Source organism: Pigmentiphaga daeguensis (genome assembly GCF_039523035.1).
Classification (GTDB): Bacteria; Pseudomonadota; Gammaproteobacteria; order Burkholderiales; family Burkholderiaceae_B; genus Pigmentiphaga; species Pigmentiphaga daeguensis.
On sequence record NZ_BAAAEN010000018.1, the window covers coordinates 1 to 112,864 of the forward strand.

107 protein-coding genes and 1 pseudogene are annotated in these 112,864 nt (G+C 67.4%); 58 read left to right on the top strand and 50 right to left on the bottom strand.

The window, feature by feature from the left end; translation table 11 throughout:
• From ABD104_RS20295 to ABD104_RS20385, 19 genes and pseudogenes are all read left to right on the top strand, one after another.
• Positions 1-754: LysR family substrate-binding domain-containing protein (locus tag ABD104_RS20295; protein ID WP_343928085.1), on the top strand; the 754-nt coding region annotated here is incomplete at its 5' end.
• A 325-nt stretch (positions 755-1,079) separates the two neighbouring features.
• A complete protein-coding gene (locus ABD104_RS20300) occupies positions 1,080-3,098 on the top strand; it encodes a conjugal transfer protein TraG (RefSeq protein ID WP_343928086.1) in 2,019 nt (672 codons plus the stop codon).
• Positions 3,095-3,559 (top strand): CopG family transcriptional regulator, encoded by a 465-nt coding sequence (locus ABD104_RS20305; protein WP_343928087.1) that lies wholly within the window; start codon positions 3,095-3,097, stop codon positions 3,557-3,559. The genes ABD104_RS20300 and ABD104_RS20305 overlap by 4 nt, the downstream gene beginning before the upstream one ends.
• Complete coding sequence (trbB, locus tag ABD104_RS20310; RefSeq protein ID WP_343928088.1) at positions 3,549-4,523, top strand: P-type conjugative transfer ATPase TrbB; 975 nt, start codon at positions 3,549-3,551, stop codon at positions 4,521-4,523. Before ABD104_RS20305 ends, trbB begins: the two co-directional genes overlap by 11 nt.
• Entirely contained in the window at positions 4,520-4,882 is a 363-nt protein-coding gene (locus ABD104_RS20315; protein ID WP_343928089.1) for a TrbC/VirB2 family type IV secretion system protein, read from the top strand. Before trbB ends, ABD104_RS20315 begins: the two co-directional genes overlap by 4 nt.
• The gene (locus ABD104_RS20320; protein ID WP_343928090.1) at positions 4,879-5,151 is read left to right on the top strand and encodes a VirB3 family type IV secretion system protein; all 273 of its coding nucleotides are present in this window, start codon (positions 4,879-4,881) and stop codon (positions 5,149-5,151) included. The genes ABD104_RS20315 and ABD104_RS20320 overlap by 4 nt, the downstream gene beginning before the upstream one ends.
• A gap of 7 nt (positions 5,152-5,158) precedes the next feature.
• Positions 5,159-7,611 (top strand): annotated as a pseudogene (trbE, locus tag ABD104_RS20325) (conjugal transfer protein TrbE).
• Entirely contained in the window at positions 7,608-8,327 is a 720-nt protein-coding gene (trbJ, locus tag ABD104_RS20330; RefSeq protein ID WP_343928091.1) for a P-type conjugative transfer protein TrbJ, read from the top strand. The pseudogene trbE and the gene trbJ overlap by 4 nt, the downstream one beginning before the upstream one ends.
• 10 nt (positions 8,328-8,337) lie before the next feature.
• Positions 8,338-8,538, top strand: coding sequence for a hypothetical protein (locus ABD104_RS20335; RefSeq protein WP_343928092.1), 201 nt, complete (start codon positions 8,338-8,340; stop codon positions 8,536-8,538).
• Entirely contained in the window at positions 8,535-9,809 is a 1,275-nt protein-coding gene (gene trbL, locus ABD104_RS20340; RefSeq protein ID WP_343928093.1) for a P-type conjugative transfer protein TrbL, read from the top strand. Before ABD104_RS20335 ends, trbL begins: the two co-directional genes overlap by 4 nt.
• Before the next feature lie 9 nt (positions 9,810-9,818).
• The gene (trbF, locus tag ABD104_RS20345; protein WP_343928094.1) at positions 9,819-10,514 is read left to right on the top strand and encodes a conjugal transfer protein TrbF; all 696 of its coding nucleotides are present in this window, start codon (positions 9,819-9,821) and stop codon (positions 10,512-10,514) included.
• Entirely contained in the window at positions 10,511-11,506 is a 996-nt protein-coding gene (gene trbG, locus ABD104_RS20350) for a P-type conjugative transfer protein TrbG (protein WP_343928095.1), read from the top strand. Before trbF ends, trbG begins: the two co-directional genes overlap by 4 nt.
• Positions 11,503-12,753 (top strand): TraB/TrbI/VirB10 family type IV secretion system protein, encoded by a 1,251-nt coding sequence (locus tag ABD104_RS20355; RefSeq protein WP_343928096.1) that lies wholly within the window; start codon positions 11,503-11,505, stop codon positions 12,751-12,753. The genes trbG and ABD104_RS20355 overlap by 4 nt, the downstream gene beginning before the upstream one ends.
• Before the next feature lie 4 nt (positions 12,754-12,757).
• Positions 12,758-13,000 carry a DUF2274 domain-containing protein gene (locus ABD104_RS20360; protein WP_343928097.1) on the top strand — a complete coding sequence of 81 codons (243 nt, stop codon included), beginning with the start codon at positions 12,758-12,760 and terminating at the stop codon, positions 12,998-13,000.
• Between the two features lie 271 nt (positions 13,001-13,271).
• Positions 13,272-14,120 (top strand): DUF5131 family protein, encoded by an 849-nt coding sequence (locus tag ABD104_RS20365; protein ID WP_343928098.1) that lies wholly within the window; start codon positions 13,272-13,274, stop codon positions 14,118-14,120.
• Between the two features lie 48 nt (positions 14,121-14,168).
• The gene (locus ABD104_RS20370; protein WP_343928099.1) at positions 14,169-15,446 is read left to right on the top strand and encodes a three-Cys-motif partner protein TcmP; all 1,278 of its coding nucleotides are present in this window, start codon (positions 14,169-14,171) and stop codon (positions 15,444-15,446) included.
• The gene (locus ABD104_RS20375; protein WP_343928100.1) at positions 15,425-16,297 is read left to right on the top strand and encodes a three-Cys-motif partner protein TcmP; all 873 of its coding nucleotides are present in this window, start codon (positions 15,425-15,427) and stop codon (positions 16,295-16,297) included. The genes ABD104_RS20370 and ABD104_RS20375 overlap by 22 nt, the downstream gene beginning before the upstream one ends.
• A 75-nt stretch (positions 16,298-16,372) precedes the next feature.
• Entirely contained in the window at positions 16,373-17,023 is a 651-nt protein-coding gene (locus ABD104_RS20380; protein ID WP_343928101.1) for a DUF2971 domain-containing protein, read from the top strand.
• 844 nt (positions 17,024-17,867) lie between these two features.
• Positions 17,868-18,149 carry a peptidylprolyl isomerase gene (locus ABD104_RS20385; RefSeq protein WP_130357494.1) on the top strand — a complete coding sequence of 94 codons (282 nt, stop codon included), beginning with the start codon at positions 17,868-17,870 and terminating at the stop codon, positions 18,147-18,149.
• Between the two features lie 30 nt (positions 18,150-18,179).
• On the opposite strand, the gene ABD104_RS20390 is transcribed toward ABD104_RS20385, so the two are convergent.
• Genes ABD104_RS20390 through ABD104_RS20420 form a run of 7 tightly spaced genes read right to left on the bottom strand, consistent with a single transcriptional unit; the run spans position 18,180 to position 24,489 of the window.
• A complete protein-coding gene (locus ABD104_RS20390) occupies positions 18,180-19,028 on the bottom strand; it encodes a fumarylacetoacetate hydrolase family protein (protein ID WP_343928102.1) in 849 nt (282 codons plus the stop codon).
• A gap of 22 nt (positions 19,029-19,050) precedes the next feature.
• Positions 19,051-20,028, bottom strand: coding sequence for a Bug family tripartite tricarboxylate transporter substrate binding protein (locus ABD104_RS20395; protein WP_343928103.1), 978 nt, complete (start codon positions 20,026-20,028; stop codon positions 19,051-19,053).
• A gap of 37 nt (positions 20,029-20,065) precedes the next feature.
• Complete coding sequence (locus tag ABD104_RS20400; protein ID WP_343928104.1) at positions 20,066-20,578, bottom strand: aromatic-ring-hydroxylating dioxygenase subunit beta; 513 nt, start codon at positions 20,576-20,578, stop codon at positions 20,066-20,068.
• An 18-nt stretch (positions 20,579-20,596) separates the two neighbouring features.
• Complete coding sequence (locus tag ABD104_RS20405) at positions 20,597-21,877, bottom strand: aromatic ring-hydroxylating oxygenase subunit alpha (protein WP_087837008.1); 1,281 nt, start codon at positions 21,875-21,877, stop codon at positions 20,597-20,599.
• A gap of 29 nt (positions 21,878-21,906) precedes the next feature.
• Positions 21,907-23,259, bottom strand: a complete 1,353-nt coding sequence (locus tag ABD104_RS20410) for a metal-dependent hydrolase family protein (RefSeq protein ID WP_343928105.1) — start codon at positions 23,257-23,259, stop codon at positions 21,907-21,909.
• Positions 23,252-24,085 carry an alpha/beta fold hydrolase gene (locus ABD104_RS20415; RefSeq protein WP_343928106.1) on the bottom strand — a complete coding sequence of 278 codons (834 nt, stop codon included), beginning with the start codon at positions 24,083-24,085 and terminating at the stop codon, positions 23,252-23,254. Before ABD104_RS20415 ends, ABD104_RS20410 begins: the two co-directional genes overlap by 8 nt.
• Positions 24,082-24,489 carry a RidA family protein gene (locus tag ABD104_RS20420; RefSeq protein WP_130357488.1) on the bottom strand — a complete coding sequence of 136 codons (408 nt, stop codon included), beginning with the start codon at positions 24,487-24,489 and terminating at the stop codon, positions 24,082-24,084. Before ABD104_RS20420 ends, ABD104_RS20415 begins: the two co-directional genes overlap by 4 nt.
• A 168-nt stretch (positions 24,490-24,657) precedes the next feature.
• Here ABD104_RS20420 and ABD104_RS20425 point away from each other — a divergent pair, with 168 nt between their 5' ends.
• The 7 genes from ABD104_RS20425 (at position 24,658) to ABD104_RS20455 (ending at position 32,311) form a co-directional block, all read left to right on the top strand.
• Positions 24,658-25,605, top strand: a complete 948-nt coding sequence (locus ABD104_RS20425) for a LysR family transcriptional regulator (protein WP_343928107.1) — start codon at positions 24,658-24,660, stop codon at positions 25,603-25,605.
• 94 nt (positions 25,606-25,699) lie between these two features.
• On the top strand, positions 25,700-26,725 hold the full coding sequence (gene queA, locus ABD104_RS20430; RefSeq protein WP_343928108.1) for a tRNA preQ1(34) S-adenosylmethionine ribosyltransferase-isomerase QueA: 1,026 nt from the start codon (positions 25,700-25,702) through the stop codon (positions 26,723-26,725).
• Complete coding sequence (gene tgt, locus ABD104_RS20435; protein WP_087837033.1) at positions 26,722-27,855, top strand: tRNA guanosine(34) transglycosylase Tgt; 1,134 nt, start codon at positions 26,722-26,724, stop codon at positions 27,853-27,855. The genes queA and tgt overlap by 4 nt, the downstream gene beginning before the upstream one ends.
• A 166-nt stretch (positions 27,856-28,021) precedes the next feature.
• The gene (yajC, locus tag ABD104_RS20440; RefSeq protein WP_087837034.1) at positions 28,022-28,369 is read left to right on the top strand and encodes a preprotein translocase subunit YajC; all 348 of its coding nucleotides are present in this window, start codon (positions 28,022-28,024) and stop codon (positions 28,367-28,369) included.
• 146 nt (positions 28,370-28,515) lie between these two features.
• Positions 28,516-30,387, top strand: a complete 1,872-nt coding sequence (secD, locus tag ABD104_RS20445) for a protein translocase subunit SecD (protein WP_087837035.1) — start codon at positions 28,516-28,518, stop codon at positions 30,385-30,387.
• A gap of 5 nt (positions 30,388-30,392) precedes the next feature.
• Positions 30,393-31,325 carry a protein translocase subunit SecF gene (secF, locus tag ABD104_RS20450; protein ID WP_087837036.1) on the top strand — a complete coding sequence of 311 codons (933 nt, stop codon included), beginning with the start codon at positions 30,393-30,395 and terminating at the stop codon, positions 31,323-31,325.
• Positions 31,326-31,417: 92 nt separating this feature from the next.
• Positions 31,418-32,311, top strand: coding sequence for a LysR family transcriptional regulator (locus ABD104_RS20455; protein WP_343928109.1), 894 nt, complete (start codon positions 31,418-31,420; stop codon positions 32,309-32,311).
• Here ABD104_RS20455 and ABD104_RS20460 read toward each other — a convergent pair.
• Positions 32,308-33,279 carry a Bug family tripartite tricarboxylate transporter substrate binding protein gene (locus ABD104_RS20460; protein ID WP_279816803.1) on the bottom strand — a complete coding sequence of 324 codons (972 nt, stop codon included), beginning with the start codon at positions 33,277-33,279 and terminating at the stop codon, positions 32,308-32,310. The genes ABD104_RS20455 and ABD104_RS20460 overlap by 4 nt on opposite strands.
• Positions 33,276-34,406: a 4-oxalomesaconate tautomerase gene (locus ABD104_RS20465; RefSeq protein ID WP_343928110.1), complete on the bottom strand. Its 1,131-nt coding sequence runs from the start codon at positions 34,404-34,406 to the stop codon at positions 33,276-33,278. The genes ABD104_RS20460 and ABD104_RS20465 overlap by 4 nt, the downstream gene beginning before the upstream one ends.
• A gap of 124 nt (positions 34,407-34,530) precedes the next feature.
• Between ABD104_RS20465 and ABD104_RS20470 the strand changes: the two genes are divergently transcribed.
• Entirely contained in the window at positions 34,531-35,856 is a 1,326-nt protein-coding gene (locus ABD104_RS20470) for an amidase (protein WP_279816798.1), read from the top strand.
• Between the two features lie 30 nt (positions 35,857-35,886).
• Positions 35,887-36,570 (top strand): cytochrome b/b6 domain-containing protein, encoded by a 684-nt coding sequence (locus ABD104_RS20475; protein WP_087837041.1) that lies wholly within the window; start codon positions 35,887-35,889, stop codon positions 36,568-36,570.
• Between the two features lie 20 nt (positions 36,571-36,590).
• Here ABD104_RS20475 and ABD104_RS20480 read toward each other — a convergent pair whose 3' ends face one another.
• From ABD104_RS20480 to purB, 3 genes are all read right to left on the bottom strand, one after another.
• On the bottom strand, positions 36,591-38,111 hold the full coding sequence (locus ABD104_RS20480) for a DUF3300 domain-containing protein (RefSeq protein ID WP_338617958.1): 1,521 nt from the start codon (positions 38,109-38,111) through the stop codon (positions 36,591-36,593).
• 124 nt (positions 38,112-38,235) lie between these two features.
• The gene (locus tag ABD104_RS20485; RefSeq protein WP_087837042.1) at positions 38,236-38,694 is read right to left on the bottom strand and encodes a c-type cytochrome; all 459 of its coding nucleotides are present in this window, start codon (positions 38,692-38,694) and stop codon (positions 38,236-38,238) included.
• 137 nt (positions 38,695-38,831) lie between these two features.
• Positions 38,832-40,211, bottom strand: coding sequence for an adenylosuccinate lyase (gene purB, locus ABD104_RS20490; RefSeq protein ID WP_087837043.1), 1,380 nt, complete (start codon positions 40,209-40,211; stop codon positions 38,832-38,834).
• A 128-nt stretch (positions 40,212-40,339) separates the two neighbouring features.
• Between purB and ABD104_RS20495 the strand changes: the two genes are divergently transcribed.
• Both ABD104_RS20495 and ABD104_RS20500 read left to right on the top strand, forming a co-directional pair.
• Positions 40,340-40,954, top strand: a complete 615-nt coding sequence (locus ABD104_RS20495) for a glutathione S-transferase C-terminal domain-containing protein (protein ID WP_087837044.1) — start codon at positions 40,340-40,342, stop codon at positions 40,952-40,954.
• Between the two features lie 61 nt (positions 40,955-41,015).
• Entirely contained in the window at positions 41,016-42,641 is a 1,626-nt protein-coding gene (locus tag ABD104_RS20500) for an FMN-binding glutamate synthase family protein (protein WP_343928111.1), read from the top strand.
• A 60-nt stretch (positions 42,642-42,701) separates the two neighbouring features.
• On the opposite strand, the gene ABD104_RS20505 is transcribed toward ABD104_RS20500, so the two are convergent.
• Positions 42,702-43,562: a fumarylacetoacetate hydrolase family protein gene (locus ABD104_RS20505; RefSeq protein WP_087837046.1), complete on the bottom strand. Its 861-nt coding sequence runs from the start codon at positions 43,560-43,562 to the stop codon at positions 42,702-42,704.
• 224 nt (positions 43,563-43,786) lie between these two features.
• Between ABD104_RS20505 and ABD104_RS20510 the strand changes: the two genes are divergently transcribed.
• The 3 genes from ABD104_RS20510 to mnmA are packed head-to-tail and all read left to right on the top strand — an operon-like array spanning position 43,787 to position 46,172.
• Positions 43,787-44,494: a GntR family transcriptional regulator gene (locus ABD104_RS20510; protein ID WP_343928112.1), complete on the top strand. Its 708-nt coding sequence runs from the start codon at positions 43,787-43,789 to the stop codon at positions 44,492-44,494.
• A gap of 60 nt (positions 44,495-44,554) precedes the next feature.
• Complete coding sequence (locus ABD104_RS20515) at positions 44,555-45,049, top strand: NUDIX hydrolase (protein WP_087837047.1); 495 nt, start codon at positions 44,555-44,557, stop codon at positions 45,047-45,049.
• Positions 45,036-46,172, top strand: a complete 1,137-nt coding sequence (mnmA, locus tag ABD104_RS20520) for a tRNA 2-thiouridine(34) synthase MnmA (RefSeq protein ID WP_087837048.1) — start codon at positions 45,036-45,038, stop codon at positions 46,170-46,172. The genes ABD104_RS20515 and mnmA overlap by 14 nt, the downstream gene beginning before the upstream one ends.
• 18 nt (positions 46,173-46,190) lie before the next feature.
• Here the strand turns inward: mnmA and ABD104_RS20525 are convergent, their stop codons facing one another.
• A complete protein-coding gene (locus ABD104_RS20525) occupies positions 46,191-47,114 on the bottom strand; it encodes a dihydrodipicolinate synthase family protein (protein ID WP_087837049.1) in 924 nt (307 codons plus the stop codon).
• 162 nt (positions 47,115-47,276) lie between these two features.
• On the bottom strand, positions 47,277-47,981 hold the full coding sequence (locus ABD104_RS20530; protein WP_165963050.1) for a FadR/GntR family transcriptional regulator: 705 nt from the start codon (positions 47,979-47,981) through the stop codon (positions 47,277-47,279).
• Positions 47,982-48,206: 225 nt separating this feature from the next.
• Between ABD104_RS20530 and ABD104_RS20535 the strand changes: the two genes are divergently transcribed.
• From ABD104_RS20535 to ABD104_RS20545, 3 genes are read left to right on the top strand one after another with little or no spacing between them, the layout of a single operon-like run.
• The gene (locus ABD104_RS20535) at positions 48,207-49,331 is read left to right on the top strand and encodes a Re/Si-specific NAD(P)(+) transhydrogenase subunit alpha (protein ID WP_343928113.1); all 1,125 of its coding nucleotides are present in this window, start codon (positions 48,207-48,209) and stop codon (positions 49,329-49,331) included.
• Positions 49,331-49,660, top strand: a complete 330-nt coding sequence (locus ABD104_RS20540; RefSeq protein ID WP_124688255.1) for an NAD(P) transhydrogenase subunit alpha part 2 — start codon at positions 49,331-49,333, stop codon at positions 49,658-49,660. Before ABD104_RS20535 ends, ABD104_RS20540 begins: the two co-directional genes overlap by 1 nt.
• Positions 49,660-51,093, top strand: a complete 1,434-nt coding sequence (locus ABD104_RS20545; RefSeq protein WP_343928114.1) for an NAD(P)(+) transhydrogenase (Re/Si-specific) subunit beta — start codon at positions 49,660-49,662, stop codon at positions 51,091-51,093. Before ABD104_RS20540 ends, ABD104_RS20545 begins: the two co-directional genes overlap by 1 nt.
• Here the strand turns inward: ABD104_RS20545 and ABD104_RS20550 are convergent.
• Together ABD104_RS20550 and ABD104_RS20555 are read right to left on the bottom strand one after the other, a co-directional pair.
• A complete protein-coding gene (locus ABD104_RS20550) occupies positions 51,077-51,988 on the bottom strand; it encodes an alpha/beta fold hydrolase (RefSeq protein WP_343928115.1) in 912 nt (303 codons plus the stop codon). The genes ABD104_RS20545 and ABD104_RS20550 overlap by 17 nt on opposite strands.
• A gap of 3 nt (positions 51,989-51,991) precedes the next feature.
• Positions 51,992-52,747, bottom strand: a complete 756-nt coding sequence (locus ABD104_RS20555) for an enoyl-CoA hydratase/isomerase family protein (protein ID WP_087837054.1) — start codon at positions 52,745-52,747, stop codon at positions 51,992-51,994.
• A 112-nt stretch (positions 52,748-52,859) separates the two neighbouring features.
• Here ABD104_RS20555 and ABD104_RS20560 point away from each other — a divergent pair, with 112 nt between their 5' ends.
• Positions 52,860-54,389, top strand: a complete 1,530-nt coding sequence (locus ABD104_RS20560; protein ID WP_087837055.1) for a class I adenylate-forming enzyme family protein — start codon at positions 52,860-52,862, stop codon at positions 54,387-54,389.
• A 29-nt stretch (positions 54,390-54,418) separates the two neighbouring features.
• Positions 54,419-55,195 carry an IclR family transcriptional regulator gene (locus ABD104_RS20565; RefSeq protein WP_343928116.1) on the top strand — a complete coding sequence of 259 codons (777 nt, stop codon included), beginning with the start codon at positions 54,419-54,421 and terminating at the stop codon, positions 55,193-55,195.
• Between the two features lie 13 nt (positions 55,196-55,208).
• On the opposite strand, the gene ABD104_RS20570 is transcribed toward ABD104_RS20565, so the two are convergent.
• The 4 genes from ABD104_RS20570 to ABD104_RS20585 all read right to left on the bottom strand — a co-directional run bounded on the left by ABD104_RS20570 (position 55,209) and on the right by ABD104_RS20585 (position 59,789).
• Positions 55,209-55,925: an aspartate/glutamate racemase family protein gene (locus ABD104_RS20570; protein WP_279816769.1), complete on the bottom strand. Its 717-nt coding sequence runs from the start codon at positions 55,923-55,925 to the stop codon at positions 55,209-55,211.
• A 19-nt stretch (positions 55,926-55,944) separates the two neighbouring features.
• On the bottom strand, positions 55,945-56,919 hold the full coding sequence (locus tag ABD104_RS20575; protein WP_343928117.1) for a Bug family tripartite tricarboxylate transporter substrate binding protein: 975 nt from the start codon (positions 56,917-56,919) through the stop codon (positions 55,945-55,947).
• 177 nt (positions 56,920-57,096) lie between these two features.
• A complete protein-coding gene (locus tag ABD104_RS20580) occupies positions 57,097-58,752 on the bottom strand; it encodes an ATP-dependent DNA ligase (RefSeq protein WP_087837058.1) in 1,656 nt (551 codons plus the stop codon).
• The gene (locus tag ABD104_RS20585; protein WP_087837059.1) at positions 58,749-59,789 is read right to left on the bottom strand and encodes a ligase-associated DNA damage response exonuclease; all 1,041 of its coding nucleotides are present in this window, start codon (positions 59,787-59,789) and stop codon (positions 58,749-58,751) included. Before ABD104_RS20585 ends, ABD104_RS20580 begins: the two co-directional genes overlap by 4 nt.
• Positions 59,790-59,994: 205 nt before the next feature.
• On the opposite strand from ABD104_RS20585, the gene ssuE reads away from it, so the two are divergent.
• Positions 59,995-60,573 carry an NADPH-dependent FMN reductase gene (ssuE, locus tag ABD104_RS20590; protein ID WP_087837060.1) on the top strand — a complete coding sequence of 193 codons (579 nt, stop codon included), beginning with the start codon at positions 59,995-59,997 and terminating at the stop codon, positions 60,571-60,573.
• A 15-nt stretch (positions 60,574-60,588) separates the two neighbouring features.
• Here the strand turns inward: ssuE and ABD104_RS20595 are convergent, their stop codons facing one another.
• From ABD104_RS20595 to mdlC, 3 genes are all read right to left on the bottom strand, one after another.
• Complete coding sequence (locus ABD104_RS20595; protein ID WP_087837061.1) at positions 60,589-61,575, bottom strand: Bug family tripartite tricarboxylate transporter substrate binding protein; 987 nt, start codon at positions 61,573-61,575, stop codon at positions 60,589-60,591.
• A gap of 77 nt (positions 61,576-61,652) precedes the next feature.
• The gene (locus tag ABD104_RS20600) at positions 61,653-63,104 is read right to left on the bottom strand and encodes an aldehyde dehydrogenase (protein WP_087837062.1); all 1,452 of its coding nucleotides are present in this window, start codon (positions 63,102-63,104) and stop codon (positions 61,653-61,655) included.
• A 43-nt stretch (positions 63,105-63,147) separates the two neighbouring features.
• Positions 63,148-64,716: a benzoylformate decarboxylase gene (mdlC, locus tag ABD104_RS20605; protein WP_338617947.1), complete on the bottom strand. Its 1,569-nt coding sequence runs from the start codon at positions 64,714-64,716 to the stop codon at positions 63,148-63,150.
• A gap of 131 nt (positions 64,717-64,847) precedes the next feature.
• On the opposite strand from mdlC, the gene ABD104_RS20610 reads away from it, so the two are divergent.
• Complete coding sequence (locus ABD104_RS20610) at positions 64,848-65,759, top strand: LysR family transcriptional regulator (protein WP_207958586.1); 912 nt, start codon at positions 64,848-64,850, stop codon at positions 65,757-65,759.
• Here ABD104_RS20610 and glcF read toward each other — a convergent pair.
• From glcF to ABD104_RS20640, 6 genes are all read right to left on the bottom strand, one after another.
• A complete protein-coding gene (glcF, locus tag ABD104_RS20615; RefSeq protein ID WP_343928118.1) occupies positions 65,749-66,990 on the bottom strand; it encodes a glycolate oxidase subunit GlcF in 1,242 nt (413 codons plus the stop codon). The genes ABD104_RS20610 and glcF overlap by 11 nt on opposite strands.
• A gap of 18 nt (positions 66,991-67,008) precedes the next feature.
• Positions 67,009-68,082, bottom strand: coding sequence for a glycolate oxidase subunit GlcE (glcE, locus tag ABD104_RS20620; protein ID WP_087837066.1), 1,074 nt, complete (start codon positions 68,080-68,082; stop codon positions 67,009-67,011).
• A 9-nt stretch (positions 68,083-68,091) separates the two neighbouring features.
• Complete coding sequence (locus tag ABD104_RS20625) at positions 68,092-69,588, bottom strand: FAD-linked oxidase C-terminal domain-containing protein (protein ID WP_087837067.1); 1,497 nt, start codon at positions 69,586-69,588, stop codon at positions 68,092-68,094.
• Between the two features lie 332 nt (positions 69,589-69,920).
• Positions 69,921-71,336: an FAD-binding oxidoreductase gene (locus ABD104_RS20630; RefSeq protein ID WP_087837068.1), complete on the bottom strand. Its 1,416-nt coding sequence runs from the start codon at positions 71,334-71,336 to the stop codon at positions 69,921-69,923.
• Between the two features lie 33 nt (positions 71,337-71,369).
• A complete protein-coding gene (locus ABD104_RS20635) occupies positions 71,370-73,700 on the bottom strand; it encodes a molybdopterin-dependent oxidoreductase (RefSeq protein ID WP_338617944.1) in 2,331 nt (776 codons plus the stop codon).
• A gap of 35 nt (positions 73,701-73,735) precedes the next feature.
• The gene (locus ABD104_RS20640; RefSeq protein WP_343928119.1) at positions 73,736-74,230 is read right to left on the bottom strand and encodes a Bug family tripartite tricarboxylate transporter substrate binding protein; all 495 of its coding nucleotides are present in this window, start codon (positions 74,228-74,230) and stop codon (positions 73,736-73,738) included.
• Between the two features lie 90 nt (positions 74,231-74,320).
• Here ABD104_RS20640 and ABD104_RS20645 point away from each other — a divergent pair, with 90 nt between their 5' ends.
• Entirely contained in the window at positions 74,321-75,097 is a 777-nt protein-coding gene (locus ABD104_RS20645; RefSeq protein ID WP_087837071.1) for a helix-turn-helix domain-containing protein, read from the top strand.
• 63 nt (positions 75,098-75,160) lie between these two features.
• On the top strand, positions 75,161-75,718 hold the full coding sequence (locus ABD104_RS20650) for a cob(I)yrinic acid a,c-diamide adenosyltransferase (RefSeq protein ID WP_087837072.1): 558 nt from the start codon (positions 75,161-75,163) through the stop codon (positions 75,716-75,718).
• Between the two features lie 7 nt (positions 75,719-75,725).
• Here ABD104_RS20650 and aroG read toward each other — a convergent pair whose 3' ends face one another.
• Positions 75,726-76,799, bottom strand: coding sequence for a 3-deoxy-7-phosphoheptulonate synthase AroG (gene aroG, locus ABD104_RS20655; RefSeq protein ID WP_087837073.1), 1,074 nt, complete (start codon positions 76,797-76,799; stop codon positions 75,726-75,728).
• 275 nt (positions 76,800-77,074) lie between these two features.
• Between aroG and ABD104_RS20660 the strand changes: the two genes are divergently transcribed.
• On the top strand, positions 77,075-77,638 hold the full coding sequence (locus ABD104_RS20660; RefSeq protein WP_343928120.1) for a M23 family metallopeptidase: 564 nt from the start codon (positions 77,075-77,077) through the stop codon (positions 77,636-77,638).
• 18 nt (positions 77,639-77,656) lie between these two features.
• Here ABD104_RS20660 and ABD104_RS20665 read toward each other — a convergent pair whose 3' ends face one another.
• A complete protein-coding gene (locus ABD104_RS20665) occupies positions 77,657-78,520 on the bottom strand; it encodes an alpha/beta fold hydrolase (protein ID WP_087837074.1) in 864 nt (287 codons plus the stop codon).
• A 113-nt stretch (positions 78,521-78,633) separates the two neighbouring features.
• Between ABD104_RS20665 and ABD104_RS20670 the strand changes: the two genes are divergently transcribed.
• Positions 78,634-79,380 carry a pseudouridine synthase gene (locus ABD104_RS20670; RefSeq protein WP_343928121.1) on the top strand — a complete coding sequence of 249 codons (747 nt, stop codon included), beginning with the start codon at positions 78,634-78,636 and terminating at the stop codon, positions 79,378-79,380.
• Between the two features lies 1 nt (position 79,381).
• Here the strand turns inward: ABD104_RS20670 and ABD104_RS20675 are convergent, their stop codons facing one another.
• From ABD104_RS20675 to ABD104_RS20685, 3 genes are read right to left on the bottom strand one after another with little or no spacing between them, the layout of a single operon-like run.
• A complete protein-coding gene (locus ABD104_RS20675) occupies positions 79,382-80,344 on the bottom strand; it encodes a Bug family tripartite tricarboxylate transporter substrate binding protein (protein ID WP_087837075.1) in 963 nt (320 codons plus the stop codon).
• A 29-nt stretch (positions 80,345-80,373) separates the two neighbouring features.
• On the bottom strand, positions 80,374-81,042 hold the full coding sequence (locus tag ABD104_RS20680) for a GntR family transcriptional regulator (protein ID WP_165963046.1): 669 nt from the start codon (positions 81,040-81,042) through the stop codon (positions 80,374-80,376).
• 16 nt (positions 81,043-81,058) lie between these two features.
• The gene (locus ABD104_RS20685) at positions 81,059-81,715 is read right to left on the bottom strand and encodes a DUF4286 family protein (RefSeq protein ID WP_165963045.1); all 657 of its coding nucleotides are present in this window, start codon (positions 81,713-81,715) and stop codon (positions 81,059-81,061) included.
• A gap of 115 nt (positions 81,716-81,830) precedes the next feature.
• Here ABD104_RS20685 and ABD104_RS20690 point away from each other — a divergent pair, with 115 nt between their 5' ends.
• Genes ABD104_RS20690 through ABD104_RS20700 form a run of 3 tightly spaced genes read left to right on the top strand, consistent with a single transcriptional unit; the run spans position 81,831 to position 84,825 of the window.
• Complete coding sequence (locus tag ABD104_RS20690; protein ID WP_087837078.1) at positions 81,831-82,409, top strand: amino acid synthesis family protein; 579 nt, start codon at positions 81,831-81,833, stop codon at positions 82,407-82,409.
• Positions 82,410-82,419: 10 nt separating this feature from the next.
• On the top strand, positions 82,420-83,616 hold the full coding sequence (locus tag ABD104_RS20695; protein ID WP_087837079.1) for an amidohydrolase family protein: 1,197 nt from the start codon (positions 82,420-82,422) through the stop codon (positions 83,614-83,616).
• Complete coding sequence (locus ABD104_RS20700; protein WP_087837080.1) at positions 83,617-84,825, top strand: FAD-dependent oxidoreductase; 1,209 nt, start codon at positions 83,617-83,619, stop codon at positions 84,823-84,825.
• A 24-nt stretch (positions 84,826-84,849) separates the two neighbouring features.
• Here ABD104_RS20700 and ABD104_RS20705 read toward each other — a convergent pair whose 3' ends face one another.
• The 5 genes from ABD104_RS20705 to ABD104_RS20725 all read right to left on the bottom strand — a co-directional run bounded on the left by ABD104_RS20705 (position 84,850) and on the right by ABD104_RS20725 (position 89,397).
• Complete coding sequence (locus ABD104_RS20705; RefSeq protein WP_343928122.1) at positions 84,850-85,413, bottom strand: PqiC family protein; 564 nt, start codon at positions 85,411-85,413, stop codon at positions 84,850-84,852.
• Positions 85,410-87,050, bottom strand: coding sequence for a PqiB family protein (locus ABD104_RS20710; RefSeq protein ID WP_087837082.1), 1,641 nt, complete (start codon positions 87,048-87,050; stop codon positions 85,410-85,412). Before ABD104_RS20710 ends, ABD104_RS20705 begins: the two co-directional genes overlap by 4 nt.
• Positions 87,034-87,663 carry a paraquat-inducible protein A gene (locus ABD104_RS20715; RefSeq protein WP_132979180.1) on the bottom strand — a complete coding sequence of 210 codons (630 nt, stop codon included), beginning with the start codon at positions 87,661-87,663 and terminating at the stop codon, positions 87,034-87,036. Before ABD104_RS20715 ends, ABD104_RS20710 begins: the two co-directional genes overlap by 17 nt.
• Positions 87,660-88,319, bottom strand: a complete 660-nt coding sequence (locus ABD104_RS20720; RefSeq protein ID WP_132979179.1) for a paraquat-inducible protein A — start codon at positions 88,317-88,319, stop codon at positions 87,660-87,662. Before ABD104_RS20720 ends, ABD104_RS20715 begins: the two co-directional genes overlap by 4 nt.
• Before the next feature lie 115 nt (positions 88,320-88,434).
• The gene (locus ABD104_RS20725; protein ID WP_279816719.1) at positions 88,435-89,397 is read right to left on the bottom strand and encodes a LysR family transcriptional regulator; all 963 of its coding nucleotides are present in this window, start codon (positions 89,395-89,397) and stop codon (positions 88,435-88,437) included.
• A 124-nt stretch (positions 89,398-89,521) separates the two neighbouring features.
• Between ABD104_RS20725 and ABD104_RS20730 the strand changes: the two genes are divergently transcribed.
• On the top strand, positions 89,522-90,484 hold the full coding sequence (locus tag ABD104_RS20730) for a Bug family tripartite tricarboxylate transporter substrate binding protein (protein ID WP_279816717.1): 963 nt from the start codon (positions 89,522-89,524) through the stop codon (positions 90,482-90,484).
• Complete coding sequence (locus tag ABD104_RS20735) at positions 90,481-92,007, top strand: sulfatase-like hydrolase/transferase (protein WP_279816714.1); 1,527 nt, start codon at positions 90,481-90,483, stop codon at positions 92,005-92,007. The genes ABD104_RS20730 and ABD104_RS20735 overlap by 4 nt, the downstream gene beginning before the upstream one ends.
• 16 nt (positions 92,008-92,023) lie before the next feature.
• Here the strand turns inward: ABD104_RS20735 and ABD104_RS20740 are convergent, their stop codons facing one another.
• The 8 genes from ABD104_RS20740 to ABD104_RS20775 all read right to left on the bottom strand — a co-directional run bounded on the left by ABD104_RS20740 (position 92,024) and on the right by ABD104_RS20775 (position 102,428).
• Positions 92,024-92,845 carry a DNA-binding transcriptional regulator gene (locus ABD104_RS20740; RefSeq protein WP_087837088.1) on the bottom strand — a complete coding sequence of 274 codons (822 nt, stop codon included), beginning with the start codon at positions 92,843-92,845 and terminating at the stop codon, positions 92,024-92,026.
• Positions 92,842-93,261 (bottom strand): 5-carboxymethyl-2-hydroxymuconate Delta-isomerase, encoded by a 420-nt coding sequence (locus ABD104_RS20745; RefSeq protein ID WP_087837089.1) that lies wholly within the window; start codon positions 93,259-93,261, stop codon positions 92,842-92,844. Before ABD104_RS20745 ends, ABD104_RS20740 begins: the two co-directional genes overlap by 4 nt.
• A 15-nt stretch (positions 93,262-93,276) precedes the next feature.
• Positions 93,277-94,293: a Bug family tripartite tricarboxylate transporter substrate binding protein gene (locus tag ABD104_RS20750; RefSeq protein ID WP_279816710.1), complete on the bottom strand. Its 1,017-nt coding sequence runs from the start codon at positions 94,291-94,293 to the stop codon at positions 93,277-93,279.
• Between the two features lie 37 nt (positions 94,294-94,330).
• Positions 94,331-95,164 carry a cupin domain-containing protein gene (locus ABD104_RS20755; RefSeq protein WP_087837091.1) on the bottom strand — a complete coding sequence of 278 codons (834 nt, stop codon included), beginning with the start codon at positions 95,162-95,164 and terminating at the stop codon, positions 94,331-94,333.
• 22 nt (positions 95,165-95,186) lie between these two features.
• On the bottom strand, positions 95,187-95,813 hold the full coding sequence (locus tag ABD104_RS20760; protein WP_087837092.1) for a flavin reductase family protein: 627 nt from the start codon (positions 95,811-95,813) through the stop codon (positions 95,187-95,189).
• Between the two features lie 166 nt (positions 95,814-95,979).
• Positions 95,980-97,440, bottom strand: a complete 1,461-nt coding sequence (gene tldD, locus ABD104_RS20765) for a metalloprotease TldD (protein ID WP_087837093.1) — start codon at positions 97,438-97,440, stop codon at positions 95,980-95,982.
• A gap of 49 nt (positions 97,441-97,489) precedes the next feature.
• Complete coding sequence (locus ABD104_RS20770; protein ID WP_343928123.1) at positions 97,490-98,305, bottom strand: carbon-nitrogen hydrolase family protein; 816 nt, start codon at positions 98,303-98,305, stop codon at positions 97,490-97,492.
• A 55-nt stretch (positions 98,306-98,360) separates the two neighbouring features.
• Entirely contained in the window at positions 98,361-102,428 is a 4,068-nt protein-coding gene (locus tag ABD104_RS20775) for a YhdP family protein (protein WP_343928124.1), read from the bottom strand.
• 164 nt (positions 102,429-102,592) lie between these two features.
• Here ABD104_RS20775 and glnE point away from each other — a divergent pair, with 164 nt between their 5' ends.
• The 4 genes from glnE to ABD104_RS20795 all read left to right on the top strand — a co-directional run bounded on the left by glnE (position 102,593) and on the right by ABD104_RS20795 (position 107,924).
• Positions 102,593-105,370, top strand: coding sequence for a bifunctional [glutamate--ammonia ligase]-adenylyl-L-tyrosine phosphorylase/[glutamate--ammonia-ligase] adenylyltransferase (gene glnE / locus ABD104_RS20780; RefSeq protein ID WP_343928125.1), 2,778 nt, complete (start codon positions 102,593-102,595; stop codon positions 105,368-105,370).
• A 203-nt stretch (positions 105,371-105,573) separates the two neighbouring features.
• Positions 105,574-106,140 carry a VOC family protein gene (locus tag ABD104_RS20785; RefSeq protein ID WP_343928126.1) on the top strand — a complete coding sequence of 189 codons (567 nt, stop codon included), beginning with the start codon at positions 105,574-105,576 and terminating at the stop codon, positions 106,138-106,140.
• Entirely contained in the window at positions 106,137-106,880 is a 744-nt protein-coding gene (locus ABD104_RS20790) for an IclR family transcriptional regulator (protein WP_343928127.1), read from the top strand. The genes ABD104_RS20785 and ABD104_RS20790 overlap by 4 nt, the downstream gene beginning before the upstream one ends.
• 60 nt (positions 106,881-106,940) lie before the next feature.
• On the top strand, positions 106,941-107,924 hold the full coding sequence (locus tag ABD104_RS20795; protein WP_087837099.1) for a Bug family tripartite tricarboxylate transporter substrate binding protein: 984 nt from the start codon (positions 106,941-106,943) through the stop codon (positions 107,922-107,924).
• Between the two features lie 21 nt (positions 107,925-107,945).
• Here the strand turns inward: ABD104_RS20795 and ABD104_RS20800 are convergent, their stop codons facing one another.
• Both ABD104_RS20800 and ABD104_RS20805 read right to left on the bottom strand, forming a co-directional pair.
• Complete coding sequence (locus tag ABD104_RS20800) at positions 107,946-108,296, bottom strand: AzlD domain-containing protein (RefSeq protein ID WP_343928128.1); 351 nt, start codon at positions 108,294-108,296, stop codon at positions 107,946-107,948.
• Positions 108,293-109,039 (bottom strand): AzlC family ABC transporter permease, encoded by a 747-nt coding sequence (locus ABD104_RS20805; RefSeq protein ID WP_087837281.1) that lies wholly within the window; start codon positions 109,037-109,039, stop codon positions 108,293-108,295. Before ABD104_RS20805 ends, ABD104_RS20800 begins: the two co-directional genes overlap by 4 nt.
• Positions 109,040-109,250: 211 nt before the next feature.
• Here ABD104_RS20805 and ABD104_RS20810 point away from each other — a divergent pair, with 211 nt between their 5' ends.
• From ABD104_RS20810 to ABD104_RS20830, 5 genes are all read left to right on the top strand, one after another.
• Entirely contained in the window at positions 109,251-110,171 is a 921-nt protein-coding gene (locus ABD104_RS20810) for a branched-chain amino acid transaminase (RefSeq protein ID WP_087837282.1), read from the top strand.
• Between the two features lie 15 nt (positions 110,172-110,186).
• On the top strand, positions 110,187-110,384 hold the full coding sequence (locus ABD104_RS20815) for a zinc-finger domain-containing protein (protein WP_087837101.1): 198 nt from the start codon (positions 110,187-110,189) through the stop codon (positions 110,382-110,384).
• Positions 110,385-110,475: 91 nt separating this feature from the next.
• A complete protein-coding gene (gene purU, locus ABD104_RS20820) occupies positions 110,476-111,330 on the top strand; it encodes a formyltetrahydrofolate deformylase (protein ID WP_343928129.1) in 855 nt (284 codons plus the stop codon).
• A 27-nt stretch (positions 111,331-111,357) separates the two neighbouring features.
• The gene (locus tag ABD104_RS20825) at positions 111,358-111,780 is read left to right on the top strand and encodes a YybH family protein (protein WP_343928139.1); all 423 of its coding nucleotides are present in this window, start codon (positions 111,358-111,360) and stop codon (positions 111,778-111,780) included.
• Positions 111,781-111,799: 19 nt separating this feature from the next.
• Positions 111,800-112,846 (top strand): YheT family hydrolase, encoded by a 1,047-nt coding sequence (locus ABD104_RS20830; RefSeq protein ID WP_132979173.1) that lies wholly within the window; start codon positions 111,800-111,802, stop codon positions 112,844-112,846.
• The last annotated feature ends 18 nt before the right edge of the window (positions 112,847-112,864 follow it).

The following is a 112,864-nucleotide window of genomic DNA, read 5'->3' on the forward strand; positions in this document are numbered from 1 at the left end:
GCCGGGCATGTGCCCGCCGCCAAGAACTAATCGAATGGCCCAGATTTACTTTGCGCGCCGACGCGCGAAGTGGCTCACATTTCAATTGCGTTTGACATGCCACAAATTCCAGCACCGTCTGCGTGTCGGCCTATCAGGTATGACCGTTGGCCTAGCACATCCCAATCTCACCTCGCTCTTGGCCTATCATCGTCAAGCATCGTCAACAATTGATTTGGTCGTCACTGAATGTGACTATGGCGCCATGTTACGCGAGGTACGCGATGGCCTATTGGATGTCGGCATCACGCTTGGCGGCGTGCATGCTGATGACTTGGTAGTGCATCGTCTATGGGATGATCCGATCTTGACTGTGGTAGCGGCCAATCATCAATTGGCCGATCGCAAGAGCGTGACACTCGCCGAAATGCTGGCGCACCCATTGGTAATCTGCCAACCTCAAAATGATGCGGCAGTTAGCGAACATCTGCGCGAATTGATCCATCAGAGCGATCCCCCACCAAGGATCGGCCATTATGCTTCGAGCATCACGGGTATGTTGACGCTTGTAGCTGCCGGGTTTGGGGTCAGTTTTATCTCGCGTGCGCACGCCAATATGCTGAAATGGGAAAATGTTCGTTTCATACCTCTGATAGACGCGGCTGCTGTGTTTTCAACATGTGCAATCTGCCGCCCCGGTGGGATGAGCACGCCCTTGCGAAATCTGCTTAATAGGGCTAAGACATGTGGCGATGCCACAATTACCAAAGCATAGATGATGCTTGAATTAAAGTTTGCTCGCATCGTCTCAAGTGTTGCAATTTCAGTCTTTGACTAGTTGTACTTTATTGACGATTATCAATCGCTGATCGTTTCCGCCCTCGCGCCTGACTACCCTCGCGGTCCATCTCGGAAACATTTCTCGGCCTGGAGGCTGCTTCCCGCCGACGCCCCGACAAGAAAGTTTGTCGCGCGCGAATTGCGTGCCGGACAAACATTACCGATTCGCTGCGCTGGACCACGCCCGAGCGGGTTTTGAATCCATCGGCAGGAGACGAGACTGGCGACGTGTTGATGCGGCACGTACGTGGGAGGTCGGAATGGCAGACAAGGTGTCGGCGGTATCGCTGCATACGGGTGTGCTCTTCGGGCAGATCGTGGTGGTCTGCGCGATTACGTTGGCGTGCCTCTGGTTTGCTACCCAATGGACCGCTGCGACGCTGGGCTACTCGCCGCGCCTGGGTGCGCCGTGGCTGATCTGGGGCGTAACGCCCATCTACCCGCCTTGGCAGCTCTTTCTCTGGTGGTACATCTATGAGGCGTATGCGCCGGATGTGTTCATGCACGGTGGTGCCATCGCAGCCACGGGTGGCATCTTGTCCGCAGGCGCGGCCATCGGCATGTCGGTCCATCGGGCGCGGCAAGCGCGGCATGTCACGACCTACGGTTCGGCGCGCTGGGCGACCTACGACGAGATCGTCAAGGCGGGATTGACGCGCCCGGCTGGCGTATTCCTCGGCCGATTCAACTACAAAGGCGTGCAACATTATTTGCGTCACGAAGGGCCGGAGCACGTCATGGCCTTTGCCCCGACTCGCTCCGGCAAAGGAGTCGGCCTGGTTGTCCCTAGCCTCTTGACCTGGCCTGGTTCAGTCGTGGTCCATGACATCAAGGGCGAGAACTGGACACTGACGGCGGGCTGGCGAGCGCGGTTCTCGCATTGCCTGCTGTTCAACCCGACTGACACTCGCTCAGCCGCAAACAATCCCTTGCTGGAAGTGCGGCGCGGCACACATGAAGTGCGCGACGTGCAGAATATCGCGGACATCCTGGTGGACCCGGAAGGCGCGCTGGAACGCAAGAACCATTGGGAGAAGACTAGCCACGCGCTGCTGGTTGGGGCGATCCTGCATGTGCTCTACGCCGGATCAGACAAGACGTTGCGAGGCGTCGCAGCGGTGCTGTCCGATCCGGCCCGGACTTTTGAAGCAACGCTGCGCGCCATGATGGTCACGCGCCATCTGGACGATGGACCGCATCCAGTGGTGGCCTCCGCGGCGCGCGAGGTGTTGAATAAATCGGACAACGAGCGCTCCGGCGTGTTGTCCACCGCCATGTCATTCCTGGGACTGTACCGCGATCCAACCGTCGCGGCCGTCACGTCACGCTGCGACTGGCGTATCGCGGATCTGCTCGATGCGCGGCATCCCGTCTCGCTGTACCTGGTGGTGCCGCCATCGGATATCAGCCGCACCAAACCGCTGGTGCGCCTGCTCTTGAATCAGATTGGCCGGCGCTTGACCGAATCGCTCGACGGCTCCGACGGAATCGCGCGGCGTCACAAGCTTTTGCTGATGCTCGACGAGTTCCCAGCGCTGGGACGCCTGGACTTTTTCGAGTCCACGCTGGCGTTCATGGCGGGTTATGGCTTGCGCGCCTTCCTGATCGCGCAATCCCTGAATCAGATCGAGAAGGCGTACGGCCCGAACAACTCGATTTTGGATAACTGCCATGTGCGTGTCGCCTTCGCCTCGAACGACGAGCGCACGGCCAAACGGATCTCCGATGCGCTGGGCACGGCCACCGAACTGCGAGCCCAGCGCAACTACGCCGGGCATCGGCTCTCGCCCTGGCTGGGCCACCTGATGGTGTCCCGGCAGGAGACGGCACGGGCGCTACGTACCCCTGGCGAGATCATGCAACTGCCGTCGGATGAGGAAATCGTGATGGTGTCGGGCCAAGCGCCGATCCACGCCGCCAAGCTGCGCTACTACGAGGACGTGAATTTCACGAAACGGGTCATGGCCCCGCCGGTCCTGTCCAGCACGAAGTATCGGGACCGACCGGCTGCTCGCACAGATGACTGGACGGGGCTGGTGTTGCCTCAGCCGGTCGATGGCGTGGATGACGCCACGGTTGACTATGCCGAGGACGAAGGCGGGTTGCGGCGTGAGCCTGAGTTGGATGTCGAGGTTGACACGCCAGTACCGGATACCGGTACGGACCTGGACTTCCTGGACGACGACGATACGCCCGTCCTGCCTATCCGGCCGGACCGCCGCCTGCAGCGTGCCGCCCGGCTGGCCGCGCTCGATCCCGACGACGGGATACCGCTATGAGCCGCGCGCGCCTGAACCTGTTCATTCAGCCCGAACACGCCCGCCGCCTGGACGAGTTGGCGGTGCATCGAGGCGTATCCAAATCCTCCATCGTGGCGGCCGCCCTGGCGTCCTTCCTGTCGCCTGACGCGGAAGACCAGCGCGAGGCGGCCATGGCGCGTCGACTGGACCGGCTGTCGCGGCAATTCGACAAGCTTGACCGCGACCAGAACATCCTGATCGAAACGATGTCGCTCTACGTCCGGTATTTTCTGACGGTCTATCCTGCCGTGCCCGAGGCGCAGCAGGATGCGGCACGGGCGCAGGGCAAGCAGCGTTTCACGCAGTTCGTTGATCAATTGGCGCGCCACTTGCAGCGCGGCCATAGCCTCGTGCGCGAAGTGCATGAAGAATGGTTTCCGGCGCCACAGGACGGCACGGGTATGCAGGATGCCGAGGACGGAGGCCGCCATGCCTCATGACGCCGACGGCCTGGCCCGCCAGCGCAGTCTGGACATGCTGCGCACGGCCATGGGACCGGAAATCGCCGCCGCGCTCAGCGACCCGGATGTCGTGGAGATCATGCTGAACCCGGATGGGCGGCTGTGGCTGGATCGACACAGCCAGGGCCGCGCGCCGGTGGGCGTCACATTGTCTGCGGCGGACGCCGAGCGGATCATCCGGCTGGCCGCCGCCTCGGTGCGGCTCGAAGTCCATAGGGACCGGCCGCTGCTGTCGGCCAAGCTGCCCCTCAATGGCGAGCGCTTCGAGGGCGTGTTGCCGCCGCTGGTCTATGCGCCCACGTTCTGCATACGTAAGCAGGCCGTCAGCATCTACCGATTGGATGACTACGTGGCAAGCGGGATTCTCGATGTCAGGCACGCCGATTACCTGCGCACCGCGGTACGTGATCGCTTAAACATCGTGATCGCGGGTGGCACGGGCTCAGGCAAGACGACGTTTGCGAACGCGCTGCTCGATGAAATCGCCGACGACGGCGACCGGATCGTGATTCTGGAAGATACGGGCGAACTGCAATGCCGCAATGAAGATCGCGTGCAGCTTTGCACCTTGCCCGGCATTGCGAGCATGGCCGACCTGGTGCGCTCCACGCTGCGCCAGCGGCCCGACCGGATCATCGTCGGAGAAGTCCGCGGCGCCGAAGCGCTGGATCTGTTGAAAGCGTGGGGAACCGGTCATCCAGGCGGCGTTACCACGTTGCACGCCAATTCCGCCTATGGCGCCCTGGTACGCCTGGAACAACTCACACAGGAGGCGGTGAGCGTGCCGCCGCACGCCCTGATCGCCAGCACCGTCAACGTCATCGTTTTTCTCTCTGGCCGCGGGCAAGCCCGCCAGGTCAAGGAGATCGCGCGCGTGGTCGGGATTGATGGCGACCGATACCACCTTGAACCGATAGCCCTCACCGCAGGAGAAACCGCATGACTACCGCCAAGCTCGCCCTGTCGTCGTTGCCCTCGTCGCTGGACCAGGCCCGAACGTTCATCCGCCGTCATGGCTGGCTGTTGTTGCTCGCCGCCGTCTTGACCATGCAGGTTCATGCCGCCGGTTCCAGCATGCCGTGGGAGGCCCCGCTGGAATCCATCCTGGACTCGGTACAAGGGCCGGTCGCGCGCATCGTGGCTGTCATCATCATTGTCGTCACGGGGTTGACGCTCGCCTTTGGCGATACCAACTGGGGGTTTCGTCGGCTGATTCAGATCGTGTTCGGTCTGTCCATTGCGTTTGCCGCCTCGTCGTTCTTCCTGACGTTCTTCGAGTTCTCCGGCGGGGCGCTGGTATGAACGAGCGCGCCGGGCTTCCCGAGGGCTTCGAGGCGCCGCTGCATCGCGCCTTGACCGAACCGATCCTGCTGGGCGGCGCGCCGCGCACCGTGGCGATCGCCAACGGCACGCTGGCCGCCGCCATCGGCCTGGGGCTGCAACTTTGGCTGCCCGGTTTTGCCTGCTGGTTCGTGGGTCACATGCTCGCTGTCTGGGGCGCACGCCTGGATGTGCAGTTCATGCTGGTATTCCTGCGCCATGTAAAGCATCCCTCGGTACTGGACGTATAAGGCTGCCATGCTAAATCTCATCGAATATCGCAAACGTCCGGCACTGCTCGCCGATTGGCTGCCCTGGGCGGGCCTGGTGGCCGACGGGGTGGTGCTGAACAAGGATGGTGGCTTTCAGCGCACGATGAAATTTCGCGGGCCGGATCTGGATAGCGCAACCAGCACCGAGCTGGTGGCAGTCACGGCGCGGCTGAACAATGCGCTCAAGCGCTTCGGATCGGGCTGGGCGCTGTTCGTGGAGGCCGACCGGCGCGAGGCGGCGAACTATCCCAGCTCGTCTTTTCCGGAAGGCTTGTCGTGGCTGATCGACGAGGAACGGCGTGCTGCGTTCGAGGAATCCGGCTCGCATTTCGAGAGTGCCTATTACCTGACCATCGTATGGCTGCCGCCCGAGGAAACTCGGGCGCGTGCAGCCAAGCTGCTGTACGAGAACCAGCCCCGGCGCGGCGTGGATTGGAAGGAGCGCCTGGACAGCTTTCTGGCCGAGACGCAGCGCTTCTTCGGCTTGCTCGATGGCGTCATGCCCGAGATTACCTGGCTCGATAGCAGCGAGACCTTGACGTACTTGCACGGCGCGATTTCGACGCGCCGGCATCCGGTCGCGCTACCCGAGGTGCCGTTTCATATCGACAGTCTGTTGGCTGATGCGCCGCTAGTCGGTGGTCTCGCGCCCATGCTGGGCAATCAGCACCTGCGGGTGCTGTCAGTGCGGGGATTTCCGACCTCGACCTGGCCGGGCTTGTTGGATGAGCTGAACCGGCTTGGCTTCGCGTATCGCTGGACGACCCGCTATCTCTTTCTCGACAAGAGCGAAGCCGAGTCGGAACTGACGCGGCTGCGCCGGCAATGGTTCGCCAAAAGAAAAAGCATCGTGGCGATGCTACGCGAAACGCTTTCCCAGCAGGAAAGCCCACTGGTCGACACCGATGCGGACAACAAGGCGGCGGATGCCGATGCCGCCTTGCAGGAGCTGGGGGCCGACGATGTGGCGTATGGCTATCTGACCTCCACCGTCGTCGTGATGGATCTCGACCCGACGGTGGCCGATGACAAGCTGCGTTTGGTCGAACGCGCGATTCAAGGCAGGGGCTTCGTGACCTGATGGAAACACTCAACGCCGTCGAAGCCTGGTTGTCGTCGCTGCCGGGCCACGCTTACGCCAACGTGCGTCAGCATCTGGTGTCCACCGTGAATCTGGCGCACATGATGCCGGTATCGGCCGTCTGGGCCGGCCAGGAGCGCAACGTGCACCTGGATGGACCGCCGCTGATCGTTACGCGCACCGACGGTGCCACACCATTCCGGCTCGTACCGCACATCGGCGATGTGGGCCACACGCTGATCGTCGGTCCGACCGGCGCCGGCAAGTCGGTGCTGTTGGCGATGCTCGCCTTGCAGTTCCGCCGCTATGCCGGTTCGCGCGTCTTTGTGTTCGAGATGGGCCGCTCACTGCGTGCCTCGCTACTTGGGTTGGGCGGCGAGTATTACGACCTGGGCATGGATGCCGACATGGCGTTTCAGCCACTGGCCAACATCGATCAGTACGGCTACCGGAGCTGGGCGGCAGAGTGGGTCGAAGGCCGGATCATCCAGGAAGGCATCACGGTGGGTCCGGACGAAAAGGCCGCCATCTGGTCGGCGCTGGGCAGCCTTGCCAGCGCGCCAGTGGCACAGCGCACCTTGACGGGCCTGTCGGCGTTGCTGCAATCGAACCGGTTGCGCCAAGCCTTGGCCCCTTACGTGCTGGGTGGCGCGCATGGGCGGCTGCTCGACGCCGACCACGACCGGCTGGGCAGCGCGGACGTGCAAGGCTTCGAGATGGAAGAGCTGATGCACAGCAAGGCCGCCGCCCTCGCTGTCCTGCAATATCTCTTCGCCCGGCTCGAAGCGCGGTTCGACGGCACCCCGACCCTCTTGATTCTGGACGAGGCCTGGCTCTTTCTCGACGATCCGGTATTCGCCGCGCGCTTGCGCGAATGGCTCAAGACGCTGCGCAAGAAGAACGTCAGCGTCGTATTCGCCACGCAATCGCTGGCCGACATCCGGGACTCCAGCATCGCGCCGGCCATCATCGAAAGCTGCGCGAGCCGGATCTTCCTTGCCAACGCCCAAGCCATGGAGCCGCAAATCCGCTCGATCTACGAGGGTTTCGGGCTGAACGCCCGGCAGATCGAGATCGTCGCGCACGCCGTGCCAAAACGCGACTACTACTACCAATCCCGGCTGGGAAACCGTGTCTTCGACTTGGGTCTGGGCGAGGTGGCCCTGGCCTTTGCCGGGGCATCCACGCCGGCTGACCAGCGCGCGATCGATGCCATCACCGCGCAGGACGGGCATGAACATTTCGCGGCCGCGTGGCTGCGCCATCGTGGCCTCGATTGGGCCGCTGAATTGGCCGATGGGTTTGTCCCGCAGGCAGCGCCTGCACCGTTGTTCCATCCTGAGGAGATCTTGCCATGAAACGCCTGCTTGTCCCCGCGGTGCTATGTGCCGCTCTGGCCGCGCATCCCGCGCACGCCCTGACCGTGTTCGATCCGACGAATTTCTCCCAAAACATTCTGACGGCTGCGCGCACTTTGGAGATGATCAACAACCAGATCCGCCAGCTCCAGAACGAAGCGCAGATGCTCACGCACGACGCGATGAACCTGACGGGCCTGGATTTCAACGCGATCAGCCGGTTGCGTACGTCGCTGTCGTCGACCACCTCCCTGATGAACCAGGCGCGCGGTCTGACCTTCGACGTGTCACGGGCCGAGGCGGAGTTCGCCCGACTCTATCCCGCGCAGTACGACGCGACGATCAGTAATGATGCGATGGCGCAGGATGCCCGCGAGCGATGGAGCCAGTCGCTCGACGCCTTGCGCACCACCGCCAATGTCCAGTCCCAGGCTGTGCAGAACCTGGGTGACGACGAAGGCGTGTTGTCCGATCTGGTGCAGCAGAGCCAGTCGGCCGTTGGAGCCTTGCAGGCCACCCAAGCGACGAATCAACTCCTGGCCTTGCAAGCCAAGCAATCGATCCAGCACCAGCAATTGCAGATCGCGCAGGACCGCGCGATGGCGCTGGATCGCGCTCAAGAGGCGGCCGAGGACGCTCGCGCACAGGAAGTGCGCCGGCGGTTTTCCCGCGACCGTGCCAACTACACCCCGCAACCCGTGCAGTTCTATCAATGAGGAGGTCCCTATGATCTATCGCTGGATGATTGCAGCTTTATGTGGCGTGATGCTTGCCGGCTGCGGCAAGGAAGAGCCGCAGCCGCCAGCCGCCGCACCCGCCGCCGGCGATGCGGCCGTCACACAAGACGCTCAGAAGCGGCGAGAGCGCTTCCAAGGCGACGGCAAGGCGCAGTACACGCCCCGCGAGGCCCCGGACTCCCAACCATGAACGACCTGGCCGTCATCGACCACTTTACGGATGTCTATTCCCGCTACATCGATAGTGGGTTCGGACTCCTGGGCGGCGAAGTCGGCTTTCTCACGGCCACGCTGGTCGTCATTGACATGACGGTGGCCGGCCTGTTCTGGGCAATGGGCGGCGGCCACGATGACGTTCTCGGCAAGCTCATCAAGAAGACGCTGTACGTTGGCGCCTTCGCCTACATCATCGGCAATTTCAATGCGTTGGCCGGCATCATCTTCCGCTCGTTCGCGGGATTGGGCCTGGTGGCCTCCGGCTCGACCATTACGGTGGCGCAATTGCTACAGCCCGGCCGGCTGGCGCAGGTCGGCGTCGACACCGCAGCGCCACTGTTGGCGGAGGTCGGCAGGTTGTCTGGTTTTACGTCGATCTTTGCGAATTTCGAGATCGTCGTCGTGTTGCTGCTGGCCTGGGTGATCGTCGTCTTGAGCTTTTTCGTCGTGGCAATTCAGCTTTTCATCACGCTGATCGAATTCAAGCTGACCACGCTCGCAGGCTTCGTGCTGGTGCCGTTCTCCCTGTGGAACAAGACATCGTTTCTTGCCGAAAAGGTGCTGGGTAATGTCATTGCCGCCGGCATCAAGGTCTTGGTACTGGCCGTCATCGTCGGCATCAGCACGCTGGTTTTCAACGACTTCAGGACTGGCATCAGCCCGGAGCCGACGCTCGATGAAGCGGCGGCTGTCATCCTGGCCTCGCTTGCGATGCTGGGGCTGGCGATTTTTGGGCCAGGCATTGCGACTGGGCTGGTATCCGGCGCGCCGCAGCTTGGCGCGGGCGCCGCGGCTGGCACGGCCATGGGCGCGGCCGGTGTCGCCGCAGCGGGCGCAGCGCTGGCAGGTGCCGGGCTGCGTGGCGGCATGGGTGGTGCCCGCGCTGCTGCTTCGATGGCGAGCGGCGCCCGGCAGGCGTATGCCGCCGGCGCAGCAGGCAAGTCTGGTTTGGGCGCGGCGGCGGCGGGCTTGGGTGCCGTTGCCCGCGCTGGCGCTTCGGCTGCCCAGGAGCGGATGACCCCAGGTGGCAAAGCCTCGGGAGGTGGCAATGCTGCACCTCCTTCCCACCACAGCGATTCCGCGCGAGGCGCGGGTGAACCAGGCGGGCCGCCCGCCTGGGCCAAACGGGCACAAAGTCGGCAGCAGGCCACGCATGGCGTAACGCTGGCCGCCCACACGCTGCGCGCGGGCGATGGCGGCGGGGGCAGCAGCCCCAGCCCGCGGTTGCATGATGATTCGAACTAGGAGAGCGCGATGCGATTTCGGCGACCATCGGTGAAGTACTCCGCCACACCCGAACCCGTGACCCCGTACCAGAAAGCGGCACAGGTTTGGGATGATCGGCTGGGCAGCGCGCGTGTTCAGGCCAAGAACTGGCGGCTGATGGCTTTCGGGTGCTTGCTATTGGCGATGGGGTCGATGAGCGCCTATGTATGGCGCTCCACCCAATCCCTGGTGACGCCCTATGTCGTCGAGGTCGAGACATCCGGCCATGTCCGCGCCGTTGGCAAAGCTACCACGCCCTACACGCCCACCGATGCGCAGATCGCCTATGACCTGGCGCGGTTCGTCGGCAATGTTCGTTCGATTTCGCTTGATCCCATCATCGTCCGGCAGAACTGGCTGCAGGCCTACGCCTACACGACCACACGGGGTGCTGCGTTCCTCAACGAATACGCGCGGGCAAATGATCCTTTCACCAAGATCGGCAAGCAGACCGTGACCGTGGAAGTGGCGAGCGTCGTTCGGGCCAGCGATCGGTCGTTCCAGGTGCAGTGGAGCGAGCGCGCTTACGTCAACGGCTCGCTCGCCACGACCGAGCAATGGACGGCGATTCTCACCATCGTGCTACAGCCACCCAATACCGAAGAGAAGCTGAAAAAGAACCCACCCGGTATCTATGTCGATGGCATCAGTTGGAGCCGGCAACTTGGAGGCAATACACCATGAAAGCCTTTTCCCCTTGGTTGATTCTCGCGGCGTCGGCGGCGCTCGCCGGCTGCGCCGCGCGGGGCACGCCACCGCCCACGATTTCGCTGGACGAACCCGTGGCCGTATCCGCACCCGTGGCAATTCCCGAGCCGGCCAAGCCGGTCGAGATCGTGCCGGTGCCAACGCCTTTGCCTTTGCCGGGGCAGCTCAAGCCGATAGAAGAGCCGTCTTCCAAGCCGCAGCCGGTCAATCCGGCCTCGTCGATCGCGCAAGCCAACCAAGAAGCACGGATGGCGCCGACTCGCGGCGGCTTCATCAACGCCATTCAAGTGTGGCCATATTCAGATGGCGCGCTCTATCAGGTCTATGCCAGTCCGGGCCGCGTGACGCTGATCTTGCTGCAACCAGGTGAAAAGTTGATCGATATTTCGGCGGGCGACACGGTGCGCTGGATCGTGGGCGACTCAACCAGCGGAAGCGACGCCAAGTTGCGCGCCAACCTGCAGGTCAAACCCATTCGCCCGGGCCTGAAAACCAACCTGGTCGTGACGACCGATCGACGTATCTACCTGCTGGAGTTGACGTCCACCGAATCGGCCTGGATGGCTTCCGTGTCTTGGGACTACCCGCAGGATCGCATGGAGGAATTGAAGAAGCAGGCCGAGCAGGCGCGAGCGACAACGCCTTTGGCCGCTGGGCTGTCGCTTGATCAACTACGGTTCCGATATAACATCACGGGCGATTCGCCCCCGTGGCGGCCGCTGCGAGCTTTTGATGACGGGCAGAAGGTGTATATCCAGTTTCCAGCCGCCATCGCCCAGGGCGAATTGCCGCCCTTGTTCCTGATTGGGCCGGACGGCGGACTGCAACTGGTCAACCCCAGATATGCGGAGCCGTACTACATCGTCGATCGATTGTTTGGAGCGGTCGAACTGCGCCTGGGCGGTGACGATGCCAAGATCGTGCGTATCGAGCGCAACGACGTACAAGCAAAGCGGAGCGGGTCATGACGACCGACCACTCCGATGACGCCGAAGAGTCGCCGCCCAAGGTCGCGCCGGAATCGGTTGCGTTGCGCGCGACACCTCAACCAGTGACGAGGCTGAATCGCCGCACGCTGACCATTGTCGTGGGCGGGGTATCAGCCATGGTGTTGGGCGCGACCATGTGGTCGCTACAACCGCAGAAGCGTCGCGCCGGCGCCTCCGAAGAACTTTACAACGTGGACAAAATTTCTCCGGCAGAGGGCCTGAACGCCTTGCCGCGCGATTACAGCCAGGTGCCGTCACCCGCACCGACGCCGGCGCCGCCCCTGGGGCCGCCGCTGCCGGGCGACCTGGGCCGGCCCATGCTGCGCGCCCAACAGGAAGCGGATCTGCACCCGCATAGTGGACCAGACCCCGCCGAGGCCGAGCGGCTGGCGCGGTTGAAAGAGGCTCAGGACGCGGCCCGCGCGCCGATTTTCTACAAGGGTAGTAACCGCGGTAGCGCACCGGCGGGCGCACCGCCATCGATGGCTACGCCTGGTGCGGCGGCACTGGCTGGTCTTGGCGGCGATGCCGCTCCGGTTGATCCCATGCAGACCCAGAACATGCAGGACACTAAAACCGCCTTCGCAGGACAGGGGACGCGAGCTACGCAGAGCACGCACCGCCTGGAAGCACCGCGCGCGCCCGACACCTTAATGGCGGGCACAGTCATCGCAGCCGCTCTGGTCACTGGTATCAAATCGGATTTGCCAGGCGACATCATTGCCAACGTGACCGAGCCGGTCTACGACAGCGCGACGCATCAGCATATCCTGATCCCGCAAGGCTCGCAGCTCATTGGCCGCTACAACAGCCAGGTTGCCTACGGGCAAAGTCGAGCGCAGGCGGTATGGGAGCGGATTATCCTGCCGGATACATCATCAGTGACGCTCGACAACCTGGCCGCGATCGATCCGCCGGGTTATGCCGGCTTGGAAGATGACGTGGACTGGCATTGGGATCGAGTGCTGGCCGGCGCAGCGCTGACCACACTGTTGGGCGTAGGGGCCGAGCTGGCCGCGCCCGAAAATCGCGTCGATGGCGATCGCGTCATCATCGCGGGCCGCGGCAGCGCCCAGGACAGCGTGAACCAGGTGGGACAGGAGATGACCCGCCGGAACATGAATATTCAGCCGACTCTCACGATACGTCCCGGTATGCCGGTGCGGGTGATCGTGAATCGGGACATTACGCTGCGGCCGTATCGGCCGCTTTTCCTCAATAGGTGACGCGATGGCGAACAAATTACGATTAGGGCCAGTGCCCAAGCAGCAGGTGGTCAAGCTCACGATTAGCTTGCCAGTGACATTGAAAAATGAACTCGAACGCTATGCCTTGCTCCACGAACAAGCCTATGGAGAGCATGTAGATGCGGTCATATTGGTCCCGCATATGCTGGAGGCGTTTATGGCACGGGATCGAGGCTTTAGGAAGGGGGCCGCGCCTCAGCGTCCGCCGAACGAGAAAACGACTTGAGGCCGTAATCCGGCTGCATCTCGCCTCGCCGGGGGCAATATTAAGCTGGCTAGCTGAACGACCTTTGCATTTCGTGTCATGGAATGGTGCTGTGTGCGCCTAATCAGCGACAATGACGTTGCACATTTGAGGCGGTTCAAGACGCAAGAGTCTGCTAAGACTCAGATCTGATTGAATAATTTCGATGATGCTTGCCATTTAAGCAGGTGGCGGCGCTACAATACTGTATATAAATACAGTAACACTACTTGGATCTGCCGCGAAGGCACGCATGGGTAAAGACACAACGATCGAATGGACGCACCATACTTTCAACCCTTGGTGGGGTTGTGTAAGGGTGTCGGACGCATGCGACCATTGTTATGCCGAAACCTGGGCTAAACGTCTTGGTGAAAACGTATGGGGACCGAAAACGGAGCGCCGTTTTTTTGGCGATTCTCATTGGAAAGAGCCGCTGAAATGGGACCGCGAAGCAGCAGCTCAGGGCGTTCGCCGTCGCGTGTTTTGTGCCTCGATGGCTGATGTATTTGAGAACCGAAAGGATTTGATACCTCATCGAGCACGCTTGTTGGAGCTTATTAAAAACACCCCTCATCTGGACTGGCTGCTGCTAACGAAGAGAATCCACTTGGTTCGGAAGCAACTGCCCAAGGGCTATGAATTTCCTTCCAATGTATGGCTGGGAGCGACCGTTGAAAATCAGGCGGCTGTTGGTAAACGTCTGAAGTATCTGTTGGAATTCACAACGCCGTCCGTCCGGTTTCTGTCATGTGAGCCCTTGCTGGGCCCCATCGATCTGGGGGAATACCTCCTCCGCGGATCGAACGGCACACGAGTAGACTGGGTGATTGCGGGTGGTGAATCAGGCCCTGGGGCGCGTCCCATGGAGCCTGATTGGCCTGACGACCTGCGTAAACAGTGCAACGCAGCAAAAGTGGCATTTCACTTTAAGCAATGGGGACATTGGGCACCCTTTGAACAAGCTGGCGATGCCATAACAAAGAAAACGCCAATTCACATCGTGAGACGTGACGGTTCGGAAGTAAAATTGGTTGCGATAGGAAAAGGAAAAGCAGGCCGTTCGCTCGGGGGCAGGCTTTGGGATCAATTTCCAACATAAGCGCTAGCGCATAGCTTCGTTTTTCGTGCGTCGCTAAAGGCTCATTTTTTGGCTAAGAAGCACTACGACTGGAAAATCGGACCAGCCGAGATCGACGCACATAGCCTAACCAAACACGATGTGTTGGTTGGATACCTCTGCCGTTATTTCGAGCAGCGGACGCTGAACGCGCGTGGTCGAGAACGCTTTCGCATCACTCTTGTGGACGGGTTCTGCGGAGGCGGACTTTACACTGTCCGCGGCAGTCAGAGGGAGATTCTTGGGTCCCCACTTCGAATGCTAGGAGCAGTAGAAGAGGCACGGATCCTTGTGAATCAAGGCAGGACGAAACCTATTGATCTAGATGTCCAGTATGTTTTCGTCGACAAAGACCCAAGTGCTATTGCCCATCTAAAAAAGGTACTTTGCGAACGAGGCTATGGCGCGGAGATCGATAAATCCATCTATCTCATGTGCAGCGAGTTTACTCACGCCGCGCCCGCCGTAATGGCGCTTGTGCGGCGTCATACGCCCAGGGCACTGTGCGCACTGTTCTTTCTGGATCAATACGGGTACATCGACGTGCCCGCCTCATTGATAAGAAAAATATTTACCGAGCTTCCAAATAGCGAAGTCGTGTTGACCTTCCATGTGTCATCGTTTGCCACCTATACAAATGATGAGTTCGCTGACAAAATCGCCAGCACTCTTGACATCAACATCCGCTCTGCCTTAGGCGGAAAATCGATTGAAGAATTAAAAAATGATGATGGTGCGGATTGGCGGCGATTCATTCAAGCTGCCTTATACCAAGGACTCGTGAGTAATTGTGCGGCCGGGTTCTTCACACCCTTTTTCATTCGTGGTGAGGGTAGCGGACACGGTGAATATTGGTTAGTGCATCTTTCCCAACACCACCGCGCGCAGGACGTCATGAAGCAGGTGCACTGGTTGCATCAGAACCACTTCGTACACTACGGTGGCGCTGGGCTCGATATGTTAGCGGCTCATACGATGGGATTTCACCAAAAATTTACGGGTGGTTTTCGCTTCGATGACGTGGCATTGCACCAGTCCAACAACGCACTGCGTGAACAACTCGCACAAAATATCTTTACACGAACACAATCCGTCAGCATTGGATCCCTGTTTGCATCCACCTGTAATACCTCTCCCGCGACATCAAGCATGTACAACAATGCTTTAGCGGATCTGGTGGGTGAGAAAGACATCGTCATTGTCTCAGCCGATGGCAAGACCCGTCGAAGCGCCCGCTACATGCGGGATACCGATGTCATTAAAAAAAACCCTCAAGCCAACCTTCAGTGGCAATCAGCCTCCCTATAACGATGGCTTTTTCTCTTGCTTATGACGCAGATCCTCTTCCGCTTCTTTCCGTAGAATCAGGACGAACTGGCGAGGGTGTTGGGAGTTGGGTTCCGGACAGGAAGCACACGTTCCTGGCCAAGTACGTCGAAGGGACGCGTCAGGCGCGCAAGAAATTTTCTCGGCGGATCTATATCGATCTATTTTGTGGGCCTGGTCGTGTTCAGGTGAAGGGTGAGTCGATTACACGCCATGGCGGCGCGCTTATTGCCTGGCAGCACTCAAAGCTTGACGACGCAGCTTTTACTACGTGCATCGTAGGCGACTTAGACCCGTTAAGAGCTTCGGCTTGCGCCGAGCGGCTGCGTGCATTTGGAGCGCCTGTTCAGGCGCTGATTGGCTCCGCCGAAGCTACCGTGGACGAGGCACTGAAGATCGTACCTAAAGGAGCGCTCTGTTTGGTCTATTTAGATCCGTACAACCTTCAATTTCTAACGTTTGACGTTATCAAGAAACTGGCTAAACTCGAATTTGTGGACTTTGCCGTGCACTTCAGCACCATGGACCTTAGGCGAAATGTCTTGATGGAATATGACCCCGAGCGCGCTCGCTTTGACTTAGCCGCACCTGGCTGGCGAGATCACGTGAAGCCAGCAGATTTCGCTCGTGGAGACGCTGATGAGGTCTTTTTTGAGTATTGGTGCAACCTAATTACCAGCCTCGGATTTTCCATCAGCAAGCGCATGCCATTGGTCCGCGACGACAAGAATCGGCCGCTTTATCATCTCGTTTTTTTTAGTCGGCATGCTCTACCCAACCGTATTTGGGGAGACGTGGCACAAGGCCCGAATCGAGAGTTCGATTTTAGTTGAACAAAAGGTCTGTGCATCAGACAGTGCAGACTACAAACGCCCTATGGGCGAGCGTCCTACCAGTCGAGAAAAAAGTTGCGCGTCTATCACTTTGTGAACAGCGAATATGGGCTTCAAAATCTACGCTTCAGACGATTAAAGATCGCCACAATTAACGAGTTGAATGATCCTTTCGAGCTTCTCGGGATTGCGTCAAGGGATCCGGACGTCCGACGTTCCTATTTGGCCACCAAGGCTCAACTGGCCGAGACCAGCGGAATGTTGTGCTTTAGTGGTAATTGGCGAAATCCAGTTCAATGGAGTCATTACGCTGACCGTCATCGCGGTTTGTGTTTAGGTTTCGATGTAGCCGATGGCCTTTTCCCGGTGTCCTACGCGTCAAAGCGCCTTAAGCCAGACTTTCCGGCGATGCAGGCCGGTGGGGCTCTGGCGGAGGCCCACATGCGCCAGATGCTCACCACCAAATTTAGTCATTGGCGTTATGAGAACGAATATCGCCTTTTTGTACCTTTGAGAGAACCAGATAACAAGGGTCTGTTTTTTTTCGAGTTTTGCGAGAAGGTTGCATTAAGGGAGGTCGTTGTGGGGCATAACTCGACGATAACCAGAGCGGAGTTAATCGGCGCACTTGGCGACATAGCCCGGCACGTGAAATTCTGTAAGGCGCGATTGGCATTTCGAAGTTTCAGAATCGTCAGACAGGGACTCGCGAAGCTCTGGCTGTGATGGTTAGGTTCGGGTAGGCGCGAAAATGATCGAAGCCCAGCAAGAGGCGCCGCTGACACGGATGAAGACATGACGAGGATGCCGCCAATATTTTGCGGCCGTCGCGGTCAGTAAATTGGGCTTAATTGCAGGAAATTCTGGATATAAAAAAGGCCGTCCCTGCGTAAACAGAGACGGCCTTCGAAATTGGTGCCCGGGGCCGGAATCGAACCGGCACGCCTTGCGGCGGGGGATTTTCTTCCCACTTCGGCTTTCGCCGCCGACGTTCCAAGGAACAGCGTTCGTGGTCTGGAGCACGCCTTCACCATAGCATCGCGTATTACCGCCATGCTTTAGGTGCCCGCCGTCTGCTCTCTACACCTTCCGAGGAGCCTTTCGGCTCCAGGGCTTGGCTCGGTATTAGCTCGGACATAAGTCCAGGGCCTTCGCCGAGTTTGACGGGCTTCACCTCTGGGGTTTCCCCCGGAGGGCTCAAATTTGGTCTGAGTCCCCTGCGTCTACCAATTTCACCACCCGGGCAAAATTGTGAAGCAGTCCTACTGCACTACCTCGTACTACCTGCTAGGAACCAGTACGAACTGGCCTGGCTCCTATTTGGCTCCTAGAGCAAAAAACGAACTTTTTGCTCGGGCGCCGAAAAAACCTTCAAACCCTTGCCCTGTGCGGCTTAGCAGGCAGGTCGCTCATGCTGAAAATAGGTAGAAGTCCCTATTTTTGAGTCCCCTGCGTCTACCAATTTCACCACTCGGGCAGGTTCTTCCGGCGCGAAGGGCCGAAAGGAAGGGAGCCGCAAATTATACCCGTAATTTGCGGTACTCTGCTTCCTCTTATCAAGGAGCAAATCATGGCCCATGCCAGCGCCCGTCACATCCTGGTCTCCACCGAGGCCCAGTGCAACGAACTGAAAGCCGCCATCGAAGGCGGTGCCGATTTCGCGCAGGTCGCGCGCGAGCACTCTAGCTGCCCGTCGCGCGCCCAGGGCGGCGATCTGGGCACCTTCGGTCCCGGCCAGATGGTGCCGGAGTTCGACAAGGTGGTGTTCAGCGCCCCCGTCAACGTCGTCCAGGGCCCGGTCAAGACCCAGTTCGGCTATCACCTGGTGGAAGTGACCAGCCGCCAGGACTGACACGCAGCGGCCGCGCTGGGGGTTCGCCCCTCAGCCCGCCGCGACGACCCGCTGTGTCTGGGTTCCCAGCACGCCGCCGCCCAGCGTGACCACGTCACCCGCTTCCAGGTAGCGCGGCGGGCGGGCTCCCATCCCCACTCCGGCCGGGGTGCCGGTGATGATGACGTCGCCGGGTTCCAGCGTCATGACGCGGCTGCACTCGCTGACCAGCCTGGCGCAGGAAAAGATCATGTCGCCGGTATGTCCTGTCTGCCGGCGTTCGCCATTGAGTTCCAGCCACAGTTCCAGGTCCTGCGGGTCGGGCACTTCGTCCGCCGTGACCAGGTAGGGCCCCAGCGGGCCGAAGCTGTCGAAGCCCTTGCCCTTGCCCCACTGGCCGCCGCCGCGGTCGATCTGGTATTCGCGTTCGGACACGTCGTTGGCCAGGCAGTAGCCGGCCACGTGGCGCAAGGCGCCGGCCTCGTCGACGGCCCGCGCGCGGCTGCCGATGACGATACCCAGCTCCACCTCCCAGTCGACCCGGGTGCAGCCGGGCGGAATGACGATGTCGTCGTTCGGGCCCGAAACGCAACTGGTCCATTTGCAAAACAGCGTGGGTTCGGCCGGAATGGCCATGCCGGCCTCGGCCGCATGGCGCCCGTAGTTCAGCCCGACCGCGACGAACTTGCCGATACCGCGCCAGGGCGTGCCCAGCCGCGGCGCGCCGTCCACCACGGGCAGGCGCCGGGGGTCGAGCGCAGCCAGCGCTTGCAGGGCGGCCGGCGACAGGGTGTCGGGCCCGATGTCGGCCAGCAGGCCGGACAGGTCGCGGATCGCGCCGCCGGCGTCGAGCAGGCCGGGCCGCTCCAGGCCCGGCGGGCCGTATCTCAACAGCTTCAAGGAGACTCTCCGTATGGACGGTTCAGTTGGGGGTGATGTCGGCCAGCTTGACCGCCTTGCCGAACTTGTCCAGGTTGTTGCGGATGTTGACGGCATAGCCGTCGGGGCTGCTGCCGATGGCCGTGGCGCCCATGGCCTTCAGGCGAACGACGGTATCGGGCTGCTTGAGCGCCCGCGCCACCGCGGCCGAGAGCCGCTGCACCACGGTCTGCGGCGTGCCGGCCGGCACCACGATGCCCATCTCGGAACTGAAATCGTAGCCGGGCACGGTTTCGGACACGGCCGGGATGTCGGGCGTCATGGCCGGACGTTCGAGGGTGGTGACGGCGATGAATCGCGCCTTGCCTGTCCTGACGTATTGCTCCAGCGCCGGATAGGCGGCGATCACCAGGGAGGTCTCCCCCCCCATGAAGGCGGGCACCGACTGCCCCGACCCCTTGTACGGCACGTGCACGACGTTGATGCCAAGGCCGTGCAGCATCGATTCCATGGCGATGTGGTGGATGCTGCCTATGCCCGACGATCCGTAGGTCAATGCCCCCGGCCGGGCCTTGGCCAGGGCGACGAGCTCGGCCAGGTTGTGCACGTTCAGCGACGACTGCACGGCGATATAGAGCGGAATGGTCGCGGCCAGGGTCACGGGCGTGAAGTCCTTGTCGGCGGCATAGGGCAGCTTCGCGAACAGGTAGGGATTGATCGCGAGCTGCTGGATGTCGGAAAAGAACAGCACCTGGCCGTCCGGGGCGGCGCGGACCACGGTTTCGGCGGCACCGATGCCGCCCGCGCCGGGCCGGTTCTCGATCACGAACTGTTGCTTGAAGAACTCCGACAAGCCCGGCGCCAGCGAGCGCGCCAGCACGTCCGGCGCCCCGCCGGGCGCATACGGCACGATCATCCGCACGGGGCGGGTCGGGTAATCGTCGGCCTGCGCCGCGGGAGCCGCGGACGCCAGGACCGACATACAGGCCAGCAGGCGGCCGATGCGCAGCATGGATTTCATCGTGGACCTCCAGGGGGAAGAGCGCCGGTGCGCGTCCTCAGAACGGCTGGGTCAGTTGCGGAAAACTCTGGTCGCAGTTGGTGAGCCGGACGCACTTCTGGACGATTTTCAAATGCGTGCCGTCGAACCGCAGCGTGTGCAGATAACGTCCGCCGTACACGCGGCGGTCGGCGCCGGGCCGGTCCTCCAGCATGATGAACTTGCTGCGGACGCGGAAACGGTCGCCGTCGGCGGCTTCCAGACCGAAGTTCGACAGCACGCGCACCGTCGTGGAAGGCGGGTCCTGGCAATGGATCATCGGGTGCTTGAGCCGCGCCACACGCGTCTTCATGGTGTGCTTCTCGTCATAGTAGAGCGACACGTGGCTGATCCAGTCGGCCTGGTCCTGCGTGGCCGGCACCCAATACACGGCATCGTCGCTGTACAGGTCCAGCCACTCGTCGAAGCGGCGGTTGTCCAGCAGATCGGCCTCGTGTTCGACAAAGTCGCGCAGGGTGTCCAGGGACGGCGCGGCATGGCCCGCGGGGGTGAGTCTTGCAAGCGTGTTCATGGTGGCTCTCTGGTGGAATCAGGCGCTCATCAGGTCGCGCCAGGCATAGTGTTTGGCGCGCTGGCCGACTTCGCTCGAACGCGCGCCGAACAGCACGCCGTCGCCTTCGTCGACCTCGGCGCCCATGCCGCGCGCGACCAGTACCCAGTCGCTGCCTTGCGCCTTCAGCCCTTCCTGGCAGCGTTCGAAGGCCTCGAGGTCGTCGGTCTGGATGAACGACGACGCGGAGTGGGTCATGTTGACGTACTTGACCAGGTCGTCCGAAATCACGGCCGGCGCGCCCGCCAGCCGGACCGGCCAGATCTCGACCTCGGTCAGGTCCACCGCGATCGGCTTGACCACGCGCACCGAGGTCTGGGCGATCAGGATGTCCAGTGTCGGAAACAGCGTCAGGCTGTGCCGGCGGTTCTTCAGGATGTCGGCGGTGCGTTCCTCGCCGTAGCGCGCGACCATCAGGGCACGGTAGTCGTCCCAGACGCCACCGGCCTGCTCCTTGTCGAACAGCGACTGTTCCGAACTATGGCCATGCGGGAAACCGCGCACGCCCAGCTGCGACACCACCGCCTCGCCGTTGGGCGCGAAGAACAGCGCCGCTCCGCCCTGGTCGCCCGCACGCCGCTGGAACTGGCGACCGTCCGGACCGACGGTCGAGCCGTGGGCGGCCGCGGGGTGGTAGGTGTCAGCCATGTTGTCCATCTGCAGCTTCCAGTTGCCGCGGAAGTGGTAGCGATGGCAGCCGGCCGCGAACTCGACCCGCCCTTCGGGCGAGCGGTCGACCAGTTCGTCGATGCCCTTGCGCGCCTCGCCCAGGAAATCGAGCAGCGGCATCACGCCGGGATCGAGCGAAGCGAATACGAAGCCGCGATAGCTGTCGACACGCGGCAGCGGCTCCATGCCCGCGCGCGGCTCGCGCAGCGCTTCCTCGGGAAAGTCGGCGCGCATGGGCACGCCCGCCAGCTCGCCGTTGGGGCGGAACGCCCAGCCGTGGTACATGCAGGAAAATACGCGCGCGTTGCCGCGCGTGCGGGACAGCACCTTGGCGCCGCGATGGCCGCAGCGGTTGTACAGCACGTGTACCGAACCGCTCTCGTGGCGGCTCAGCACCACCGGCTGTCCGGCCAGCGTCGTGCAGTAATAGTCGCCCGGATTGGGCACCAGGCTGTCGTGGCCCACATAGACCCAGACCTTGCCGAACACTTTGGCCATCTCGGCCTCGAACACGGCCGGATCGGTGTAGTAGGCCCGGTGCACGCGATCCGCCTGGACCAGGCCGGCGAGTTGCTCTTTGCTGTACGTCATCGAGTTTCCTGCTGGAGAATGAATAAGGGTCAGCGCCGCAGGACGCCGTGGCCGGCTTCCTGGTCGTAGTGGAAAATGCCATTCAGGAACATCTTGTGCCGTTCGTAGTGCATGGGCCTGCGCGGCGCGGGCGGCGTGCGGTCCACCGGGCGCCCGGCCTTCAGGATGAGGTCGAAGCGCGACGGTTTCTGCAGCAGCCCGATGTCGGCCAGAGGATCGCCGTCGACCACGATCAAGTCGGCATAGCGTCCGGCCTCAAGCTTGCCGACCCGGTCGCCGAAGCGGCGGAACAAACGCGTGGCGCCCAGCGTGCCCGCATGCAGAGCCTGCCCGGGCGACAGGCCCAGGTCGTCCACGAATATCTGCATCTCGCGGGCGTGCCACTGGCCGTAGGGCACCGGCGACCAGCCGCTTTCCGACCCGGGCACCAGCGGGACGCCGGCACGGCTGGCGCGCCCCAGGTTGGTCAGCGCCGCGTCGACCTCGCGCTGGAACCCGGCATTGGCCGGATTGGCCGACCCGCCCGTGGCCTCGATCGCGTTGACCAGCAAGGGAAGGGTCGGCACGATCACGCAGCCGTTGCGCAAGCACAGGTCTATGCCTTCGTCATCGATGAAGGACGCATGGAAGATCACGTCGAAACCGGCGCGCGCGGCATCGGCCACGGCGTTGCGGGACCGCGCGTGCACCGTGCACATGCGGCCCAGCCGGTGGGCCTCATCGGCCACGATCCGGTATTCCTCATAGGTGAAGGCCGAGCCGTCGAGCGAATCGGGCGTGATGAAGGAGTCGTTCGATCCCGACACCTTGATGGCATCGACGCCGTCCTTGACCTGGTAGCGGATCTGTTCGACCAGTTCGTCACGGCTGCGGATCAGCACCCCCGCCTGCCCCGGCGGAAACTCCATCCAGTTGGGAAAGGAATCCTCCAGCCCCTGGTGGGAGGTCAGTTGCCGGCCCGACACCGCAAGGCGCGGCCCCTCGAACATGCCGCTGTCGATCGCGTCGCGCACCGACTGCGCGATGTTGAACGTGGTGGCGGCATCGAAGGCGCTCGTCACGCCCGCCTGCAGCACCTTCTTGGCATTCCACACCGCCTTCAGCGTCCGGAACTCCACCGGCGTGTACAGCGCCAGTTCCTCTTCCGAGCGCGCCTCGCCGAACGAGATGTGGATATGCCCGTCGACCAGGCCGGGCAGGATGCTGCGGCCGGGCAGGTCGACCACCTGGGCGCCGGCCTGCGCGTAGCGCGGCGGCAACGCCGCCGCCTCGCCCACCCACGCGATCTCCTCGCCCTGCGTCACGACCGCGCCATGCGCGATGGGGGCATCCAGCGTGCCATCGATCACCTTGCCCTTCAGGATGTAGGCGGGTTCACCCATGCTCGACCTCGGCGAAGAACGGCACGGCCAGCGCCAGGAACTTCTCCGGCCACTCGAAGGCGACCGAATGGCCGCAGCGGCTCAGCAGGTGCACGTCGGCCCGGGCGATGGATCGCGACATCGGCAATGTCAGGGCATCGGCGGGGAAACCGCGGTCGTCGCGGCCGTGCAGCATCAGCACCTCGCATCCGATGGCGGCCAGTTCATCCGCCGTCAGCGCCACGTCATCGATGAAGCGCTGCTTGTCGCCGGCGAACATCTGCTCGAAGCGCCGGCCGTGGTCGCCCTGGCGCAGGATGCGCTCGCGGCCGTCCAGATAGGCCTCGTCGATCAGCGCCGGATCGTGCACCAGCAGGCGCGAGGCCCGCTTCAGCTCCTCGCGGTCGCCGGGAAAGCTCCAGGCGGTTTCCGTGGCGGGATTGGCGGCGAACGACGCGCCCATGGTCGCCGTCGTCATCACGCGCGCCACACGCGGTTCGCAGGCCGCCAGACGCAGGGCCAGGGTGCCGGACAGGGAATGCCCGATCACGCCTATCCGCTCTCCCGGCATGCGCGCGATCATTTCGCGGCACTGGCGCAGCCACAGGGCATAGTCGAAATGCGGCCCGGCGGACTTGGCGCCCGACCGGCCGAAACCGATCAGGTCCATCGCATGCACGTGGTGCAGCTCGGCCAGCCGCGGCAGTACGCGCTGCCAGTTGCCGTGGCTGGACGCGCCGGCACCCGAGCCATGCAGCAATAGCAGCGGCAGGCCCGCGCCGCCTTCGGCGTAGTGGACGGGGATGCCGTCCAGCTCGAACCTGCCCTCGCGCAGACGCGAACTCATAGCGCCGCGACCGCCTGCACTTCGATCAGCAGATCCTCGCGCACCAGGCGATCGATCATCAGCAAGGTGTTGGTCGGATAGGCGCGGGTGCCGAACATGCCCGGAAAGGCACGCTCGCGGTAGGCGCCCAGCCTGGGAATGTCCTGCGAGTGCACCAGGTAGGTCGTGAACTGCAGCACGTTCTGCCAGGTGGCGCCCACTTCCTTCAGCGCGATGTCGATGTTGCGGAAGACCTGCACGCACTGGGCGTCGAAGTCGCCCGCGCCAACGGTGTTCCCGTGCTGGTCGGTCGCCACCTGCCCGGCGATGAAGACGAACTCCGAGGCCTTGACGCGGGCCACCTGGGAATACTGGGCAAGCGGGGTACCAAGGCCAGCGGGGTTGAGGATCTGGATATCGGGCATGGCGTGTCCTGGGTGGTTTTCAGATTAGACGCACTAACTTGATGCATCCGGAGTATCGTTCTGGTGCCGGATAGGCCCCTCTGCTTTACGGACTACTATAGGGAGCACCACCAGGGCTGTCACACGAATTATCTTCCCTCATTAAGTTAGAAAAACTAATCTAAAAAAATGAGCCATACGCTGCCCCCGCTGACCGCGCTCCGAGCCTTCGAATCGGCCGCCCGCCACCGCAGCCTGAAGAAGGCCGCCGAGGAACTGAATGTCACGCCGGCCGCTGTCAGCCACCAGATCCAGATCCTGGAGGACATGCTGGGCGTGCGCCTTTTCCGCCGCGTCCACCGCGGCATCGAGCTGACGGCCAGCGCCGAGATCTTCTTTCCCAAGCTGGAGGAAGGCTTCGACTGCCTGCGCCAGGCGGTGGGTCGGCTGCGCGACCATCGCGGCGCCGACGTGCTCGAGGTCGGCGCGCCGCCGTCCTTCATCTCCAACTGGCTGATGCCGCGCCTGCACCGCTTCGTGACCGCATGCCCCGACATCGACGTGCGCGTCTCCACCCGGGTGCGGCAGTTCTCGCGCCTGCCGCGCGGGCCGCGCGGAGACGTCGCCAGCGTGATGGGCTGGGTGGACGAGGTCGACGTGCTGGTCGTGTTCGGCAACGGCGGCTACCCGGGCATGCGGGTCGACCAGTTGATGCCGCTGACCATCACCCCGCTGTGCAGCCCCGCCCTGCTCGAAGGCGACAATCCCCTGCGCGAGCCCGACGACCTGCGCCGCCACGTGCTGCTCCACGACGATCGCGGCGTGCTGTACGAAGGGCCGTCGTTCTGGGACATGTGGCTGGAAAAAGCGGGCGTGACCGGCATCGACACCTCCCGTGGCCCCCACTTCTGGCACTCCATCCCCGCCATGGAAGCCGCCGTCGCCTGCAAGGGCGTGGTCGCCACCACCAAGGAACTGGCCCGCCTGGACCTGGCGACGGGACGCCTGGTGGCGCCCTTCCCGCTGGAGGTCCGGCTGGCGTCCAGCTACCACATCGTCAGCAACGAACCGGCCTCCAAGCGCGAGGTCGTCAGGCTGTTCCGGGACTGGCTCGGGAAGGAAGCGCGGACGGCCTGAGCCGGCGGCGGACGGCCAGGCGGGCGGCCGGGTAGGGGCCGATTCCAGGCTATGATGATAGGTTGCCGTGCGCTTTCCCAACCCTGTCTTACCCGTGCAAGATCTCACTCTCGACGATTTCGATTACGACCTCCCGCCCGAGCTGATCGCCCAGACCCCCGCCGCCGACCGCACCGCCAGCCGCCTCCTTCACCTGGACGCGCAAGGCGGACTGCACGACCGCCGGTTTGCCGATCTGCCCGGCCTGCTGCGCCCGAACGATCTGCTGGTCTTCAATGACACGCGGGTGATCAAGGCGCGCCTTTTCGGCGAAAAGAGCAGCGGCGGCAAGGTGGAAGTGCTGGTGGAACGCATCACCGAGCCCGACCGGGCGCTGGTGCACCTGCGCGCCAGCAAGTCGCCCAAGGCCGGCGCGACGATCCGCCTGGCGGGGGCCTTCGACGTGACCATGCTGGGCCGCGAGGGCGATCTGTTCGACCTGCGTTTCCCCGGTCCGGTGCTGGAGCTGCTGGCCGAGCACGGCCAGACGCCGCTGCCGCCCTACATCACGCACACGCCGGACACCGGCGACGACGCCCGCTACCAGACGGTGTACGCCCGGGAGCCGGGCGCGGTGGCCGCCCCCACGGCGGGGCTGCATTTCGACGATGCGCTGTTGGAGACCTTGCGCGCCCAGGGCGTGCGCACGGCTTTCGTGACGCTGCACGTGGGCGCCGGTACCTTCCTGCCGGTGCGGGTGGACAAGCTGTCCGAGCACGTGATGCACAGCGAACTCTATACACTGCCCCAGGCGACCGTGGACGCCATCGCGCAGGCCCGCGCCGCGGGCGGCCGGGTGGTCGCCGTGGGCACGACCAGCGTGCGGGCCCTGGAGTCGGCCGCCGCCACCCACTGGCCGCTGCGCGAGACGCGCGGCGACACGCGCCTGTTCATCACGCCCGGCTTCGAGTTCCGGGTGGTGGACGCGTTGATCACCAATTTCCACCTGCCCAAGTCGACGCTGATGATGCTGATCTCGGCGTTCGCGGGCATGGACCCCATCCGCCGCGCCTATGCCCATGCCGTGGCCCAGCGCTACCGCTTCTTCAGCTACGGCGACGCGATGTTTATAGAACGATGAACGGACTCAAATTCGAACTCCTGGCCACCGAGGGCCAGGCCCGCCGCGGGCGCGTGACGCTGAACCATGGCGTGGTCGAGACGCCCATCTTCATGCCGGTGGGCACCTATGGCACGGTCAAGGCCATGGCGCCCTACGAGCTGGACGAGGTCGGCGCGCAGATCGTGCTGGGCAACACCTTCCACCTCTGGCTGCGGCCGGGCACGCAGATCATCGATGCCCACGGGGGCCTGCACGGCTTCATGCAGTGGCACAAGCCCATCCTGACGGACTCGGGCGGCTTCCAGGTGTTCAGCCTGGAGGGCCTGCGCAAGATCACCGAGGAAGGGGTGCGCTTCGCCTCTCCCATCGACGGCGCGCGGCTGATGCTGACGCCCGAGGAATCGATGCGCATCCAGCGCAGCCTGAATTCGGACATCGCGATGGTGTTCGACGAGTGCACGCCCTACGCCATCGACGGCCGGCCGGCCACCGTGGACGAGGCGGCCACCTCGATGCGGATGTCGCTGCGCTGGGCGCGCCGCTCGCGCAATGAATTCGACGCGCTGGAGAACCCCAACGCGCTGTTCGGCATCGTCCAGGGCGGGATGTACGAGACCCTGCGCGACGAATCGCTGGCGGGCCTCAAGGACATCGGCTTCCATGGCTATGCCATCGGCGGCCTGTCGGTGGGCGAGCCCAAGGAAGACATGCTGCGCATCCTGGCCCACGTGGCGCCCCGGCTGCCGCAGGACGCCCCGCGCTACCTGATGGGCGTGGGAACGCCCGAGGACCTGGTGGACGGCGTGGCCGCCGGCGTGGACATGTTCGACTGCGTGATGCCCACGCGCAACGCCCGCAACGGCTGGCTGTTCACCCGCTACGGCGACGTCAAGATCCGCAACGCGCGCTATCGCGACGACACCCGTCCGCTGGATGAAACCTGCGGCTGCTATACGTGTCAGAACTTTTCCCGCTCGTACCTGCACCATTTGTTCAGGTCGAACGAGATTCTGGGGGCGCGGCTCAATACCATCCACAACCTCCACTATTACCTGCAGCTGATGCAGGAAATGCGCGATGCCATCGCCGGCGGCGTTTTCGCGTCCTGGCGGGCGGAATTCGCCGCCAACCGGGCCCGTGGCGTCTAGAATTCCACCTCCCGGCCCCGTCGTGGCCAACCAGGAGCTCGCGGCCACTGGTCAGCACGGCGGATCCGGCCGGGGTTATCCCTAGAAGAGGCCGGGTTCCGCCCTGGGCGAGCTGGGCTACAATTTTGAGTTATTTTCGACGCAAGTCATTGATTCTGGAGAAGAAATGCTGACATCCAACGCGCTCGCCAATGTCCTGGCGCAAGCTCCTGCGGCCGGAGGCGAAGGCGCCCTGATGGGGATGCTGCCCATCGTCCTGATGTTCGTGATCCTCTATTTCCTGATGATCCGGCCTCAGATGAAGCGCCAGAAGGAGCACAAGAACATGGTTGCCGCCCTGGCCAAGGGCGACGAAGTCGTCACCGCCGGCGGCATCCTGGGCAAGGTCGTCCAGGTCAACGACACCTACGTCTCGCTGGAAGTCTCGCGCGAAGGCGACAAGGCGGTGGAAGTCCTGGTCCAGAAGACCGCGGTCCAGACCGTCCTGCCCAAGGGCACCATCAAGGCTCTGTAAGCCGGGCGCTCGCGTCCATGCCGCTCGCGCGGCATCGATGCACTGCCGGGGGCTGGCGCCGGGCGCCGCCCCTTTTTCGCGTTCTGCGGCCTGGCCCGCTGCGGGCACCGGCGCCGATGCGCCAGCCTTCCGAGGTTTGATTACCGATGAATCGCTATCCTCTCTGGAAGTACATCATGATCGCCGTGGTGGTCGTGATCGGCTTCATCTACACCCTGCCGAACTTCTTCGGCGAGTCCCCCGCCGTCCAGGTCTCCAGCGCCAAGGCGACCGTCAAGGTCGACAACTCCATGATGGAGCGCGTGGACCAGACCCTGCAGGCCGCGGGCATCTCCAACACCGGCCTGTACTTCGAGCAGAACGGCCCCGTGGGCACGGTGCGGGTGCGCCTGAACACGCCGGACCAGCAGCTGCGCGCGCGCGACCTGCTCGAGAAGTCGCTGAATCCCGATTCGTCCGACCCGAGCTACGTGGTCGCGCTGAACCTGCTGTCGGCCTCGCCCGCCTGGCTGCGCGCACTGCACGCGCTGCCCATGTACCTGGGCCTGGACCTGCGCGGCGGCGTGCACTTCCTGCTGCAGGTGGACATGAAGGGCGCGCTGACCAAGCGCTACGACGCCATGACCGGCGACGTGCGCTCGCTGCTGCGTGACAAGAACATCCGCCACAACGGCATCGACCGCGTCGGCCAGAGCATCGAGATCAAGTTCCGCGACGCCGCCACCCGCGACGCCGCGCGCGACGTGCTGCGCAACGGCCTGCCCGACCTGCAGCTGACCGACCAGGACGCCGGCGGCGACTTCAAGCTGATCGGCGCCCTGACGCCGCAGGCCATCAAGACCGCGCAGGACAACGCGCTGCGCCAGAACATCACGACGCTGCACAACCGTATCAACGAACTGGGCGTGGCCGAGCCGGTCATCCAGCAGCAAGGCGCCGACCGCATCGTGGTCCAGTTGCCGGGCGTGCAGGACGTGGCCAAGGCCAAGGACATCCTGGGTCGCACCGCCACGCTGGAAGTGCGCATGGTGGACGACTCGCCGGAAGCCACCAGCGCGCTGGCCAGCGGCACCGTGCCCTTCGGGCTGGAACGCTACACCGACCGCGACGGCCGGCCGGTGCTGGTGCGCCGCCAGGTCGTGCTGACCGGCGAGAACCTGCAGGATGCCCAGGCCGGCTTCGACGGCCAGACCCAGCAGCCCGCCGTGCACCTGACGCTGGACGCCAAGGGTGCCCGCATCTTCCGCGACGTCACCCGCGACAACGTGGGCAAGCGCATGGCCATCCTGCTGTTCGAGAAGGGCAAGGGCGAGGTCGTGACCGCGCCCGTGATCCGCACCGAGATCAGCGGCGGCCGCGTGCAGATCTCCGGCAGCATGACCACGGTCGAGGCCAACGACACGGCCCTGCTGCTGCGCGCCGGCTCGCTGGCCGCGCCCATGGACATCATCGAGGAACGCACCATCGGCCCCAGCCTGGGCGCCGACAACATCCAGAAGGGCTTCCACTCGGTGGTCTACGGCTTCGCCGCGATCGCCATCTTCATCATCCTGTACTACGGGCTCTTCGGCGTGTTCTCGGTGATCGCGCTGGCGGTCAACCTGCTGCTGCTGATCGCGCTGCTGTCCATGCTGCAGGCCACGCTGACCCTGCCGGGCATCGCGGCCATCGCGCTCACGCTGGGCATGGCGATCGACGCCAACGTGCTCATCAACGAACGGATACGCGAGGAACTGCGTAACGGCGCCGCGCCGCAGCAGGCCATCCACCTCGGCTTCGAGCGGGCCTGGGGCACCATCCTGGACTCCAACGTCACCACGCTGATCGCGGCGGTGGCGCTGCTGGCCTTCGGTTCGGGCCCGGTACGGGGCTTCGCCATCGTCCATACCATCGGGATCCTGACCTCGATGTTCTCCGCCGTGGTCGGCGCCCGCGCGCTCGCCAACCTCTGGTACGGCCGCCGCAAGAAACTCGCCAAGCTGTCGATTGGCCAGGTCTGGAAACCCAAAGAGGTCTGAGCAACATGGAATTCTTCCGCATCCACAAGACCATCCCGTTCATGCGCCATGCGCTGGTGCTGAACCTCATCAGTCTGGTCACGTTCCTGGCGGCGGTGTTCTTCATCGCCACCAAGGGCTTCCACCTGTCCATCGAGTTCACCGGCGGCACGGTCATGGAAGTGGCCTACCCGCAGGCGGTGGAACTGGACAAGGTACGCGGCACCATCTCGCAGAAGGGCTACAACGACTTCCAGGTGCAGAACTTCGGCACCTCGCGCGACGTGATGATCCGGCTGCCCAACATCGAGGGCAAGACCTCGACCCAGCAGAGCAACGAGGTCATCGAGGCCCTGAAGGCCACCGACCCCGGCGTCGAGCTGCGCCGCGTGGAATACGTGGGCCCGCAGATCGGCAAGGAACTGGCCCACGACGGCCTGCTGGCGCTGCTGTTCGTGGTGGTCGGCATCATGATCTACCTGGCGTTCCGCTTCGAGTGGAAATTCGCCGTGGCGGGCGTGGTGGCCAACCTGCACGACGTGGTCATCATCCTGGGCTTCTTCGCCTTCTTCCAGTGGGAGTTCTCGCTGCCGGTGCTGGCGGCGGTGCTGGCGGTGCTGGGCTACTCGGTGAACGAGTCCGTGGTCATCATGGACCGGATCCGGGAGAACTTCCGCAAGCAGCGCAAGGCCTCGGTGCGGGACGTGATCGACAGCGCCATCACGGCCACCATCTCGCGCACGATCATCACCCACGGCTCGACGCAAATGATGGTGATCGCGATGCTGATCTTCGGCGGTCCGTCGCTGCACTATTTCGCGCTGGCACTGACCATCGGCATCTGGTTCGGCATCTACTCGTCCGTGTTCGTGGCGGCGGCCATCGCCATGTGGCTGGGCGTCAAGCGCGAGGACCTGGTCAAGCCGGCCAAGAAGGACACCGGCGAAGTCGTGGGCTGACGCCCGCATCGTTCCGGACGACGTCCCGAAGCGCCCGGCTCCGCCGGGCGTTTTTGTTTTCATCAGGCCATTCGACCCGACGGAGCACTTCCATGAATCCGCGATTCGATCTCCTGACCCTGCAGCTGCTGCGCAAGGTCGACGAAACCGGCAGCGTGGCGCGCGCGGCCGAGACCATCCACCTGACGGCATCGGCCGCCAGCAAGCGCATCCTGGAACTGGAATCCCAGTTGGGCATCGCCCTCCTGACCCGGCGGCCGGAAGGCGCGCGCCTGACCGCCGCCGGCCAGGCGGTGGCGCGGCGTACCGAACGGGTGCTGGAGGAATTGCAGGGGTTGCAGCAGGACCTGGCGGGGTTCACCGACGGCACCTCGGGCACGGTCAGGATCGCCTCCAACACCTCGGGCATGTGCGCGGGGCTGGCGGACCTGATGGCCCGTTTCGCGGTGGAATATCCCGGCATACGCATCTCGGTGCGGGAAGCCACGAGCGCGGCGGTGCTGGAGGCGGTGGCCAACGGGTCGGTGGACCTGGGCATCGCCCATGCCGGCGCCCAGGCGGGCCACCTGCAAAGTCTGCCGTATACGCGCACGCCGCTGGTCCTGGCGGTACCCGCCGGCCATGAACTGGCCGCACGAGACGCCGTCTTCTACGAGGAAACGCTGCGGTTCCCGCACATCGCGCGGGCGGCTGGCAGCGCGCTGGCGCAGTTCTCGGGCCAGGACGGCCAGGGCACGCGGTACCCGCCCGCCGTCTCCACCCAGGTGACCAGCTTCCCCGCGGTGTTCTCGCTGGTCAGCGCGGGCCTGGGCGTGGCCGTGGTGCCCGCCGCGCCCGCCGACTGGCACGTGCCGGCCAACATCCGGCAGGTGCCGCTGGCCGACGACTGGGCCAGCTTCGAACTGCGCCTGGTGGTGGACCCGGGCGTGGTCCCCACGCCCGCCGTGTCGCGCCTGCTGGGCGCCCTGCTGTCGCAGGCCGCCTAGTCCACGCTGACCGAAGCGTCGCGCACCACCTTGCCCCACTTGACCTTGTCAGAGGCGATCAGGGCCGAGAAGGCTTCCACGGTGTCGGACGCGGGCTCGTAGCCATTCTCGATCAGCTTCTGCCGCACGGCCGGCCTGGCCACGTAGGCCCGCATCGCCACGTTCCACTTGCGCACCACGTCGGCCGGCGTGGCCCGGGGCGCGGCGACGCCCCACCACTCGTCGGCCACGTAGCCGGGCAGCCCGGCCTCGGTCACCGTGGGAACATCGGGAAAGCTTGCGGCGCGCGCGGCGCCGGTGGTCGCCAGCAGCTTGACCCGGCCCGACTTGATGTAGGGCGTGGCCGGCCCCAGGATGGCGAACATCATGGAGATCTGGCCGCCCAGCAGGTCGTTCAGCGCCGGGCTGGTACCACGGTAGGGAACGTGGCGGATGTCGATCCCTGCCATGGACTTGAACAGCTCCCCGGGCAGGTGGCCCGCCGCGCCGTTGCCCGCCGACCCGAAGGTCAGCATGCCCGGCTTGCTCCTGGCCAGCGCGATCAGCTCGCCGATGGAGTTCACCCCCAGCGAAGGATGCACCAGCACGCCGAACACGGTCGAGGCCACGCGGCTGACCGGCGTGAACTGCTTCTCGGGATCGTAGGGCAGGGATTTGTACAGGCTGGGGTTGATGGCCGACACGCCCGCCGTCGTCATCAGCATGGTGTAGCCGTCGGGCTTGGCCGTGGCCACAGCGGCGGCACCGATGGCGCCGCCCGCGCCGGGGCGGTTCTCGACGACGACCGGCTGGTGCCATTGCTGATCCAGCTCGCGCGCGAGTTCGCGCGCCAGGATGTCGGTGCCGCCGCCAGCGGGAAATGGCACCACCAGCCGGATGGGTCCGGCCGGGTAGGCATCGGCCGCCTGCGCGGCGTGTGGCCCGGCGAACGCGAGGCAGGCGGTCAGGAGAACACGGAACGGTTTCATGCGAGCACTTCCCTTGCAGACTCGGCGGCGGACGCTTCCAGCGTCGCCTCCGGAAAATAGACGGTGCCGGCGTACAGGCGCCGGGCGGTGCGAAGCAGGCTGGCCGATCGGATCTCGATGCCGGCGGCGCCCTGGCTCGCGTCGATCCCCACGCGCAGCGTACCCGCGGGGTGCTCGATGGCGACCTCGCCCGCCTCGGCCCGATCGGCGATCCGCGCGGCGACGGACCCCGGCACCTGCACGGCCGCCGCCAGGCACACCGCGCCGGTCACGGCGAACGAGGTATGGCAGGTGTAGGGCATGAAGTACCGGGCATTGATCGTACCGCCCCCCACGGGCCGCGCCACGGTCACCAGCTTGGGCATCTCCAGCCGCGACACGTCGCCCAGCCCCATGGCTCGGCCGGCCGCGCAACGCACGCGCTCGACACGAGCCAGCAGATCGTCGCGGGCATTGATCTCGTCGGCAGTCTCGTAGCCCGTCATCCCCAGCTCGGCGGCCTCGACGATGGCCATGGGCACGGCCGCGTCCACGCAGCTGACGCGCACGCCTTCCAGGGTCTCGACGGCCTGGCCGGTGGGCAGCAGCTTGCCGGTCTTGGCGCCGGCCACGTCGCAGAAGCGCAGCCACACCGGCGCGGCGGTGCCAGCCACGCCGTCGATGGCCGCCTCGCCCGCATAGACGGCGCGGCCGGCCCGGGTTCGCACGGTGGCGACGATGCGCTTGCCCGTGTTGACATTGAAGATGGCCACGTCGGTGGAGGCCCCCGCGGCGGCCTTCACCAGGCCTTCGTCGATGGCGAACGGGCCGACCGCGGCCAGCATGTTGCCGCAGTTCACCGAATAATCGATGGTGTTCTTGTGGACGCAGATCTGGGCGAACAGATAGTCCACGTCCACGCCCGGCCGGGCGCTGCGCGAGATGATCGCGACCTTGTTGGTAAGCGAATCGATGCCGCCTATGCCGTCTATCCGCCTCGGCTCCAGGGCCCCCATCAGCCTGAGCAGCGCGGCGTCGCGCCGCGCGCCGGCCGGCGGCAGGTCCTCCGCCAGGAAAAACGGCCCTTTGGACGTACCGCCGCGCATCAGTACGCAGCGCAGCCCCAGTTGATCGGAAAATGTCTGCATGGCTTTCCTCCTTGCGGGGCAAGTCTGGGCCGTCCGGCCCGAGCGGGCAAACGACGAATCGGCGCGGGGGGCGCGAAAAAAATTCAGGTCTCTGCGGACACCGTCCCGCCGCATACTGGCGGCCATGCGACACCTGGACTATTCCCGACTATCGGCGGGCGAGATCGCCGCCCGCCTGCGTGACAACCTCCTGCTGCCGGCCGACGTCGCCCGCGGCGTGATCGAGCAGCACGCGCGGCTGGAACCGGCCCTGGAGGCCTGGAGCTGGTTCCAGCCGCGCGAGGTCGAGCGCGCCTACCGCGACGGCCCGGCGTTCACCGATCCGCGCCCGAGCCTGCTGGGCGTCCCCGTGGGCGTGAAGGACATCATCGACGTGGCGGGCATGCCGACCGGGCTCGGTCTGCCCGGCGCGGCCGCCCCCGCGTCCCGCCATGCGGCCTGCGTCGAGCTGCTGCGCGCGGCGGGCGCGGTACCGGTCGGCAAGACCGTCACCGCCGAGTTGGCCTTCTCGCATCCGGGTCCGACGCGCAATCCTCATGCGCCCGGCCACACGCCCGGCGGGTCGTCCAGCGGCTCGGCGGCCGCGGTCGCCGCTGGCATGGTGCCCCTGGCGCTGGGCACGCAGACGGGCGGCTCGGTCATACGACCGGCCGCCTACTGCGGCGTGGTTGGCATCAAGACCTCGCTGAACGCGGTCCCCACGGCCGGCGTCGCTCCGGTGGCCGGCAGCCTGGATTGCCTGGGCTGGTTCACACGTTCCGTGGCGGACGCCATCCTGGCCGCGAGCGTCCTGCTTCCCTGGCGGGACCTCGCACCCCTTGCTCCCGGGCACCGGCTGCGCATCTGGATGCTGGACGCCACGGAACTGGGGCCGCTGGCTCCTGAAGCGCGGCAGGCGCTGGACGATGCGTCCGCCGCGATGCGCGAGGCGGGCTGCGCCGTCGTCGAGGCGCCCCTGCCCGGCCTCCTGCCCGCGCTGGCCGAATGCCACCGCCGCATCATGCTGCACGAGCTGGCCCGCTCGCTGCTGCCCATCCTCAACGCGCGTCGCCACGAGTTGAGCGCCGTCATGCTGGCGGCGATCGAGGCGGGACAGGCCATCACGGCCAGTCACTACCAGGAGGCCCGGGACCGGGTGCGGAACGCGCGCGCCACGCTTGCCGCCCACATGCGGGACGTGGACCTCATCCTGACTCCCAGCGCGGCGGGCGCTGCACCGGCGGGCCTGCACCATACCGGCGAATCGACCTTCAACCGGATCTGGTCGGTGCTCGGCTGGCCCGCTATCCACCTGCCGACGGCCTGGTCCGCGCGCGGCCTGCCGGTGGGCGTGCAACTCGTGGGCAGCCCCGGGGAAGATGAGGCGCTGCTGCGGCGCGCCGAGGCCATCCACCCCGTGATAGACCGGCGCGGACCGGTACCGCGCGGCCAGGCACCGATGGCACAATAACCATTCTCCCGCTTCCTCGGTGGCTGCCCCATGCCCAACCCAAGCAAGATCCGCGTCTGGGACCTTCCCACCCGCCTCTTCCACTGGCTGCTCGTCATCTGTGTGGCCGGGGCCTTCGCCACCATCAAGGCCGGCGGCCTGTGGACGGAATACCACCTGCTGTTCGGCTACGCGGTGCTGGGGCTGATCCTGTTCCGCATCGTCTGGGGATTCGTGGGCAGCAGCCATGCCCGCTTCGCGCGCTTCGTGCGCGGGCCGCGCGCCATCGCCGCCTACCTGGGGGGCACCATGCCGCGCACGCCCGGCCACAATCCGCTGGGCGCGCTGTCGGTGGTGGCCATGATCCTGCTGCTGGGCTACCAGGCCGTCACGGGGCTGTTCGCCAACGACGACATCTTCACGGAAGGGCCGCTGGCGGGCCTGGTCGGCAAGGACTGGTCGGACCGGCTGACCGGGCTGCACAAGCTCGATGAGCTGCCCATCCTGATCCTGGTCGGGCTGCACCTCCTGGCGATCATCTGGTATCGGGTCGCGAAGAAGCAGAAGCTGACCCGCGCCATGGTGACCGGCGATGCTCCGGCCGAGGAATTCACCGCTGGCGCCGACTCCGCGCGGGATACGGCGGGCACCCGCCTGCTGGCGCTGGTCATCGCGGCCGTGGTCGCCGCGGTGGTCTACGGCATCGTGTCGCTGCGGCCCGCCGCCATGTTCTGATCCGTCTCGGGCCGTGCCGGTCAGCGGCCGCCGTGATGACCGCCGCCTCCGCCGCCGGCCATGCCCACGCTGCCGCCCCCACGGCCTTCCCCGCCACGGCCTTCACCGCCATGGAAGCCGCCGCCCCCGCGGCCGAACTCGCGTCCACCGCCGAACTCGCGGCCGCCCTGCGGACCGCTCCAGCCCCGGCCCGCTCCGGGGCCAGCCTGAACTCCGCCGCCTTCGCCACGGCCACCGGCCCATTCCCGGCCGCCGGACGGACGCGAGGGCATGCCCGCGGCGCCGCGCGGGCCGTCCTGGCCCGGACGCGACGCCTGGGGCCCCTGCCCGCGCCCACCCTCGGCTCCCGGCATCCCCGCACCGCCACCGGGCATGCGGCCCGGCATCGCGCCCGGGTTACCCGTCTCGCGGCCGCGGCCGCCATCGGCCCTGGGGCCGCTTCCCTGTCCATCGAAACGGCTGCCGGGCGTGCCGCGGTCGCCCGCCGCTCCCGGCCGCCCGCCATCGAAACGGCTACCGTGGCCACCGTCGAACCGGCTGCCGTGGCCTCCGTCGAAGCGGCTGCCGAAATCCCTGCCGGGATCGCGCAGCGACGCGCGGTCGATATTGGGCAGGTCGCGCCGCCAGGCATCGGCACGTGCGCGGTACGCCTCGCGCGCGGCGAAATGTCTGGCCGGATCGCCGCCGTAGAACTGGCGGCCGCGCCCGGGATCACCGTAGCCGACGTTGCGGCGGTGGTAGGGATCGTGCTGCCAGTCGACGTGGCTGAAGCGTGTGCGGTTGAAGTTGTTGTAGTTGTAGATGTTGACGACGTTGACCCGGTGCGAGTGCCAGTCGTAGCCGCCCCACAGCGCGTGCCCGATGAACAGGCCCACGCCGAACGAGAACACGACGCCGGCGGCCACGTAGCCGGGCGGGTACCAGTAGAACGGCGTGTAGGCCGGATACAGCCAGGGCCCGTAGACGACCGTGGGGTTATAGACCGGCACATACACCACGTCCGGCCGCGCGGGCTCGATGCGGATGACCGTGGTGCCGCCCGAGGACGGCACGGTGGTGACCGTCTGCTCCGGCCCGGAGGTCAGGTTGCCGGCCGCCTGGGCCCGCGACCGCAGCACCTGGACCTGGTCCATCAGCGCATCCTGTTGCGACAGGAAGACGTCGCCCAGGCGCGTGGTCCAGCTCAGGCGTTCGTTCATCATGTCCAGCACGTTGGGGAAGGCGACCAGCGACTTGACGCTGGGATCCCAGTCCTGGTTCTGCATCGCGCCTTCCAGGTCCGCGCCCGTCACGTTGGGATGGTCCTTCTGCCAGCGGGCAGCCTCGACCACTTCCAGCGGATAGGTGGAGGCCATCAGGATCTGCGACAGCAGCGCGTCGGGATACAGCGCGATGGGCGCGACCAGTTGCTCCAGCTCCGCGGGTTGCGCGACGCCGTTGCGGGTCGATGCCGTGGTCTGGGCCGCGACGGGAACCGGCAGGCCGGCCACGGTGGAAAAGGCGGCGGCCATGCACAAGACGATTTTCGATACGGAAGCCATGACGGGCCCCCCATTTGGCGGAAATACACAGGTATTCGACCGCCGGAAAACGAAAAAAGCCAGGGTGGACCTGGCTTTTTTTTGAAACAACGGGCTTACAAGCCCTGAAACCTATTTCGATCGATTACCGGTTCCGGAAATTGTCGTGACAGGCCTTGCAACTGGCGGCGGCCGCGCCGTACGCGGTCCGCACCTGGGCCAGATCGCCGGTGTCGGCCGCCGCCACCAGCTTGTCGATATCGCCGTGCAGACGCTCCTGGCCCTGCTTGAACCTGGCGTTGTCGGACCAGACCGCGGGCTTGGCGCCGCCGCCTTCGGTTCCCGGGCCGAATGCGCTCCACGGCAGTTTGGACATCATGGCCACGATGGCCACGTCGGCCTTCACCTGGGCCGGGTCGTAGGGCTGCTGGCCGCGCACGACCGGCGCGATGCGGCCGAAGTGGTTGGACATCACGGTAAGCGCCGACTGGCGATACTTGACGGCGTCCTCGGGCTTGGCGAACTGGGCGGCGGCGGTGGCGGGCAGCAGCATGGGGGCGGCAGCGATACAGGCGACGGACAGTACGCGCAAAAGTCTCTTCATCAGGGGCTCCTGGGTAGGACGGACGGGGGAGGGTCTACCGGACGATAGACCGGTCGGACAACGATTCCAACGTGTTCGATGCGCGCGGCGCGCCAGGGTTCCCGGGATGTGGGCGCCGGCGCCCACATCCCGGCGGGCTACGACAGCTCGCGGGCGAGCTTGGCCGCCAGGCCGATGTAGTTGCGCGGGGTCATCGCCAGCAAACGGGCCTTGGGCTCGTCGGGCAGGTCCAGCCCCAGGATGAATTCGCGCAGCGCCTCTTCGCTGATGCCCTTGCCCCGGGTCAGCGCCTTCAATTGCTCGTAGGGCTGCGGCAAGCCATAGCGCCGCATGACGGTCTGCACGGGTTCGGCCAGCACTTCCCAGCAGGCGTCCAGGTCGGCGTCGATGGCCGCGCCGTTGATCTCCAGCTTGTCGAGCCCGCGCACGCAGGCGTCGTAGGCCACCAGGCAGTAGCCGAAGGCCACGCCCAGGTTGCGCAGCACGGTGGAGTCGGTCAGGTCGCGCTGCCAGCGGGAAACGGGCAGCTTGTCGGCCAGGTGGCGCAGCGTGGCGTTGGCGAGCCCCAGGTTGCCTTCGGAGTTCTCGAAGTCGATGGGGTTGACCTTGTGCGGCATGGTGGACGAGCCGATCTCGCCTTCCTTCAGGCGCTGCTTGAAATAGCCCAGCGCGATGTAGCCCCAGATGTCGCGGTTCACGTCGAGCAGGATCACGTTGGCCCGCGCCACGGCGTCGAACAGCGCGGCCATCCAGTCGTGCGGTTCGATCTGGATGGTGTGGCGGTTCTGCGTCAGGCCCAGGCCCTGGAGCACCTTGGCGCTGAAGGCTTCCCAGTCGATCTCGGGATAGGCGGACAGGTGGGCGTTGAAGTTGCCGGTGGCGCCGTTGAGCTTGGCCAGCGGCTCCACGCGCTCGATCTCGGCGATGGCCCGGCCCAGGCGCGCCGCCATGTTGGCGAATTCCTTGCCCATGGTGGTGGGACTGGCGGGCTGGCCGTGGGTACGCGACAGCAGCGGCTGGTCGGCATGCTGTTCGGCCAGGGCCGCCAGCTTGTCGTAGGCCTTGCGCAGCGCCGGCACGAGGGCCTGGTCGCGCGCGGCGCGCAGCATCAGCGCGTGCGAGGTGTTGTTGATGTCTTCCGACGTGCACGCGAAGTGGATGAACTCGGCCGCGGCGGACAGCTCGGCGTTGTCGGCCACTTTTTCCTTGAGCCAGTACTCCACCGCCTTCACGTCATGGTTGGTGGTGCGCTCGATGTCCTTGATGCGGGCGGCGTCGGATTCGGAGAATTCCGCCACCAGTTCCGCCAGCCGCTGGCGCGCGGCAACGGAGAAGGGTTGCAATTCGGGCAGTCCCGCGTCGGACAGCGCCACCAGCCACGCGACCTCGACCTGCACCCGGTGATGCATGAAGCCGGCTTCGGACAAGAGCGGGCGCAGGAGCGCGCCGCGGCTGGCATAGCGGCCGTCCAGCGGCGACAATGCATTGAGGGGGGTCAGCTGGTCGGAAGTCTTCATAAGCGCTTGAAAGTAAAAAGAAATTGTAGCACCGCAGCATATCCGGGGACGGGTCCGGATGGTATACTCCGCGGCCCATCCATGCCCGCCGGCCGGCCCTGATTTTAGGACCACCCGGCTCTTGCTCTATGAAACTTATCGGCTCGTTGGCCAGCCCCTTCGTCCGCAAAGTCCGCATCGTCCTGGCAGACAAGAAACTCGACTACCAGTTCGAGCAGGAAAACGTGTGGGCGGCGGACACCCGCATCCAGGACTCCAACCCGCTGGGCAAGGTCCCCTGCCTGATCATGGAGGACGGCGGCGCGGTCTTCGATTCCCGCGTCATCGTCGAGTACCTGGATACGATCACGCCCGTCTGCCGGCTGCTGCCCCCCTCGGGCCGCGAGCGCTCCGAGGTCAAGTGCTGGGAAGCCCTGGCCGACGGCCTGCTGGACGCCGCCGTGCTGATCCGCGCCGAATATACCCAGCGCCCCGAGGCGCTGCGCAGCGAGAGCTGGATCGCGCGCCAGCAGGGCAAGATCGACGCCGCCTTGGATGCCATGGAAACCGGCCTGGGCGAAAAGCCCTTCTGTGCCGGCAACAGCTACACGCTGGCCGACGTCGCGGTGGGCTGCGCGCTGGGCTACCTGGACTTCCGCTACCCCGAGCGCGACTGGCGCGACGGCCATCCGAACCTGGCCCGCCTGGCCGAAAAACTGGCGCAGCGCCCTTCCTTCGCCGACACCGATCCGCGCCGGGGCTGATCCCGGCCCGTCCGCTCCGCGCTGCTATGCTTGACTCCGTTGCAGCCCCAAGGAGTCTCGCATGTCCTGGTTTGCCCCCCGATACACCACGTTATGGCTGGCCGTCCTGGGCACCGCGGGCTTCGGCCTGCTGGCCGCGGACGACGCGGACTGGGGCATCCCGGCGCTGATATTCGCGGCGCTGCTGGCGCTGGGTATCGTCGATCTCCTGCAGCGCAAGCACGCCATCCGCCGCAACTATCCCATCCTGGGCAACCTGCGTTTCCTGTTCGAATTCATCCGTCCCGAACTGCGCCAGTACTTTTTCGAGGACGACACCAAGGCCGCGCCGTTCTCGCGCAACCAGCGCTCCATCGTCTACCAGCGCGCCAAGCAGGACATCGACAAGCGCCCGTTCGGCACCCAGGAAGACGTGTACGAACGCCGCTACGAATGGATCAACCACTCGATGGCCCCGGTGCACATCGAGAACTTCGATTTCCGCGTGGCGGTGGGCGGACCGGACTGTACCCAGCCCTACAGCGCCTCGATCTTCAACATCTCGGCCATGAGCTTCGGCGCGCTGTCCGCCAACGCGGTGACGGCGCTCAACACCGGCGCCCGCAAGGGCAATTTCGCGCACGACACCGGCGAAGGCGGCATCAGCCGCTACCACCGCGCGCCGGGCGGCGACCTGGTCTGGAACATCGGCTCCGGCTACTTCGGCTGCCGCGACGCGGACGGCAGCTTCAGCGAGGAAGCCTTCGTGGCCAACGCCACCTCGCCGCAGGTGCGCATGATAGAAATCAAGCTGTCACAAGGCGCCAAGCCGGGCCATGGCGGCATCCTGCCGGGCGCCAAGGTCACGCCCGAGATCGCCGAGGCGCGGGGCGTGCTGGTGGGCGTGGACTGTAATTCTCCCTCGCGCCACGGCGCCTTCTCCACGCCCATCGGCCTGATGCAATTCGTGGCGCGCCTGCGCCGGCTCTCGGGCGGCAAGCCCGTGGGCTTCAAGCTGTGCGTGGGCCATCCCTGGGAATGGTTCGCCATCGTCAAGGCCATGCTGCAAACCGGCATCACGCCCGACTTCATCGTGGTGGACGGCGCCGAAGGCGGAACCGGCGCGGCGCCCGTGGAATTCACCGACCACGTCGGCGTGCCGCTGCAGGACGGCCTCCTGCTGGTCCACAACACCCTGGTCGGCGTGAACCTGCGCGACCGGATACGCATAGGCGCCTCGGGCAAGATCATCACCGCCTTCGACATCGCGCGCACGCTGGCGCTGGGCGCCGACTGGTGCAACAGCGCGCGGGGCTTCATGTTCTCGCTGGGTTGCATCCAGGCCCAGGCCTGCCATACCGACCGGTGCCCCACGGGCGTCACCACGCAGGATCCGCTGCGGCAACAGGCGCTGGTGGTGCCGGACAAGGCCGAGCGGGTCTACAACTTCCACCGCAACACCCTGCGCGCCCTGAGCGAACTGGTGTCGGCCGCGGGCCTGGACCATCCATCCAAGCTGAGCGCCGAGCACATCGTGCGCCGGATATCGGGCAACGAAGTCAAGCTGCTGGCCAGCCTCTTTCCCTTCCTGAAGCGCGGCGAGCTGCTGGCCGGCACGCCGCCCTACGAGGTCTACCGGAAATACTGGCCCATGGCCCAGGCCGAGTCCTTCGAGGCCATGCTGCCCCAGACCCAGGCCGCTTCCTGACCGCGGCCGCCTACCCCTCGCTCCCCTTCCGGCCGCCCGGCAGGAAGGCAGCGACGGATATCAGGCTTCGGCCGTGACCGGGTTGCGCAGCAGGCCGACCTTCTCGATCTCGATCTCCACCACGTCGCCCGGCTTCATCCAGACCTGCGGATTGCGTGCCTGGCCCACGCCGGCGGGCGTGCCCATGACGATCACGTCGCCCGGCTCCAGGGTCAGCACTTCGGTCAGCAGCTCGATGGTCTCGGGGATGTCGAAGATCATGTCGCTGGTGTTGGCATCCTGCATGACCTGGCCGTTCAGGCGGCACTTGATCGACAAGCCCTTGGCGGCGGCAGGCAGCTCGTCGGCGGTGACCAGGTGCGGGCCGAAGGCGCCCGTGGCGTCGAAGTTCTTGCCGATGGTCCACTGCGGCGTGCGCTTCTGGTAGTCGCGCACCGAGATGTCGTTGAAGCAGGCATAGCCGAACACGAGGTCCATGGCCTGGTCGCGCTTGACGTGGCGGCCGGCCTTGCCGATCACCACGGCCAGCTCGGCCTCGTAGTCGAACTTGTCGGACACGCGCGGACGCACCGTGGGTTCGCCGTGGGCCAGCAGCGAGGTGGCGCCGCGGAAGAAGAACCAGGGGTATTCGGGCTTGTCGCGGCCGCCTTCCTTGGCGTGGTCGAAATAGTTCAGGCCCAGGCAGATGATCTTGCCGGGGCGGGGCACCACGGGCGCGTAGGCGATCGAGTCGGCCGGCAGGCGCGGAGCCGACGACGCGATGGCGGCCTTGGCAGCGGCCTGGAGGTCGACGCCGGCCTGCAGCGCGGCACCCAGGTCCGCCGGGACCTGCGGCTGGGCCTGGTTCAGGTCGATGATGCCGTCATCGGCCAGCACGCCCAGGCGCACGGCGCCATCTTTGCGGAAACTCACGAATTTCATCTCTAACTCCGATAGTGGGGTGAAAACGCGCGTGCCTGCACGCGCAAAGACGCCTGCCCCGCGGGGCGGTCATTCCTTCGGCTTCGCCATTTTATATACATTTTCTTGGAACGCAATTTTTTATACATATTTTCTTCCAAGACGGGGTTTTATACACTTTCATATAAAATCCACCGGCCGGCACCCACGCACGGCCGCCCCGCAACGGGCTTCATGGAGTTCTCGTGGCTAAGACCCCCGCCCCACCGGCCGATCCCGGCGCCCCCGCCGCCACCCTGGCCACCTCGCTGTACGACCGCATGCGCGCCGATCTGCTGGCGGGCCGGTTGCTGCCGCCCGGGCGCAAGCTGCAGATCGAATTCCTGAGCCATCACTACGGCGCCGGCCAGACCCCCGTGCGCGAGGCGCTGAACCGGCTGACCGCCGACGGCCTGGTGGAGCAGCGCGACCAGCGCGGCTTCGCCGTGGCGGCGGTCAGCCCCGCCGACCTGGTGGAGATCACCAATACCCGCTGCTGGCTGGAAGAGATTGCCCTGCGCAAGTCCATGGCGTCGGGCTCCGCGCAATGGGAAGAGGACCTGGTCCTGGCCTTCCATCGCCTGTCCAAGACGCCACGCTCCCTGCGGGACGACCGCTTCGAGGCCAACGCGGAATGGGAACAGCGCCACCGGGCCTTCCACCGGGCGCTGATAGGCGGGTGCGGGTCGCGCTGGCTGATCGGCTTCTGCGAACAGTTGGCGGACCAGTTGTACCGCTATCGCCAGTTGTCGGTGCAGAAGATCTTCCCCGACCGTCCGATCCAGGCCGAACATGAAGCCCTGATGGAAGCCATCACGGCGGGCGACGCCGACCGGGCCGTGGCGCTGCTGACCGAGCACTACCAGAAGACCGCGCGCATCGTGCTGGATGACCCCGAGGCCTTCGAGGGATAGCCGGCCGCGCCGGCGCCCCCCTTTGATAAAATCCCCCATGGATCCGAACGAGTACCCTCCATGGTCTGGACGCCCCGAGTCACCGTCGCCGCCGTGATCGAGCGCGACGGCAAGTTTCTGGTCATCGAGGAAGACACCGGCGACGGCGTCAGGCTGAACCAGCCGGCCGGCCACCTCGAAGCCGGCGAGTCGCTCGAGTGCGCCGTCAGGCGCGAAACCCTGGAAGAGACCGCGCATCCCTTCGTACCGTCGGGATGGCTGGGCACGTACCTGTGGCGCCCCGAAGCCGCCGATGCGCCGACTTTCCTGCGCTTCGCCTTCGTGGGCGAGGCAGGCCAGCCGATTCCCGGCCGCGCCCTGGACGAAGGCATACGCCGCGCGTTCTGGATCTCCGCCGACGAACTGCGCGCCCGGCAGGCCGAGCACCGCAGTCCGCTGGTCATGCGCTGCGTGGACGACTATCTGCGCGCGCGGGCGTCGGGCCGGCCGTGGCTGGCGCTGGACGCGCTCTACACACATACGGCAATCGTGGATACGCATCATGGCAAGCAGTAAGGGACGCATCGTAGTGGGCATGTCCGGCGGCGTGGATTCGTCGGTCAGCGCCTGGCTGCTGAAACAGCAGGGCTACGAGGTGGTCGGCCTCTTCATGAAGAACTGGGAGGACGACGACGATTCCGAGTACTGCTCGACCCGCCAGGACTGGCTGGACGCCGCCAGCGTGGCCGACGTGATCGGCATCGACATCGAGGCGGTGAACTTCGCCGCCGAATACAAGGACCGCGTGTTCGCGGAATTCCTGCGCGAATATTCGGCCGGCCGCACGCCCAACCCCGACGTGCTGTGCAACGCCGAGATCAAGTTCAAGGCCTTCCTGGACCATGCCATGCGCATGGGCGCCGAACACATCGCCACCGGCCACTACGCGCGCGTGCGCCGCGTCGAGTCGGGACCGCAGGCGGGCCGCCATCAATTGCTCAAGGCCCTGGACGGCACCAAGGACCAGAGCTATTTCCTGCACCGGCTGAACCAGGAACAACTGTCGCGCACGGTGTTCCCGCTGGGCGAGATCCGCAAGACCGAGGTGCGGCGCATCGCTCATGAGCTTGGCCTGTCCAATGCCGCCAAGAAGGACTCCACCGGCATCTGCTTCATTGGCGAACGCCCGTTCCGCGAGTTCCTGAACCGCTACCTGCCCACCCAGCCCGGCCCCATCCTGACGTCCGAAGGCCAGCGCGTGGGCCGGCACGTCGGGCTGTCGTTCTACACGCTGGGCCAGCGCAAGGGCCTGGGCATAGGCGGCGTGAAGGGCCGCCAGCAGGAGGACGGCACCGCGGACGCCTGGTACGTGGCGAAGAAGGACCTGGCGTCCAACACGCTATACGTGGTGCAGGGCCACGACCATCCCTGGCTGCTGAGCCACGCCTTGCAAGCCCAGCAAGCCTCCTGGATCGCCGGCGAGCCCCCCGCCCCCGGCACCTACGGCGCCAAGACCCGTTACCGCCAACCCGACGCCGCCTGCACGCTGCAGCACGCCCAGGGCGAAGCCTTCGAGCTGGGCTTCCCCGAAGCGCAGTGGGCCGTCACCCCGGGCCAGTCCGCCGTCCTCTACGATGGCGAAGTCTGCCTGGGCGGCGGAATCATTGCCCTCCCCTCTTGCCCTTCGGGCGCCCGCTGAAGGGGGCGGCGCAAGGGGCTACCTCAACCCCGGCATGTCGAAGCCCAGTTCCTCCAGCTTGCCGATCAGCTCCGCCTCTTGCTCCCCCGGCAGCTCGGTCAACGGCGGCCGCACGGCGCGCCAGGCCTGGTCTTGCGCGAAATAAGAGATGATCGCCTTCAGCGCCGGGATCATCGAATACTTCTGCACCAGTTCGCGAGTCTGGGTGACCTTCTGCTGCAGCGCTTCGGCGTCGGGACCCTGCCAGTTGGCGTAGAGCTGGCTGATGGGACCCGGGTTGATGTTGCCGGTGGCCGTGATGCAGCCCTTGCCGCCCGCGCGCAGGCCGCGCAGCAGCAGTGTTTCGCTGGCGGGGAAGACGTCGAAGCCGGTCGAGGCGAAGGCGTCGATGACGGACTTGGAGTAGTTCCAGTCGCCGGACGAGTCCTTCAGGCCCACGACGGTGTCGGGATAGGCCTTGATCAGGCGCTCGATCAGCGGCAGCGAGATCGGCACCTGCGACACGGGCGGGATGTGATACAGGTAGACGCGCAGCGCCGAGTCGCCGACGTTCTCGATGACCTGGCTGTAGTAGCGGAACAGGCCCTCGTCGGGCACGCTCTTGTAGAAGAACGGCGGCAGCATCAACACGCCGGCCGCGCCGTGCTTGACGGCGGCGGCGGTCAGTTGCGAGGCCTCGGGCACCGAGCAGGCGCCGGTGCCCGGCATCAGCTTGGCGCCGGGGATGCCGTCGGCGACGAGCCTGCCCATCAATTCGATCTTCTCGGTGGCCGACAGCGAGTTGGCCTCGCTGTTGGTGCCGAAGATGGCCAGGCCGGCGCAGCCGCTGTCGAGCAGCCACTGGCAATGGCGGGCGAAGCGGTCGGCATCGGGCAGCATGTCGGGCTGGAACGGCGTGACGACCGGGGCAAGCAGGCCTTGCAGGCGGGGAGGTGCGGACATGTCTCTCTTCCTTCTTACGGGGGGTTGATCATTCATGGGGCTGGGCGCCACGTTGGTCGATGAAACGGCAACCCCTCCAGGGCACAGCGGATCCGGCTCCGCCGGGCCGCCAGTGCCGCCCCTCGAGGGGCGCGCGCAAGCGCGTAGGGGTGGGCTCCATCCTCAGTGGGCTTGGATGCGTTGCAGGCGGGCCATCGCGTTGCTCATGTGGGCATGGGCGGCCTGCCGGGCGGCTGCGGGGTCGTGCGCGGCGATGGCCTCGTAGATGGCTTCGTGTTCCATCGTGATGTCGGTCAGCCAGCCGGCCAGCTCGCAATTGCGGCGGCTGATGGAAAGCTGGTTGCGGGTATGGCGTTCCAGGAACTCGAAGAAATCGTCGTAGACCGGGTTGTTGGCGGCGCGCGCGATGGCCCGGTGGAACAGGATGTCTTCCTCGACCCCGTCGCCGCCGCGCAGGCTGGCCTGGTTCAGGACTTTCAACGCCTGGCGGATCTCCTTGACCTGCGCCGGGGTCGCGCGGGCGGCTGCCAGGGCGGCGGCCTCGGTCTCCACGCCTATCCGCAGCTCGAACACCTGCTGCACGACGGCGTTCGCCTCTTGCCGCTCGCCGCCGATGCGGAACGGCCGGCCCGCTGGTGTGGCCGCGACGAAGGCCCCCAGCCCCTGGCGCGTCGTGACCAGGCCATCGGACTTCAGGCGCGCGATGGCCTCGCGCACCACGGTGCGGCTGACGCCGAAATCGGCGGCCAGGCGTTCTTCGGTGGGCAGGCGGCTGCCGGCCTCGCGCTCGCCCGACACGATCTGCGTGGCGAGCACTTCGCTGAGCTGCTCGGCCAGGTTGCTGCTGCGCAAGGGAGTCGATGACATGCGAAGGCGTGACCGGGGAAGGTTCAAAGCACACATATTGCCCGGTTATCATACAACCCGTCAACCTGGGGACGGCCGCCGGCCGGTGCTGCCGGCCCTGCCCGGCGCGGCCGATTTGACCGGGCATGCTAGGATGCTCCGGGCGACGCGAGGGGAATCGCCACAGGCCGCGCAAGACGGCAACGCCCTTGCGTTCGACCGCCACAACGCAACGAGGAGAATCTCATGAAGATTGGGGTCCCGACTGAAATCCGGCCGGGGGAGACACGTGTTGCCGCAACGCCGGAAACCGTGAAGAAAATGTCGGCAGGCGGCAACCAGGTACTGGTGCAGGCCGGCGCCGGACGGCTGGCCAGCTTCCCCGACGAAGCCTATGCCGCCGCGGGCGCCACGCTGGTGCCCGATGCCGCGCAGGTCTACGCGCAGGCCGAACTGGTGCTGAAAGTCCAGGCGCCGCAGGAGTCCGAGCTGGCGCAACTGCGCGCGGGCCAGATCCTGCTGGGCATGCTGAACCCCTTTGACGCCGAAGGCCTGGAGAAACTCGCCGCCACCGGCGTGACCGGCTTCTCGCTCGAGGCCGCGCCGCGCATCACGCGCGCGCAAAGCCTGGACGTGCTGTCCTCGCAGGCCAACATCGCGGGCTACAAGGCGGTCATCGTCGCGGCCGACCACTACGGCCGCTTCATGCCCATGCTGATGACCGCCGCCGGCACCGTCAAGGCCGCGCGCGTCGTCGTGCTGGGCGCCGGCGTGGCGGGACTGCAGGCCATCGCCACCGCCAAGCGGCTGGGCGCGGTGGTCGAGGCCTCGGACGTGCGGCCCGCCGCCAAGGAACAGATCGAATCGCTGGGCGCCAAGTTCATCGACGTGCCCTACGAGACCGACGAGGAACGCGAGATCGCCCAGGGCGTGGGCGGCTACGCCCGGCCCATGCCGGCGGCATGGATGGCGCGCCAGGCGGCGCTGGTGGCCGAACGCTGCAAGCAGGCCGACATCGTCATCACGACCGCGCTGATCCCGGGCCGCCCCGCGCCCGTGCTCGTCAGCGAGGAAACCGTGGCCGGCATGAAGCCGGGCTCGGTCATCGTCGACCTGGCGGTGGAACGCGGCGGCAACTGCCCGCTGTCCCGGCCCGACCAGGTGGTCGAGGCGCACGGCGTGAAGATCGTCGGCTACACCAACCTCGCCGCGCAGGTGGCGACCGACGCGTCCGCCCTGTATGCCCGCAACCTGCTGGACTTCCTGAAGCTGGTGGTCGCCCAGGACGGCGCTCCCGCCATCCAGCGCGAAGACGAGATCGTTGCCGCCTGCATGGTGTGCGACGCCAACCGCGTGCTGAGGAACAAGTAATGGAACTCATCGACCATACCATCATCAACCTCATCATCTTCGTGCTGGCCATCTACGTGGGCTACCACGTGGTCTGGAACGTCACGCCGGCCCTGCACACCCCGCTGATGGCCGTCACCAACGCCATCTCCGCCATCATCATCGTCGGCGCCATGCTGGCCGCGGCGCTGACCGACACCGGCCTGGGCAAGACCATGGGCGTGCTGGCCGTCGCGCTGGCCGCGGTCAACGTGTTCGGCGGCTTCCTGGTCACGCGGCGCATGCTCGAGATGTTCCGCAAGAAGCCCAAGGCCGCCCCGGCCGACGCCGCCAAGCAGGAGGCCCGCTGATGCTATCGCTCAACGTCGTCACCCTGCTCTACCTGATCGCCTCGGTGTGCTTCATCCAGGCGCTCAAGGGCCTGTCGCACCCCACGACCTCGCGCATGGGCAATACCTTCGGCATGGTCGGCATGGCCATCGCCGTGCTGACCACCGCCGCCCTGATCGGCAAGCTCGCCGCCGAGCCCCTGGCCGGCCTGGGCTGGGTCGTGCTGGGCCTGCTGGTGGGCGGCACCGCCGGCACCATCATGGCCAAGCGCGTGGAAATGACCAAGATGCCCGAGCTGGTCGCCTTCATGCACAGCATGATCGGCCTGGCCGCGGTGTTCATCGCCATCGCGGCGGTGGCCGAGCCGCATGCCTTCGGCATTGCCGATCCGGGCATCCCCATTCCCACCGGCAACCGCATCGAGCTGTTCATCGGCACCTTCGTGGGCGCGATCACCTTCTCCGGATCGGTCATCGCCTTCGGCAAGCTGTCGGGGCGCTACAAGCTGCGCGTGTTCCGTGGCGCGCCGGTGGTGTTCGCCGGCCAGCACATGCTGAACCTGCTGCTGGCCGTCGTCATGGTCGGATGCGGCATCTGGTTCGCGGTCACCCAGGAGTGGACCCCGTTCGTCATCATGACGGCCATCGCCTTCGTGCTGGGCGTGCTCATCATCATCCCCATCGGCGGCGCCGACATGCCCGTCGTGGTGTCGATGCTGAACAGCTACTCCGGGTGGGCGGCGGCCGGCATCGGCTTCTCGCTCAACAACCCCATGCTGATCATCGCCGGCTCGCTGGTGGGCTCGTCGGGCGCGATCCTGTCCTACATCATGTGCAAGGCGATGAACCGGTCGTTCTTCAACGTGATCCTGGGCGGCTTCGGCGGCGACGCCTCGGCGGCCGGCGCAGCGGGCGAACAGCAGCAGCGCAGCGTCAAGTCGGGCAGCCCCGACGATGCCTCCTTCATGCTGACCAACGCCGAGACCGTGGTGATCGTGCCGGGCTACGGCCTGGCCGTGGCGCGCGCACAGCATGCGCTGAAGGAACTCACCACCAAGCTGACCGAGAAGGGCGTGAACGTGAAGTACGCGATCCATCCGGTGGCCGGCCGCATGCCGGGGCACATGAACGTGCTGCTGGCGGAAGCCGAAGTGCCGTATGACCAGGTGTTCGAAATGGAGGACATCAACTCCGAGTTCGGCCAGGTCGACGTGGTGCTGGTGCTGGGCGCGAACGACGTGGTGAACCCCGCCGCGAAGAACGATCCCAAGTCCCCCATCGCGGGCATGCCCATCCTCGAGGCCTACAAGGCACGCACCATCATCGTCAACAAGCGGTCGATGGCGGCGGGCTACGCGGGCCTGGACAACGAGCTGTTCTATCTCGACAAGACCATGATGGTGTTCGGCGACGCGAAGAAGGTCGTCGAGGACATGGTCAAGGCGGTCGAGTAGCACCCGCCGTCCTGCCGCCCTGAAAAAGCGCGCGCAGGACGGCGATCAACGCCATCGGCTGGTCCAGCATCAGGTAATGGTGGGCCTGTGGCACGACCACGGGCCCACGCCCATGCCGCAGATGCGCCACGATGCGCTCGGCGTCCTCCTGCCGGATGACACTGCTGAATTCCCCCCGCACGTAGTCCACGGGAATCTCCAGGCCGGCGAGCAGTTCCGACATGTCTCCCTCGTGCGGGCCCGGCGGCAGGTGGGGATCGAATTTCCACAGCCAGCCGCCCTGCTGCCGCCTGAGCGCATGGCGGGCGACGTGATCGACCAGGAACGCGTTGTCGCAGGGTTGCGGCGGCGTCAGCCGGTACCGGGCGCGCGCGCTGGCGAAGTCCGGATACGGTTCGAGCCGGGGACGCCTGGGCGGCGCGGCGTGGCTGGGTGGACTGTCGGCCAGGCGGCAGATGCTGTCCACCGCCACGACGTGCCGGATCCGGTCGGGAAAATCCGCGGCGGCGCGCAGGGCGCGTGCGCCGCCGAAGCTATGCCCCACCACGACCGCCGGCCCCAGCGCCGCATGCTCGATCACGGCGCCGATGTCGGCCGCGAAGCCCTGCGCGGTGTAGGCGGCACGGTGGCCGCTGTCGCCCATGCCCGACAAGTCCATGGACACGACCCGGAAGGCGTCGGCGAAGTACGGGGCGATGAAATCCCAGTAGCGGGCGTGCGCGCGGTAGCCATGCACGAACAACAGGCCGGGCTTGTGGGTGTGCTCGAGCCCCCAGGCCAGATAGTGCAGGCGCGCGCCATCGGCCATGACCCAGCATGATTCGGCCGGCCGGGCCATGGCGCGCAGATACCAGTCGGGTCCGGCCGAGGGCGCCGCCGCTTCGCTCGCCTGCACCGCTCAGTCCAGGCGGGCTCGGGGTTGCGCGCCGGCGGCATTGAGGACGGATGCATGGCGGCTGGACGCGGCGATGTCCAGGCGGGCCTGGGCGACCTCTTGCATATGCCGGGCGATGGTGGCGCGGCGCTCGGCCAGCACCAACCGCTTGGTCAGGCGATTGGCATGGAAGGAATTGCCTGCCAGCTTGCGCGCCAGCGCCAAGGCTTCGGCATAGGGATCGGCGGCGACCCGGTTCACCAGGCGGATGGCCTGCGCTTCTTCGGCCGAGTAGGCCCGGCCGGTCAGCATGATCTCGAGCGCGGCCGCTTCGCCCACCAGGCCGGGCAACGTGATGTCGCTGATGCCGGATAGCATGCCGTGTTCGACTTCGGGGAAGGACAGGCGCGCGTCCGGGCCGGCGATGCGCAGATCGCAATGGATGGCCAGCGTCAGGCCAAAACCGATGACATAGCCATGCAGGGCGGCGACCACGGGCTTGGTGAGTTCCACGCCCACGGACGGAATCGCGTTGGCCAGGATGTCGGTGCCGACGGTGCCGCCGGTCTCTTTCATCGCCTTGAAATCGGAGCCGGCCGAGAATGCCCGGGGGCCTGCCCCCCGCATCACCACGGCCCGGACCTCGTCACGCGCCTCGGCCTGCCGCCATATGTCCGCCAGCGCCTGCTTGTGCGCGGCGTCCAGCGCATTCAGCCGCTCGGGACGATTCAGCGTGACGACGAACACGCCATCGCCCATGCCTTCGAATTCGATGCTCATCGATTGCTCCGCCGTGCCCCGGTTGCAAGGCACATCCTGGACGATTTTAGGAAGAGTTTGTATAGAGCACAACTTGTGTTTATTATGAACATATCGCCCTTCATCGCCCGCCATGAGCATCCCCGCGCTTCTCGAACAAGCCCGCCGGGCCTGGCCCGACCGCTGCGCCCTGATCGACGCGGACAGCGGCCGAAGCTACGGCTTTCCCGAACTGGTGGGCGAAGTGTTCGCCTTCTCGCACCGGCTGCTCGCGGCGTTCGACACCCGGCCGGGCGACCGCGTCGCGCTGCTGGGAGACGCAACGCCGGCTTTCCTGTTCGCCGACTATGGCGTGATGAGCGCGGGCCGCGTCCGGGTATCGCTGGACCCTGCCCTCGACCCGGCCGAACACCTCGCCCAGTTGCACGACTCCGGCGCGAAGGTGCTGCTGTACTGCCCGTCGCACGCCGACCGGGTGCAGGCGCTGCGACCGGGCCTGCAGGACTGCGGCATCGATGCCCGTCCGCTCGACAGCCTGGCGGGCGAAGCCGGGGCGGCCACGACCGGCCTGCATCCACCTGTCCCATGCGAACCGGACCGGATCGCGGCGCTGAACTACACGGGCGGCACCACGGGCATGCCCAAGGCCGTCGTGCATACGCACGGCAGCTATGCAGCGGCCCTTCACAACATCGTGGCGGCGCGCCGGCCATGGACGGGCGACCGGATGCTGAACATGCGGCCGCTCTGGCCGATCGCGGCGATATCGCTGCTGGCCCATCTGCTGCAAGGCGGCACGCTCATCCTCGGCGGCCATTTCGAGCCCCGGCGCTTTCTCGAGCTGGCGGCGCGATACCGGCCGACCTGCACATCGCTGGTCCCCACGCACCTGGTCCGCATCCTCAGGGTGCTGCCCGACGTGCACGTCGATCTCGGCTCGCTGGCCTGCATCGAAATCGGCGCCGCCGCCATGCCGCCGGAACTGTTCGAGCAGGCAGTGGCCGCCTTCGGTCCCGTTTTTTCCGTCATCTATGGGCTGACCGAAGCACCGTGGACCTGCTATCGGCCGCCGTCCGCCGCCTCCGAACTGCTGGCCGATCCGGCCGGCACGCTGGGACTGGTCGGCCCCACGACCGACCGCGCCGAAATCGCCATCGGCGACGGCCGTACCGTCCTGCCCGCGGGCACGGTCGGCGAAGTGCTGATACGCGGCGGCCACGTCATGCAAGGCTATTGGAACCAGCCGGAGCTGACGGCTGCCGTGCTGGACGGCGCATGGTTCCACACCGGCGACCTGGGCTGTCTCGACGCCCGGGGCCGATTGCGCATACAGGGACGAGCCAAGGCCATCATCCGCACGGGCGGTAAATCGGTGCAGCCGGCCGAGGTGGAGCAGGTGCTGTGCAGCCATCCTTCGGTGCTCGAAGCCGCGGTCGTCGGCATCGCGGACCCCGAGTGGGGAGAAATCGTCGCCGCCGCCATCGTCGCGCGGCCCGGCTCCCGCCCCAGCCACGACGAGCTGGCGGCGTTCTGCCGGGAACGCCTGTCCGCGCACAAGCGCCCCAAGCGCACGGTGTTCATGGACGCCCTGCCGCGCTCCCATTACGGTAAAGTGTTGACCCGGAAGGTCCAGGACGCGATCGCCGCCGCCCGCCAAGACTGAACTCCCTTTAGCGTGAACAGGCCCTAGCCTTGCAGACGACGCCAGAACACCGCCAGCCGGATGCCGACAGCACCGGACGGGTGCAATCCATAGACCGCGCCTTCATGGTGCTGCGCGAACTGGCCAGCACGCCCCAGGGCGCCACGGCGCTGGACCTGTCGCGCCGCACGGGCATAGAACGGACCACCGTCCATCGCCTGCTCAAGACACTCGTGCACTGGGACATGGTCACGGCCGACGACGGCGCCTATGCCTTGGGCCCCGAGTGCCTGCTGTTCGCCACGGCGCACGCCAGCCGGCTCAACGTGCGGCGCGCGGCGCTGCCCTACGCGGTCGAACTGCAGGAGAAAGTCCTGCACGGCCGTTCCGCGCTGGTGTCGATCTCGGTGCCGGCGCGCGACCGGGTCATCATCGTCGAACGCATCTGGACGCCGCGCACGCCGATGAACGTCATCATCGATATCGGCAACCAGTTCCCTATCGACGATTGCGCCAGCGGCAAAGCCATCCTGTCCACGTATGCCGACGACCTGTGCCTGGCCACGCTGGGCCAGGCCCGTTTCGACAAGGTCCGCCCCGCGCTGCGGAAAATCCGCCAGGCAGGGGGATTCTGCGCCACCGTGGGCCAGTACAAGCGCGGGCTGGCCTCGCTCGCCTGCCCCTTCCAAGGACGAAGCCCGGCGGCGCTCGGCGCCATCGTCGTCTCCGGACTGGACCTGGATGACTGCCTGGACACGGGCTCGTCGCTGGCACAGCACCTGTACCGAGCGTGCGAGAACGTCTCGTCCGCGCTCCAGCACGGCTGACGCCGCGCGGCCGTCAGGCCGCCGGGTAGCGGCGCGGCCGCAGTCCCGCCTGGAACCAGTTGATCAGCGATACGCCGTCGAACACCGGAATGCCGAAGCGCTCCGCGATGTCGGCGCTGAACGGCGTCATGTTGGCGCACTCGGACACGATGGCGCCGACGTCCGGATGGCGGTCCAGCAGCCGCTCGGCGGCCTGGAGCACCTCGACACGCATCGCCTCGTGGCGCGGCACGACATCGCCCGACTTGATGGCGGTGACGAATACCGAGTCGGCCGGCATGCCCTCGACGGGCGTGCCGGCATCCACGCCCACCGCCTCCAGGTGCGAGGCATGCAGGCTCTCCTTGCTGAAGGTCAGTATCCCCACCCGCTTGTCCGGCGCGATCAGGCGCTGCGCCAGCGGAACCTGGAGCAGGCTGCTGGAGGCCACGGGCACGCCGCAGGCCGCCGCCAGTTCCCGCTGGTACAAGGCCAGGAAACCGCAAGTCGTGGCGATGCCGTCGACGCCGCCGGCGACCAGGTCCCGCGCCGCGGCCTTGAAGTCGTCCAGCAACCCCGAGGATTCCAGCGCCATCATCTTGTCCGGCGTCGCGCCTTCGACGATGCGGTACTGCACGGGGAAGTCCCAGGTACCCGCATGGCCGACATCGCCCGGCAGGCGGCAAAACCCGGTCTTGACCATCAGGATGCCGACGGTCACGCCGTGGAAAGTCTTCTTGCGTCCAGCCACCGTTGTTCCCCCGTCCCGATCACTTGGGTTCGATCTTCGCATCCGCGACAGCCTGCGCGTACTTCTTGCTTTCCTGCCGGACATAGTCGCCGAACTGCTTGCCCGTGACCGTGCCGGCAACCATCCCCTGCTTGTCCAGCCAGGCCTTGAATTGCGACGATCCCAGCACCTTCGTCAAGCCAGCCTGGATACGCCTGGACACGGCTTCGGGCATGCCGGCGGGGCCCCACATGCCGTACCACGAGACGAAGTCCATGTCGGGCACGCCAGCCTCGCCCAGGGTGGGCACCGAAGGCAACAGCGCGCTGCGGCGCTCGCCCGTGACGGCGATGGCCTTCAGGCGGCCGGTACTGACGAAGGGCAAGGTGGTCAGCACGGGATCCATGATCGCGCTCAACTGGCCGCCCACGATGTCCGTCAGCGCGGGGGCGGACCCCTTGTAGATCACCATCGGGATCGACGTGCCCGCCCGGACGTTGAAGGTTTCCATGGCCAGGTGGCCGCCGGAACCGAAGCCCCCCACGCCAAAGTTGATCTTGTCCGGATGCGCCTTGGCCTCCTTGATAAAATCGCCGACCGTGGCGATGCCGCTTTGCGGCGACACGACGAAGACCAGGGGTGTGCTGGCCACCATGCCGATGGGCGTGAAGTCCTTGTGCAGATCGAAGCGCTGCTTCTCTTTCATTACGAGCGGGTTGACGATGACCGTGCTGGCCGTCAGCAGCAGCACATGGCCATCGGGCTCGGCGCCGGCGACATATTCCGCGCCGATGTTGCCGGAGGCTCCCGCCCGGTTCTCGACCACCACCTGCTGCCCGAACTCCTCGGACAACTGCGCGGCAAGCGCGCGCGACAGGGCATCGACCGTTCCACCCGGAACATAGGGCGCGACGATTCGCACCGGCTTGACGGGGAACCCCTGCGCCGATGCCGTGCCCGCCGCAAGAGCAAGGACAGCCGCCGCGCCCGCCGCCATTCTCTTCATCATCATCATGAACGCTTCCTCTGGCCGATGGAAGGAGCCGGAGCATCTGCGGGGATGCATGCCGGCACCCTCGGTTGATTGTTCGCAATATGGACAATATGTGCGAATCACGGCTAGGTTATGCGCGACGCTCCGTCCGGTCAACGAATTTTTAGGAAGAGATTCATGGCGTCCGGAAATGAGGCGTCACGGCTCGGCCGACGTCGCGGGCAACAAGGCCGACAGCGTTTCCAGCGTGTCGGCCTCTTCCACCGGCTTGTCCTGCCGCCAGCGCAACATGCGCGGAAAGCGCACCGCGATGCCGCTCTTGTGGCGCGTGCTGCGCGCGATCCCTTCGAATCCCAGTTCGAACACCAGGGTCGGCAGTACGCTGCGGACCGGTCCGAAGGTCTCCTGCGTGGTCTTGCGCACGATGGCATCCACCTGGCGGATCTCGTCGTCGGTCAGGCCCGAATAGGCCTTGGCGAACGGGACCAGGCCGCGTCCGGGCGTTCCCGGAGGCGCGTCCCAGACGGCGAAGGTGTAGTCGGTGTAGAGGCTGGCGCGGCGGCCATGCCCCTTCTGGGCGTAGATCAGCACGGCGTCCACCGAATAGGGATCCACCTTCCATTTCCACCACAGCCCCACGTCCTTGCTGCGCCCCACGCCGTAGCTGCCGCCGGCCTGCTTGAGCATCATGCCTTCCACGCCGCGCTCGCGCGAGCTCTCGCGCAGCCGGGCGTAGTCTTCCCAGGAGCTCTCCAGCAGCAGCGGACTGGGCAGCAACCCGGCACTTCCGGCGTCGGCCAGCAATGCGTCCAATGCGGCGCGGCGCTCGCGCTGGGGCCGGGCGCGCCAGTCCTGGCCCTCCAGCTCCAGCAGGTCGTAGGCCAGCAACGCCACGGGTATGTCGCGCAGGATGCGCGGGGTCAGGGTCTTGCGGCCGATCCGCTGCTGCAATTGCGCGAAGGGCTGCACCCTGCCCTCCTTGTGGACCACGATCTCGCCGTCCAGGACGGTCCCTTCGGGCAAGGCCGCCGCGGCCTGGAGCAGCTCGGGAAAACGGTCGCTGACCAGTTCCTCGCCGCGCGACCACAGCCAGGCTCCGCCCGCGCGTCGCACCAGTTGCGCCCGGATTCCGTCCCATTTCCATTCCACCAGCCAATCGGCGGGCGGGCCCAGCAGCCGCTCGAAGTCGGCGATGTCCGCCTGCAAGGGATGGGCGAGGAAGAACGGATACGGCATCCCGCTTTCCTGGCGGCCGGCAGGCGCCTCGGCCGCGATCAGCGCCAGATAGCCCTGGGCCGAGGGCAATGCGTTCAGGTCGGTATAGCCCACCATGCGCTGCGCGATCTCCTTCGCGTCCACGCCGGCCAGCTCGGCCAGCACGCGCGTCACCAGCAGCCGCGACACCCCCACGCGGAAGCTGCCGGTGATGAGCTTGGTGAAGACCAGCCGGCCACGCGTGTCGAGCCGGCTCCAGGCCTCCAGCAAGCGGGGCTTCAAGGGTCCGGGGTCCATGCCGCGCAGCGGCAACAGGCTGTGCTCCATCCAGGCGGCCAGGCTGGCATCGTCAGCGTGCGGCGTGTCGGGCAGCAACAAGGCGATGGTCTCGGCCAGGTCTCCCACGGCCTGGTAGCTTTCCTCGAACAGCCACTCGGGAACGCCGGCGGCCTCGCGCGCATATTCCTTCAGCAGCTTCGCGGGCACCAGTTGTCGCGGTTTGCCGCCGGCCAGGAAATACACCGCCCAGGCGGCATCGGCCGGCGGCGCATGGCGCAGGTAGTCGAGCATGGCCGCCCGCTTGCCCAGGCTGGAGGTCGTGGCGTCGAGCGCGGCATAAAGATCGACGAAGGCTTTCATGCGTCGTCCGCCGGTGTCGCCGGATCGCCGATGTCGCCATCCTCTTCGTCGCCATCCTCTTCGTCGCCGTACTCGGTGGCGAAGGTCTCGGCATCCAGGCCGCGCTCGCGCAGCCAGCGCACCATGGCGTGCGCGCTGCCATGGGTCACGAAGACCCGCTGCGCCCCGGTGGCCTCGATGGCGCGCTGCAAGGCCGGCCAGTCGGCATGGTCGGACAGCACGAAGCCGCGGTCCACGCCCTTGCGTCGCTGGTTGCCCCGCACCCGCATCCAGCCGCTGGCATAGCCGTCGGAATGATCCCCGAAGCGCCGGAGCCAGGGCGAGCCCTGGGCCGAAGGCGGCGCCAGCACCAACGCCCGCCGCAGCATGGACCGGTCGGCAACGTCGGTCACGCGCGGCGCGGCGGGCAAGTCGACGCCGCTGCGGCGATACGCGTCATTGAGCACGGCCACGGCGCCATGCGCGATGACCGGCCCGATGGCCGGGTCCACGCTGGCCAGGACGCGCTGCGCCTTGCCGAAGGCGTAGCAGAACAGCACCGAGGCGCGTCCCGCGTCGGCGTTCCGCCGCCACCAGTCGTCGACCTCGCTGAACAGCGCCTCGCGGCCAGGCCAGCGATAGATGGGCAGGCCGAAGGTCGATTCGGTGATGAAGACATGGCAGCGCACCGGCTCGAAGGGTGCGCAGGTGGGATCGGCCTCGAGCTTGTAGTCGCCCGATGCCACCCAGACCTCGCCGCGATACTCGATGCGCACCTGGGCCGAGCCCAGCACGTGGCCGGCCGGATGCAGGGATACCCTGACCCCGTTCATCTCCACCGCCTGCCCATAGTCCAGCGTCTGCAGCGGGATGTCGCCCAGGCGGATGCGCAGCACCTGTTCGCCCGCCGCGGCGGCCAGGTAGGCGCCGTGCCCCGCGCGGGCATGGTCGGCGTGGGCATGGGTGATCACCGCCCGTTCGACGGGGCGCCACGGATCGATATGGAAGCGCCCGGGCGGGCAGTACAGCCCGTCGCGGGTGGCGACGACGAGATCCATCGGCGGTTTCCGCATAAGCCAATAACCGGAAGATATGAGCGCCGCCGGGCGGACACAAGCCGGGGGTCGCAAGCGGATGGTTCGGTTCGTGAGCAGATGTGAACGAGCCGCTTGTACGCCGAGCTTCTGAGCAAATGCGAATTTCTTGGTTGGGTTCCGCGGATGGCTGGCTTATGGTGACAGCCTCGACATTCGGCAGCCCGCCATGCACTCGATACTGACCATTACCGGCAGCCCCTCGGCCGTCTCGCGCTCGACCCTGCTGGCCCAGACCCTGGACGCGCACCTGGAACAGGCGGGCTATGCCACCCGCTCGCTAAACGTGCGCGACCTGCCCGCCCAGGCCTTGCTGTCGGCCGACACCACCGACGCCCATATTGCCGCCGCGCTCCGGTCCCTGGCGCCGGTCGATGCCGTGATCATCGCCACGCCCATCTACAAGGCGGCCTACAGTGGAATACTGAAGACCTTCCTGGACCTGCTTCCCCAGACCGCGCTACAGGGCAAGGTCGTCCTGCCGCTGGCCACGGGAGGCTCGCCGGCCCACCTGCTGGCCGTGGACTATGCCCTGCGGCCCGTGCTGAACGCGCTTGGGGCGCGGCACATACTCAGCACGGTGTATGCCGCCGATGCGCAGATCACCGGCGACTCGGTCACAGGCTATCAACTCTCGCAGGACATCGCCGCCCGGCTGCTGGGCGGCTTGCGCGAGCTGAACGCAAGCCTGGGCGTGCGCGTCCCGCGCATCCAGCCGGTGGAAGTGCGGGAACGCCTGTACGCCTGACCCGTCACGGCGGGATCAATCGCCGACGATCTTGCGGTCCCGGATGATGGCGCCGAAACGCTTGGCGTCGTACTCGGCACGCTCGTGGAACTGCTCGGGCGTCATGGGCGCGGGGTCGCCGCCCAGGGCCACCAGGCGCTCGCGGAAGGCGGGCGTGCTCACGATCTTGTTGATCTCGGTATTGAGCTTGGTGACGATGTCCTTGGGCGTGCCGGCGGGCGCGTAGAAGCCGAACACGGTGTCGGCATCGAAGCCCTTCAGGCCCGCCTCGTCCAGCGTGGGCACGTTGGGGAACATGGGCGAGCGCGTCAGGCTGCCCACGGCCAGCATGTTGAGCTTGCCCGACTGCACGTGCTGCATGGCAATGCCCGGGTCGAAGGCGAAGTCGATCTGACCGGCCAGCAGGTCCACCAGCGCGGGCGCGGCGCCACGGTACGGGACATGGACGGCGCTCACGCCGGCCTGGCTCTGGAACATCTCCGCGGCCAGGTGGGGCGAGCTGCCATTGCCCGGCGTGCCGTAGGTCAGCTTGCCGGGATTGGCCTTCAGGTAGCCGATGAACGACTTGACGTCGGTGGGCAGCTTGCCCGGCTTGACCACCAGGAACACCTTGACCTTGGCGGCCGCGGCCACGGGCGCGAGGTCCTTGATCGGGTCGAAGGACATCTTGGGATAGATGTAGGGGTTGACTGACACCATGCCGCCGGAACTCATCAGCAGGGTGTAGCCGTCGGGCGCCGAACGGGCGACCGCCTCGCCGCCGATGTTGCCGCCCGCCCCGCCCTTGTTCTCGACCACCACGGGCTGGCCCAGCGCCTCTTGCAGGGGACCGGTGATGGCGCGCGCGATCTGGTCGGCGGCGCCGCCCGGCGGGAAGTTGACCACGACCTTCACGGGCTTGGTCGGATAGGCTTGCGCCACGGCGCCGAAGGCGACCGCGCATCCCAGCGCGAGCGCGCTCCACCTGGCCGCGAGGGCCGCTTTGCCTGCTTGACGGTTCATGTCTGTCTCCTGTTTTGTCATGAACGAACACGGATGCCCGCGTCCGCGCCCGGCCGCGACGGGCGCGAGCGGAGCGATCAGAACGGGTAGTGGCGCGGCGTGGTCTGCACGGTGATCCAGCGCAGTTCGGTGAACTCGTGGATGCCGGCGTTGCCGCCGAAGCGGCCGATGCCGCTGGCCTTGACACCGCCGAACGGCATCTGCGCCTCGTCGTGCACCGTGGGGCCGTTGACGTGGCAGATGCCCGACTCGATGCGCTTGGCCACTTGCATGGCACGCGCCACGTCGCGCCCGAACACGGCCGAGGACAGGCCGTACTCGGTGTCGTTGGCGCTGTTGATGGCGGCCTCGACGCCATCGACCCGCACTACCGCCTTGACCGGCCCGAAGGATTCCTCGCCGTAGATGCGCATGTCGGGCGTGACGCGGTCCAGGATGGTGGCGGGCATGAGCGTGTTCTCGGCCTTGCCGCCGCACACCAGCACCGCGCCCTTGGCCAGCGCGTCGTCGATCATGGCGTTGCAGCGTTCGACGGTAGCCATGTCGACCACCGATCCCAGCACCGCGGGCCCCTTGCGCGGATCCTGCAGCGGCAGCGACTTGGCCTTGGCGCCGAAGCGCGCGACGAATTCGTCGGCGATCTTCTCGTCGACGATGATGCGCTCGGTGGACATGCAGATCTGGCCCGAGTTGGCGAAGGCGCCGAAGGCGGCGGCGTTGACCGCCGCGTCCAGGTCGGCGTCGTCCAGGATCACCAGCGGCGCCTTGCCGCCCAGCTCGAGCACGACCGGCTTGAGGTACTTGGCGCAGGTCTGCGCGATGATCTTGCCCACGCGCGTCGAACCGGTGAAGTTCACCCGGCGCACGGCGGGATGCGAGACCGCGGCCTCGACCACCGCGCCGGCATCCGCCGGGTCGTTGGTGACGAAGTTGACCACGCCCGCGGGAAAGCCCGCTTCGTTCAAGGCCTCGACGATCAGCCCGTGCGTGGCGGGGCACAGTTCGGAGCCCTTGAACACGACCGTGTTGCCGCAGGCCAGCGGCACGGCCACCGATCGCACGCCCAGGATCACGGGCGCGTTCCACGGCGCGATGCCCAGCACCACGCCCGCGCCCTGGCGCACGGCCATGGCCAGGCTGCCTGGCACGTCGGACGGAATGACCTCGCCGCTGATCTGGGTGGTCAGGGCGGCGGCCTCCTGCAGCATGCCCGCCGCCAGGTGGACGTTGAAGCCGGCCCACATGGCCGATGCCCCGGTCTCGGCGGCCATCGCCTCGATGAAGGCCGGCGCCTTGGCTTCGAGCGCCTGGGCGGCCTTGAGCAGCAGCGCCCGGCGCTCGCCCGGGCCGGTCTCGCGCCAGCTCGTGAACGCGCGCGCGGCGGCGTCGACCGCCTTGGTCATGTCCTCGGGGGTGGCGGCCGGCGCCCGGGTCGCGACCGAGCCGTCGAGCGGATTGCGGCGCTCGAAGGTCGCCTTGCCGGAGGCCTCGGCGGATTGGCCGTCGATCAGCATGGTCAGGGTTTTCATGTCAGTCTCCTGCTCTGGAAGAATGGGGATAGTGACGGCGGAATCAGGCGATTTCCACGTCCACCAGGATGGGCACCGGCGATGCCAGCGCTTCGCGCAGCACACCGGCCAGCTTGGCGGGGTCCGACACCCGGATACCCTGGCAGGCATGCCCGCGCGCCAGCGACACGAAGTCGAGATCGGGCAGGTCGGTGCCGGCAAGCGGGTCTTCGGGCTTGAAGCCGAAGGTCGGGGCGAACTCCGTCAGGGCAGCATAGCGCCGGTTGTTCAGGATCACGAAGGTGATCGGCAGCTTGAGCTGCGCCGCGGTCCACAGCGCCTGGATGGAGTACATGCTGGAGCCGTCTCCGATCAGGCCGATGACCTTGCTTTGCGGCTTGGCCAGCGCGACGCCCACGGCGGCCGGCATGCTGTAGCCCAGGCCGCCGCTGCACATGGTGTAGAAGGTCTCGCTTTGCAGCATGGGCAGGTACTTGTGCATGACCGGCCGCGCGCTGGGCGACTCCTCGACCACGATGGAAGCGGGATCGCGCACCTCGGCCAATGTCTGCAGCACGTAGGCCACCGACATGGGCGAGGACGGCTCGGCGCGCGGCAGCGGCGCCCGCGGGGCGGGCAGCTCGCGTGCCGGCGGCGAAGCCCGCGCCAGCAGTTCGCGCACACCCAGACTGATGCTGCCCACCGCCGCGGTGCCCACCGGCGCCCAGGCCGCGACCTGCGGATCGTCGGTGAGCTGGACCAGCTTCGCGCCGGGCGGCAGGTGCGGCCCGAAGCCTTCGACGTGATAGGTGAAGGCCGGCGCGCCGATCACGAAGATGCAGTCGTAGCCACCCAGCATCGAGACGATCTTCTCGCGGATGGCGGGCAGGAAGCCCATGAACTGGCGATGGTCCTCGGGAAAGCCGCAACGGCCCGACATGGGCGCGACCCACACGCCCGCCTTGTGGCGCTCGGCCAGTTGCACCACGTCGTCCCAGGCGCCGTCGCGGTCGACGGAGGCGCCGATGACGAAGGCCGGACGCCGCGCAGCGTCCAGCGCGCCGGCGATCTCGGCCATGACGTCGGGATCGGGCCGCAGCAGCTTGCCGACCCGGCGGGCCTCGACCGGCTCGCATGCTCGCGACCAGTCGTCCGCCGGCACCGAGATCAGCACCGGGCCGCACGGCGGCTGCATGGCGATGTAGTAGCCGCGCGCGATGGCCAGCGGAACGTCCTCGGCCCGCGCCGGCTCGCAGCTCCACTTCACGTAGGGCTTGGGCAGTTCGGTGGCCTGCGCCGAATGCAGGAAGGGATCGAAGGGCAGGATGGAGCGCGACTGCTGGCCGGCGGTGATGACCAGCGGCGTGCGGTTCTTGTAGGCGGTGAAGATGGTGCCCATGGCGTTGCCCACGCCGGCCGCCGAATGCAGGTTGATGAACGAGGCGTTGCGGCGCGCCTGCGCGTAGCCGTCGGCCATGGCGACCACCACGCCCTCGTGCAGCCCCAGCACGTAGTCGAAGTCGCTGGGGAAGTCCAGGAAGAGCGGCAGCTCGGTGGATCCCGGGTTGCCGAAGATGGTGGTCATGTCGAAGGCGCGCAGCAGGTCGAGCACGGCTTCGCGGACGGTGGTCATGGGTCTCGTCTCCGCGGTGTGATGGTGTGCGGGCCGGGGTCCGTTTCCTGAGCCCGGCGAATCCCGAGAGTATGGCCAGCATACCCTTGCCTGAACATTGCTTTTTCAGGAAAAAGTCATTACCTTTTGGCATGACTTTCGACATACGCCAACTCAACGCCTTCCTGGCCGTGGTCCAGCACGGAACGCTGGGCCGGGCGGCGCAAAGGCTGAACATCACCCAGCCCGCCCTGAGCCGCACCATCCGCCGGCTGGAAGAACAGATCGGCGCCCCGCTGTTCGAGCGCTATGCGACCGGCATGATGCTGACCAGCTTCGGCCAGGCGCTGCTCCCCCACGCCACCCTGCTACAGCGCGAAGCGGAACAGGCCACCGAGGAAATCGACGCGCTGCGCGGCCTCTCGCGCGGCACCATACGCGTCGGCGCGGTGGCCAGCGCGGTCAGCCTCGTGCTGCCCATGGCCATCGGACGCGTGCTGGCCCAATGGCCGAACCTGCAGGTCCATCTGCTCGAGGGCGTGGGCGACCTGCTGACCGACGCGCTGCTGACTCACGACATCGATCTCGCCATAGGCGTGTCGATGCCGGACACGGCGGACATCTGCGTGATCCCCGACTGCGAATGGCACGACACCAGCCAGATCATTGCCGCGTCCACGCATCCGCTGCGCAAGCGCGCCCGGCTGCGCCTGGAAGACACGCAAGGCCACAAATGGGTGCTGCCGCCGCGCGGCACGGCGCCGTTCGACGAACTCATGCACCTGTTCGCCTCGCGCGGCCTGCCCCCGCCCGACATCGTGGTGGAGACGCGCTCCATCATCGCCATCAAGAGCATGGTGGCCCACGCCGGCTTCCTGAGCTGGATGCCGCACCCCATGTTCGAGGCCGAGCGCGGCGCGGGGCTGGCCGACACCCTGCCCATTCCCGGCGCGGCCCTGCAACGCCGGCTGATGGTGTTCCGCCGCACCAAGGGCATTCTTCCCCAGCCGGCCGTCAAGCTGCTGGACGAACTGCGGCTGATGTGGGCGTCTCCTACCCGCTGACGCGCTTGCCGGCCAGCGCGGCGTCGACCGCTTCTATCCAGTGCACGACCGGGGTATCCGTGCCGGCCTGCAGATGCGCCAGGCAGCCGATGTTCGCGGACAGGATGAGATCGGGGCCGGCCCTGCCCAGCTCGGCGAGCTTGCGGTCGCGCAGCTCACCGGCGATCTCGGGCTGCAGCACCGAGTAGGTTCCCGCCGATCCGCAGCACAGGTGGCTTTCCGAGAACGGCTGGAGCGCGAAGCCCAGGTCCGCCAGCAGGCGCTCGACCAGCGGCCTCAGGCCCTGCCAATGCTGGAGCGTGCACGGCGGATGGAAGACCGGCCGCGCGGCCAGCCGGCCGGCCAACCGCGGAGCCAGCTCGCCCGCGTGCGGCGCCAGCACCTCGGCGATGTCGCGCACCATGCCCGACACCCGCGCCGCCCGGCCGGCATAGGCCGGATCGTCGCGCAGGTGGTGCGCGTACTCGCGCACGGTGGCGCCGCAGCCCGAGGCGTTCATCACGATGGCCTCGATGCGGCCCGCTTCGATGTCGGGCCACCAGGCATCGACATTGGCGCGCATCTGCGCCAGCGCCGCCGCTTGCTGGTTCAGGTGGAAGCGCGCCGCGCCGCAGCAGCCCGAGCCCGGCGCGACCGAGGCCGAGATCCCCACGGCGTCGAGCAGGCGCAGGGTGGCCGCGTCGATGGCCGGCATCATGGAAGGCTGCACGCATCCCGCCAGCATCAGCACCTGGCGCTCATGGCGGCGCCGCGGCACCTGGCCCGCCGGCCGCCGCGGCGGCACCTTGGCCGCCAGCGCGGACGGCAGCAAGGGGCGCAGCGCCTGCCCCAGCCTCATGGCCAGCCCGAAGGCCGGCGTAGCCAGCGTCCTGCCCAGCACCGCGCGCTTGAGCTGGTCGCCGGGCGCCCTTTCCACGCGCGTCTCGACCATCCTGCGGCCGATGTCGATCAATTGCCCGTATTCCACGCCGGACGGACAGGTCGTCTCGCAATTGCGGCAGGTCAGGCAGCGATCCAGGTGCAACTGGGTGCTGGCCGTGACCTCGCCCCCCTCAAGCATCTGCTTGATCAGGTAGATGCGGCCGCGCGGGCTGTCCAGTTCGTCGCCCAGTACCTGGTAAGTGGGACAGGTCGCGGTACAGAATCCGCAATGCACGCACTTGCGCAGGATGGCCTCGGCCTGCCTGCCATCGGGGGTGTCCTTGATCGACTCCGTCAGCCGTGTCTGCATGGAATGGGTGGTTCGTGTCTAGAGGTCGGGATACATGCGGCCGGGATTGAACACCCCTTCCGGATCGAATTCGTTCTTCAGGCGCCGATGGATGGCGGCCACGGGCGTCGACAGCGGATGGAACACGCCCGACGCCCGCGCCTCGTCCACCGATGCGGCGCGAAACAACGTGGCATGCCCACCCGCCAGCGCGGCCGCCTGGCGCACGCGCTGCGCCGGCACGGGCCCGCTCAGCCATCGCTGCGCGCCGCCCCATTCGATCAGCGTGGGCCCCAGGCCCAGCGGTCGGGTCACCGACGGCAGCGACAGGCGCCACAGCGAACGCACGGCCAGGAAGGGATGCGTATGGTCGCGCAGCGACCGCCACCATGCCTGGGCCTCTTCGTCCGGCAACGCCTCGCCGCCCAGCGCCGCGCGTGCCGCCGCGATCGCGGCCTGGGCGCCCGACAGCCGGACGGTCAGGCATCCGCCGCACCAGGCCGTGGCGCTGACCGGCAACGCCTGGCCGCCCCAGGCATTCATCCGGCGCAGCGCCGTCGCCTCGTCCATCTCGAAACGCAGCGTGGTCTCGCAGGCGGGCCGGGGCAGCACCTTCAGCGATACCTCCAGGATCGCGCCCAGCGTACCCAGCGAACCGGCCACGAGGCGGGACACGTCATAACCCGCCACGTTCTTCATGACCTCGCCGCCGAAACGCAGCACGCGCCCCTGGGCATCCAGCAGGCGCACGCCCAGCACGAAATCGCCGACCGAACCGGCGCTGGCCCGGCGTGGTCCGGCCAGCGCCGTCGCGATGCAGCCGCCCAGCGTGGCGCCGGCCGAGAAATGCGGCGGCTCGAAGGCCAGCATCTGGCCCTGCTCCGCCAGCATTTCCTCGACTTGAGCAAGGGGCGTACCCGCCCGGGCGCTCAGCACCAGCTCGCTGGGCTGGTAGTCGATGACACCCGCGTAGGGCGACAGGTCGAGCACGGCATCGTGGTCCACCGGCAGCCCGTAGAAGCCCTTGGTGCCGCCGCCGCGGATGTACAGCGACTTGCGGCCCACATGGGCCATCAGCACGCGGGCGCGAAGATCGGATAACAGAACGTCCATGGCCGGGAATCAGAAGCGGGGGATCTCGGGAAAGCGGATGGCATCGCGGTGCACGTGCCGGCGTCCGTATTCGTTGCACCGGGCCAGCGTCGGGATGGCCTTGCCCGGATTGAGCAGGCCGGTCGCGTCGAAGGCGTGCTTGATGCCGAAGAAGACGTCCAGCTCCTCGCGCGCGAACTGCACGCACATCTGGTCGATCTTCTCGGCCCCCACCCCATGCTCGCCGGTGATCGTGCCGCCGACCTCCACGCACAGCTCCAGGATCTCGGCGCCAAATTGCTCGGCCCGCTCGACCTCATCGATGTCGTTGGCATCGAACAGGATCAGCGGATGCAGGTTGCCGTCGCCCGCATGGAACACATTCGCGCAGCGCAGGCCGTACTTGTGCTCCATCTCGGCGATGGCCGACAGCACGCGCCCCAGGCAGCGGCGCGGGATGGTCCCGTCCATGCAGTAGTAGTCGGGAGAAATCCGCCCCGCCGCCGGAAAGGCATTCTTGCGGCCGGCCCAGAACAGCAGCCGCTCGGCCTCGGAACCGGAAACCTGCAGGCGCGTCGCGCCGCACTGGGCGAACAGCGCCTCGATCCGGCAGATCTCGTCGGCCACTTCCTCTTCGGTGCCGTCCGATTCGCACAGCAGGATGGCCTCGGCATCGAGGTCGTAGCCCGCGCACACGAAGGGTTCCACCATGTGCACGGCGCGCCGGTCCATCATTTCGAGTCCGGCGGGAATGATGCCGGCCGCGATGACCCGGGCGACGGCATCGCCGGCCGCCTCGACCGACGCGAAACTCGCCATGACCACCCGCGCCACGGCCGGACGCGGGATGAGCTTGACCGTGACCTCGGTCACGATGCCCAGCATGCCCTCGGAGCCGATGATGATGGACAGCAGGTCCAGGCCGGGCTCGTCCAGCGCCGACGAGCCGAGCTCCAGCACCTCGCCGTCCATCGTGACCACGCGCGCCGCCAGCACGTTGTGCACCGTCAGGCCGTATTTCAGGCAATGCACGCCGCCCGAGTTCTCGGCCACGTTGCCGCCTATGGTGCAGGCGATCTGGCTGGAGGGATCGGGCGCGTAGTAGAGCCCGTGGGGCGCGGCGGCCTCGGAGATGGCCAGGTTGCGCACGCCCGGCTGCACCACCGCCAGGCGCGCCTCGGGGTCGACATGGACGATGCGGTTGAACTTCGCCAGGCCCAGCAGCACACCCTCGGCATGCGGCGTCGCGCCGCCCGACAACCCGGTGCCCGCGCCGCGCGCCACCACCGGCACGCCCATCCGCTTGCACAACCGCAGGACCTGCCGCACCTGCTCCTCGGTCTCCGGCAGCACCACGACCATGGGCAACTGGCGGAACAGCGACAGTCCGTCGCATTCGTAGGGACGCGTGTCCTCTTCCCTGAACAGCACACAGTAGTTGGGAAGCACAGCGCGCAATGCCTGCACCACCTCTACCTGGCGCTCGGCCGCGATCGGGTCCAGCCCGATTTCTGTTGGGGCGTTCATGCACATCTCCAGTAACTTCTGAAGATAGCGTGCCCCCGCTTTCCCCAATAGTGGTATTACCCCCCGGGGAAGCCCACCCCCTACCCGCTACGCGGGCCCCCTCAAGGGGGCGATGCGGGTGGACCGGCGGAGCCGGATCCACCGCATCCTGGGTCTAGTACCTGTTTCTTGAGGGGTGGCACCGGTGCTATCGCTGGCCGCCAGCGATAGCACCGATGATTCGGTCCAAGATAACCTCCCTAGACCCAGGAAACCGCGGATCTGGCTTTGCCAGTCCGCCGGTTTCGCCCCCTTGAGGGGGCGCCCGAAGGGCGTAGGGGGTGGGCTTCCCCTCAGCGCGTAGGGGGGGGCAACACCTTCCCGGGATTGAGGATATTCAACGGATCGAAAGCCTGTTTCACCTGCCGCATCAGCGCCAGCGCGTCCTCGCCGTGCTCCTCGGCCAGGAATTGCATCTTGTGCAGGCCCACCCCGTGTTCGCCGGTGCAGGTGCCGTCCATGTCCAGGGCGCGGCGGACCATGCGGCGGTTGATGGCCTCGGCTTCGGCCCATTCGGCCTCGCTGTCCGGGTCCAGCAGCATCTGCACGTGGAAGTTGCCGTCGCCCACGTGTCCGACCACGCAGGTGGGGAAGCTGGCCTGGGCCAGGTCGGCGTTGGTTGCGCGGATGCAATCGGCCAGCCGGGAAATGGGCACGCAGACGTCGGTGCTGGAGGCGCGCGCGCCGGGACGCAGCTGCAGGGTGGCGAAATACGCGTTGTGGCGCGCGGCCCAGAGACGGTTGCGGTCCTCGGGATGCACGGCCCATTCGAAATCCATGCCGCCGTGCTCGCGCGTGATCTCCTGCACCGTCGTGGCCTGTTCCTCGACCCCGGCCGGGCTGCCGTGGAACTCGAACAGCAGCAGCGGCGTCTCGCGCAGGGTCAGCTTGCTGTAGAGGTTCAACGCGCGCACGGTGGCGGTGTCCAGCAGTTCGACCCGGGCGACCGGGATACCCATCTGTATGGTCTGGATGACCGCGGCCACGGCCGCATCGACGCTGGGGAAGTTGCAGACCGCCGCCGACACGGCCTCGGGCTGGGGATACAGGCGCACCGTGACCTCGGTGATGATGCCCAGCGTGCCTTCGCTGCCGATGAAAAGACGGGTCAGGTCGTAGCCCGCCGAGGATTTCTTCGCGCGCCGCGCCGTGCGGATGACCTTGCCCTGGGCCGTGACCACCGTCAGGGACACGATGTTGTCGCGCATCGTGCCGTAGCGTACCGCGTTGGTTCCCGACGCCCGCGTGGCGGCCATGCCGCCCAACGAGGCGTCCGCGCCGGGGTCGATGGGAAAGAACAGCCCGGTATCGCGGATTTCGTTGTTGAGTTGCTTGCGCGTGACGCCGGCCTGCACGGTAACGGTCAGGTCGTCGGGGTTGACCGACAGGACGCGGTTCATGCGGGACACATCCAGCGTAATGCCGCCTTCGATGGCCAGCACATGCCCTTCCAGCGACGATCCCGAACCGTAGGCGATCAGCGGCACGCCGTGCGCGGCGCAGGCCTGGACGGCCGCCACCACGTCCTCGGTGCTTTCGGCGAACACCACGGCGTCGGGCGGCACCGCCGGATAGGGCGACTCGTCGCGGCCGTGGTGTTCCCGCACGGACGCATTGAGCGACAGGCGGTCGCCGAAATGAGCGGCCAGCGCATCGAGGCAGGCCTGGGGCACCGGACGGCGCAGCGAGGAAAAATCGGGGGCATTCATGAATCGACAGCCTGAGGGTGGATCCCCCAGATTTTACGCCCTGCCCCCCCAATCAGGCCCGCCGCACCGCCGCACCGCCGGCGGCACGAAGGCCGTGACCGGCGGCGCGTCGTCAACGCGCTCGATCTCGACCAGGGCGGTCTGCGCCATCGAGCCCTGCGCCAGGCTCGACGTGCCCTTGTCGAGCGTCACCATGTTCGGATTGCCATGCTTGTCCAGCGAACCGGGCTCGCCGCCTTGCAGCGGGTCGTACCAGGCCCCGGTGGCGATCTGCGCGACGCCCGGCATCAGGTGCCCGGCCAGCACGGCTCCCGCCAGGAAGGCCCCGCGGTCGTTGAACACGCGGACCACGTCGCCTTCCCGGATGCCCCGCGCCTCCGCGTCGTCGGGATGCAGGGCGATGGGCTCGCGCCCGGCCACCTTGCTGGCGCGGCTGGCCTGCGCCGGATCGAGCTGGCTGTGCAGCCGGGTGGCCGGCTGGTTGGACAGGAGGTGCAGGGGATAGCGCGCGGCCTGCGCGCCGCCCAGCCATTCGGCCGGCTCCAGCCATGCGGGATGGGCCGGGCAGTCCGCGTAGCCATAGCCCTCGATCGTGCGCGAATGGACCTCTATCCGGCCCGAGGGCGTGGCGAGCGGATGGCCCCCGGGATCGCGGCGGAAATCGTCCAGCAGCACGCAGCCGGTCTCGGGCTGGGGAAAGGCGAATTGGCCGGCCTGCCAGAACGCATCGAACGCCGGCGGCGCGTAGCCCGACTCCCGGGCCTTGGCGGCCGCGACCTCGTACATGTGGCGCAGCCAGCCCATCTCGTCGCGCCCTTCGGTATAGGCCGCCTCGAAACCCAGGCGCCCCGCGACCTCGGCCAGGATGTCGAAGTCGTTGCGCGCCTGCCCCACCGGCGGAATGACCTGCCGCATGGCCATCCAATAAGGGGAGTTCTCGTGCGCCAGGATGTCGTTGCGCTCCATGGTGGTGGTCGCCGGCAGCACGATGTCGGCATGCCGGGCGGCGGGGTTCCACCACGGCTCGTGGACGATGACCGTTTCCGGCGCCTGCCAGGCGCGCAGGAAACGGTTCAGGTTGGTGTTGTGGTGGAAGGGGTTGCCGCCTATGGAATAGATCAGGCGGATGTCCGGGAACGTGATGGCCCGGCCGAAGCACTCGATCTGCTTGCCGGGATGCAGCAGCATGTCGGCGATGCGGCCCACCGGCACGTAGGTCTTGATCGCATTGGGCCCCAGCGGCAGCGTCGGGCGCGGCATGCCCTCGACGCGTGGCGCCGTCATGCCGTTGACCGCGCCGAAGCCGATGCTGAAGCCGCCGCCCGGCAGCCCGATCTGCCCCAGCATCGCGGCCAGGGTGACCAGCATCCACACCGGCTGCTCGCCGTGATCGGCGCGCTGCACCGACCAGCTCAGGTTCACCATGGTGCGGCTGCCCGCCATCCTGCGGGCCAGCGCGCGGATCTGGCCGGCCGCAATGCCGGTGATGGCCGCCGCCCACTCCGCGCTGCGGGGCGGCCCGCCGTCGCGGCCCAGCAGATAGGCCTCGAAGCGCGCGTAGCCTTCGCAATGGCTGGCCAGGAACTCCCGGTCGTGCAGGCCTTCCGAGGCCAGCGTATGGGCGATGCCGAGCATCATCGCGGTATCGGTATGCGGGCGGATGGGCATCCATTCCGAACGGGACGCGGGCGGCTGGTCCGCGCGCGACGGACTGATGGTCACGAACACGGGCCCGCCGCTTCCTGTGTTCCGGTACCAGTCGGGGTTGTCGTGCACCACCGCGCCGCCGGGGTCGAGCTGGGTATTCTTCAGGGCGGCGCCGCCGAACATCACCATCAGTTCGGTCGAGGCCATGACTTCCGGCCACGATGCCACCAGATTGGTGATGTCCGAGCGCCCCAGGACGTAGGGCATGATGCCCAGCGCGGCGCCGAAGCTATGGTTGCCGCGCTTGTCCACGTAACCGCCGTGCAGGCCCAGGAAACGCTTGAGCACGCTGGGCCCGTGGTGCAGCCGGCCGGCGCTGGCCCAGCCATACGAACCGCCGTAGATGGCCTCGTTGCCGTGCTCGGCCTTGACCCGGGCCAGCTCGTCGGCGACCAGGCCCAGGGCCTGGTCCCAGCCGACGGGCACGAAGGCGTCGCCGCCGCGCCCCTGGCCGTTGCGATGGCGCAGGTAGCCCGCCCGGACATAGGGCTGGTCGATCCGCAGCGGCCCGCGCACGATCTCGGGCAGGCCCCGCACGAAGCTGGCCGGATGCGGGTCGGCGCGGAACGGCACGGTATCGACGATGGCGCCTTGCTCGTCGGTCACCACGTCGTAGACGCCCCAATGCGAGGCGGTCTGTATGGTTCGGGTCGCCACGTGTCCTCCTGGGAAGATGGAACGATCGCCGGCCGTCAGTCGGCCTGGATCTTCAATTCGTCGATCAGCCGCCCCAACTGCCGGTAGTCGGCGGCCACCCGGGCTCCGAGCTTTGCGGGCGAGCCCCCCGCCGGCACGGCCGACCATGCCGCCAGCGCGAAGAACGCGTTCCAGGCGCACAGGCGCACGTCGGGAAACCCGGACTCGGCGATGGAAGGCACATTCGGCAGGAACGGCGTGCGGTCGGGATCCGCCACCGCGATGGCCGTCAATTTGCCTGCCTTGAGATACTGCCTGACCGGCCCGATCGTCACAAGCGCGACCGGAATGTGGCCCGCCACGACGTCGGTCACGGACGGCGCGACGCCCTTGTAGGGACGCGCCATGACGTCGGTGTCGCTGCCAGGTGGATAGGCGACCACGATGGTGATAGGCTTTTCAGGATAGCGTTGCGCGTGGCCGGCCGCGCTCCAGCCCCCCCCCGCGACGGCCAAGGCCGCGCCCAACCGCCGACGAGTGATTTTCGACATGACGTTCCTCCGTGGAATCCCCGGCACTATAGGAATCGCCCGCTTCTTCCACTGGCGAGAAACCGTCAGTTTTCGGCGAAGAACCGACATATGACCCTGCTGCCCGTGCCCCTGCCCGTCGACATGGCGGGCGAGCCGCTGCGCGTCGTCGTGCGCGAAGGCCAGGCCGGCGAAACCTCGCTCCACACCCACGCCTGCGGACAGCTGCTGTATCCCGAGCGTGGCGCCACGCTGCTCCAGACCGGGCACCACCTGGTCCGGCTGGGCCCCAGCCGAGCCGCCTGGATCCCTCCCGACCTTCCCCACGCGGTGCTGATGGAGCGCCCCTACCGGTACCACAGCGTGTATATCGATGCGGCCGTATATGCCGAGCCGGCCTTTGCCGTGACGGGAATCAGCCCCCTGCTCAGGGAACTGATCTTCGACGCGGGACGCTGGGACGCTTCGCACGCCGACGCCTCATCGCGCCATTGGAAGACCCGGGTGATCCTGGACGAGATCCGCCGGGCCCCGCGCGTGGCAGCCGGCCTGCCCATTCCCGAGGACGCGCGCATCGCCCAGATCTGCCGGGCGCTGGAGGCCGACCCGTCGGATGGCAGGACGCTGGCGCAATGGGCGGCGCAGGCCGGAGCCAGTGAGAAGACGATGCAGCGCATCTTCGTGAAGCTGACCGGACTGTCGTTCCAGCAGTGGCGCAATCATGCACGCATGACACGCGCGCTCGAGCTGCACGGCCAGGGCCGCCGAATGCTCGATATCGCGGTCGAGCTGGGCTATTCCAGCGAAGGCGCCTATTCCCACGCTTTCAGGCAATTCTACGGATACTCGCCCAGCCAGTTGAAGAGAAGGAAAGCGGAAACGCCCTGACTACAATCCACGCACGGCGATGCCCACAGGGGCATGCACAGGGACCCTGATCATGGAGCATTCATGGGACATCGATTGAGCGTGATCGCCACGCGCACCGGCGACGACGGCACCACCGGCCTGGCCACCGGACCGCGCGTGGCCAAGGACTCGCCGCGCATCGCGGCCATCGGCGACGTGGACGAACTCAACAGCGCGGTGGGCCTGCTGGCGACCGAAGCCTTGCCGCAGGACATCGCGCACGACTTGCTGGACATCCAGCACGATCTGTTCGACCTGGGGGGAGAACTCAGCATGCCCGGCCACGTCCTGCTGACTGAGGCGCGCGTGGCGCACCTGGACGGCCTGCTGGCCGATTACAACGCCCGGCTGCCGCCGCTGCGCGAATTCGTGCTGCCCGGCGGAAGCCGGCCGGCGGCCCTGGCCCACATGGCCCGTACCGTATGCCGCCGAGCCGAACGCAGCGTGGTGGCGCTGGCCGGCGTCGAGACCGTCCATGCGCCGCCGCGGCAATACCTGAACCGCCTGTCGGACCTGCTGTTCGTACTGGCCCGCGCCATCAACCAGGATGCCGGCGCGCCGGAAGTCCTGTGGCGCTCGGGCCGTACCCGAGGCCTCTAGCCGCGGCCTACTTGCCGCTGCTGGTCGCCACCAGCCGGCGCGCCTGCACCGCCTGGGCCAGGCGCTCGAGCACCTGCACCGAGGTATCCCAGTCGATGCAGCCGTCGGTGATGCTTTGGCCATAGACCAGCGGCTTGCCGGGAACCAGGTCCTGCCTGCCGGCCGTCAGGTGGCTTTCCACCATCACCCCGATGATGCGGTTGTCGCCCGCTTCCATCTGGCGCGCCACGTCGTCCAGCACCTGGGGCTGGTTCTCGGGCTTCTTGCTGCTGTTGGCATGGCTGGCATCGATCATCACGCGCTGGGCCAGGCCGGCCTTGGCCATGTCCTGGGCCGCGGCTTCCACGCTGGCGGCGTCGTAGTTGGGCGCCTTGCCGCCGCGCAGGATGACGTGGCAGTCCTCGTTGCCGTTGGTGGACACGATGGCCGACACGCCGCCCTTGGTCACCGACAGGAAATGGTGGGGCTGGGACGCCGCCTTGATCGCATCGACGGCGATGCGGATGTTGCCGTCGGTCCCGTTCTTGAAGCCCACGGGACACGACAGGCCGGAGGCGAGTTCGCGGTGGACCTGGCTTTCCGTGGTGCGCGCGCCGATGGCCCCCCAGGAGACGAGGTCGGCGATGTACTGGGGCGTGATCATGTCCAGATATTCACATCCCGCAGGCAAGCCGAGGGCGTTGATCTCCAGCAGCAACTGGCGGGCGGTGCGCAGCCCCTTGTTGATGTTGAAGCTGCCGTCCAGGTCGGGATCGTTGATCAGGCCCTTCCAGCCGACCGTGGTGCGCGGTTTCTCGAAGTACACCCGCATCACGATCTCGAGCTCGCCGGCGAAACGGTCGCGCTCGGCCTTCAGGCGGGAGGCGTATTCCAGGGCGGCCTTGGTGTCGTGGATGGAACACGGCCCGATCACCACCACGAGGCGGTCGTCCATGCCGTGCAGGATGCGGTGCAGCGCCTGCCGGGTGGAGTAGACCGTCTCCGAGACGTTGGTGGTGCAGGGAAACTCGCGCATCAGGTGCGAAGGCGGAGCCAGCTCCTTGATTTCACGAATGCGCAAGTCGTCGGTGTTGTGGGACACGATCCTCTCCTGGATTTCAATGATGTCTGGTATGCATGTCTTGGGGGGTTCGCCCCACCGTTTCGTCCAGGCACAAAAAAAGCCGCCAGGACGCTGGCGGCTTTTTTGGGGCAGGAATCCGTTAGATACGACGCTTCCTTTCCTCCGCCAGCGGCTTTGGAAATCCAAAAAAGTAAAAGTAAAAATACGTGGAAGCGTAGTTCATAAAATATATCGTAGCAGGGGCCGGCCGCTTCGGCAAGTAGCGGGCACCGTTCTTGCGGACGGCGGAAACCATGGCCACGCCCGCTTCCCACACCTGGATGCCGCCCCGCCGGCGGCGCCCCCGGCTGCTTGCCTGGACGCTGGCGGCCGCGGCGCTGTGGCTGGGCTGGCCCGTCGTCCGCCCGGCACTGGAAATCCCCCTGTACGGACTGAGACTGGCGGCGATGCCCGCCCCCTCGCGCCTGCCGGTGCCGGTCGAGGGGGTGCGTCCGCGCGACCTGCGGGACACCTGGAACGCCCCGCGCGCCGACGGCCGGCACCACGAAGGCATAGACATTTTCGCCCGCCGCAACACCGCCGTGCTGTCGGCCACGGAAGGCATCGTGACCCGGATCGGCACCAATACGCTGGGCGGGAACACAGTGTGGGTCATGGGCCCGGGCCGGCAGATGCACTACTACGCCCACCTCGAACGCTATGCCGACCTGCGGGCGGGCCAGCGCATCCAGGCCGGGATGCCGCTGGGCTATGTGGGCAACAGCGGGAATGCGCGCGGCACGCCCACCCACCTGCACTACGGCATCTACGAGGTCGGTGGCGCCATCAATCCGTATCCACTGCTGACCGGGCGTTGAGGGCGCCTTCGTGCGTGCTCAGCCGAAAAAGGCCAGCAGCATCCGGTTCGTCGCCTCGGCCTGCTCGAACTGCACCCAGTGCCCGGCATGGGGAATCACGCGCCACTGGCGCTCGGGCCGGCCGTCGACCCACCACGGCCCCACCCGGTCCGGATACGCGGTCACGTCGTGCTCGCCCCAGGCGAACAGGATGGGCATGGAAAAGCCGTCCAGGATGCCCTTGGTGGGGCCGCTCTGCGACAGGGCCTTGCTGCGAAAGCGCGTGGCCTCGCAGGCCTGGCGGTGCACCGCGACGGCCAGCGCGTCGATGCTGCTTTCGTCGTGCAGCATCAGGGCGCGCAGGTTGTGGCGCAGGTCCTCGACCAGGGCCGCCTCGCCGCTTGCCAGCCGCCAGTTGACCATCGCGGCCTTCTGCCGGCGCGGCGTGCCATGGCCGGCTGCGCCCAGCAGGGCCAGGTGCGCCACGCGCCCGCGCCGCGCGGCCAGGTGGGCCGCGCACAGGCCGCCGAACGAGAAGCCGGCCAGGTCGATCGGCGTGTCCGCTCCCACGAGCTGGTCCAGCGTTGCCGCAGTGGTCGCCACCAGGTGGGGCAGGTCGGCGGGCGGCGTCAGCGTGCCGGATTCGCCGAACGACGGCATGTCGGGCACCCATACGGTGTGGCGTTGCGCGAGCGCCCCCAGGTTGCGTATCCAGTGCCGCCAGCTGCCGTGCCCGCCATGCAGCAGCACCAGCGGACTCCCCTGCCCGGCCGAGCGCCAGACGACGCGCGTGCCGGCATGCTCGGCCTCGTGGCGGACGGTGGCGGCATCCATGGCGGCGATGGCCGCCTCGGCCTGGGCACGGTCGTCGTTCGGGAACAGGATGGGATCGATGTCGCTCATGACGGAGGGGCGGAAGCTGGCCGACAAAGGCGCAAGCTTAACCCGTCGCGGCGGCGGCCACGGTCCCATCCACTACACTAGCGCCTCTGCACCGATTCTTGACCGTGGCCAGCATGTCCGAACCCGTCCGCCTATCCAAACGCATGTCCGAACTGGGACTCTGCTCCCGCCGGGAGGCGGATGAATGGATCAGCCGCGGCTGGGTGCGCGTGGACGGCGCGGTGGTGTCGGTGCTGGGCAGCAAGGTGCTGCCGAACCAGAAGATCACCATCGAACGCCAGGCCAGCGCCGAACAGGCGCAGCGGGTCACCATCCTGCTGAACAAGCCGGTCGGTTATGTCAGCGGCCAGGCCGAGGACGGCTACCAGCCTGCCGTGACCCTGGTCAAGGCCAGCACGCGATGGACCGGAGACCGCTCGCCCATCCGCTTCCAGCCCAGCCAGTTGCGCAGCCTGGTGCCGGCCGGACGGCTGGACATCGATTCGGTGGGCCTCTTGGTACTGACCCAGGATGGCCGCATCGCCAAGCACCTGATCGGCGAGGACTCCACCGTCGACAAGGAATACCTGGTCCGCGTGCAATACACCCGTCCGGGACGCCTGCCCGACAGCGACCTGAAGCGGCTCAACCACGGCCTGTCGCTGGACGGCAAGCCGCTGCGGCCGGCCAAGGTCCGCTGGCAGAACGACGACCAGTTGTCCTTCACCCTGCGCGAGGGCAAGAAACGCCAGATCCGCCGCATGTGCGAACTGGTGGGCCTGAAGGTGGTGGGCCTGAAGCGCGTGCGCATCGGCGGCGTGACGCTGGGCGACCTGCCGCCGGGTCAATGGCGCTATCTCCGGCCCGACGAACGGTTCTGATTCAGTCCAGCGACGCCCCCGATTCCTTGACCGCCGTGGCCCACACCTTGTTGTCGTCGGCCAGCTTGCGGGCGAACTGCTCGGGCGTATTGCACAGTACCGATACTCCGATGGCCGCCAGCTTCGCGGCGAACCCCGCGTCCTTGCCCGCTTCCGCCAGCGAGCCGGCGATGCGGTCGATCACCTCGCGAGGCGTGCCCGCCGGCGCGGCGATGCCGTTCCAGGTTTCCGTGGAAAACCCGGGATAGCCCTGCTCGGCCACCGTCTTGACCGAAGGCAGGTCGGTCGACCGGCGCTCGCCGGATACCGCCACGACGCGCAGCTTGTCGCTCTTGACGTAGGGCAGGACCTCGGCGACGTTGGCGAAGTACATGGGCACCTGCCCGCCCACCACGTCGGCGATGGCCGGCGCGCCGCCGCGATACGGGGCGTGGATCATCGACAGGCTGGCGCGCTTGACGAACATGGCCATCGTCAAATGGCTGACCGAGCCGCTGCCCGCCGAGGCATAGGCGACCTGGCCCGGCCGCGCCTTGATGTAGTCCACCAGTTCCGGCAGGCTCTTGGCCGGGAAGCCGGGATGGACCGCCAGCGCGAACTCGTTGGTGGCCACGATGGACACCGGCGCGAAGTCCTTGATGGGATCGTACCGGACCTTCTGCAAGGCCGGAACGATGGCCATCTGCGGCAAGGTGGCCATGAACAGCGTGTAGCCGTCGGGCCGGGCGCGCGCGACGTAGTCCGCGGCGATCGCGCCGTTGGCCCCCGGGCGGTTGTCGACCACCACGGTCTGCTTGAGCTGCGTGGTCAGCCATTCGGCGGTGATCCGCGCGATGCTGTCGGTATTGCCGCCGGCGGCGAACGGCACGACCAGCGTGATCGCGCGCTCGGGCCATGCCGCATGCGCGGCCCCCGCCATGGTCAGCGAAAGAAGAACCCCTGCAAATCGCCACTTCATTTTCATGCCATTCCCCGACGTGCGTGGTTGAAAAATCAGGCTGCGTGATTCATTTCCCGATAGACGTCGCGTGCCTCGGCTTCGGCCGCCTTTACGTGCGCCACGGCCACGGCGCGCGCCTCGCGGGCATCGCCCTTCTCCAGCGCGCCATAGATGGCCTCGAGCTCGCGCACGCTGTGCTTGGCGCGGCCGGGGCTGGCCATGGTCCGGGCCCGCAGGAAGTTGATGCGTGTCAAGAGGCCGTGCAGTACCTCGCCCATGACCGCGTTCCCGCAGCATTGGATGATCACTTCATAGAAATCCGCCGTGGCCGAGATGCGCGTCTTCCAGTCCTGCTGGTCGACGGCGGCGGCAAAGATGTCGAGCGCCTCGCGCATGCGGCGCAGGTCGTCCTGCTTGACGCGCCCGGCCGCCAGCGCGGCGGCCTCGCCTTCGAGCAGCGCGCGCAGGTGATAGATGTTCTCGGCTTCTTCCCAGCTCAGTTCGGCCACCGACGGCCCCTTGTTGGGCACGATGGTGATGAGCTTTTCCGTCGCCAGCACCCGCAGCGCCTCGCGCACGGACGTGCGGCTGACGCCCAGCAGGCTGCACAGCTTGGCCTCGACCAGCCGTTCGCCCGGCTTGAAGTAGCCGCTGGTGATGGCTTCGCGGACCAGGCGCACCGTTTCCTGTTGCACCGAGCGCGGAGAGATCTTCAGGTCCATGGGATCGTGTCTCCGGTTACAGCGGCGGCAGTTGCCGGGCCTGGTGGCGGTCGAACAGGTCGTATGTCCCCTTGAACCAGGGCTGGGCGGCGAGGCGCTCGCGCCAGGGCGTGGCGCGGGCCTTCGCGCGGGCCGGCGACTCCAGCGCGCCGACGTCGTCCAGGTAGTGCAGCGCCAGCCGGTTGTAGCGGCCCGGCTCGCCGTCCTTGACATGGAAGCGCCGCACCGTCCGCCACTGGGGGCATTCCAGCAGCAGCGGCACGTGATCCTGCTCGTACCAGGCGTCGAAATCGTCCAGGTGTTCCGTGGGCACGTTGAACCACACGGGATAGAGCACCGGGGCATTCAGGGCTTCGGGCGAGGCGTCGCCGGCGCTGCCGATTTCCTCGCACAGGTAGCGGGTGAATCCGGAGACGTTGCGCAGCATCCACGCCGTTTCCTCGGAAGGATGCTGCTTGATGGCCTGGTAGGCGACGGTGCGCAGCGCGGCCAGATCGTCCATTTCATAGACGGCCAGGTAGTTGCGCTCGGGCGCGGCGTACCGCTGGGCGCTGACGAAACCGCGCAGGCCCATGCGGATGGGGATGTGCTCGGTGTCGTACCAGTGGTTGAACCTGTCCTCCCACTCGGGGGCCGGTTTCATTTCCGAGAACAGAATGGCGCGTCCGCGCATGGCGTCCTCCTGACCTTCATTGACTTTATGATTGTATGACAATAACATCGTCGAACATTCGGTTCAACAAGAATTTGAAACCCTCGCCGAGGGTGGCTGACGTCAGGAGCGACACATGCAATTGAAAGTACGCAGGTGGCAGGCGATCGTGGAAGAGAAGCTCGAGGAAGCCGGCCGGCCGGCCGACGGATCGCTGCGCAAGGCGGCCATCGTGGCCTTCGTGGAAAACCCCTACGCCGGCCGATATGTGGAAGACCTGTCGCCCATGATCGAGGCCAGCCCCGAACTGGGCGCCCGCATGGCCGCCCGTCTGCGCGCGGCCTATGGCGACCATCCGATCCTGTCGTACGGCAAGGCCGGCGTGGTCGGGCTGGGCGGGGAACAGGAACATGCCAACGCGCTGCTGACGACGGCGTCGGCCGAACCCCTGCGCAAGGAGATCGGCGGCGGCAAGGCCTGGATCTCGTCGGTGACCAAGATCGGCGGACCGGGCACGGTGCTGGACGTGCCGCTGGCCTCCAAGGATGCGCTGTACGTGCGCTCGCTCTATAACGCCATGACGCTGTATTTCGCCGACGGCCCCCTGCCCGACGAAATCGCGCTGGTGTTCGCCGTCTCCAACCGCGAGCGGCTCAACGCGCGCGTGGGCGGCCTGCGGCTGCGGGACGTGCAGGGCAAGGACGGACTCGTTTGAGGAGCACACGATGAAACTCGCCATCGTCAACCTGGGCCGGATACTGACCGGCGAATGGCGCGAGCCCTATGCCTCGGGCGACGCCATCCTGATGCAGGACGGGCTGATCTCCAAGGTCGGCACGCTGAGTCCTGCGGAAGTCGAAAGCGCCGACGTGGTCATCGACGCGGCCGGCACCACCGCCATTCCGGGCCTAATCGACTCGCAGGTGCACAACACCTTCGGCGACTACACGCCGCGGCAGAAGACCGTGGGCTTCCTGGAAAGCTACGTGCACGGCGGCGTCACCACCGGCATCACGGCCTCGGAAGTGCACACGCCCGGCCGCCCCAAGGATCCGGCCGGCGTCAAGGCGCTGGCGGTGGCCGCCCAGCGCTGCTTCCAGGACTACCGTCCGGGCGGCATGCGGGTATATGCGGGCTCCATCATCATCGAACCCGGCCTGGTGGAACAGGACTTCGCCGACATCGCCGCGCAGGGCGTCTGGCTGGCCAAGGCCGGCTTCGGCGCGGTCAAGACCCCGTACGACTACGTGCAGGCCATAGGCTGGGCCCGCAAGCACGGCATGATCACCACCGTGCATACCGGCGGCTCGTCCATACCCGGTTCGTCGGGCATCTGGGCCGAGCACCTGATCGCCATGAACCCGCATGTCTCGTTCCACGTCAACGGCGGCCCCGTGGCCATGCCCGACGAGGGTTTTCCGAAGATGGTGTACGAGTCGGAGATCGCGCTGCAGGTCTGCACCGCGGGCAACCTGCGCACCACGCTCATGCTGGGCGACATGGTGCGCAAGGCCGACCAGTTCGACCGTTTCCTGATCGCCACCGACACGCCCACCGGCAGCGGCATCATGCCGCTCGGCATGATGTACACGATCACCCACCTTGCCAGCCTGACCGACATGCCGGTGGAATGGGCCATCGCGGCGGCAACCGGCAACAACGCCCGGGTCTACGGCATCAACAGCGGTTTCCTGAAGCCGGGCAAGGATGCCGACGTGGTCCTGCTGGACGCCTGCGTGGGCGGATCCAAGGACGATCCGCTCGATGCCCTGCGCAACGGCGACATCGCCGCGGTGTCGGCCGTCGTGACCGCCGGCGTTCCGCGCTTCGTCGGCAAGAGCCGCAACACCCCGGCCGGCAACCGCCCGGTCCGCGTGGCCCGCTGCGACATTCCCCAGGACTACTCCACCGGAGGCCATTGAATGAGCAAGCACATCGCCATCGTGGGCGCCGGGCCGGTCGGTGTCGTCGCGGCGCTGGCCGCCGTCCAGCAGGGCTTCCGGGTCTCGCTGTACGAAGCCGAGTCGCGCGTGGACGACAGCCCCCGCGCCGCCACCACCCATAGCTCGACCCTGGAGATGATCGCCCGCGTGGGGCTGATCGACCGCTTCGTCAAGGAAGGCCTGACGGCGCGCTACTTCCAGTTCTGGGACCAGGCCGCGCAGTCCATGGTGGCCCAGTTCGACCACGAGATCCTGAAGGACGACACGCCCTACCCCTTCGTCGTGCAGACCGAGCAGCACAAGCTCGGCAACATGGGCATCGAGAAACTGCGCACGTACGCGGACGCGGCGGTCCACTTCGAGCATCGCATCACGGCGGTCGCGCAGTCCGGGGACGGCGTGACCCTGACCGCCCAGGCCCCCGGCGGAGAGGTACGCATCGAGGCCGACTACGTGATCGCGGCCGACGGCGGCCGCAGCGCGCTGCGCAAGGCGCTGGACATCCCGTTCGAAGGCATGACCTGGCCCGAGCGCTTCATCGTCATCACGGTCAAGGACGACTTCGAGCGCCTGATGGGCTGCTGCTACCGCAACTACCTCGCCCACCCCGACGCCTGGACGAACCTGTTCAAGATCTCGGGGGACGACATGCAGGGGCGCTGGCGCGCGGTGTTTCCGTCCGGCGTGGACGAGACCGACGAAGAGGCCCTGAGCGACGCCGCGGTGGCCCGCCGCCTTGCCCACGTGTTCCCCAGGGCCGAGCCCTACGAGGTGCTGCACCGTAACATCTACCGCGTCCACCAGCGGGTGGCGGCGCGCTTCCGGCAGGGCCGGGTGTTCCTGGCGGGCGACGCCGCGCACGTCAACAACCCCATCGGCGGCCTGGGGCTGAACTGCGGCATCCACGACGCCATGGAACTGGTCGACATGCTGGCCGCCGTCGAACGGGGCGAGGAAGACGCGTCGGTCTTCGATCGCTACGAGCGCCGGCGCCGGCAGATGAACATCGAGTTCGTGCAGCAGCAGACGGTCAACAACAAGAAGCGCCTGGAGGAGAAGGATCCCGCCGTGCGCGCGCAGGCGCTGGACGACATCCGCAGGATCGCCGACGATCCGCAGCGGCACCGGCAGTTCCTGCTGCGCAGCTCGCTGATCGACAGCGTGCGCAAGGCCAGGACGATCGCCTGAGGCGCCCGGGCCGGTTCGCCGGCCCTATCCCGCCGCGCAGTACGGCGCCGGGCCGCCGCCCGGCACCGCGCGCACGCTGGCGGCGATGGCATCGGCCACCAGGGCGACCAGCCCCTGGTGGGCCGCCACCACGTCGGCGACCGACCCGCCGGCCGACGGCTTGACCGACCAGGCCACGGTGGCCTCGACCGGTCCGCCCAGGCGCGCGTCCAGGCGCGAGAACTCGACGTTGATGCGATAGGCGGGCTTGCCCGCCACCCCGCCCTTGGCCACGTCCACCGCGTGCAGCCGGCCCTGGAGCGCCGAGGACAGGGCATCCTGCAATTCGTCGCCCAGCGTGGCGGACCACCGCTGCCCTTCCAGCATCTGTACCTTCGCGCCATCCTCGCGCAGCACGATCTGGCGACGGCGCAGGCGCTCGGGCAGCGCCACCGGGGCGAGGTCGATCACCATGGCCGGTCCGGCCGAGGGCGCGGCGGCCGCGTCCCGGGGCGGGGCCTGCAGCGTGTAGACGTCGGGCGCCACCGGCGCGGCGCAACCCGACAGTCCCGCGGCCAGCGCCGCCGTGGCCAGCACGAATGTCTTCATCGTTCTTCCTTGGGCTTTCCACGCAGCAGCGACTGCGGGTTCTCTTCCAGATAGTCGGTCAACTGGCGCAGCGAATTGGCCGTGCGCATCAGTTCCCGCAACGCGCGCCGCAGGTCCTGCTGCATGGGGGCATCCGCCGAGAACGTGCCTTCGGCCGCCTTGAGCGTCTTGCGCGCGTCCTCCATCGTCGCCACGATCTCCGGGGCGACCTGGCCGTCCAGCCGCTTCACCAGCTTGTCGGCGGACGCCATGGTCTCGCGCATGCCGGCCAGCGCCGCCGTCAGGTCACGGCCGATGGCGTCGAACGGCACCTTGCCGATCTTGTCCACGATGTCGGCCAGCTTGCCCTGCAATTCATCGAAGGCGCCCGGTATCGTCGGGAATTCGTCCAGGCCGTGGCTGCGGCCCATGTTGGCCGGCGGCGGCGCACCCTTGAAGAAATCGATGGCGACGTACATCTGACCGGTCAGCAGGTTGCCGTTGCGCAGTTGGGCGCGCATGCCGCGGCGCACCAGCGCGTCCGTCAGGCGGCGCTCCGCGTCGGCATCCAGCGCGCCCGGCTCGCCGGGCCGGCGCAGGCCCAGGCGCGAGGGATAGAAGTCCACCACCACCGGCAGCCGGAAGGAATTGGTGGACCGGTCGAACTCGATGCCGATGGAGCGGACGGCGCCTATCACCACCCCGCGGAAGTCGACCGGCGCGCCGGGCGACAGGCCCCGGACCGATTGCTCGAAGTACATCACCACGCTGGTCGCCGGACCGTCGTCGACCTTGAGCGCGTCGTCCTGGTTGCCGGCAAGCTGGAACACGGCATCGTCCTGCGCCGGCTGCCCCGGCGGCAGGTGGGGCGAGTCGATGAACGAGACGCCGCCCAGCAGCACGGTGGAGATCGATTCGGTCTGCAGCTTCAGGCCGTCGGCGTCCAGCTTGAGGTTGACGCCGCTGGAATGCCAGAAGCGGGAACTGGTGGTGACGAAGCTGTCGTAGGGCGACCGGACGAATACCCGCACGGTCACGCCCTTGCCGTTCTGGTCCAGGTCATAGGCCACGACCTGGCCCACGTTGACGCGGCGGAAGTACACCGGCGAACCGATGTCGAGCGAGCCCAGGTCGCCGGCGTGCAGGACGAACTGCTTGCCCGGCGTGTCGGCCGTCACGATGGGCGGCACTTCCAGGCCCGTGAACGAGTCCTCGCGCTCCTGCGAACGTCCGGCGTCCACGCCTATGTAGGCGCCCGACAGCAGCGTGCCCAGGCCGCTGACGCCGCTGGCGGCGATGCGCGGCTTGACCACCCAGAAGCGGCTGTCCTCGACGGCGAAGTTGGCGGCATCGGAGGTCAGCTCGACCTCGACGATGACGTGCGACCGGTCTTCGGCCAGGCGGATGGATTTCACCTGGCCGATGTCCACGTCCTTGTAGCGGACCTTGGTCTTGCCCGCCTCGATGCCTTCGGCCGAGCGGAAGGTGATGTCGATGGTCGGCCCGCGGGCATACCAGCTGTTGACCGCGAACGAAAGGCCGGCGATGGCCGCGACGATGGGAATCAGCCAGACCAGCGACGGCAGCCACCGGTTGGGCCGGCGGCGCGCCGGCTCGCCCGGCGTGGCGTCAGCGGGAGTATCAGGCTTGGTTGTCATGGGCGTCTATGGGGTCCCAGATAAGGCGAGGATCGAAGCTCATCGAAGCGAGCATGGTCAGCACGACCACGGCACCGAACGCGATCGCGCCGGGCTCGGGCCGGACGGTGGCCAGCGCATCCAGGCGCACCAGCGAAGCCAGCAGCGCGACGACGAACACGTCCACCATGGACCAGCGCCCCACGGCCTCGACCATGCCGTACAGCCGGGTGCGTTCGACCGGCCGCCAGGTCGAACGCGCCTGGGCCGTGATGACGAGCATCAGCAATACGATGAGCTTGAAGATGGGGATGACGATGCTGGCGCAGAAAACCACGGCGGCGACGAAATAGGAGCCGTCCTGCCACAGGTAGACGACGCCGCTCAGGATGGTGTTGGTCTGCGAGCCCAGCAGCGTGCCGGTGGTCATGATGGGCAGGATGTTGGCCGGCAGGTACAGGGCCATGGCGGCCAGCAGGAAGGCCCAGGTGCGGCGCAGGCTGTCGGGCTTGCGCAGGTGCAGCGCCGCACCGCAGCGGTCGCACGCGAAGCCGCCGCGCCGGCGGGGATGGATGGCCGAGCACTGCGGGCACTCCATCACGCCCGCCTGTGCCGCGGTGCGCACCGGGCTCATGGCCGGTGCTCCGCGGGAGACGGATGGCCGGCCTCGATGGCCTCGGCATGCTCCCACAGGTCGGCCGGATCGAAGCTGACCACGATCGCCAGCAGCACCGTCAGCGCCCCGAACGCCCACAGCGCCACGCCGGGGATCACGATCGCCATCGCGGACAATTTCACCAGCGATGCCACGATGCCCAGCATGAAGACCTCGATCATGCCCCACGGCCGCCCCAGCCGGACAAGGCGCACCACCGGGCCGAAGCCGGCCGGGATCCGGCCCAGCCACAGCGGCACCAGCAGGTAGGCCAGCAGGCCCAGTTCGACCAGCGGCATCAGGATGGTCGTGACGAATACCAGGGTCGAGACCGACAGCATGTCCTCCCGCGCCAGTACCCGGACCGCGCCCCAGACGGTGGTGCGCGTGCTCAGGCCCTGGATCTCCATCGTGACGATGGGGAAGGCGTTGCAGCAGACGAAGACGATGAGGCTGGCCAGCACCACCGGCAGCAGGGCTCCGTAGCGCCGGTCGTTGTTCCGGTAGAGCTCGGACCCGCAACGTGGGCAATAGGCCCGCTCGCCCGGGTCGAGCCGGATCCGGCGGAACACGGCATCGCAGTGTTCGCACAGCTTCAGCGACGTGTCGGCGCGAGGATCGGAATAGTTGGACATGAAGAGGGCTGTCCGCTTCCGCCGCGGGCGGATTGGGCAAGAAGACACTTACAGACAAGACTGTATGTATATGCCTGCGCCATGATATCGCAGATTGCCGCGGCCGCGCATCGCCTCACGGCGCCTGGGACAGGGCCCGGGCCTCTTCCTCCAGGCATTCGACCAGGGCCAGCATGGCGGGCGACGGTTCCAGGCTGTCATGGCGTATCACCCCGATGGGGCCGAACACCGGCGGCAACTCCACCGCCAGAATCGCCAGCGCATGCCGGCGCGCATGATAGGCGGCCACCGCGCGCGGCATCACCGACAAGGCCTGGCTGTTGTCCATCAGGACCATGTTGTTCAGCACCGAGGCCGATTCCACCCGCGAGGCCGGACGGACGTCCTCGCGCTGGAACAGCATGTCCAGCCCCGCGCGCACCGGGCTGCCGCGCGGCGGCAGGATCCACGGGTAGGCCGCCAGGTCCTTCCAGGACGGCCGTTTCCTGGATGCCAGCGGGTGGCTGGCCGACCCGCATACGCACATCGGCTCTTCACCCAGGATGCGCGTGGAGAGTCCGGCACCGGCCGTGCCCGCCCCCAGCCGCGCCACCACCAGGTCCAGCTTGCGGGTCTGGAGATCGGGCAGCAGCGCCTCGATCGAACCTTCTCGCACCAGCACGTTGACCCCCGCCGTCCGGCGCTCGAGCCGCAACAGCGTGCGCGGGACCAGGAAGGCGGCGGAGGACGAGTTGATGCCCACGCTCAGGGTCTCGACGCCCAGGCCGCCGGGCTCGGACCATTCCCGTCCCATGCGTTCGAGGTCGCCCAGCACCCAGCGCGCGTGCCGGATCATCGAGGCGCCGTGCAGCGTCGGGAAGGTCCCTTTCGAGGTGCGCTCGAACAACCTGGCCCCGACCATGCCCTCGAGCTCGGCCAACATCCTGGAGACCGCCGGCTGGGTCGTGGCCATGCGGCGCGCGGCCTCGCCCACGTTGCGCACGTCGTCCATCACCACCATCAGGCGCAGGTGGCGCAGCCGGAGCCGGCCGCGCAGGTACCAGTCCGCGCGCAGCGCGGTCTCGGAAGCATCGGGCATTACATACCAATTTTGATATGTTGATGGCCAAATATATCATTGGACCGCAATGATCGAGATCGGCCATCATCTGCCGCAGATGAAGCGTCCGCCACCAGGAACGGACGCATCGAAGGAGACGATCATGCTGAATTCCGCCACCGGCCTCGTGGCCGCCCTCGCCTTCGCGGCCGGTGCCCAGGCCGCCTATCCCGACCGCCCCGTCACGCTGGTCGTGCCCTCGGTTCCCGGCGGCGCCGCCGACATGGTGGGCCGGCTGGTCGCCGAACAGCTCGGCAAGCAGTGGAACGTACCCATCATCGTCGAGAACAAGCCCGGCGGCGCCACCATCATCGGCACCCAGGCGGTGATCAAGGCCGCGCCCGACGGCTATACCCTGCTGCTGGGCATCGACGCCTCCTTCGCCGCGGTGCCCTTCCTGATGGAGAAAATGCCGTACCAGCCGCAGAAGGACCTGGAACCGGTCGCCACGCTGTCCACCCTGCGCTACGTGCTGGTCGCCTCGCCCACGGCGCCGTTCAAATCGGTCGAACAACTGCTGGAGCAGGCGCGCGCCCGCCCCGACACGATCACCTACGCCAGCGGAGGCGAGGGCTCCACCCACCACCTGGGCATGGCGCTGTTCGAACAGGAGGCCGGCGTGTCGTTCAAGCACGTGCCGTACAAGGCGGCGCCCCAGGGCTTCGTGGACGTGATGGGCGGCCACATCGACATGATGTTCCTGGCCGCCAGCACGGCCATCCAGCCGGTCCGGGGCGGCAAGGTCCAGGGGCTGGCCAACACGGCGGCCACGCCCATCCCCGACCTGCCTGACCTGCCCATGCTCAAGGACAAGGTGAAGGGCTTCACCTTCGACAGCTGGTTCGGCCTGTTCGCGCCGGCCGGCACGCCGGCGGCGGTGATCGACAAGCTGACCGCGTCCGTCCAGGCGGTGCTGCGCAATCCGCAGGTGCGCGACAAGCTGCAGGCCCAGGGCCTGGCGGCGGGCGAAGGCGGCCCGCGCGAGCTGCGCGAGCGCATCGCCGCGGACACTCGCCGCCTCGTCCCCGTCATCGCCAAGATCAAGAGCCAGCAAAGCAAGCCATGAAGCGCCCCAACATCCTGCTCATCACCACCGACCAGCACCGGGGCGACTGCCTGGGCTTTGCCGGACGGCGCGTGAAGACGCCGCACATCGACGAGCTGGCTCGCACCGGCACGCACTTCTCGTCGTGCATCACGCCCAACCTGGTATGCCAGCCATCACGGGCATCGATACTGACCGGCCTGCTGCCGCTGACCCACGGCGTCTGCGACAACGGCATCGACCTGGACGAGCGCACGGGCGAAGCCGGCTTCGCCGGCAGCCTGGCCGCGGCGGGATACGCCACCAGCTTCATCGGCAAGGCACATTTCTCCACGCACCACACATTCGCCCGCACCGGCCGGCCCGAGTGCCAGCACACCGAGGCCGAACTGGGGCCCGACTGGTCGGGTCCCTACATGGGCTTCGGCCACGTGGAACTGGTCGTCGAAGGCCACAACTACTGGCTGCCCACGCCGCTGCCCGGCGGCCTGCACCATTCTCGCTGGTACTACGGCGACGGGCTGGGGGACATGCGCAACCGCCTCTACCAGACCGACCTGGGACCACCCAGCGGCGCGCCGCAAACCTTCAACTCGGCCCTGCCCGTGGCCTGGCACAACTCGACCTGGATCGGCGACCGGACCATCGAATACCTGCGCGCGCATCGCGACGAGCCCTTCTGCCTGTGGGCCTCGTTCCCCGATCCGCACCATCCCTTCGACTGCCCCGAACCCTGGTCCCGGCTGCATCATCCGGACGACGTGGACCTGCCCCGCCACCGTTCCACCGACTACGATCGGCGCCCCTGGTGGCATCGCGCCGCCATGGAAAGCCGGCCGGTGGGCAGCGCCGAGGTCCAGGCATTGCGACAGAACTTCTCGCGCATCCCCACCCAGCCCGATGCCCAGCTGCGCAACATCATCGCCAACTACTACGGAATGATCTCGCTGGTGGACCACCAGGTAGGCCGCATCCTCAAGGCCTTGCACGAGTACGGACTGGACGGCGACACGCTGGTCGTCTTCACCTCGGACCACGGCGAATGGCTGGGCGACCACGGCCTGATGCTCAAGGGACCCATGGCCTACGAAGGCCTGCTGCGCGTGGCCATGGTGGCGCGCGGGCCGGGCGTGCAAGCCGGCGTGCAGGTGCGCGATCCGGTCTCGACCCTGGACCTCGCGGCCACGATGTTCGACTACGCGAACACCGCCGCGCTGGGGCCGCAGCACGGCCGGAGCTTGCGGCCGCTGCTGGAAGGCGCGGACGCCGGCCGGGACTATGCCCTGAGCGAATGGGACGTAGCGGCCTCGCGCTGCGGCGTGGAACTGAAGCTGCGCACGGTACGCACCCGGGACTGGAAACTCACGCACGAACAGGGCAGCGGCGCGGGCGAGATGTACAACCTGGCCGACGATCCGGACGAGATGGACAACCTGTTCGACGACCCTGGCTACGCGGGCCGGCGGCGGGAACTGCTGGACATGCTGCGCGAGCGGCCCGATGACCGGCGGCCCGAGCGGCTGCCGGCTTCGGGTGTGGCCTGAGACGGCGGCCCCAATCCTAGGGCTCCCGGGAAGACTCGGGCTTGAACCGGCCCAGCCCCCTGGAAACCTGATCGGCCGACTCGACCAGCCTGGCCAGATAGCGATCCACCGCCTCGACCGATGTCATCACCGACGAAAACCAGGTCAGACCCAGCGTGGCGGCGACGCCGCCATGGTGGAAAACCGGAACAGCCAGCGTGCAGGACTGCTGGCTGAGCTCGGGCACGCGCAGGGCGTACCCCTGCCGCCGGGTCTCCTCCAGCAGGCGCTCCAGCCCCTCGGGGTCATGCGCCAGCGCGTCTTCCTCGCGGCCCGTGCGGCGCACCACGTCCAGGATGAACTCGCGCTCCTGCGGATCGCAGAATGCAAGGTAGGCCAGGCCCAGCGCCCGCCCCACCAGGCTGCGCCGAAGGTTGATCGACGAATGCAGCAGCGACAGCGGCGACTGCGGAATGGTGCTGTAGCGCACCACCATCGCGTCGATGTCCAGCAGCGCCAGCGTGACCGGCCACTTGAATTCGCGCGTCAGCGCGTCGCACACGGGCGTAGCCACCTCGATCACCTGCGGCTGGTGGTTGTAGCCGCAGCACAGCGACGCCACGCCCGAGGCGAGGTAGTACGCGCCGAACCGCACCGATTGCGCCACCAGCCCCTTGGCTTCGAACGTGCGCAGCAGCCGTGCGATCGTGGACTTGGGTATGCCGGTGCGCCGGTGCAGATCGTCGATGCTCGATACCGACTGCCGGTTCAGGGCCTGCAACAGCTCGATCGCCCGCTCCACGCTGCGGATGCCGCCGCGGGCGCGTTCGTCCGGCGCGTCCGGATGCGGCCGGGTCATGCCGGCTGCGCCTCGGCGGCACCGGCCGCGGCGCGCGCCGCCATGTGCTGGCGATAGGTGCTGAGGCGGTAGCCAAGATCGGGCGAAGCCTCTTCCACATGCATGGAGATAGCAATGGGCAAACGGTCGGACAAGGGCTTGAATCGTGCGAGGATGGCAGCGAACAAGCGGTCGGTCGACGCCTTCTTTACCTGCGGATCCCGGCCAGGCAGCGTGCGCAGGACAAGATGCACGAAGACGTTGTCGGGGTGGGCGTCGGCGATGCGGTAGCGCCGGACCGGCACCGCGCGGGTACGCAGCCCGGCCAGCGGAAAGACACCGTCGGCCGCCACCTCGCGGTGTATGTCATCGAGCAGCGCGTCGACATCGACGTGCGACTCCAGGTTGTCGGAATACTCCATCCACAGATGCGGCATGTCTGTCCCCCTGGCTTACTGGATGCGCAACTGATGGCGCTGGATGAAACCTGCGATGTCCCGCGCCTCGCCACGATACTTCTTGCCGAAATCCGCAGCGCTCTGCACGTCCAGGATGATCCCCTCTTCGCCCAGCTTGCTCTGGACCGCGGGATCCCTGAGTGCGGCATTGATGGCCGTATTGAGGCGCTCGACCACCTCGGGCGGCGTGGAGGGCGGGGCGAACACGCCCAGCGCGCCGCTGGCATTGAAGCCCGGCGCGCCGCTGCGGGCGATCACCGGCAGCCTGGGAAAGGCGGGGCTGGGATCGGGCGAACCGATGGCCAGCGCCCGCACGGTACCGCTTTGCAGATGGCCGGCGGCCAGCGACGAGGAACCGAAGATGGCCTGCACCCGGCCGCCCAGCATGTCGGTCAGCATCTGGGCCGCGCCCTTGTACGGCACCGCGGTCATCTTCAGGCCAAAGGCCGCGTTCAGGTGCTCCAGCGCGAAATGGTTGGGCGAACCGATGCCGCTGGTGCCGAAGTTGTAGATGCCCGGCCGGCTCTTGACCAGCGCCACGAACTCCTCGAAGGTCTTGGCCGGAAAATCGGCGCCAACCAGCAACAGCGTGGTCGGCCGCCCCACCGAGGCCACCGGGAGCAGGCCGTTGACCGGATCGAAGCTGAGTCCCTGGTTGGTGGCCGCGGCGATCTGCAACGAGGTGTAGGCGGTGAAGAGGATGGTATGGCCGTCGGGTTTGGCCTTGGAGGCGAGGTTGGCGCCGACCAGGCCCGCCGCCCCACCCTTGTTCTCGGGCACGACGGCCTGGCCCAGCATGGGGGCCAACACGGTCGCCAACTGGCGCGCGACGGTATCGACGATGGCGCCGGGCGGATAACCGATCAGCATGGTCACGGGCTGGGTGGGATACGGACCCTGGGCCTGCGACGGCGCGGCGGCCAGCAGCGCGAAAACGGCGCCCAGCAGGCGCGCGGCGGTACGGACGGCGCGTGGGCAAGCGCGCGCCGCCGAAAGCTCGGAACGGTACATGATGTCTCCAGGAATGAATCGTTATGGGTGGCGCGCCTCAGGCGCCGGCGGCCGGATCCTCGTAGTCGGCCGAGTTGCAGATCCAATGGTGCGCGATGAAATCGCGCCGTGGCGGTGAAAACACGTCGATCAGCAGGTGGTAGCCCGGTCCGACGCCCTCCGTGGTGTGGACCAGATTGACCGGGATCACCAGCAACGTGCGCGGATCGGCCTGCACATGCAGGTCGTCGCGCCAGCGCGTCGCGTCGTTGCCCCAAGGCGTGCGCAGGTGGTGCACAAACTCGCCCTCGATGGCCAGCGAGCCTTGCTCGAAGCGCGCGTGGCTGTGGGGGCTGAGCTGCGTGCGGTCGCGCGGACCGTCGTATTCGACCCAGTTGATGCTCAGGGTATCGGTCTGCAGCATCTTCAGGCGCTTCTTGTCGGGTGGCGCAATGATATCGTCGACGGGAATCACGACCAGCTCGCCGGCCTTGCGCACGCGGCGGAACGCCGGGGTCGAGGCGACGACGCGCGGATCGTGCTCCACGGCGTTCAGGTAATCCTGCTCCGCCAGGTCCGGGCGCGAACTGGCGATCAGAATGCCCGGACCCGGCGCATCCAGCGTGACCGTGCAGCGCCCGGCCGGCACGATGCACAGCGAACGGCCGGGCGCATCGGCCCGTCCCCCTTCGTACTCGATGTGCGCGCCCGCGCCCGGCAGCAACAGCAGCAGTTCGTGCTCGCTGCGCGCCGCATGGGGCTGGGTGCTGTCTATCCATTCGACCGAGAAATTCTGGGCACGGCCGATGCGCCGGCCACCGGCCGTCAGCGGGTTGTCCAGGTCGATCAGGTCTGCGTCGCGCAGCACCGTGGAGTCGTTGTCGCTTGCCATGGCTGGATTCGTAGCGTGTCGTTCAGTTGAGCGGAGGGTTGGGGCGGGACAGCTCGACGAGTTCGCCGACGGAGGAATACTGCGAGCCGCCCAGACGGGTCAGCGGACGCGTGCGGGCGACGTCGAAATGGCCCTGTGCCGTCATGAACGCCTCGTCCAGGTGCACGCCGACGATGCGGCCGAATACCACCGAGCTGCGAGTCTCGCCGGGCCGCTCGGGCTCGATCTCGACGATGCGCAGCAGCGTGCATTCGAGATGGGCGGGCGAGGCGCCCACGCGCGGCGGGCGAACCTTGACGCTGGCGAGCTTCTCCAGCCCCGCCAGCGCGAACTCGTCGGTGCCGTGCGGCACGTTCAGCGAAGTCTGGTTCATCGCCTCGCGCAGGTCCCAGGTGACCAGGTTGGCGACGAATTCCCCGGTGGCGCGGACGTTGGCCAGCGTGTCCTTCTCCGGGCGGTCGCCCGCGGCGTTGCACGAGAAGATCAGCACCGGCGGCGCGGTGGAGACGAGATTGAAATGCGAGAACGGGGCGAGGTTGGCCACGCCCGTGGCGCTGAGGGAGCTGATCCAGCCTATCGGCCGCGGCGCGACGATGGCGTTGAACAGGCTGCGCTTGAAACCGGGTGCGGTCTCGGGATCGAGAAACATGGCGGCGGGATGGGGGTAGCGGGTGACGGGCGCAGCGGCGACGGTCCGCCGCGTGCGGTTCGCGAAAAATATACGAACCCGCGCGGCACGCTGTCCATCGACATTTCCCGACTTTTCTCCCAGTGGAAAGCTCGGCCGCCGCCGGGCCTTCCCCAGGCGCGGCCGCTCAGGCGGTGCCGCCCACCGTCAACCCTTCCATCCGCAGCGTGGGCTGCCCCACCCCCACCGGCACGCTCTGTCCATCCTTGCCGCAGGTACCCACGCCGGAATCGAGCTTCATGTCGTTGCCGATCATGCCGACCCGGGTCATGGCATCCGGGCCGTTGCCGATCAGCGTCGCGCCCTTGACCGGATAGGTGATCCGGCCGTCCTCGATCATGTAGGCCTCGGAGGTCGAGAAGACGAACTTGCCGTTGGTGATGTCCACCTGTCCGCCGCCGAAGTTGACGGCATACAGGCCGCGCTTGACCGAGCGCACGATTTCCTCGGGATCCTTGTCGCCGGCCAGCATGTAGGTGTTGGTCATGCGCGGCATGGGCAGGTGGGCGAACGATTCGCGCCGGCCGTTGCCGGTCACCGCCGTCTTCATCAGCCGCGCGTTCAGCGAGTCCTGCATGTAGCCGCGCAGAATGCCGTCCTCGATCAGCACGTTGCGCTGCGAGACGTTGCCTTCGTCGTCGATGTTGAGCGAACCCCGGCGGCCGGGGATGGTGCCGTCGTCGACCACGGTCACGCCCTTGGACGCCACGCGCTCGCCGACGCGGCCGGAGAACACGCTCGACCCCTTGCGGTTGAAGTCGCCTTCCAGCCCGTGGCCCACGGCCTCGTGCAGCAGGATGCCCGGCCAGCCCGAGCCCAGCACCACGGTCATCTCGCCCGCCGGCGCCGGACGCGCCTCGAGGTTGACGAGCGCCTCGTGCACGGCATGGTCCACGTACTGCTGCAGCAGCTCGTCGCTGAAATAATCGAAGCCGGTACGCCCGCCGCCGCCGCCGTGGCCCACTTCGCGCCGCCCGTCCTGCTCGGCGATCACGGTCAGGGACAGCCGCACCAGCGGCCGCACGTCGGCGGCCAGGCGGCCGTCGCTGCCGGCCACCAGGACGACGTCGTATTCGGCCCCCAGGCCGGCCATCACCTGCACCACCCGCGGATCCTTGGCCCGCGCCATGCGCTCCACCCGCTCGAGCAGCGCGACCTTGTCGGGAGCCGGCAGCGAGACCAGCGGATCCTGCGGCAGGTAGAGCGAACGCCCCTCGGTGGGCCGATAGCCGCTGGCCACCTTGGCCCGGCCGGCGCCCTGGCGCGCGATGGTGCGCACCGCGCGGGCCGACGACAGCAAGGCATCCTGGGACAAGGAATCCGAATAGGCGAATGCGGTTTTCTCGCCGCTGAGCGCGCGCACGCCCACGCCCTGCTCGATGGAGAAGCTGCCGGTCTTGACGATGCCTTCCTCCAGGCTCCAGCCTTCGCTGCGGGTGTACTGGAAGTACAGGTCGGCATAGTCGACCTTGTGGGTGAAGATCTCGCCCAGCGCGCGGGAGAGATCCGCCTCGTCCAGGCCCCAGGGGTCGAGAAGCAGGGATTTGGCGATGGCCAGGGACTGGATGTTCGGTTCTACGAGTTGCATGGATGGGTGATCAGGAAATCGTTGCGAAACGCGGCAGGCGCCACGGGGTCTACAGTACACGATGGCGCAGCGCGGGCAGCGCGGCGCGCACCTCGGCGATGCGGGCGGGATCCAGCAGGCCGTCGACCACGCCCGGGCCCTCGGGCAGCACGGACTGCACCGCGCCCCAGGGGTCGACCAGCATCGCGTGGCCCCAGGTCCGGCGCCCGTTGGGGTGGGTGCCGCCCTGCGCCGGCGCCAGCACGTAGCACTGGTTTTCTATCGCGCGGGCGCGCAGCAGGATTTCCCAATGCGCCTGGCCTGTGGTGTAGGTGAAGGCGGCCGGCACCAAAATCAAGTCCACCTGCCCCAGCGCCCGGTACAGCTCGGGAAACCGCAGGTCGTAGCAGGTGGACAGGCCGACCCGCCCCCAGGCCGCGTCGAAGCCCACGGGCGAGGCGCCCGGCCGGATGCTCAGCGCCTCGTCGTAGGACTCGGCGCCGCGGCGGAAGTTGAACAGGTGGATTTTGTCGTAGCGCGCCAGCGCCGCGCCATCGGGGCCATAGACGAAGGCGGTGTTGTAGACCCGGTCGGGATCCGGGCACTCCAGCGGCAGGGTCCCGCCGGCCAGGTAGATGCCGTGCCGGCGCGCCTGGGCGGACAGGAACGCCTGGACCTGGCCGTGTCCCTCGCGTTCGCGGATGGCCACTTTCTCGCGGTCGCTGCGGCCCATGAAACAGAAATACTCGGGCAGGGCCACCAGGTTGGCGCCCCGGCCGGCGGCTTCGGCGATCAGGGCTTCGGCGTCGGCGAGGTTGCGCGCCACGTCGGGGGTCGAAACCATCTGGATGGCCGCCACGCGCACGGCGGGGTCGGAAGCTGTCATGGGCGGGGGTTCCTGGCTGTGTGTTGCACGGGCATGCGGCTATTGTCGCGCAGAATCACGGCGGTGGTGCCGCCGGCTCGGCCACGGGCGGTGCCGTTTCCTTGCCCGCCGCATCGACCTTGGTGCTGCCGACCTTGGCCACCTGGGGGTCGGTCCAGGTGCCGGTGACCTCGTACTGGTAGGCCAGGACCTTGGACAGCGGATCCTTCAGCAGCAACTGGGCCAGGAACACGCTCAGCCCCACCGCGGGGTTGACCGCCAGCCCGTACAGCAGCGAGGCGGCGCCGGCATCTAGCTTGGGCACCACCACCACCTGCAGGCGCTGGGTCTCGTGCGCCAGGTCGGCATCGCCGGCGATGACGACGGTGGCGTTCACGCCGTTCATCTTGAAATCGTCGGTATGGGCCACGCCGTTGGCGATGGCCGCGTGCGCCCGTATCGTGTCGTAGGCGAAGCCTTCGCTGAAGATATCGCGGAAATCCAGCGTCACCCGGCGCGGCAGCGATTGCAGCGACAGCACGCCCAGCAGCTTGGCGATGCCCGGCTCGGCCTTGAGGAACTGCCCCTTGTCCAGCGACAGCTCGACCTTGCCGGACAGGCTCGCCAGGTCCAGCGTGTAAGGCAGGCCCCGCCACGATACCTGCGCCGACATGCTCCCCGTCCCGCCCGCCATGGCGCCGTGCACGCCCATGCGCTCGAGGAACTTGCCGGTGTCGGCCAGCTTGAGCACCGCGTCGAGCGACATCGCGCGCCGGCCTCCGGGGCGGGCGCCGGTTTCCAGCTTCCAGACGCCCGAACCGTCCAGCTCGGCGTCCGGGTTTTTCACGTTCAACCGGCGCAGCCGCCATTCGCGGCCCCGGTCGGAGCTCTGGGCCAGCACCTCCAGCCGTCCCAGCGCCTTGCCGAACAGTTCGAAGCGCTCGGCCACGAGATCGATTTCCGGCACGTCCTGGTCATCGGCGGCGGGCTCGTCCAGCGCGTCGCCGCGATCCGCGTCCTCGGTCTCGCTGTCGACCACCAGCCGCGACAGCCGCGCGCTCAGGCGGTTGGGCCCTTCGCCGCCGCGGGTTTCGGCCCATGACAGGCGGCCGGCCAACTGGGCCGACTCGACGTCGGCACGCCAGTTGGCGTTGCCGCCTGTCTCCTGCCGCACGGCGTACAGCGTGACCTTGTCGAGCTGGCGGCCATGCACGCGCAACCCCGGGGTCGACAGGCTGATGCGGTTCAGGGGAATGTCCGCGCCCCCGCCCTGGCCGGCCCCCGCCGCCGGATCCCTGGGCGGCTCGAACTCCGCGGCCACCTTGCGCAGTGCGTCCACGTCGACCTCTGGCAGGGAAGCGCTCACGCTCAGCCCCGGGCCGCCGATCGTGGCCGCGCGGTTGATGCCGATGGCCCCCCGCACGGCGGCCACGGTGCCGGCGGACGCGTAGTCGCGTTCGACGTGCAGGTTGACGGCGGGCCCCAGGCTGCCGGCGAACCAGTCCATCCGGGGCTTGTCCGCCGTGGCGGCGTTTCCGCTCCATTCCAGCCGCGACGGGCGCGCTTCCTGCGCGGTCTTGCCCAGCGGCGCGGGCAGGTCGGCCGCCAACCCCACCAGGTCGGACTCCACCAGCACGGTGGGCGTCTTGCCGGGCGGGATCCGCACCGAGGCCTTGTAGGCCGTGCGGCCGGACAGCCGCGCCATGCCGGGGGCCTTCCACCAGAAGCCCAGCGCCGCGGCCGATGCGGAGCCCTCGGCCCGCAGCAGGTCCGTGCCGTCCGGCTGCGGGCCGCCGGACAGCTTCAGCGGGCCGTCCAGAGCCATGCCCGCCACGTTGCGCAGGGCGATGCCATGCTGGTCGAAGGCCACCGTCCCGGTCAGCCGCGAGAAAGGCGGCACGGCGGGCGCCAGGGAGAAATCGTTGCCCGACAGCCGGACCTCGCCCTTGACCTGCACCTCGGCATGGCCGGGATCCGCGTCATGGTGGTCGAGCGGAATGCGCAGGGACAGGGGCACCACGAAGTTGCCGCTGGCGGAGGCGTCGTCCAGCGCACCGCCTATCATGTGTCCCACCGGCGAGCGCTTGACGAAGGCCAGGAACGCCGGCGCCGCTCCGCGCGTCTCGCCATCGATCTCCAGCAGCGGCCCATGCTCGAGGTTGGCGATGGCCGCGCGCGTGCGCCCCATGGCCACGGTGGTCGCGCGGTCCACCCGCACGCGGCCTGAGCGGACGTCCACGCCCATCGACACCCGGTCGAACACGAGATCCCCCGCGAGGTCTTCCAGCCGGGGCCAGAACTCGCCTCGCGCCAGGGGTTCGGGCAGGTAGTCCAGGGTCACGCCGCTGACCTTGCCTGCCACCCGGAACTCCCCGGACTTGTCCGCGCCGTAGGGAAAGGTGTCCAGGTCGCCGCGCAGGCGCACGGCCACATTCTCGGCCTGTCCCGAGACCAGCGCATGCTGGAGCCAGGTCCGAACGTCCGCGCCGACCACGATGGGGATGTAGCGATGGACCTCGCGCACGTCGGCGCGCGCCAGCGTGCCCCGCAGGTCCAGGGTGCCGGCGGGCCCGCGGCCCTGGCTGCTCCAGTTGCCGCTGAAACTGCCCTCCACGCCGCGGCGGCTGAAATCCAGGCGCTCGACGTCGACCGTCCAGGCGCCGTCGGCCCCCTTGCGGGCCGCGGCCCGGACATCGAAGACGTCCATGGGCAGGTCGGGCTCGGCGAACACGCCCGGAAAGCGCAGCACGGCGTCGCGCGCGTGGACGTCGACGCGTCCGCCCTGCGCGTCCACCTCGATGCTGCCCCGCAGGTTGGAGAACCCCGGCCGTTGCGGATGGTGGCCATCGTTGACCGCCGGTTCCGGCGCCGCCGCGATCGACAGCCCCGAGAACGCCGCGCGCCCCGACACCCCGGTGGGCTGCGCGGGCGCCCCCTGCCAGCCCAACCGCAGTTCGTCGATCCGGCCCTCGGGCCGCAGCTCGGCCAGCTTCTCGCGCGCCGCCGCTGGCAGGGGCAGGCGGTCCGCCAGATGCAGGCCGGTCGCGAGATCGAATCCGTCCACCTCGAGCTGCGTGGCGGGCGGCGTGCCCTGGCGCCCCGGAGTCCAGGTGGCGGCCAGCCGCTGGGGATGCAGCGCCAGGCCATCGGCGGTCGCCGCGTCCAGCCCGGCCAGGTCCAGCTGGTAGCCGCCGCCGGCCACCGGGGACAGCTCGGCCCGGCCCGCCAGCCTAGCGATGTCCAGCGGCGGCAGGTCCGGCCCGAGCTGCACGCTCAGGTCGCGCAAGGCCAGGCGCGCGCTGCCGGAGCGGATTCGTCCACGGTCGTAATCCATCCAGGCCCGCAGGTTGCCCGCGCCCTGCCGAGGCTCGCCCGGCAGGTCCAACCAGGTCCGCCATCCCGCCAGGTCGACGCCGTCCAGCGCCGCGTACAGCGACCCCCGCCATTGCTGCGGATCGGAGGCGTCCAGCGTGAACCAGCCATGCGTGAAGTCCGCGCGCACGTCCAGCATGGACCCCAGCGCGGCGGGCGGCTCGGCCCTGAGCGCGGCACGGTGGTGGCGCCCGGTGTTGCGCATCACGAAGGCCACGTTGCCGATCTCCAGCGGCGGCGCCTCCCGCCGGGCATCGTTCCACCGCAGGCGGGCGCCGCGTACCACGACCTCGCGCTGGGCCAGCAGCCAGTCCAGGCCTTCGCGCGATCCGCCCCGGGCCTGGGGATCGACTTCCCAGCCGGCGATCCAGTAGCGCCCCTGCCCATCGCGGCGCGCCTCGAGTTCGGGCGCGTCGAGCTGCAGGCGCAGCAGGCGCGGCTCCAGCACCAGCAGGCTGCGCCACGACAGGATGGCCGACACGCGAGGCAGGACCAGCCCGGACTGCCCGGAGGCATCCGACACCTGGACGGAGGACAGTTCGAAGCTGGGATGCAGGCCCAGCCATTCGGCATCGATTCGGCCTATGGTGACCGAGGCCCCGATCGCGCGGCCGACCATGCGCTCGATGCCCGGCCGGTAGTCGTCGATGGCGGGCAGCACGGCGTAGCGCACGACCACCAGGGCAACCGCGAACAGGAAATAGGCGGCCAGGATCACCCAGACCAGGGGCCGCACCACGAGGCGATAGAGATAGGCTAGGTCGATATGCACGAAGAAACGGCGGAACGCAGTCGTTCCGTCGAAGCGGCCGCTGTGGCCTGGATGGATGAATCGGGAAAATGAAAGCTTATACCGCCCCGCATGTCTTATGCTGGCTTATGCGCAAAACTTCTTCGTGGCGCACAATTCTGTAACGTACTGCCACAACTTTCGCCATGACAGACACTTCGCTGCTCACCCCCGCGCTTTCCTGGTCGGGCCACCTGCGCCGACGCATAGACGCCCAGCCCGACTACGGACGGTGGCTGGCCGACGCGATGACCCGGCCGGTCGACGTCCAGGCCCTGGCCGCCTGGTTCGACGAATTGTGCACGGCCCGGGGCGTGGCCGCGGCCGGCCCCCTCCCGGTGGCGGACTGCCGCGCGGTGCTGCGCAGGCTGCGCGAGCGCGTGTTCTGCACCGTCATGGCCCGCGACCTGGCCGGCCTGGCGCCGCTGGAGGAGGTCGTGGGCGCCATGACCCGCCTGGCGGACCTGGCCATCGAGCAGGCCTACCGCAGCGTGGCGGCCGAACTGGCCGAGGTGCACGGGATTCCGCGCGAGGCCGCCTCCGGCCTGCCGCAGGAAATGCTGATCGTGGGCATGGGCAAGCTGGGCGGCGAAGAACTGAACGTCTCGTCCGACATCGACCTGGTCATGCTGTACGGCGACGAGGGCGAGACCGACGGGCGCAGGCCCATCTCCCATCACGAGTTCTACGGCAGGCTGACGCGGCGCATGATGCCGGTCATCTCCGAGATCGACGCCGACGGCCACGTGTTCCGCACCGACCTGCGGCTGCGGCCCGACGGCGATGCCGGACCGCTGGCCTGGAGCCTGGACGCCTTCGAGAACTACCTGGTCTCGCAGGGACGGGAATGGGAACGCTATGCCTGGCTGAAGGCGCGGCGCATCGAGGCCCAGGCGTTCGAGGGCAGCGACCCCGCCAGCCAGGCGGCGCAACTGGAGGCGCTGCGGCGGCCTTTCGTCTACCGCAAGTATTTCGACTTCGATGCGCTGGCGGCGCTGCGCGCGCTGCGCGAGCGCATACGCGAGGACTGGAACCGCCGCTCGTACAACGGCACGGGCAGCCAGGCCACGCAGGCCGACAACGTCAAGCTGGGCGAAGGCGGCATCCGCGAGATCGAATTCGTGGTCCAGCTCTCGCAACTGATACGCGGCGGCCGCACGCCGACGCTGCAGGAGCGCGGCCTGCTGGCCGCGCTGCATGCCGAGCGCGAGGCCGGCCTGGTCCAGCCGGAGGATGCCGTGCGCCTGGAGGCCGCCTACCGCTTCCTGCGGCGGGTCGAGCATGCCCTGCAATACCGCGAGGACCAGCAGACCCACCTTCTGCCCCAGGACGACGAACGGCGCGCCGAACTGGCCCGCGCGCTGGGCTTCGACGACCCCGCCGGCTTCGAGCGCACGCTGACCGCGCACAGGGAATTCGTCGAAGCCACCTTCCGGGGCGTCTTCGGCCAGAACGAAGGCGATCAGTCACCGGGGGACCGCGGCGCGGCCGACCCCGAAGACGAACTGGTCGCGCGCATACGCGCGACCCTGCCGGCCGAGGCCGACAGCCTGCTGCCGCGCGCCTCGGCGCTGCTCGACAGCCCTCGCATACGCAGCCTGCCCGACAACAGCCGGCGGCGCCTGGCCGCCCTGCTGCCGGCCGCCGTGGACGCCTGCGCCGGCACCAAGGCGCCCGCCGCCGCGCTGGTCCGCATGTTCGGGCTGATCGAGCACATCGCCCAGCGCAGCGCCTACATGGCGCTGCTGGCCGAGTATCCCGACACGCTGGCGCGCGTGGCCCGCATCTTCGCGGCCAGCGACTGGGCCGCGGGCTACCTGACCCGGCATCCGCTGCTGCTGGACGAGCTGCTGGACTGGCGCACGCTCATGGTGGAGCCCGACCTGCCCGCCATGGCCCGCAAGCTCAGCGACGAACTGGATGCCTGCGTGATCGACGGCACCGGCGCGCCCGACGTCGAGCGGCAGATGAACCTGATGCGCGACACGCAGCGCCAATGGGGCTTCCACCTGCTGGCGCAGGACCTGGAAGGCCAGTTGACGGTCGAGCGGCTGGGCGACTACCTGTCCATGGTCGCCGACATCATGCTCGAGGAAACGCTCAAGCGCGTCTGGTACAGCGTGTCCAGGGACGAAGGCCGCACGCCCGCGCATTTCGCGGTCATCGCCTATGGCAAGCACGGCGGCAAGGAGCTGGGCTACGCCTCGGATCTCGACCTGGTGTTCCTGTTCGACGACCCGCGCGAGGACGCCGGCGAGATCTACGCCCGCTTCGGCCAGCGCATCCTGTCATGGCTCGGCTCGATGACCGCCTCGGGGCGCCTGTACGAAGTGGACCTGCGCCTGCGCCCCGACGGCCAGGCCGGGCTGATGGTGATCTCGACCGAGGCCTTCGAGCGCTACCAGAAGGAGCACGCCTGGCCCTGGGAGCACCAGGCCATCACGCGCGCCCGCTTCGCCGCCGGGGATCCCGAGGTGGGCAGGCAGTTCGAACGCATCCGGCGCGAGGTGCTGCTGATGCCGCGCGACGCCCGCCAACTGGCCGACGAAGTCATCGCCATGCGCCGCAAGATCAGCGAAGGCCATCCCAACCGCACGCCGGACTTCGACCTCAAGCACGATCCGGGCGGCATGGTGGACGTCGAGTTCGTCACCCAATACCTGGTCCTGCTGCACGCCCGCGAGCACGAGATCCTGGTACAGAACCTCGGCAACATCGCATTGCTGCGCCTGGCCGCCGAAGCCGGCCTGATCCCCGCCGACCTGGCGCGGCGGGTGGGCGATGCCTATCGTACCCTGCGGCGGGAACAGCACGCGCTGCGCCTGCAGGACGTGGAAAAGGCTCGCGTGCCGCAGGAGGCCCTGACGGCGGAACGTGCCGCCGTGATCGAACTGTGGGAACAGGTGCTGGGCCCCCGTTCCTGAGATCCCCGGGGGCGTCGTCCCCCGTCTTCCCCTTCCCCCGATTCCCGCCGCTTCCCGCCGGAAGCGGCACGCGGCCGCTCGCCCGCTGCTCCGCCCCACCTAGGGTTTCACACAGGTCTTATTTTTGAGTTTTTTACGTAATATGCAAAAAACTCGAATTTCAATGGCGATTATTCGCCACATATCAGATTATATTTTCCATCATGCCCCAAAGACCCGGTCTTTCCTTCAGCCACGTCGGCATCTTCGTCACCGATATCCAGCGGATGGCCGATTTCTATTCGCAGGTCCTGGATTTCACGATCACGGACCGTGGCATGCTCGACGGCCCCCATGGCCCGATCGAACTGGTGTTCACCAGCCGCGATCCGGACGTCCACCACCAGATCGTGCTGGTGTCCGGGCGGCCCGCCGATCTCCGCTTCAACGTCATCAACCAGTTGTCGCTGATGGCCGACTCGCTGGAAACCCTGCAGCGCTACCATCGCCGCCTGGTCGGCGCGGGCGTCGCAGAACTGGCGCCCGTCACGCACGGCAACGCGCTGTCGCTGTACTGCCGCGACCCGGAAGGCAACCGGCTCGAGCTGTACATCGACACGCCCTGGTACGTGTCGCAGCCCATGCGCGTGCCCATGCCCATCGAGCTGCCGCCGGCCGAACTCATGGCCTGGGCCGAGCGGCACGCGCGCGCCCTGCCCGGCTTCCGCAGCCGCCAGGACTGGCGGGCCGACATGGCCCGGCGCATGGGCGTGGAGCAGGCGCCCGCATGACGGAAAGCGCATCCAGCCTGGGCCGCATGCTGACGCTGCTCGATGCCTATACCCACGAGCGGTACGCCTGGACGGTGGACGACCTGGCCAGCCACTTCGGCTTCACCCCCTCGTCCACCTACCGCTACGTCAAGGAACTGTGCGCGGCCGGATTGCTGATACGGCTGCCGCGCGGCATCTACGTGGTAGGCGCGCGAGTAGTCGAGCTCGAGGCCCTGATCCGCGAGACCGACCCAGTCACCCGCGCCGCCCAGCCCATCCTGCGCGACCTGGCGCAGGAAACCGGCTGCCACGTGCTGCTTTCGAACGTCTACGGCGAGCACCTGCTGAACGTGGCGCACGAAGCCGGCGTCGAGCCGCTGGAATTGACCTACATGCGGGGCAAGAGCCTGCCCTGGTTCCGCGGCGCGCCGTCGCTGTCGGTGCTGGCGTTCTGGCCGCGGGCGCGGGTACGCAGCCTGTTCGAGCAGACCCACCCGGACGCCGGCGAGCAGGCCTGGAACGCCACCTGGGCCGGCCTGAAGGCCATACGCAAGGCGGGATACGCCATCAGCCACGCCGGGCTCGATCCCGACGTCATCGGCTACGGCGTGCCCGTGATGGCCGAGGATGAAGTCATCGGAACGATCTCGCTGGTCTGTTCGAAACAGCGGGGGGAGTTCCTCAACGGCGCGGCCCTGGGGGCCGTGCTGCAACAGAAAAGCCGCGAGATCTCCGCCCGCCTGCAGGCGGCGGACTGAGCGGCCACACGCGCGCCTCGACGGGGCCGCACGAAAACGGGGACGAAGAGGAGACCCACCATGCATGACACGATCACCGGCCGCCGCCAGGCCCTCGCCGCCGCCGGCATCCTGGCCGCGGTACTGGCGGGCCCCGCGCACGCGCAGACCACCTACCCCAACCGGCCGATCAAGCTGCTGGTCGGCTTCGCGGCCGGAGGCGGCAGCGACGTCGTGGCCCGGCTGGTCGGCAAGGCGCTGTCCGAGCGGGTCGGCCAGCCCGTCATCGTCGAGAACCGCGCCGGCGACGGCGGCAACATCGCCTCGGCCCAGGTCGCCAAGAGCGAGCCCGACGGCTACACGCTGGTCCTGATGACCAGCGGCCACGGCACCAATGCCGCCATGCGCAAGGACCTGCCCTTCGAGCCGGTCAAGGGTTTCAGCTGGATCTCCACGATCACGACTTATCCGTTGACGCTGGCCGTGGCGCCGTCCTCGCCGATCAAGTCCTTCGACGACTTCGTCCGCCGCATCAAGACCGAAAAAGACCGCTACACCTACACCTCGGTCGGCGTGGGTACCGCCATGCATCTCGTGGGCGAATGGATCATGGCCGAAAGCGGCGGCAGCGCGCTGCACGTGCCGTTCAAGGGCGGCGCCGGCCCGATGACCGAACTGCTGGCCGGACGCGTGGACGTCATGATCGACACGATGACCAACACCGCGCCGCTGTTCAAATCCCAGCGCGTGCGGCTGCTGGCGACCACCGCGCCCAAGGGCGTGCAGGCGCTGCCCGGCGTGCCCAGCGTGGCCGACACGCTGCCCGCCGTCGTCTTCGAATCGTGGCTGGGCATCGCCGCGCCCGCCGGCACGCCCGCCGACGTGGTCGCGCGCCTGAACCGCGAATTGCGCGCGGTGCTGGATACGCCCGCCGTGCACCAGCAACTGGTCGACTGGGGCGGTTCGCCGCGAGCCTCCTCGCCCGACGAATTCCAGGCCCGCGTCGAGAACGACATCCGCCGGCTGCGCGCCGTCGTGGTCCAGCGCAACATCCAGGCCGAATGAAAGAAAAAGGGGCGCGGGCGCTCAGCCCGCCAGCCACCTCAGCAGCCACAGCATGACCATGCCCGCGCCTATCATGGCGATCGTGTTGCGGGTGGCCACCATGACCGCCACCGCGATCACGGCCGCCAGCGCGCGCCAGTCGAACACCGGCAGGCCGCCCGGCGCCCATGGCAGCAGGTCCGGCACGATCACGGCCGCCAGCGCCGCGGCGGGCGCATAGCGCAGCGCCCGCCTGACGCCTTCGGGCAGGGGCACGTTGTCGCCCAGCAGCAGGAAGCCGGCGCGCGTGAGCACGGTGCACAGCGCCAGCGCGATGATGACCAGCCAGACGTACAGGGAATCGGATACCGGCGGCAGGGTGGACGGACTCATGCCCCCGCCTCCTTGCGGCGCTCCAGCGCCCGCTCCGTGGCCACGCCGGCCCAGACGCCCGCCACGACGGCCAGGACCAGCCCCAGCCGCAAGGGCAGCGGCTGGCCGGCCCACCCCACCAGGGATGCCGCCCCGACCGCCGCGGCCACGGGCCAGCTCGCGACCATGGGCACCACGATCGCGATCAGCGCCAGCACCGCGGCGAACTCCAGCGACCACGACTGCGGCACCACGGCGCCCAGCAGGATGCCGGCCACCGAGCACACCTGCCAGGTCAGCCAGTTGCCCACCGCCGATCCCAGGAAGAACCAGGTCTGCTCCGGCGTGCCCTTGACGGCGGCATCGCCGTAGCGGGGCATGAACAGCACGAAGCCGATGTCGCTCGTCAGGAAGCCCAGTCCCAGGCGGCGCCAGCGCGAGTAGCGGCGGAAATACGGGTGCAGCGCCGCCGCGAAGATCACGAATCTCAGGTTGACCACGCAACCCGCGGCGAACACCAGCCAGACCGGGGCGCCCGCCACGATCAGCGGCAGGGCGGCCAGTTGCGCGGAGCCGGCGTACACCAGGAAGGTCATCGCCAGCGCCAGGGTCTGGCTGAGGCCGATCTTGACCATGGCCACGCCGCTGACCATGCCCCAGACGCCGATCGCGATCGTGGTCGGGGCCAGCGCCTTCAGGCCCGCGACGACGGCCGCCCGGCGCTCCTGGGGGGACAGACCGGGCACTGCGGCGGACGGGCGCATGGCGGACATGGGATCGGGGGGAACGGCGGCGGGCTCCCGGCGAAGGCCGGCCGGGAAGGAGTAAAGTTATGGCTCGCAGCTATTGTAAGTGATTACCCGAATCTCCCTGGATTCCCGGGAAGCGGCGGGCGTGGACCCCTGCGCGCCCGCTTCGCCGCTGGATCCTGTCGCAGATTGGTACAATATCTGGTTCATTTCGGAGATCCCCATCATGTCGATGTCAGACCGCGACGGCTTCATCTGGTACGACGGCAAGCTCGTGCCCTGGCGTGAAGCCAACACCCATGTGCTCACACACTCTCTGCACTACGGGTTGGCGGTATTCGAGGGTGTGCGTGCGTACAAGACCGACATCGGAACCTCGATCTTCCGGCTCAAGGAACACACCGACCGCCTGGTCAACTCGGCCCACATCTACCAGATGCAGATCCCGTACAGCCGGGAAGTCCTGATGGAAGCGCAGAAGGAAGTGGTCCGCGTCAACAAGCTGGAATCCTGCTATCTGCGTCCCATCGCGTTCTACGGTTCGGAAAAGATGGGCGTCTCGCCCAAGGGCGCCAAGGTCCACGTGGCGGTCGCCGCCTGGGAATGGGGCGCCTACCTGGGCGCCGAGGCCCTGCAGAAGGGCATCCGGGTCAAGACCTCGTCCTATGCCCGCCACCACGTCAACGTGACCATGCCCCGCGCCAAGCTGGCCTCCACCTACGCCAACTCCATCCTGGCGAACCTGGAAGCCACCGAGGACGGCTACGACGAGGCCCTGCTGCTCGACACCGAAGGCTTCGTGGCCGAGGGCTCGGGCGAGAACGTCTTCATCGTCAAGGACGGCGTGCTGGTCGAGCCCGAGATCGCCTCGGCCCTGACCGGCATCACGCGCTCGACCATCCACAGCCTGGCCGCCGACCTGGGCATCAAGGTCGTCACCAAGCGCCTGACCCGCGACGACATCTACATCGCCGACGAGGCCTTCTTCACCGGCACGGCGGCGGAAGTCACGCCCATCCGCGAGCTGGACCGCCGCAAGATCGGCGCCGGCCAGTGCGGTCCGATCACGGCGCGCCTGCAGCAGGCCTTCTTCGACCTGGTCGCGGGCCGTAACGCCAAGTACGGCCACTGGCTCACGCACGTTTGATCGGGAGGAACGGCCATGACCACCGAAGCCGCCAACGCCATCATCGAAGTCGATGCCGATGCGCTTCCGCTTTCGTGCCCGGGGCCGCATACTCCGCTGTGGAACATGCACCCCAAGGTATTCCTGGACATCGGGACGACCGGCGAAGCGAAGTGCCCATACTGTGGCGCCGAATACCGTCTGAAGGACGGCGCCAAGGTACATCATCACTAAATCCCCCCGGGCGCTCGCGCGCCCCTGGGGGGGACATGGCTGACGCTGCCCCGGCCCGCCGGGGTTTGCTTTTTATTCACAGGACCTCCCCGTGCAGCACAACGATTACATCCTGACGCTCGCCTGCCCCGATACGACCGGCATCGTGTACCACGTGTCGGGATTCCTGTTCGAGCGCGGCTGCAACATCCTGGACTCGCAGCAGTTCGGGGACGAGGACACCAAGCTGTTCTTCCTGCGCGTGCACTTCTCGGTGCCGGACGGCCTGGACGCCGACACCGTGCGCAAGGAATTCGCCGCCGTGGGCGAGCGCTTCTCCATGCAGTGGCAAATCCGCGACCCTCACCGGCGCGCGCGCGTGCTGCTGATGGTCAGCAAGCACGGCCACTGCCTGAACGACCTGCTGTTCCGCGCCAAGAGCGGGCAACTGCCCATCGACATTCCGGCCGTGGTCTCCAACCACCCCGACTTCGCGCTGCTTTCCGCGTCGTACGGCGTGCCCTTCTACCACCTGCCGGTGGCGCAGGGCGGCAAGGAACAGCAAGAGCGCCAGGTACTGCAGATCGCCGAGCGCGAGAACATCGACCTGGTCGTGCTGGCCCGCTACATGCAGATCCTGTCGCCCGAGATGTGCCGGGCGCTGGCCGGCCGCGCCATCAACATCCACCACAGCTTCCTGCCCAGCTTCAAGGGCGCGCGCCCGTACTACCAGGCGCACGACCGCGGCGTGAAGCTGATCGGCGCCACCGCCCACTACGTCACGCCCGATCTGGACGAAGGCCCCATCATCGAGCAGGACATCGCCCGCGTGGACCACAGCATGTCGCCGGAAACCCTGACCCAGGTCGGGCGCGACGTCGAATGCCTGGTGCTGGCGCGCGCCGTGCGCTGGCACGTCGAGCATCGCATCCTGTTGAACGGCCACAAGACGATCGTGTTCGCGTAAATGGTGCTCAAATCCCGCGGCGCTCCGCTGTTCGCCACCTCCGAAGAAGCCGAGCAGGCGTTCTACGACGCGCTGGAACAAGGCGATCTCGCGCAGTTGATGGCCGTCTGGGCCGACGACGAAGACATCGTCTGCATCCATCCGGGCGGGCCGCGGCTGATCGGGCACGACGCCGTGATGGAATCGTGGCGCGAGATCCTGGGCAGTTCGCCGGTACCGATACGGCCCACGCGCGTCCACGCCGCGCAAAGCATGATGAGTTCGGTCCATACCGTGGTCGAACAACTCATGGTCGACACCTCCCAGGGCAAGCAGCTCGTCAACTGCTATGCAACCAATGTCTTCCACAAGGGTCCCACAGGCTGGCGGCTGGTCTTGCACCACTCGTCGCAAGCCCCTGCCGACCTCGGCCCGACCGAGCTCCAGGACGTTCCCGACCTATTGCATTGAGTTGCCCGCCCCATCTCGCATGCCCGCCTACCTGGACACGACACCCTGCCCCACTCCCGCATGGTTGCCCGAAGGACATAGCCAGACCATCTTCGCGTCGCAGCTCTCGTCGCACCATCACGCCTCGTTCCAGCGCGAACGGGTGGACACGCCCGACGGCGATTTCATCGACTTCGACTGGACCGCCCCGGGCCTCGGCCCCGATACGGTCGTCGGCCCCGAGCTGTTCGCGCGGCTGGCCGAGACGGCCGGCACCACCGCCGCGTCGCGCAACGGGCTCGTGCTGTTCCATGGCCTGGAAGGCAGCAGCGCCAGCCACTACGCGCAGGCCATCTCGCAGTATTTCCGGGCGCGCGGCTGGACCGTCGTCGTCCCGCATTTCCGCGGCTGCTCGGGCGAGCCGAACCGCCTGCCCCGCGCCTACCACTCGGGCGACTCGGCCGACGTCGGCTTCATGCTGGACGCGGTGCGGCAGCGCCTGCCACGGATGCACTGGCACGCCGCCGGCATCTCGCTGGGCGGCAACGCGCTGCTGAAATACCTGGGCGAGGCCGGCGCCACCGCCGGCTGGCTCGCCGCCGCCGCGGGCGTCTCGGCCCCGGTCGACCTCATGGCCGGCGGGCGCACGCTGGGCACCGGACTGATCAACCGCCGGATCTACACCCACATGTTCCTGCGCACGCTGAAGTCCAAGACGCTGCAGAAGGCGCAGCGCTTCCCCGGCACCATTGACGTGCTGCGCGTGGCCAACGCGCGCGACCTGTACGAATTCGACGACGCCTACACCGCGCCCACGCACGGCTTCCGCGACGTCGACGACTACTGGACGCGCGCCTCCAGCAAGCCCCTGCTGATGGACATCGCCATCCCGACGCTGGTGCTGAACGCGCGCAATGACCCGTTCCTTCCCGGCCGCTACCTGCCGACTCCCGAGCAGGCCTCCAGCCACGTGGTCCTGCACCAGCCGGCACAAGGCGGCCACGCGGGTTTCCCCACGGGCAGCTTCCCGAGCAACCTGAACTGGCTGCCGCGCAGGCTGGCGGATTTCTTCCGGACCGGCCGCTAGCCCTGCCCGGCCCCGCAT

Coding starts and splice junctions, on each gene's coding strand:
- ABD104_RS20630 (WP_087837068.1), bottom strand. CDS start 71,336: ATGAATGCCCCCGATTTTTCCTCGCTGCGCCGTCCGGTGCCCCAGGCC.
- ABD104_RS20625 (WP_087837067.1), bottom strand. CDS start 69,588: ATGAACGCCCCAACAGAAATCGGGCTGGACCCGATCGCGGCCGAGCGC.
- mnmA (WP_087837048.1), top strand. CDS start 45,036: ATGGCAAGCAGTAAGGGACGCATCGTAGTGGGCATGTCCGGCGGCGTG.
- ABD104_RS20805 (WP_087837281.1), bottom strand. CDS start 109,039: ATGCGCCCGTCCGCCGCAGTGCCCGGTCTGTCCCCCCAGGAGCGCCGG.
- ssuE (WP_087837060.1), top strand. CDS start 59,995: ATGCACTCGATACTGACCATTACCGGCAGCCCCTCGGCCGTCTCGCGC.
- tgt (WP_087837033.1), top strand. CDS start 26,722: ATGAACGGACTCAAATTCGAACTCCTGGCCACCGAGGGCCAGGCCCGC.
- ABD104_RS20500 (WP_343928111.1), top strand. CDS start 41,016: ATGTCCTGGTTTGCCCCCCGATACACCACGTTATGGCTGGCCGTCCTG.
- glnE (WP_343928125.1), top strand. CDS start 102,593: ATGACAGACACTTCGCTGCTCACCCCCGCGCTTTCCTGGTCGGGCCAC.
- ABD104_RS20485 (WP_087837042.1), bottom strand. CDS start 38,694: ATGAAGAGACTTTTGCGCGTACTGTCCGTCGCCTGTATCGCTGCCGCC.
- ABD104_RS20730 (WP_279816717.1), top strand. CDS start 89,522: ATGCTGAATTCCGCCACCGGCCTCGTGGCCGCCCTCGCCTTCGCGGCC.
- trbB (WP_343928088.1), top strand. CDS start 3,549: ATGCCTCATGACGCCGACGGCCTGGCCCGCCAGCGCAGTCTGGACATG.
- yajC (WP_087837034.1), top strand. CDS start 28,022: ATGCTGACATCCAACGCGCTCGCCAATGTCCTGGCGCAAGCTCCTGCG.
- ABD104_RS20720 (WP_132979179.1), bottom strand. CDS start 88,319: ATGTCCAACTATTCCGATCCTCGCGCCGACACGTCGCTGAAGCTGTGC.
- ABD104_RS20760 (WP_087837092.1), bottom strand. CDS start 95,813: ATGTTTCTCGATCCCGAGACCGCACCCGGTTTCAAGCGCAGCCTGTTC.
- ABD104_RS20495 (WP_087837044.1), top strand. CDS start 40,340: ATGAAACTTATCGGCTCGTTGGCCAGCCCCTTCGTCCGCAAAGTCCGC.
- ABD104_RS20560 (WP_087837055.1), top strand. CDS start 52,860: ATGAGCATCCCCGCGCTTCTCGAACAAGCCCGCCGGGCCTGGCCCGAC.
- ABD104_RS20530 (WP_165963050.1), bottom strand. CDS start 47,981: ATGTCATCGACTCCCTTGCGCAGCAGCAACCTGGCCGAGCAGCTCAGC.
- ABD104_RS20320 (WP_343928090.1), top strand. CDS start 4,879: ATGAACGAGCGCGCCGGGCTTCCCGAGGGCTTCGAGGCGCCGCTGCAT.
- trbG (WP_343928095.1), top strand. CDS start 10,511: ATGAAAGCCTTTTCCCCTTGGTTGATTCTCGCGGCGTCGGCGGCGCTC.
- ABD104_RS20725 (WP_279816719.1), bottom strand. CDS start 89,397: ATGCCCGATGCTTCCGAGACCGCGCTGCGCGCGGACTGGTACCTGCGC.
- tldD (WP_087837093.1), bottom strand. CDS start 97,440: ATGCAACTCGTAGAACCGAACATCCAGTCCCTGGCCATCGCCAAATCC.
- ABD104_RS20650 (WP_087837072.1), top strand. CDS start 75,161: ATGGGACATCGATTGAGCGTGATCGCCACGCGCACCGGCGACGACGGC.
- ABD104_RS20740 (WP_087837088.1), bottom strand. CDS start 92,845: ATGACCCGGCCGCATCCGGACGCGCCGGACGAACGCGCCCGCGGCGGC.
- ABD104_RS20335 (WP_343928092.1), top strand. CDS start 8,338: ATGATCTATCGCTGGATGATTGCAGCTTTATGTGGCGTGATGCTTGCC.
- ABD104_RS20790 (WP_343928127.1), top strand. CDS start 106,137: ATGACGGAAAGCGCATCCAGCCTGGGCCGCATGCTGACGCTGCTCGAT.
- ABD104_RS20755 (WP_087837091.1), bottom strand. CDS start 95,164: ATGGCAAGCGACAACGACTCCACGGTGCTGCGCGACGCAGACCTGATC.
- ABD104_RS20475 (WP_087837041.1), top strand. CDS start 35,887: ATGCCCAACCCAAGCAAGATCCGCGTCTGGGACCTTCCCACCCGCCTC.
- ABD104_RS20700 (WP_087837080.1), top strand. CDS start 83,617: ATGAGCAAGCACATCGCCATCGTGGGCGCCGGGCCGGTCGGTGTCGTC.
- ABD104_RS20480 (WP_338617958.1), bottom strand. CDS start 38,111: ATGGCTTCCGTATCGAAAATCGTCTTGTGCATGGCCGCCGCCTTTTCC.
- ABD104_RS20525 (WP_087837049.1), bottom strand. CDS start 47,114: ATGTCCGCACCTCCCCGCCTGCAAGGCCTGCTTGCCCCGGTCGTCACG.
- ABD104_RS20455 (WP_343928109.1), top strand. CDS start 31,418: ATGAATCCGCGATTCGATCTCCTGACCCTGCAGCTGCTGCGCAAGGTC.
- ABD104_RS20595 (WP_087837061.1), bottom strand. CDS start 61,575: ATGAACCGTCAAGCAGGCAAAGCGGCCCTCGCGGCCAGGTGGAGCGCG.
- ABD104_RS20695 (WP_087837079.1), top strand. CDS start 82,420: ATGAAACTCGCCATCGTCAACCTGGGCCGGATACTGACCGGCGAATGG.
- ABD104_RS20575 (WP_343928117.1), bottom strand. CDS start 56,919: ATGATGATGATGAAGAGAATGGCGGCGGGCGCGGCGGCTGTCCTTGCT.
- ABD104_RS20305 (WP_343928087.1), top strand. CDS start 3,095: ATGAGCCGCGCGCGCCTGAACCTGTTCATTCAGCCCGAACACGCCCGC.
- ABD104_RS20675 (WP_087837075.1), bottom strand. CDS start 80,344: ATGAAAATGAAGTGGCGATTTGCAGGGGTTCTTCTTTCGCTGACCATG.
- ABD104_RS20465 (WP_343928110.1), bottom strand. CDS start 34,406: ATGCAGACATTTTCCGATCAACTGGGGCTGCGCTGCGTACTGATGCGC.
- ABD104_RS20355 (WP_343928096.1), top strand. CDS start 11,503: ATGACGACCGACCACTCCGATGACGCCGAAGAGTCGCCGCCCAAGGTC.
- ABD104_RS20410 (WP_343928105.1), bottom strand. CDS start 23,259: ATGGGTGAACCCGCCTACATCCTGAAGGGCAAGGTGATCGATGGCACG.
- ABD104_RS20420 (WP_130357488.1), bottom strand. CDS start 24,489: ATGCCCGATATCCAGATCCTCAACCCCGCTGGCCTTGGTACCCCGCTT.
- ABD104_RS20680 (WP_165963046.1), bottom strand. CDS start 81,042: ATGGACCTGAAGATCTCTCCGCGCTCGGTGCAACAGGAAACGGTGCGC.
- ABD104_RS20800 (WP_343928128.1), bottom strand. CDS start 108,296: ATGAGTCCGTCCACCCTGCCGCCGGTATCCGATTCCCTGTACGTCTGG.
- ABD104_RS20365 (WP_343928098.1), top strand. CDS start 13,272: ATGGGTAAAGACACAACGATCGAATGGACGCACCATACTTTCAACCCT.
- ABD104_RS20535 (WP_343928113.1), top strand. CDS start 48,207: ATGAAGATTGGGGTCCCGACTGAAATCCGGCCGGGGGAGACACGTGTT.
- ABD104_RS20685 (WP_165963045.1), bottom strand. CDS start 81,715: ATGCGCGGACGCGCCATTCTGTTCTCGGAAATGAAACCGGCCCCCGAG.
- trbL (WP_343928093.1), top strand. CDS start 8,535: ATGAACGACCTGGCCGTCATCGACCACTTTACGGATGTCTATTCCCGC.
- ABD104_RS20690 (WP_087837078.1), top strand. CDS start 81,831: ATGCAATTGAAAGTACGCAGGTGGCAGGCGATCGTGGAAGAGAAGCTC.
- ABD104_RS20810 (WP_087837282.1), top strand. CDS start 109,251: ATGTCGATGTCAGACCGCGACGGCTTCATCTGGTACGACGGCAAGCTC.
- ABD104_RS20640 (WP_343928119.1), bottom strand. CDS start 74,230: ATGTCGAAAATCACTCGTCGGCGGTTGGGCGCGGCCTTGGCCGTCGCG.
- ABD104_RS20795 (WP_087837099.1), top strand. CDS start 106,941: ATGCATGACACGATCACCGGCCGCCGCCAGGCCCTCGCCGCCGCCGGC.
- glcE (WP_087837066.1), bottom strand. CDS start 68,082: ATGGACGTTCTGTTATCCGATCTTCGCGCCCGCGTGCTGATGGCCCAT.
- ABD104_RS20665 (WP_087837074.1), bottom strand. CDS start 78,520: ATGAGCGACATCGATCCCATCCTGTTCCCGAACGACGACCGTGCCCAG.
- ABD104_RS20815 (WP_087837101.1), top strand. CDS start 110,187: ATGACCACCGAAGCCGCCAACGCCATCATCGAAGTCGATGCCGATGCG.
- ABD104_RS20300 (WP_343928086.1), top strand. CDS start 1,080: ATGGCAGACAAGGTGTCGGCGGTATCGCTGCATACGGGTGTGCTCTTC.
- ABD104_RS20585 (WP_087837059.1), bottom strand. CDS start 59,789: ATGGATCTCGTCGTCGCCACCCGCGACGGGCTGTACTGCCCGCCCGGG.
- ABD104_RS20545 (WP_343928114.1), top strand. CDS start 49,660: ATGCTATCGCTCAACGTCGTCACCCTGCTCTACCTGATCGCCTCGGTG.
- ABD104_RS20705 (WP_343928122.1), bottom strand. CDS start 85,413: ATGAAGACATTCGTGCTGGCCACGGCGGCGCTGGCCGCGGGACTGTCG.
- ABD104_RS20505 (WP_087837046.1), bottom strand. CDS start 43,562: ATGAAATTCGTGAGTTTCCGCAAAGATGGCGCCGTGCGCCTGGGCGTG.
- secD (WP_087837035.1), top strand. CDS start 28,516: ATGAATCGCTATCCTCTCTGGAAGTACATCATGATCGCCGTGGTGGTC.
- trbJ (WP_343928091.1), top strand. CDS start 7,608: ATGAAACGCCTGCTTGTCCCCGCGGTGCTATGTGCCGCTCTGGCCGCG.
- ABD104_RS20710 (WP_087837082.1), bottom strand. CDS start 87,050: ATGACAACCAAGCCTGATACTCCCGCTGACGCCACGCCGGGCGAGCCG.
- ABD104_RS20470 (WP_279816798.1), top strand. CDS start 34,531: ATGCGACACCTGGACTATTCCCGACTATCGGCGGGCGAGATCGCCGCC.
- ABD104_RS20750 (WP_279816710.1), bottom strand. CDS start 94,293: ATGTACCGTTCCGAGCTTTCGGCGGCGCGCGCTTGCCCACGCGCCGTC.
- ABD104_RS20360 (WP_343928097.1), top strand. CDS start 12,758: ATGGCGAACAAATTACGATTAGGGCCAGTGCCCAAGCAGCAGGTGGTC.
- ABD104_RS20645 (WP_087837071.1), top strand. CDS start 74,321: ATGACCCTGCTGCCCGTGCCCCTGCCCGTCGACATGGCGGGCGAGCCG.
- glcF (WP_343928118.1), bottom strand. CDS start 66,990: ATGCAGACACGGCTGACGGAGTCGATCAAGGACACCCCCGATGGCAGG.
- ABD104_RS20415 (WP_343928106.1), bottom strand. CDS start 24,085: ATGAGTTCGCGTCTGCGCGAGGGCAGGTTCGAGCTGGACGGCATCCCC.
- ABD104_RS20785 (WP_343928126.1), top strand. CDS start 105,574: ATGCCCCAAAGACCCGGTCTTTCCTTCAGCCACGTCGGCATCTTCGTC.
- ABD104_RS20735 (WP_279816714.1), top strand. CDS start 90,481: ATGAAGCGCCCCAACATCCTGCTCATCACCACCGACCAGCACCGGGGC.
- ABD104_RS20460 (WP_279816803.1), bottom strand. CDS start 33,279: ATGAAACCGTTCCGTGTTCTCCTGACCGCCTGCCTCGCGTTCGCCGGG.
- secF (WP_087837036.1), top strand. CDS start 30,393: ATGGAATTCTTCCGCATCCACAAGACCATCCCGTTCATGCGCCATGCG.
- ABD104_RS20400 (WP_343928104.1), bottom strand. CDS start 20,578: ATGAACACGCTTGCAAGACTCACCCCCGCGGGCCATGCCGCGCCGTCC.
- ABD104_RS20540 (WP_124688255.1), top strand. CDS start 49,331: ATGGAACTCATCGACCATACCATCATCAACCTCATCATCTTCGTGCTG.
- ABD104_RS20515 (WP_087837047.1), top strand. CDS start 44,555: ATGGTCTGGACGCCCCGAGTCACCGTCGCCGCCGTGATCGAGCGCGAC.
- ABD104_RS20555 (WP_087837054.1), bottom strand. CDS start 52,747: ATGAGCATCGAATTCGAAGGCATGGGCGATGGCGTGTTCGTCGTCACG.
- purB (WP_087837043.1), bottom strand. CDS start 40,211: ATGAAGACTTCCGACCAGCTGACCCCCCTCAATGCATTGTCGCCGCTG.
- ABD104_RS20770 (WP_343928123.1), bottom strand. CDS start 98,305: ATGACAGCTTCCGACCCCGCCGTGCGCGTGGCGGCCATCCAGATGGTT.
- ABD104_RS20830 (WP_132979173.1), top strand. CDS start 111,800: ATGCCCGCCTACCTGGACACGACACCCTGCCCCACTCCCGCATGGTTG.
- ABD104_RS20405 (WP_087837008.1), bottom strand. CDS start 21,877: ATGACGTACAGCAAAGAGCAACTCGCCGGCCTGGTCCAGGCGGATCGC.
- mdlC (WP_338617947.1), bottom strand. CDS start 64,716: ATGACCACCGTCCGCGAAGCCGTGCTCGACCTGCTGCGCGCCTTCGAC.
- ABD104_RS20315 (WP_343928089.1), top strand. CDS start 4,520: ATGACTACCGCCAAGCTCGCCCTGTCGTCGTTGCCCTCGTCGCTGGAC.
- ABD104_RS20715 (WP_132979180.1), bottom strand. CDS start 87,663: ATGAGCCCGGTGCGCACCGCGGCACAGGCGGGCGTGATGGAGTGCCCG.
- ABD104_RS20425 (WP_343928107.1), top strand. CDS start 24,658: ATGAGCCATACGCTGCCCCCGCTGACCGCGCTCCGAGCCTTCGAATCG.
- ABD104_RS20580 (WP_087837058.1), bottom strand. CDS start 58,752: ATGAAAGCCTTCGTCGATCTTTATGCCGCGCTCGACGCCACGACCTCC.
- ABD104_RS20385 (WP_130357494.1), top strand. CDS start 17,868: ATGGCCCATGCCAGCGCCCGTCACATCCTGGTCTCCACCGAGGCCCAG.
- ABD104_RS20395 (WP_343928103.1), bottom strand. CDS start 20,028: ATGAAATCCATGCTGCGCATCGGCCGCCTGCTGGCCTGTATGTCGGTC.
- ABD104_RS20745 (WP_087837089.1), bottom strand. CDS start 93,261: ATGCCGCATCTGTGGATGGAGTATTCCGACAACCTGGAGTCGCACGTC.
- trbF (WP_343928094.1), top strand. CDS start 9,819: ATGCGATTTCGGCGACCATCGGTGAAGTACTCCGCCACACCCGAACCC.
- ABD104_RS20610 (WP_207958586.1), top strand. CDS start 64,848: ATGACTTTCGACATACGCCAACTCAACGCCTTCCTGGCCGTGGTCCAG.
- ABD104_RS20600 (WP_087837062.1), bottom strand. CDS start 63,104: ATGAAAACCCTGACCATGCTGATCGACGGCCAATCCGCCGAGGCCTCC.
- ABD104_RS20660 (WP_343928120.1), top strand. CDS start 77,075: ATGGCCACGCCCGCTTCCCACACCTGGATGCCGCCCCGCCGGCGGCGC.
- ABD104_RS20670 (WP_343928121.1), top strand. CDS start 78,634: ATGTCCGAACCCGTCCGCCTATCCAAACGCATGTCCGAACTGGGACTC.